This window comes from Enterococcus silesiacus (assembly GCF_001886225.1).
In the GTDB taxonomy this organism is placed as follows: domain Bacteria; phylum Bacillota; class Bacilli; order Lactobacillales; family Enterococcaceae; genus Enterococcus_L; species Enterococcus_L silesiacus.
Map to the genome: position 1 here is coordinate 57,672 of NZ_JXLC01000006.1, position 115,343 is coordinate 173,014.

Genomic DNA, 115,343 nt, shown 5'->3' on the forward strand with positions numbered 1-115,343 from the left:
GTTTCAGCGATTGGATCGGCAAACGTTACATCTTTTACATTGTTTGGGTGAGTTTTAGTTGCTGTTTCAGGTGTTGTTACGCCGATAATAGCGTATTTTTTTCCATTTTTATCAACGATTGTGTAAGGTTCAAAGACCAATTCCCCATTTTTAAATGTGTTGTTGGATAAGATTGGGAAATTCAGTCTGTTCTTGTATTCCATGGCTGTTTCAAAACCAAAGTCAAATTCATGGTTACCGACGGCTATAGCATCGTAGCCCACTTCATTCATTACGTCTGCCATATCCATTCCTTTAGAGAAATTAGAAATCGGCAGACCTTGGAAGACATCGCCTGCGTCAATCAAAAGATCTGGTTGAACCAATTCTTTATAGGTTTTCAAACGAGCCATTCCTAAAACATCTTTCCCATTGCCTTCTAAACGTCCATGCACATCATTAGTATGCATGATGGTGAATGATTCGGGCGAAAAACCTGCATTGATCACCTCTTGTTTGGTGATCGGTTTGACATTTGGTGTTCGGCCATCTGCAGCAGGCTCTGTCTGCAATGTTCCGTCATTGACTAATTTAACAGCCAAATCACGCCAGTTTTTATTAAAATGATAGCCAATTACTTCCCAGTTATTCTCAATTTCAACTGTGGGGTCAAGAGTTTGTTTTTCACGAATATAATCTGCGATCAATCCGCGCAGTGTTTCTGGATCAGTTGATTTGATTGGTTCCCCCGTAACGATTCCCTGTGTTAGTAAACCTTCATAACGGTAATTATTCATAGCAATGGTATAGTTTGCTGTAAGATCGACTGGTTTGCCGTCAATCGTTGGATTGATAATCCGCTCACCATGTGGTTTAGAAATATCGATCTTATAAGAAATTCCTGAAAAAATGTCATAGTTATACACACGAATTTTTTCATTAAAGCTGATTGTTAAATCATCTGGGCTAGGTGTATTGTAGTAATCCGCCTGATTTTCCATGTATTTCAGTAGGTTTTCCCCAGTTATATTGACACTGACTAGTGTGTTAGGGTATTTATAAATATCAAAGATGTTTGAGTATGAGATATCTCCTGCATTCAACTTACTGTCCGCTTTAAAGAGCGCAGAAGCGGCTAGTTGAGCGCCTGTTGCTTTTCGTTGGACATTGTTGATCAGAGAAATCATCGCAGTCGGACGAAGTTGAGCTTCTGGGATTCCTTTCACTTCTTCAGCGGGTAAAAAGTTTCCAGTTGCTGTTCCGATTTTTTCAGAGATAAATTCTCTTGTTTTGTCATGGTATTCTTTCGTTTCAGCTTTTAATGCCTCATCTGCTGGTACCGTTTTGGTGCTTACAATAGCAGCATCACTGTTTTTGACTTGCCATTTGTCTCCTGCTTTTTCAATATCAAGCTCGATTTTGACCATCTCTGTTCCAGTATCTTTAGGTCCTGCTACTGGAACAAGTCCGTTTGGCCCTTGGATTTGTTCTGCGAAAGACCGGTGATCATGCCCTAAAATGTAGGCGTCGATACCTGGGACATAATTGATGACTTGATCGGCACTTGCAGCAGGGTCAGAATTTTGACGACCAGCGTGGATCGACGCGACGATGATATCCGTATCGTCTTTTAGCTCAGCAACAGCTTTTTCTGCTTCTTCTTTCAAGGGATTGAAATATAAGCTGTCTACTTTAGCCCCATCCCATAAAGGAATTTGCGGTGTTGTCAGACCGATGATACCGACAGTTAAATCTTTGCTGCCATCGCCGTCTAAATCAATATCTTTTTTAGTCGTTCCGCCAACAAAGCGACTTTTGGACTCTTTGACATAAGTGTTGGCTGATAAGATCGGAAACGCAGCTTCATTATCCAGTTTTTTGATTAAATCTAAGCCAAAATTGAATTCATGGTTCCCCAACACCATTGCATCATATTTCATGTAATTCATAGCTTTGATCATAGGATTCGGTCGACCGATCAAAGGTGTTTTGTTATAAAGATCATCTGTCAAGATTGTTCCTTGGTTCATATCTCCATTATCGATCAGAATGGTTCCATTCGGATTTTCTGAACGGATGTTTTGTACAACAGTACTGACTTGAGAAAGCCCGACAGGTGTTTGTTTATCATCTTCATAAGACCAGTCCCATAGCTGGCCGTGGACGTCGGATGTCCCTAAAATCGTTAATTTCTGGGCCTTTTTTGTGATACTCTTTTGCGTAGTTTCAGGATTTGATTGATTCTCAATTGCTAGGGCAGTTGTCGTCCCACTAGCACAGAAAATAATAGCAACCAATAGTTGTAAACTAAACCACCTTTTGCGTAACAATGACTTCTTCACTTAAAAACCTCCTATTTTAATCCGCTTTCATTTTGGTGTATCACCTAAATGGTAATCTATATCATTTGTTTTGTCACCATGAAATGTAGGGATTTTATATTATAATGTTAAAAAAATCCATTTATTAATTTAAAACTATATTTTGTCATATAAAAAGACCTCCAAAAGTTAGATTTTGAGTCTAATTTTTGGAGGTAGGTTGATCAAGTTTTGAAGCTCCTGATTTTTTCTTGACTCTTTTTTTAAATTTATTCTCGTATTATATTGTCACCATCGATTAAGATTGCTTGTTTATTTGAGATTGGAATCAGCTTTAAATCAGTATCGTAGTTTGTAATGATGTTCTCCACTACTTCTTTGAAGGGAAAGCTGGCATAATGGGGTACTGGTGAAATATCAACTAAATTTAGCGATTGGAAAGACTCAAGTTCTGGTGCCTTTTTGACATCATCCATGGCTTTGATATATTCAATATTAGGTGAGGCAACTACGGCTCCAGCTGATTCGCCGATATAAATTTTCCCGTCGGCTACTTGTTGTTGGATCAATATATCAGCGCCAGATTTCTTTAATTCTTGTAATAGAAAAAAAGTATTTCCGCCTGTCACATAAATGACATCGTTGGATTCAAGTTTTTGTCTTATTTCGGTGGGTGTTGCTTGAGAGATCTCTAGTTCATCGATCACCATACCCAATGTTGCAAAGCTTTTTATCGCAGCTTCAACAAAGAAAGTTTGTTTTTCTGGTAGACTAGCTGTTGGAATAAATGTAACAGTTTTTCCTTTTAGGTCTTTTTTCATAAATGATTGAAATTGTTCTGAAACATCCTTAAAAGATGAAGCTAAAAATATTTTTTTCATTTGAACACTCCTTAATTTAAAACCTGAATGAGCTAGTTAGTTCTGGCAGATAATAAGGAAATTTGAATGTGACATTTATAGTTACACGCAGTGCTCTTTTTCCCAAGAAATTAGCTCAGCAGGTTAGATAGTTTAACTTTAACATTTCGGTGTGCCAACAGTATGTCAACAATTAAAAAGAAAAAATAGTTTATAAACTATTTTTTTCGATCGTTTCTGGTCTATTTTTATTAGAAAATCGTATTAATTTAGAGGAATGCCTCAAAATCACTTGATTTATTTTGAAAAAGTGACTACTATTTATAAGGAAACTATTGTTCAGTAAAAGAAAGTGGAGGTCCTCATGTCAAAACATTATTTTGATCCTAGATTGAAAATCTTTTCTCTTAACTCGAATCGTCCATTAGCGGAAAAAATCGCTGCAGCTGTCGGTGTCGAATTAGGAAAATCTTCTGTCACTCAATTCAGTGATGGTGAAATTCAAGTAAATATTGAAGAAAGTATTCGTGGCTCTCACGTTTATATCATCCAATCAACAAGTAGTCCAGTTAACGATAATTTAATGGAATTGTTGATCATGATCGATGCGTTAAAACGTGCTAGTGCAAAAACAATCAACGTTGTAATGCCTTATTATGGTTATGCACGTCAAGATCGTAAAGCACGTGCCCGTGAACCGATCACAGCGAAACTTGTAGCAAATATGCTTGAAAAAGCAGGAGCAACTAGAATGTTGACATTAGATTTACATGCCGTTCAAATTCAAGGATTCTTCGATATTCCAGTGGATCACTTGATGGGCGCTCCATTGATCGCAGATTACTTCATGGAACACGGCATTCAAGGCGATGATGTTGTGGTTGTATCTCCTGACCATGGTGGTGTGACACGTGCCCGTAAACTTGCGGAATACTTGAAATCACCGATCGCAATCATCGACAAACGCCGTCCAAAAGCGAATGTCGCTGAAGTAATGAACATTATTGGACATGTAGAAGGCAAAATTTGTGTCTTGATCGATGACATGATCGACACAGCTGGGACAATTTCACTCGCTGCCAATGCGTTACAAGAAGCTGGCGCAAAAGAAGTGTATGCTTCATGTACACACCCAGTTTTATCAGGACCTGCTTTACAACGTATTGAAGATTCTGCTATCAAACGTTTAGTTGTAACAGATTCTATCTATCTTTCTGATGATCGTAAAATCGACAAAATCGATGAAATCAGTGTTGGTGAATTAATTGGTGATGCCATTAAACGTATCCATGAAAACAAACCAGTTAGTCCGTTGTTTGAAACAAAACGCCGTTAACATTAATCAATAAAAGTCGACAGACATTATTTTTCTGTATGTAAAAATGCAGAAGAATGATGTTTGTCGGCTTTTATTGCGTAAAATATCAAATTCGTTTTATATCGCAATGTTGTTATACAGTGCGTTTGATTTTTCATTTACTAATGTACACTTGTTAAGCGATACGTTGATTTTTACGGCAGTTTTTATGGTTACAGATTATACAACTTTATCTACATTCAATTCCAATTAATCCTTCTCCAAAGCCGCCATCTGTTCCCCATACAATTTTCCATCATACATTTTGAAAAATGGATAATAACAAACAATCGAAACAGCTAAGTTAATAAAAGCAATCAGCACCGCTCTAAAATCACCGCCAGTTCCCAGAAACGCCCCGATTCCCACAGGCGAAATCCAAGGAATCCCAGTAATTACTTTATTCACCAATCCAAGAGAAGAAGCAAAATAAGCAATCGTGACATTGATCAAAGGCGTCACAATAAACGGGATGATCAAATAAGGATTATAAACGATCGGTGCCCCGAAAATCACCGGCTCATTGATATTAAACAAGCCTGGCAGCACTGCCGCTTTACCCAGTACTTTTAACTGATCGGATTTTGCTGCGAAAATCATCAACAAAACCAATCCAAGCGTACTACCAGCACCACCGATAAAGATATACATATTCACAAAATCTCCAGCGAAAATATTTGATCCGCCATCAATATTCTCTGTTAATGCCACCAATAAAATCGGGTTGATAAAACTATTCTTGATCACAGCCGTTCCATGAACTCCAACGGCCCAAAGTAGATGGATCAATAACATAATTACAATAATTCCCAACCAAGAACCGGTCAAATCTTTAACAAACTCAAATGGTTTTGATAACAATCCATGTAAATCAGTATGGAACACAGCTAAAATCGTATTGATAAATAACATCACAAACGCAATAAAAATAGCAGGAATCAATGAAGCAAAAGCTTTACTTACACCATCAGGAACGCCTTCTGGCATCCGAATCGTAATATTTTTTTTCACACACCAACGATAAATCTGAGTAGAAATAACGGCTGTGATGATCCCAATAAAAATCCCAACGCCACTAAAACGAGTGACCCAACCGCCAAGTGCGACCCCATTATAAACAATCGATGTTTCACTTTCCGATTGTATCAGCTGAGCACCGCCATTGACGATATCTGTTTGTACAATCGTCATTAAAAAGGCAAACAATCCTAAAATTGCTCCAACAAAACTACTCAGTCCGTCACTTTCTTCTTTCCGATAAATATCCGTCAAATAATAAGCAGTCGCCAAACAGTAAAAAATCGCAATCGAGCCGATCGACATGGTGGTAGCCACACTATAAATCGGTGCGAATTTCAAAATCGTATTCTCAAAAAACGGTGCTAGCGGCGGAATGATTTGCGGCAAATTATTGATGATCAGAAAAATCGATCCGACGATCGTAAACGGCACCGTAATGATCCCAGCTTGCATGATCGCTCGAATAAAGCGCAAGTTTGCAACTTTATTCAAAGGCGGCATTAGTTTCGTTTCCAAAAATGTAAATACTTTATTCATTTTTTTCTCCTTTCCTTATGAGGGCAGTTGATTTGTTTCGATCAATGTTTGATACCAGTAAAAACTGTCTTTTTTATAGCGAGTAAGTTCTTTTTTATCGTGTTCTGTGCGATCGACATAAATAAAACCATAGCGCTTGCTGATGCCTTCGTGAACACTGATTAGATCGATCGCTGACCATGGACTGTAACCAATCAAGTCAACGCCAGCTTCGATGGCCTGTAGACATTGCTCGATATGTTGTTCCAAGTAGCTGATTCGGTACGGATCGTGAATCTTGCCGTCAGCTGTTAGTTCATCTTTTGCCCCTAAACCATTCTCGGTAATAATGATCGGCAAGTGATAGCGATCATACAGTGTCTGCAACGTGGTTTTTAAGCCGTCTGGATCGATGGTCCAATTGAATTCATTTTTCTTCAAATAAGGATTGGTAAAGCCTTTATAAAAGCCCCATTCCATGATATCTTCACTTTGCTGATCGCTGATACCGTTTGCCATACCGTCTTTTTCAGTTGGTTTTTCTACAGTGACAGTGGTGTAAAAATTCATGGCAACAAAATCTGGGAAGTTATTTTCCATCAATTCTTGATCTTCAGCGGCATATTCAATCGTGATATTATTACGGTTTAAATAGTCTTTGAAGACCGCGTTATAACGACCGAAACAAGAAAAATCTAGATAAGCCCAGTTACGAACGCTGTTAAAATAAAGCGCGGCTTGATTGTCCATTGGTTTGCTAGTTGCTGGATAGACAAGAGAAATATTCGGTACAGGACCAATTTGTCCGCCTTCGATTAATTCATGGCACCGTTTGAAGGCATATTTTTCAGCGATCATTAGGTGATGGAATTGTTGGTATTTTTCTTGTAATGGGATCTCTTTACCTAGAATTTTTTTATCGACTAAAAGCATGATGTTTGGCTCATTGATCGTTAGCCAATGCTTTACGCGGTCACCGTATGCATCAAATAAGGTCTCAGCATAAATTTTGAAGGCATCTACGGTACTGCGAACGCTCCAACCGCCTTCATCTTCTAACGCTTGAGGTAAGTCAAAGTGATTTAATGTAATATACGGTTGAATATCGTATTTTAATAACTCGTCAATGACGTCGCTATAATGTTGCAATCCTTTTTGATTGATTTCACCACGTCCATTTGGAAAAATGCGTGTCCAAGCAATTGAGAAACGGAAAACCTTGATGCCCATCTCAGCTAACAAGCGAATATCCTCTTTATAGTGATGATAGTGATCCACAGCCACAGTAAAATCTGCGATGTCATGATTATCTCTTTGGCGTGTGTCTTGCACACTTAAGCCTTTACCGTCGCTTTGATAAGCGCCTTCTGTTTGATGGGCGGAAATGGACGCGCCCCATAGAAAATTTTCTGGAAATGTATGTGTCATAGTTTTCTCCAATCAATAGTTTTTTTGTGAAGCGTTTTCTTTGGCTTTAGAATAAGTGATTACTTGGGTAAATTCAATACAATCAAAAGAACTGTTCATGAAAGAATTTTTATGAACAGTTCAAAAGGTGTGGATACAAGAAAACGAACTCTTTCAGTATACCTTTTTTATTCAGTTAACACTTCAATGGAGATTCCTTGTGCTTGATAGCTGTTCAAAATAGTTGGTGTGATTAATGAGTCTGTATATAAAGTATCGAATAACGCTGTTTTATCGATCATAAATGAGCTGATCGACTCTAAATAAGCGGAAGGTGTATAGACAATTTTACGCCCATTGGTATGTTGAATCATGGTTCGATAAATGAACGATTCATTTAGTGTCTTGGTGGTTACTTCATGAGTATTAAAGCCAGCCGCTTCAATGATGCAAAGGTCAGCTTCCACTTTATTAAACGAATGAGTAGCAAAATCTCCAACCAGTGCGTTAGTATTTTTTTCTAATTCACCGCCGCTGATCGAAATCAATGCTTTTTTCTCAGTGTGATCGATAGAAATGGCAGAAACATCGTTAGTCAAAATAGTCAGGTCAAAAAAAGATAATGCATAAATCAATTCATTAGAAAAATGTCCGGAACCAATAAACAGCTGTGCTCCAGGCACTAAAAATGGTTTGATTTTCTCAATAAAGGCAGCTAGTGGAAAGACCGCTCCTTCTTGTTTGATGGAGTGGTTCAATTCATCATTAGGAAGCAGTCTGACCCCACCGTAAAACCGTTCGATCATCTTTTTCTTTTCTAAAAAGAGCAAGTCTCGTCTAATTGTTACAGCAGAAACGTTAAAAAATATTGCAAGCTCATTAACAGTTAAACGTTCGCTGTGTTTTAAATGCTCAATCAAATTTTCCCTACGTCTAAATACATCTCCTTGACTGGTTTTCATTTTTTCCTCCTAGTTGAACGTTCTCTTTTTTCGCAGAACTCGAATCTTTAGATTTTGGCAATTGATGAGATTGAAGTAGAGCGTAGCGATCGCCTGTATCGCTAGATAAAGTGCCATCATTTTTTAATTATTCATAGTATAGACAATTTTCTGTCAAAAAGACAGCTTGTTTCAATGGAGATTTGATGCTATATTTTGTTAAACAAAGCACAAGAGGTCAGGAGGGGACTGTTGATGGGAGAATCCAAGCAATTTCCATTTCATCTATCCTTGATGAAAGTTAGCTATGCACCACCGCAAATGAGTGATTATTTAACTCTTTTTCTAATGCTTAGCGGCAGCATGGTCGTTACGGTCGGGGAAAAAGAATATCAATTAAATTCAGATGATATCTTAGTTATTAATCCACGCCAGCAATATCAAGTAAAGAGTTCGGATAAAAACTTATTATTATCTTTGCGTATTTCAAGAACACCGCTCACTCCGCATTTTAAAGAGAACTGGTTGCCGTATATTGATTGTTCATCAACAGAAGCCGACATACCTGAGGGAGAAAAATTTCAACAACTACGAGAAGCCTTGGTTCATTTAATGGCTGCATACTTTAAGCAAAATGAAGAGACAGAATTGGCTATGTATCAGCATTTATTTACCGTGTTAAAACAATTAGTCAAGGAATTCAAAAAAGAAATGGTGCCTGCGCCGTGTGTTACGACAGAACTTGCAGATGATCGGATGAATCAGTTATTGGAAGAAATTCAAAAGAATTATGATCAGCCGATTTCATTAGAATCGTTGGCTGAAAAGAGTGGAATCTCCTATTATCATTTATCGCGTTCGTTTAAAAAACAAGTTGGGCTCAATTTTACGGAGTATCTAAATCAAATCCGCTTGATGCATGCAGCGGAAAGTTTGGTGCTAACCTCACAATCTGTGATCAAGGTCGCTTTGAATAATGGTTTTTCAAATGCAAAAAATTTTCATCAAGTCTTTAAAAAACAGTATGGGTTGACACCAGCAAGTTTTCGTAAAAAATATTCTGTGACGACAAATCAGTTGAAACAGACGACAGAAAATGCCGACTATCAGGAAATAACTGGAGCAGCAGCCTTACAAGAGCTGGCAAAATATTTAGTGGAAAAAGATATCGAAGATGAAAATGCTGCGCTTGAGCAGCGCTTAGAGTTAGTTTTACCTTCGGCGCCACAACCAAATTATCACAGCAGTAAAAAAATCATAAAAATCGGTCCTGCTGGAGAAGGTTTAGCGAATGGTGTACAGCGTGAATTGTGTATTTTACAAAAGGATTTGAGCTTTGATTTAGTTCAATTTGAAGGTTTTTGCGAAGAAACAAATTTTGAAAATGATATTTTGATGGTATCTGAGTATATTTTAAACAATCAATGGTTCGATTTTTTAGTGAAAATCCAGCTGAAGCCGATGATCCAGCTTTATTTACCTGAGGAGTATACTGAAAAGGAAGAAGTTCAGTTATGGTGTGATAAGCAATTGAAAATCATTCGTCATTTCGTGAATCGCTATGGCCGAGAGGAAGTAAATCAGTGGTACCTTCAATGGTCATTTCCTAAAGTAAGTGGGCTCTGGAATGATGGTAGTCGCTGGGGCTATCATTATTTTTATCGTAAGCTGAAACAGTTAGTTCCTGGCTGTAAAGTAGGCTTGATGTCATTGCGTTCGTTAGATGAAACAGAATACGAGCAATATCAGGCCTTTATTTATGAGCAGGGAACACAGCGCTGTCTCCCAGAATTTATTAGTTTCCATGCGGATCCGTATGCAACAGCAGTGATCAAAGAGGAACATGCGTTGCGTTTTAAAAAATACCAACAAGCTATTTTAAGTAGAGTAAAGTCGGTCATCACCGCGCATCAAATAGAAAAAAATGCCTTTTTTTCGGATTGGACACCAGAGTTATTTTTAACCGATTGGAATACATTAGTGGGGGAAGGAAATACTTTTTCTGGAACGTTTTTCCGTTCTGCACTGATTTTGGAATCGATTGTTGAATTGTCAAAAGAAGTGACGGGAATTGCCTTTTGGCTGAACATCAAGGTAAAGGAACGACAGACGCATACAAGAGAAGACAGTAGTTTATCTGTGTTTCTTTATGAGGAGCTGAGGCGACCGCTATTCTTTTCACTACGATTTTTAAACCATCTAAAAGGTGAGCTAGTTGCTAGTGGAGATGGCTATATTTTGACACGAAATCAAGGACAGTATCAGCTGTTACTTTATAATTCTAGCTATCTAGATCCATTGTATTCAGTTGATACATTTCAAGTTCAGTATCAGACAAAAAAAGTCAGGATTCATTTAAGCGGGCTCCCTGTGGGCCATTATTTGATTCGGGAATATGTCTTGGATAAAGATCATGGTGGGATTTATAATGATTGGATCAGAGTTGGGGGGCAAGCAGAGTTGGATCATGAGTTGCAGAAATATTTGGAGCAAAAGATCGTTCCTAAGTTTGAGCTGAAAAAAGAGCGAATCGATTCCTTTGGCTATGAATTGGAAGCGACCTTGACGTTAAATGCGTGTCAGTTGTATTTGTTTCAGCCTTTGTATTGAGGAAAAGAGGCATCTGAAAAATGAGTCTCAGCATTGATTTAATATTAGGATCTTAAAAATAATATGACTATTGAGGAGTGATAACTTTGAAAATATTTGATAAAATCTCAGATTTTTTTGATGATCGCAGACGAGTAAAGCATCAACGGATTAGAGAAAAAAACGATCAGCTACGGGCACAAGGGAAGACTCCACTTAAAAAAGGCTGGGGAACAATGGTAAATACTGGATCTGGTGGTATTAATCAAGACCCCACCACAAGAGTCTACGATGTTGCCCAACAACAAAAAAATATCTCTGAAGAACATGACATTAAAGAACGTCGCTCAGGTGAGGTCAAAAGGAAATAAACAAATTGAATTAGCATTCAGAAAAGCAAAAAAGACTACTACTTTTTTGCTTTTTTTATTTATTTTTCTCCATGATCAAAATATTAAGACTATATCAAGCAATTAAAGTGATTTGTATTTGTGAATTGTTTCGTATAATAAATGTACGGAAAACGTTTTCTTATATTTGAACTATGGAGGAAAAAAATGGAGACACAAGTTGAAAAAACAGTAGCAAACAAAAGTAGTGCTGGGTTGATTTTTGCCTTAATGGCTGGTTATTCGATGATTTATATGGATAAGAGTATGATCTCTACCGCAGTTTTACCAATGGCCAAAGAGTTTAATTTGGATGCTGGTCAAACAGGAATGATCATGTCATTCTTTTTCCTAGGTTATTCGTTGATGCAGATTCCCGGTGGTTGGTTAGCAGATAAAATCGGCGCAAAAAAGGTGTTAATGCTGTCACTAGCAATTATTTCAATTTTTTCATTCGCATTTGGTGCAGTGAGCAGCTTGATGTTATTTATAGCTATCCGCTTTTTTGCGGGTCTAGGTCATGGTGGTTATCCGCCCAGCTGTTCAAAATCAATTGCCGATAATTTCCCGCAAGAACGTAGAACCTTTATCCAATCATTGATTCTATCAACATCAGGTATCGGTGGTATTTTAGCATTCACCTTGGGGACTAATTTGATCAATGCAAATTGGCGTTATGGGTACTTAGCATTAGGAACATTATTTGCGGTTGCATTTGTACTGGTAGGTATTTTTGTTCCCAAACAAGCAACTAGCGCAAAAACAGGGACAAGCAATAAACCAGCAATTAAGTTTAGTCAGGTAATCACGAACCGTAATGTATTAGTATTATTCGTAGCAATGCTATTGTTAAATTTTCTGCTTTATGGAAATATGTCATGGTTGCCAAGCTTTTTAGCACAAAAATTTGCAATTGATATTAAAACAATTGGTTATCTATTAGCCGTTAACGCAGTCTTCCAAACCGCAGCGACGATGTTTGCAGGTGCGTTGTTGTCAAAACTATTTTTAGGTAAAGAACGCATGTTTATTCTTAGTACAACAGTTTTAGCTGCAATTTTAGTGGTTGCCTTTGTTGCATCAAATAATTTGGTATTATCAATGATTTGTTTGATCGCTGTAAGTATGGTTTCAGTAAGTGCCTTTACAGCAATCTTCACATGGCCGCATAAAATCATGGATCCATCGATCATTGGGTCTTCAATTGGCATCATTAATACAGGTGGAACCTTGGGCGGGTTTTTAGCACCAATGATTTTAGGACAATTGATTAAAGCCGCTGGAGGTTCATTTACATTAGCGTTTGGCTTTATGGCAGCAGCTAGTCTTCTTTGCGGCCTGTGTGCCTTAGGAGTGAAAAAAGAAGCGTAATGTCAGAGAAACAGTTTAAGTATAAAAGTGCTTTTGATATCATTGGTCCAATCATGGTCGGCCCGTCTAGCTCGCACACGGCTGGAGCGGTTAGAATTGGTAATCTGGCAAGAGCGCTTTATAAATATACACCTAAAAAGTTAGTCGTTACTTTCTACGGCTCATTTGCTGAAACGTACAAAGGTCATGGCACAGCAGTCGCAATTGTTGCAGGAGTTTTAGGGTTTGAAACACATGATGAACGGATTCCAGAAGCGATTGAGCTTGCTGAAAAGCAAGGGGTAATGATTGAATTTTTGGTTAGCGCTAAGGAAACAGAACATGCCAATACAGTTAATCTGGCATTGATTGATGACCAAGAAAAGCTGAATATAACAGCTATTTCGATTGGTGGCGGTAGTATTCAACTAACAGAGATCAATCATCATTCAACTCTTTTGGGTCAGAAAAAAGGAAATGGCTTAGTTTTTACCTCAGATCAGCCTAAATTGGCGGTTTCGGGTGTTGAAGATGCTTTAGAAAATCCGACTTTTGTACAGATTCAGCAATTGAACAAGGAGACGATCTTCTTTGTTGAAACGTTTAGTGATATTAGTCAGAAATTAGTAGCAAAAATTAAAGGGATACCGGGGGTAACAGCAGTTATACCGACGACCGGCTAAATTAGAGGACGTGAATAGTTTGTTTGAATCAATTGAAGAACTTGTACAACGAGCACAACTGAATCAGTGCACCATAGCAGAAATAATGATCAGACAGGAAATAGAAACGTCTGGGCGCAGTAGAGCTGAGATCATGAATCAAATGACACTGAACTTAGAAACAATGGAAGCGGCCGCTGCTAAAGGGATTCAAGGCGTTCGCTCACATTCTGGTTTAACTGGATATGATGCTAAAAAACTGCAGACCTATTTAGATCAAAAAACTGTTTTAACAGACAATACCTTTGTGAAAGCTTTATGCTATGCAGTGGCCACTAATGAGGTCAATGCGGCGATGGGTATGATTTGCGCTACACCAACAGCAGGTTCGGCCGGAGTTGTGCCAGGAGTATTATTGGCGTTTAGTGAAAAATTCAGATCAAGCCGTGAAGAGATGCTGCATTTTCTATTTACAGCGGCAGCTTTTGGCTTTGTCACAGCCAATAATGCCATGATTTCTGGTGCAGAAGGTGGCTGTCAGGCGGAAATCGGCTCGGCCTCTGGCATGGCGGCGGCCGCTTTAGTTGAAATGGCTGGTGGAACACCGGAACAAGCCAGTCACGCCTTTGCGATTGCTTTGAATAATTTGATCGGTTTGGCCTGTGATCCAGTTGCTGGACTGGTAGAAATCCCTTGCATCAAAAGAAATGCAGGCGGCACGTCGAATGCCATCAGTGCAGCAGAAATGGCGCTGGCCGGAATCGAAAGTGAGATTCCTGCAGATGAAGTGGTCGAAACAATGTACCGCGTGGGTCGGAGTATGCCAGCGGATATTCGTGAAACTGGGATCGGCGGATTAGCTGGAACAAAAACCGGAAAACGAATCGCAAAAGAGTTGTTTGGAATCGATCGTTAGGTTAAATAAAAAAGCAAAAATTGAATGTGACTAAGAAAGGAAGAACGAAGAATGAACGCAAAACAACAAATTTCAGCATTGATTGATACAAAAAAAGAGCAATTTATCGCAGCAGCTGATCAGATTTGGGGGACACCAGAAACGAGATTTGCAACAACTGAATCTGTAAAACCTTTTTTAGAAATTTTAGAAAAAGAAGGCTTCTCGATTGAAAAAGGCGTCGCAAATATGGAACATTCATTTGTTGCAACTTACGGCAGCGGCAATCCTGTCATTGGCGTTTTGGCTGAATACGATGCTTTAGGCAATCTAAGCCAAGTCGCTGATTTAGGCGAGCAAAAAGCAGAAATAGAAGGTGGAAATGGACATGGCTGCGGCCACAACTTACTAGGCACAGGTGCGTTAGCTGGTGCTATTGGCGTTAAGGATTTGATGAAACAAGAACAATTAACGGGTACGATCAAATTATTTGGTTGTCCGGCTGAAGAAAGTGGCTATGGTAAAGCCTTCATGGCTAGAGACGGCGTATTTGACTGCCTTGATGTTGCTCTTTCGTGGCATCCGATGGATACAAGTATGGCTTGGGGATTGAGCAGCTTAGCTGTTTATCAAATTTATTATAACTTCAAAGGGATATCAGCCCATGCAGCGGCAGCACCAGAACAAGGACGCAGTGCGCTTGATGCGGCAGAATTAATGAATATTGGGGTTCAATTTTTACGTGAACACATCATTGATGAAGGTCGTGTCCACTATGCCTTTATGGATGCTGGTGGAGAGTCTGCGAATGTAGTCCAACCGACATCGAGCTTATATTACTTTATCCGTGCACCAAAACTAGAACAAGCAGAAGAAATCTACAAGCGTGTCAACAAAATCGCAGAAGGTGCAGCGTTGATGACAGAAACAGAACTTGAAATCGTGTTTGACTCTGCCTGTGCTAACTATTTACCAAACCAAGCGGTTACCACAGCGATGTATGAAAATTTTAAAGAATTCGGCAACTTGAATTTAACAAAAGAGGACCAAGAATATAGCCAAAGATATTATGACAGCTTAAATGAAGCGACAAAAGCAAACTTAATAACTAGAGCAAGACAAAGCAATCCAACCGCTAGTGAAGAAGAAATAGAACGGCTTGGAACAATGCCAGTTCTAGATCAAATCAGCCCCTTAGTTTTCTCAGAAGCAACGTCTGGTTCAACGGATGTGGGAGATGTTAGCTGGGTGTGTCCAACCGCTCAAGTCTTGGTGGGCTGTGAACCACAAGGCACACCGCCGCATTCATGGCAATGGGTTGCTAATGGTAAATCATCTGTGGCACACAAAGGATTACTAGCAGCAGGTAAAACGATCGCAACAACGGCTTATGATTTATTAACTAATCCTGAATTAGTCGCACAAGCAAAAGCAGAACACCAAGCAACCGTTGGTGGGGAAAAATATCAATCTGCGATTCCGGCAGAGGTAATGCCTAAATAAGAATATAAGGCTGGTTTAAGTAAAATACTTAAACCAGTCTTTTTGTTCAAACAGTTGTTGCTCTGGTGATTAGGATTTGTTAAGATGAAAGTGTGAGAATTATAATGGAAATGGAGGAGTATCAATGAAAACAATAAAAAACTTGATGTTGGGAATCTTGTTTAGCTCAGTATGCTTATCATTTTCGACAACTTCATTTGCTATAGAGGAAAGCTCTAAAGAAGTAGAAGTGACCAAAACATCAGAAGTGAAAACAAAAATCACTGAAGCAAAAAAGGAAATCGACCTTACACCAAAATTTAAAATCAAAGAAATCAAAACAGAGATTGGCAGCAAAGGCACCGTGGAGGTTGAACAAGTCGAGGGAATGAAAGACCTTAAAGGGACGTTCAAGACCACTGTAGCTGACCAAAGTATCCTTTCGATCAATGATCGAGGTCAATGGCAAGGATTGAAATCGGGTATTACTAAAGCAACATTGGATTTTGAGTGGGATAAAGAGTCACTACAAAAAATCAAAGAAAAATATCCTGATCATCAACTGGTCAAAAAAGGGACTATTCAGGAAGTACCCGTCGAAGTGACAGCAGCAAAAGAAAAGAGTGTCGATATCACTCCCAGTTTCAATGTTGGAACAATCAGCGCAAAAATAGGTGAAACAGGGCAATTTAAAGTGGCTCCGATGGGGGGCCTCACAAATCTCACAGGAACCTATCTAGCCTATATTCCGTATAATGCCAAAGAAATAATCACAGTAGAGTCAGATGGAAAATGGACAGCTTTAAAAACGGGCACAGTGGAATTTGTATTAGATTTCCAATTATCAGATGAATCAAGTAAAGAGATTCAAGATAAAAATCCAGGCAGTACAATGGTAACAAGAGATATTGCCAGTCTAATTAAAGTAGAAGTGAAGCCAGCAGGAACATTAAATATCACGCCAAAAATCGAGCTTACTTCTATTGATGGAAGAGTTGGTGATACTGGACAAATCAAAGTAAAACCAATTGAAGGAATTAAAGAGTCTACAGGTTCGTTTGCTCCAACTATCAATGATTCATCAATCATTGAGGTTGATTCAGCAGGAAACTGGAAAGCGCTAAAAGCTGGGACTACATCATTTATGTATATGTACAATTGGTCAGATGAAACAATGAAAAAGCTGGCTGAAAAATATCCTGGGTACGAATTTTACGTAGAAGAAGGAGCGCAAGTGGTCGAAGTGAACATCACTGAAAATACTACCGCTTCAACAAAGCCTGTTGGAACAACAAAACCAACCGGAAAACAATTACCGGCAACCAATGATTCTAGTACGAATTTGACTTTAGTTACAGGCTTATTTTTAGTGTTTCTAACAGCAATTGGCTGGTGTAAAAAAGAATCTTTGTATAGATAATAAAAAAAAGCTGAACATCCTAAAATAACTGAATGTTCAGCTTTTTTATGTTGTTTTATGGAGTTGATTTATCCAAAATTTTAGTATAATGTGACTATAACAAAGCATGAACAGGAGCAATCATATGTCTATAATGGAACGTCCAGATGAACGGGAAGCATTAGAAATTCTACGAAAAGCAGAACCCGAAAAATACCAAGAAGCAATCCTTTTAGATAAACCAGATATTCAAAATCCAACACAGAATATTGGTGTAGAAGTGACCCAATCATTAAAAGAAAGTGTGCTAGAAGCGCTGAATATTGATGAAATAAATGTCCATAATGATAAGCAAATCCTTGAGATCATCAAGGAAAGATATGGAGATGATGTCCTTAGAATCAATTTACCATTGCCAGATAACACCAAGAAAAAGGTCGCGATTTCGATTACTAATTGGCATTCATTATTTAATTTAATAGAAGCTTATGATAATAAAGTTGAAAAACTCCAAAGCGGTAATTATAAGCTATACAAAGAAAATAATTTATTTATTTTTGTATTTGGTGAAGATGAAAAAAGCATTGAGCAACTAGCCAAACATATCTATAGGACAAAAAACGACAGACAATATGATGTTGTTTATGTCTACAGTCAACCTATGTTGTACACGATCGATCATCAAATGAATACCGTTGTAAAAAAGACTTTTAAATGAAGGTCTTTTTTTACTTACAAAAACTTAAAAAAACAATCGGAAAACTTAGTAATATGCAAACGGAAGATTTTTTGTTATACTCAAAATAAATCAGGAGGTAACGTATGAATCAAAAAGAACGAATCGCAAAAATTTTAGAGTTACTACAAGAGAAGGAAAAGCTGGATGCAGCCGAATTAGCCGATTATTTCCAAATATCTAAAGACAGTATTCGTCGAGATATCTTATTGATCGTTAATGACGGTTTGGCTGAAAGATATCGCGGAGGAATTGCACTGCCGATCATTAAGACAAAAATCGAAGATTACTCCAAACGATTAGTTGTAAACAGTCAAGAAAAAATTCGAATTGCGCGTAAAGCAGTCAAAGAAATAGCAGATAATCAAACCATTTGGCTAGATGTTTCTACTACTGTTCAATTTATCGCAAAAGAACTTACGCAAGAAGATGTCCTGATTGTCACCAACTCGATCGACAATGCGATATCAGCGACAGAAGTCAATAATAAACAGGAAGTCTATCTGTTAGGAGGATACTTCAATTCTAACTCGCACTTACTGATAGGGACATCAGTGATCGCTCAACTAGCTAGTTTTTATTTTGACCTCGCATTTATTGGTGCATCAGGCATCAGTGATGCTGGATTGTTTTACTCTGAATTAGAAGACATCGAATTAAAGCACACCATTATCAAAAATGCGAAAAGAACCTGCGTTGTACTTGACAGCTCTAAAGTGAGAAACACGACCAATTTTAAACTGGATTTTGTAAAAATCGATCTATTGATCACAGATAAGCCATTGCCAGATCCAATCACCAGACAATTGCAAAAAAATGAAGTCAACATTATTCTTGTAGAAGGTGGAAAAAAATGAAAACACTTATTCAAAACATAACGATAAGTAAAGAGGATGGCCTAGAATTAGTCGATATCTTGATAGAAAATGAAAGTATTTCAGAGATAGAACCAGCAGGGGCTAACACTATTTCTAACGAAGGCATAAATCATCGCATCGATGGTCAAAATCAATTACTGATCCCCGGAATGATCGATGTCCACATTCACGGAGCCAATAATTTTGATATGATGGATGGCACGACAAAAAGTATTCAAGAAGTGTCGAAAAAATGTTTGGAAACTGGTTGTACTGGTTTTTTGGTAACGTCAGTCACTTCTTCGTTAGAAGCATTATTGACGATGATCGACCGAACCAAAGAAGTTGTTGGGCGTGAAATAGGAGCAAAAATTTTAGGTATCCATTTAGAAGGACCTTATCTAAACGTTAAACGAAAAGGCATGCAGGACCCGAATTATCTAAGAAACCCAGACTTAAAAGAAATGGAACTGATTTTTGAACGAGCAGGTGATTTGATCAAAATGGTTACCATAGCACCAGAATTACCAGGCAGCTTGGAATTGATCACTTATTTAAAACAAAAAAACGTTGTCGTTGCCATTGCCCATTCTGATGCAACTTATGAAGAAGCGCAAGAAGCGTTTCAACAGGGTGCGACACACATTACGCACTGCTTTAACGCAATGCCACCGATCCATCACCGCGCACCAGGTTTGGTTACCGCAGCTCTTGAAAATGATAGCGTAAGTGTTCAAGCAATCGTTGATGGGATCCATTTACATCCGGGAATCGTCCGCCTGCTACACAAAATAAAAGGAGCAGATGGGATGGTGTTGATCACAGACGCTTTACAAGCTATGGGCGTGGGAGATGGTGCTTACGAATTTGGCGGACATCAGGTCACTGTAGAAAATGGTGTGGCGCGCTTAAAAGATGGCACCTTAGCATCTAGCACCGTGACGATGAATGAGGCGCTTAAACTAAGTGTGGAAATGGGCATTCCGTTAGACGATGCAATTAAAATGGGGGCAACTACGCCAGCCGATATACTAGGAGAAAAGAAAATTGGTAAGATTGCTGTGGGATATGACGCTGACTTGATTCTTTTGGATGAAGACTTTAAAGTAGTCAAAAAAGTCTTAAAAGGACTAGTCAAATAAAAGCCTGGTTTTTATAGCAAAAAAAGCGCATGAGGACTAAGTACCCATGCGCTTTAAGTTCGTCGTTATGAAACTGATTTAATTTATTTTTCTCTGTTAATCTGAAAGGTCACATCAAAAAGAATGGATATAAAATGGCTTGTAAACTATATAGTATCATTGGGAAATTAAAAAAATATTATTATTTCGGTCTTTTTATAGGGTAACAAACCTCTGTAATATAAAATTGCTCCTGTTCCTCAGTAGCTGGGCTAGAGTGATAAATGTTAAAGATATTGCCAGTATGTACGTAGCCATTCACTTTCAGCCAGTTCGCCATATCGGCATGAATAGTTGGCATGGTAGCGTAAGCACCATTTGTTACAACAGAAGCAATCAATCCTGGAGAGAAGGTTTTAATCTGCGGATATTTGTGTCCGAGTGTTTTTGGAGTACTGATCATGACTTCGATATCTATCATATCAGAAGTAGTGTCACGAAAGACTGCAATAGATTGGCCCAGTTTAGCTAAATCTTCAGTGCGGATAGTTGAAAAGAGTTGTTGCCAAAGTTGTTCTTCTTCATAGTAAGAGGCAACTTCTTGCCGATAAGCAAGCACAAACAGATCAGGTATCTTTTTTTCTTCGATTGGATAATTCATTGCGTCTTTTTCTGAAGGTGTCTTTTTTTCTTCCAATAAATCTAAATAAGCAAGTTGTAGTTTCTTTTCAGCAAGCTCAGTTTCCAGTAATGTTCGATGTTTTGTTAAATAATCAGCCAAATCAGCTTTACCATCTAAAAAGGGTTTGATTTCTTTTAGTGGAATGCCAATATTTTTGAGTGAAAGAAGTTGATTTGCTTGAGTAATTTGCTCAGGTGTATAGTAGCGGTAGCCGTTTTCTGCCTGAATAATCTCGGGTTTTAATAAATTTAGCTTGTCATAATGTCTAAGCATACGTGGGCTGATATTGGTTAATTTAGAAAATTCACTGATTTTAAACATAGTTACTCCTTAAACGAATCTAGAATTACAAACTAGATCTATTATACTTTAAAATAGTTGACTTTCACATTGTGTCAAGGTTTAAAATAAAACTAGGTTAATCAAAGGAGGTGGCAAGTAGCTGTTTCTAGTTTACTATACAGTTAACATAATGGACTATATTTCGGCAAAATCTATCTTATCAAAAAGTAGAACAAATGAGTGGTTTGGAACAGATTACACGATGAATCTTTACAAAGGGTGCCATCATGGTTGCGTCTATTGTGATTCAAGAAGTGAGTGTTATCAGATCGATCACTTTGAGAAGGTTCGCGGCAAAAAGCAAGCAATCGAGATTTTAAGTAAAGAGCTGTCTAGCAAAAAGAAAAAAGGGATTGTCGGCACAGGCTCGATGTCAGATCCATATAATTTTTTTGAACGTAGTCAAAAATTGACGTTACGGTCATTGGAATTATTTCATCATTTTGGTTATGGTGTTTCGATTGCAACTAAAAGTAGTTTAGTTACACGTGATCATCAGCTCTTAGAAAGAATTGCGCAACACTCGCCAGTCAATGTCAGCCTATCTGTCAGTACGATGGATGATGAATTAGCAAAAAAAATCGAGCGGGCGGTCAGTCTGCCATCCCAACGCTTAGAAGCTGTCCGGCAATTAGCAACTAGTGGAATTTATACGGGGGTGATCCTGATGCCGATGCTGCCGTTTCTCACCGATGATTGGTCAACAATTGAACTAGTTGTTTTAAAAGCAGCAGAAGCCGGCGCTAAATACGTTTATCCTTTTTTCGGAATGACCTTAAGAGATCGGCAAAAAGAACATTATTTTACATTTTTAGCGCACTATTTTCCAGAGATTTTAATGAAGTATAAAGAAAATTATGATCGTAATTATTTCTGCGGGATTCAGAATCAAGCCCAAATCACGAGTAAATTCTATACACTTTGTGATAAATTAGGAATGGACTATCAGATGGAAAAAATCATACACAATTATCAAGCACCGTATGTTTCAAACCAGGGAACCTTGTTTGACTAAGGTCAGTTTAGAAAGAGTTTTAAATAGCAAAGGAGTTTAAAGATGCGCACATATGAAAATTCAGAAGAGTTGATTGCAGAAATCAAAAAAAGATATGAGAAATACGATGAGGAATTTATCGATGTGCCTGAAGCACAAAAAGACAAGCGAATTGAAGAGGTAGATAAAACCCCTTCCGAAAATTTGTCTTATCAACTTGGCTGGGTAAATTTGATTCTTCAATGGGAGCAAGATGAACAGACAGGAAAAGTAGTCCAAACGCCTGCGCCAGGGTATAAATGGAATAATTTAGGTGGCTTATATCAGTCGTTTTATGAAAAATACGGTAAATACAGTATCGCAGAACAAAGAAAAATGTTGAGAGAGTCTGTCAATCAGGTATGCGCCTGGTTGGAAACATTGTCTGATGAGGAGTTGTTTGAAGCAGGGCAGAGAAATTATGCTACGACCAAAGCGATGTGGCCCTTATACAAATGGGTGCATATCAATACTGTGGCACCGTTTACCAATTTCCGAACTAAAATTCGTAAGTGGAAGAAACTTGTTTTGATGTCATGAAGAGAGAAAAAGAAGTAGCGTCTAAGTATATCGCTACTTCTTTTTTCGTTTTATTGATTGATTAGTTGCTCGATATCTAACTCAGTCATGGAAGTAACCTGAAAGTCTGCCCCTTTTAACGTTTCTGTAGCAGAAATCCCTACAGCATACATGCCAGCGGCTTTGATTCCTTCAATCCCTGCTTGAGCATCCTCAAAACCAATTGCATCTTTAGGGGCAACATTGATACTTTCCGCTGCTTTTACGAAAATTTCTGGATCAGGTTTGCCCTTTTTTAATGTTTCTGGATCAACGATATGTCCGAAGAAATCAAGAACACCTAATTTTTCTAAAATCATTGGCGCGTTTTTGGACGCTGAAGCAATTGAACAAGGGATGTTGCGTTCTTTTGCTTGGACTAAAAAGTCGTGAACCCCTGGTAATAAGTCCGTTTCTGAAAGATCTGCTAGAAGTTTAACGTATTCATCATTTTTCTTTTGAGCCAATGCTTCTTTTTCGGCTGTAGTAAACTCATTTTCCCGTTGTCCATAAGCTAAAATTTTATCCAAAGAATCCATACGGCTGATTCCTTTTAGGGTTTCATTAAAAGTTTCGTTGATTGTGATCCCTAATTTTTTTGCGAGATTTTTCCAAGCAATATAGTGAAACTTGGCGGTATCGGTGATAACGCCATCTAAGTCGAAGACAAAACCTTTTTTCATGTGTATTCTCCTATCTGATAATTAGTAGTTGATGGTTGTTTCTTCATGGGCAATCACTTGGTAAGGTTGATCTTTGACTAGTATCGTTGTGTCTTGTGAGGGACAAATACGAACAGACTGTTTTGAAACGGTCAAATGATAGTGAATTCCTTTGTGATCGATGTTAAAAGTCATATCAGCCCAATTTTTCGGTAAATTAGGTTTGATCGTAAGGTCGTTCTTTTTGATATCGATCCCAGCATAAGTGGTGAGAGTAACATAGATCGTTGCCGCCATAACCCCTGTATGGATACCTTCTGCGGTCGTTCCGCCCTGGATATCCTGATAATCTGAATGTAAAGCCTCTTGATACAGCTTCCAAGACAAGTCATGAAAAGCAACCTCTTCAGCTAGCTGAGCATGAACGATTCTTGAGAGTGTAGAGCCGTGAGAGGTTCTATCTAGATAGTACAAAAGATTTTTTTCAAGATAATCGGCAGGTAGATCGTAGCCAAGCTCTGCTAAAATTTCATCAATCTTTTCTTTGTTTAAATTATAAAACAACATTAAAGTATCTGCTTGTTTGGCCACTTTATAATCATCTGGCGACTGTCCTTCCGCTTTTAAAATCCGGTCCATGCGGTAAATATTGCCATATTTTTCTTTTGCTTGTTCCCAATCGACTTCTTTTAAGGCAAAATAGCCTTCATATTGGGCAATGATCCCGTCTTCATTGATTTCGAGAGCTAGACGCTTACGAATATCTTTCATTTTTGCCAGATTTTCTTGTGTAGTGTGCGTTTTATTAAATAATGCTGTCTGTTCTTGCGTATTTAATAGTGAAAGGATATTTTCTAACTCTTCAAATAACCAAACAACCATGATATTCGTATAAGCATTGTTTTTCAAACCACTTTCTGTGCTGTTAGGGTATGCTTCGTGAAATTCATCTGGTCCCATGACTTTGTCGATAAAGTAGCGGTCCGTTTTTTCATCGAAAGTTGCGGCACTGCGCCAGAAATTCGCGATTTCCAGCAACATTTCAGCACCATAAGCTTTGATGAATTGATCATCGCCAGAGTTGTTCCAATACATCCAGATATTGTACGCGATTGCGAGTGACACGTGACGCTGCAGAATACTGTGATCTTCGCCCCACTCGCCGTTCAGTGGATTCAAATGAAGTTTTTGGGTGTCCTCACTACCATCAAGGCCAGATTGCCACGGATACATAGCACCGTCATAGCCACTTTCCTGAGCATTCTCTTTTGCTTTACTTAGGCGATTATACCGATACATCAAAAGCTGTTTCGCTGTATCAGGGAAATGTAGAATATAAAAAGGTAAGATAAAAATCTCATCCCAGAAAATATGACCGCGATAGGCCTCACCATGCAAGCCACGAGCAGTGACAGAAACGTCCAACTGATCATTACTGAATGGAGACGCTGAAACAAGTAGATGATAGGTGTGGATCCGTAATAATTTTTGAGACATCAGGTCGCCTGTCACTTGAATATCTGCTTTTTCCCATAGTTCTTTCCAAGCATGCTTACTTTCAGCAAATTCTGAATCAAAAGAGGTAGCTTGAGCAGCGGGATTTTCCCAAGTTGCTTCAGCTATGGAAGCTTGGACTTGGACGTGCTTTTCAAGCGTATACGTCTTGTTTTGTTCGGCATAAAATAAAATCTCTTGTTCGATCTTTTTGTCGTTTATCGAATGTCTGATGGTATCGGCTTCAAAAAAATCACCAATGATTTTGGCTGACTGACGGATGCTAATGTTTGAATGATTGGTTTGCACTTCTAGTATTGTTTTATTTTTCTCTGCTTCTAAGTGTGTGATATGAAAGTGTTTAGCCGTTAGGTTGCGGTATCTTTCAACATTAAAGTTATAGACAGAGCCGTCAGTTTCAATCTTGAGTGTTATATCTTTAGAGAAGTTCAACGGGGTGACTGAATATTTGATACTATAGTTATTCATTTGTGCCATGTTTACGATTTTATGCGCGGTGATTTTCACTTGATGCTGGTGTGCATCTTCAATGATCATATGAGAAGTGAATAAGCCGCTTTTTAAATCTAGATTCCGGTGTAGGTGATGTAATACCGCATTTTCAAGCGACAACCATTCATCTGTTCCAGCAACTTTGATACTAATATATTGGTTGTTCGGCGTGTTGACAAAGTCTTCGTTTTCAACAATTTGACCTGCAATCTCTGATTGCTCTTCATTGTAAAGACCAGCAATATAAGTGGCAGGATAGTGCTCTTTTGTAAGAGTCATTTCGGGTATCGTACCACGCAATCCCATAAAGCCATTGCCTGTTGTCAGTAATGACTCAACGGAATATTCTTCTTTGCCAGGTGTGTATCCGAAATAATCTAAGTGCCAAGTAGAATACTCGGCTTTTTCCTTAAATGCTGTGGCTAAATCTACGGCAGCAAGCTGCTCAGAAATTGTAAGAATTGGGCAATTCAGTAATTCCGAAAAATGTTTGATAAGATTTTCGACACCTGCATTTAAAGGCGTTACATGTGGGTTTTCAATATAAAATTCGGGTGGGATTGTATCTAAAACGGCACCACTGATGGTTGGAAACTGCTCGTTGATCCGCACGGCTAAGTGTTCAATTGTGTTTGGAACATCAAAATCAGAGAATGAAAATTCCTGTTGGGACACATGTAGCTGCTGTTTTTTTTCTTGAACATATAAAGTATCTTGTGTAAGTGAGAGGAATAAATAGTGCATAGTGGTGACTCCTGACTAAGATTTATTTTTTAACTTGTATAGACATGTTGTTGTTTTCGTTTTCATTATAATATGAATTGTTTCTAAATACAAGCAAAGGTGCAAACAAAATGTTTTAGTTGAGGCGTTTAGTCATTGAGAATGCTATTTTTTTAGAGGAGAATGTGCTATCATTTTCTTTGAGTATCCTAGGGTGGAGGGGTGGACATGAATAAATTTCATGATATATTTTTAGAACTTGAGAAAGGCATTCTGGAAGGAGATTATCAACCAGGAACATTACTGCCAAGTGAAAATCAATTGGTTGAGCAATACTCTGTTTCAAGAGAAACGATCCGTAAAGCATTGAATTTACTAATCAACGCAGGGTATATCCAAAAAAAGCAAGGTAAAGGATCGATCGTTTTAAATGTCAGAAAATTTGATTTGCCGATTTCTGGAGTAATCAGTTATAAGGAATTACAGAATGCCCAGCAAATACATAGCATAACCAGAGTTGTAGAACTGGAAGAAGAGAAAACCAGTGAATCATTAGCACGTTTGACTGGTTGGCAGAAAGATGCTGCGGTTTGGCGTCTTGTGCGCCAAAGAGAGATCGATGGAGAAGTAGTGATCGTTGATATTGATTACTTACTAAAAGAAATTATTCAAGAGTTGCCTGAAGAGCGGGCAGCTGATTCTATTTATGACTATTTTGAGAACGATTTAGGTTTGGCCATTAGCTATGCACAAAAAGAGATCACCGTCGAAGCGGTAACAGAAGCTGATCAAAAGTTGATGAGCATTAATGAGGATACCCACGTTGTAGTTGTTCGCAGTGTTGTGAGTTTAGAAGATACGCGTTGTTTTGAGTACACGGAATCAAGGCATAGACTGGATAAATTCAAGTTTGTTGATTTTGCTAGAAGAAGAAAAGCATAAAGAAAGACTGGGACATACCTCTTCGAGTCACTTCCCAGTCTCAAGGAATTCTAATAAACGGTGGGAGCAGAAGCAACTACTACGTTACACTTCGATCACATCAAATTCTAAGTGTTAAAGCACTAAGAGTTGAAGGCTTCGCAAATAAGCTGAAATCGCTGTAAAATACAGCGAGGTACAGGCTGATGTAGAACAGTCTCTACTTGTTCTCGGAGTTAAACGCTTCTGTCCCAACCTCAGGAGATGAGCGCACTGTGTATATAGGTATAATCTATTTTATTGTCATTATTTTAGCGAATACGGTTGGTGCTATTTCGGGTATGGGTGGCGGAGTGATCATCAAGCCTGTACTAGATACGTTGCATTTTCACCCGTTGGCAGCTATTTCATTTTATTCTAGCGTAGCAGTTTTTACGATGTCGATTGTTTCTACACTGAGGCAGCTGAAAAATGGCTTAAAGCTGCAAATGCCAATTGCTGTATTAGTCTCTTTAGGTTCTGTAATAGGCGGGATTTCTGGGAATTCGGTCTTTGAATCCTTGCTGCGGTTATTTTCTGATGAAAAATATGTTCAATTGATCCAAATCATTTTGACGATTGTAACGCTGGTATTTGCTTATTTCTATACAAAGATTGGCAATGAGCGTTCCTTAAGGTTGTCTCGTCCCATCTGGTATGTGATTGTCGGGCTATTTTTAGGCTTTATTTCTACTTTATTGGGAATTGGCGGCGGACCGATCAATGTGGCATTATTGATGCTGTGTTTTGGGATTCCGATTAAAGAAGCAACTGTTTATTCGATCATTACGATTTTCTTTTCGCAGGCAGCAAAATTATTTACGATTGCTCAAACAACGGGCTTTGGGCGATTCGATCTAGCTATCTTATTGTATGTGATTCCAGCTGCTATTTTAGGTGGTTTTGTTGGGGCATTGATTAGTGGAAAAGTTTCTTCTGAAAGAGTGACGCAAGTGTTTCAGCTTGTCATTCTTTTGGTATTGCTGTTAAATCTGTGGAATGGCGTACAATTGTTCATTTGATAACTCAAACGATTATTTCTACACTAGTATGAAGTGCTAAGGAGGTCATGTAATGGAATATCATGTAAAAAAATTTACGCAGTTGACGACTAAAGAATTTTTAGAAATTGTCAAGCTTAGAATTGCTGAGTTTGTGGTTGAACAAAACTGTCCCTATCAAGAGGTAGATGACGCCGACGAATTTGCTTGGCATACTTGGCTGCAGGATGGGCCAGATATTGTCGGTTATACTCGAATCATCGATAAAGGAGAGACAGTGAGCTTTGGCAGAGTAATCGTAAATCCAGATTATCGTGGAAAAAAATTAGGAAATAAGCTTTTAGAAGAAACATTGAAAGTAATCGAGGAGCATTATCCAAACCGACCAATCATCATTGGTGCCCAAGCTCACCTGACAGAGTTTTACGGGGCTTTTGGGTTTGAAGCGATTTCTGATGTATATTTAGAAGACGATATTCCTCATATTGATATGAGAAGAGACGAAATAAAAAGTTGGCACGCATGAAAAAATGTGTGTCAACTTTTTTAACTATTTTGATTCAGCCTGCTTTATTGTAATCAAAAAAACTTTCCCAAAAAATGCAGAGTGCACTTGTTAGGAAAGTTTGCTATTGTACTAATTTGAGTTATTCTTCAATCTTCTTAGTAGTATCTTTTATAACACCACTTGTTTTCGCAGTATTTTGTGCTGCTAGTAAATCACGGATTTGTTCTAATAAATCATCCGTTGTCGGTCCAGTAACTTCTTCTTCCCCATCTTGTGGTTTTTTCTTCATCTTGTTAACAGCTTTTACAATCAGGAATAAAACAAAGGCGGTAATTAAAAATGTAATAAGAGCACTGATCACATCGCCAATATTGAATGCTACACCTTTAACATTGAAAACAAGTGCTCCTAATGCATCATCGGCACTTTTTTCTCCAGTAGTCAATACGAAAACTAAACTAACGAGCGGCGTAATCAATCCGTTAACGATTTGCGTAACAATGGCAGTAAAAGCAGACCCAATAACGACCCCAACAGCTAAATCTAGGACATTTCCACGCATAATAAATTCTTTAAATTCTTTAATCATAAGTTCATCCATCCTTTCTCAAGTTCAGTATACAAAAGAAATAAAAAAAATTGAAATGAAAGACTCTTACATCGATGAAAGACCATTGAGCTGTGCTATAATTAAATAGTTATAGAAAATCTTAAAAAAACATTTAAAAGCGGCCAGATGATTGTATTTCATGCTGGGCTTTATTATGATGAAAAGCAAAGAGGAGCTGACAAGATGCCGATTGCATTAGCACAAGGGGTCAACTTACATGTTGTTCCAACAGAAAAATACAAGACAGTGCGTATTTTAGTTCGTTTCAATACGCGTTTAGATAAAGAAACGATCACAAAACGGACACTTTTATCCAGTTTGATGGAAACCAATAGTTTGAATTATCCAGATCAGGTGAAGTTGAGCGGAAAATTAGCAGAGCTATACGGAGCTAGTTTTGGAATTAACGTGAATAAAAAAGGCAATTTACATTGGTTGAATCTTTCATTGAACTTAGTCAACGATAAATATTTGGAAAATAGTCATGTTTTGGTAGATGCAGTTGCATTTTTAAAGGAAATTTTATTTTACCCTAATATCATTGACGGGCAATTTGAAGCTGAAACATTCCAACGTGAAAAAGAAAATCTAAAGGCCTATTACGAAAGCATTTCAGAAGATAAACAAGTCTATTCTTCTTTAGCGTTGCAAAATTTGTATTTCAGCCAATCAGAAGATCAAAAAATTCCAAGTTTTGGTACCATTGAAGATTTGGAAAAGGAAACTGCAGCTAGTATTGCAGCGTATCATCAGCAAATGATCCAAGAAGACCAAGTGGATATTTTTGTCTTGGGAGACGTGGATGAGGCTGAGATGAAAGCCTTGTTTAGTAAGTTGCCATTTTACGATCGAGCAGCTGGAATTGCAGATATTTTTTATGCACAGCCGTCTAGAAACGTGATCGAAGAACGTTCAGAACAAGAACAACTGGCACAATCAAAATTAAATTTAGGGTACCATACTGATGTTTATTATGGTGATGAAAACTATTTTGCGTTGCAAATTTTTAATGGTGTATTCGGAGGTTACCCGCATTCTAAATTATTTATGAATGTTCGTGAAAAAGAAAATTTAGCGTACTATGCTTCAAGCAGTATCGATACCTTCCGTGGATTATTAAGTGTTCAGACGGGGATCGACGGCAAGAATCGGAATCAGGTACTTCATTTGATTGCGGCTGAGTTGGAGAATATCCGCCAAGGAAACGTAACGGATTTAGAAATTGAACAAACGAAAGCAATGTTGAAAAATCAATACCTACTTTCTTTAGATAATGCAGGGGCTGTATTGGAAAATGAATATTTAAATGATTTAATTCCTCACCTTCGTTTAAAAGATGACGAGTGGATTCGCCGGATGGAAGCAGTAACGTTAGCCGATGTTCAGCGAGTTGCCAAATTGGTGCAATTACAAGCCATTTTCTTTTTGGAAGGAGAAAAAGTTGATGAATAAAAAAGAATATTCCCAAATCAACGAAGTCCTTTATACAGAAGTGTTGGATAATGGATTGACCGTTTATTTGTTGCCTAAAAAAGAGTACAACAAGACCTATGGCTTGTTTACGACAAACTATGGTTCGATTGATAATGAATTTGTTCCGATCGGGGAAAAAGATTTTGTGAAAGTCCCAGATGGAATCGCGCATTTTCTGGAACATAAAATGTTTGAAAAAGAAGATGGCGATGTTTTTCAACAATTTGGTCGTCAAGGTGCGTCTGCTAATGCCTTTACAAGCTTTACCAAAACGAGCTACTTGTTTTCAACAACAGATCAGGTAGAGAAAAATTTAGAAACGTTATTAGATTTTGTTCAAGATCCTTACTTTACCAAAGAAACGGTAGAGAAAGAAAAAGGGATCATTGGACAAGAAATCCAAATGTATCTAGATGATTCTAACTGGCGCTTATTTTTCGGCACATTAGGTAATCTGTACCCAAAACATCCATTGCATATTGATATTGCTGGAACCGTGGAAAGTATTGATGAAATCACTGCAGAGGATCTATACACTTGTTACAATACATTTTATCATCCAAGTAACATGACATTATTTGTTGTTGGGAAAATGGATCCACAAGAGATGATGACGTTTATCCGCAACAATCAGTCTGCTAAAGAATTTACCAAAGCGGCACCGATCAAGCGGCATTTTCCTAAAGAAACAGCAGCAGATATCATTAAGGAAAGCTCGCTTGAGATGGCCATTAGCCGTTCAAAAGTTATTGTTGGGTTGAAAGGCTTAGATGAGGTTCCGGAAGACGGCAAAGAACTACTTAAATACAAAACCACAGCAAACTTATTATTCCAGTTGTTATTCGGTAATACATCTCAAAACTATTTGACTTTGTATAATGAAGGATTATTGGACGATAGTTTCGGGTATGAATTTAGTTTAGACCGCAGCTTCCATTTTGCTGATTTTGGCGGCGACAGTGATCAACCTGAGCAATTAGCAGAGCGAATTGAAGAAATCCTTTTAAACGTTTCTGAAAGTTCGGAATTAACGGATGAGAATCTGACCTTACTGAAGAAGAAAATGATCGGAAAATATTTCCAATCGTTAAATTCATTAGAATATATTGCCAATCAGTTTTCACAATCACTGTATGGTGAGACGACATTGTTTGACACGCCAGAAGTAATTGAAAGTATTCAATTGGCTGATGTGAAAGAACTGGCGCAGCGCTTTATCAACAAAGATGGTTTGAGCCGTTTTTATATGTACCCTAAAAAATAAAAAGAGTGCTATTAAAGATTAATCTTAATTTTTTAGTTCTGATGATTTTCCTGATTTGTGAGAAAATCATCAGAACTTACAATAAAGAAACAAGCTGTGAGGGGAATAATGAATAGCGCATCAACGAACATAGTAAAGACTTGTTAGAAATCATTTTATGTTAAATAAAAAAAGTCCGATATTTAGTGGAAAACTTTCAAAAATGTTATGCTCATCAGTATTTTTTTATGGTATCCTTAGAATACTAGGTGAATAGAATATTTGATTTTTTTGATCAGACGATTTTAGAAAATAACTTATTTTACCGTAATTGTAATACATAAAGCAGACACCAATTTTAATGCTTAATAAAGAGCAGTCAAAGAAGTGTCTATTCAGAGATATTTATGAGATAAGTAAACTACAAGATTGAAGATTTACCTAATAAATCAGGTAAGTAAAATTGAGAAATTAGAGAGACTGGAGAAGATGGACGAGTGGCCAGCGTAAATATAGGGAAAAAATTAAGAGATGCACGACTGCAGCAAAATATGTCTTTAGACGAGCTGCAGCAAATTACAAAAACACAAAAGCGCTATTTAATCGCTATTGAAGAAAACGATTTTGATTCTATGCCAGGCACTTTTTACGTGCGCGCATTTATTCGTCAGTATGCAAGTGCAGTAGGCTTAGATGGCAATGAATTAGTAGAAATTTATGATGGAATCGATGAGCCAGAAGACATAGAATCAGCTGTTCAGTATGAAACTTTAGATGAATCAAGAACTCAAATGTACGATGAAAACAGTCAAACAAAACGTTTTATGCGAAGTTTACCTGCAATCATTTTTTCTTTGATTGGTTTAGCAATTGCAATTGTTGTGTTTTATATTACTTGGCAAGATCAACAGGCGAGCCCTATGATCCAGCCGCCAGCTTCTGAAATAATCAGAGAATCTGATTCAGAACCAAGCTCTGAATCAAGTCAGGCACCTGTTTCAAGCAGTACAGAGGCGTCAACGTCAAGTTCATCATCTGAACCTAAAGCGCCAACTGAAGTGAATTTTATTAGTGAATCAGGAGTGACTGTAAATATGAGTGCGACAAATGTTGCCACTCCAGCCAAACTTGAATTTAATGCTGTTACTGCGCCTTGTTGGGTGGGCATCTATATTGCTACAGCAGCTAATAATGACAATGGTTACTTTTATCAAGAGACAATTCAACCGGGCCAGCCAAAATCTGTTGAAGTTCCAGCAGGTACAACTCAAATAGTTGTGAGCCTAGGAGCATCTGAGTACATGGAATTTAAATTAGATGGCCAAAAAGCGGAATTTAACCCTAATAATACTGGTATTGGACAAAGAAATATCAATATGACTCTTGCCTATGCGCAAACTGGGCAGTCAGAACAACCGGAACAATCTCAGCAACCACAATAAACAATAGACGACTTTACAAATCTGTAAAAAATAACTGAGTTTGGCACAAAAGCCTTTAACTCTTAGCATTCTAGCGGTTGAAGAAAGTGCATCAAACAAAGCGCAGTAGTTGTAACTGAACCGCTTGTGATTGGGATTGAGACATGACTCAAAGAGTTGCGTCTCAATCCCTTAAAATATGAATAAACACTTTTTTCTCAACCTAAGTTATCTGTTTTTTAAGCTATTTCAATTTGTTTAGCTTTTAGAAGTAGAAAAGTGTCGTTTTTAGTGACATGATCTCTAAGATAACGTAAAATAAGTAAAAGAAGAGAGGGGTAACAGGCATTGAACTTACCAAATAAATTAACAGTTATTAGAATATTTATGATTCCTATTTTTATTGCTGTCGTTAGTATACCGATGGATTGGGGTACTATTACAATAGCAGGAACATCTTTAGCAGTCACACAATTGGTTGGAGCAATCATTTTTGCAGTGGCAAGTATTACCGACTGGCTAGATGGAAAAATCGCCCGAGCACGAGGCTTAGTGACAAATTTTGGTAAATTTGCCGATCCATTAGCAGATAAAATGTTAGTCATGACAGCTTTTATCGTTTTAGTGGGACAACACAAAGCACCTACTTGGGTCGTTGCAATCATTGTATGTAGAGAACTAGCTGTGACAGGTTTGCGTTTGCTATTAGTTGAAGGCGGGGAAGTGATGGCAGCTGCTTGGCCGGGAAAAGTTAAAACGGCAACACAGATGGTTGCGATCATCCTATTGTTTATCAATAATATTCCGTTTGCGGCTATTGGTTTTCCAATAGATCAAATTATGTTATATATCTGCTTGATCTTTACAATTTATTCAGGAGTCGATTATTTTGTGAAAAATGCAGACGTATTTAAGGGCTCAATGTAACGACCATTTAATCGAATTAATAGCAAAAAACTAACTTTTCTACTGATTTTATAGTAAAAAAGTTAGTTTTTTTTCGTTTTTATAAATATTTTTTTGTAGAAAATCGGTATACAATCCCTTGTTAAATCAGCGTTTTTCAAAAATTTCGAGATTTTTGAAAATATTTGATGCTACTATTTATAAAATAATAGTTTACTTTTTAGAGAAGTGTGGTTATAATTTGTGTATCGGAACTATTATTATATGAACAGTAGTATTCGAACAAAAAATAATTGGAGGAATTTATAATGAACAAATTTGTAAAAGGTGCAGTAGTTGCTGGTTTAGCTTTATCAATCGGAGGAACAGGATTTTTAGCGACAGCTACTCAAGTACATGCTAATTCAGCACAACTTGTAGATAACACTGCAAAAATCAATGCGTTGATCCAAGAAAAACAAGAAGCAATCAACAAGAAAAAAGTTAGTCGCGATTGGCAAGAGCAAAAAGCGTTAGGTATCCGCATCGGCGAAATCGAACGTGAAATCCAAGCATTGAAAAAAGGCGGTTCAACAAGTGGTTCAACTGGAAACACTACAACACCAACAACGCCAGGTGAAGATACAGCATCAAAAATCCAAGCATTGATCCAAGAAAAACAAGAATTGATCAACAAGAAAAAAGTTAGCACTAACTGGCAAGAGCAACAAGCATTAGGCATCCGTATTGGTGAAATTGAACGCGAAATCCAAGCATTAAAAAACGGTAGCTCAACAGGTGGTTCAACTGGAAACACTACAACACCAACAACACCAGCAACGCCAGGTGAAGATACAGCATCAAAAATCCAAGCATTGATTCAAGAAAAACAAGAAGCAATCAACAAGAAAAAAGTATCACGTGATAAAAATGAACAAAAAGCATTAGGCATCCGTATTGGCGAAATCGAACGCGAAATCCAAGCGTTGAAAAACGGTAGTTCAACAGGTGGTTCAACTGGAAACACAACAGCACCATCTACACCAGTTGAAGATAATGCAGCTAAAATCCAAGCATTGATCCAAGAAAAACAAGAATTAATCAACAAGAAAAAAGTATCACGTGATAAAAACGAACAAAAAGCTTTAGGCAAACAAATCGATCAAATCGAAAAAGAAATCAAACAACTAAAGAAAAATAAATAATTCCCTAATAACTAACTAATTATTAATTCTCAACTTTCTTACCCAAATTTGTGTGAATCTTATAAAAAAAAATTTTTGCTAACCCATATTGGCAAGGATAGATAAAAGAGCCTGGGACATAACTTTTCAAGTTATGTCCCAGGCTCTTTTTATCCGAATAAACGGTGGAATCAGAAGCAATCCCTTCGGAAATAAGCTGAAATTCACAAAAATTTGAAGAGCAATTTCCGTGAATTCCTTCTTATTTCTCGGGATTAGACGCTTCTGTCCCAACCTCTTCTATATCATAATATGAATAAAGAGAAGACAGCCCTTTTTTGATAGCAGCTGTCTTCTTTATTTTATCCAATTAAATCCATGGTCCAACAAGCACTGTATAAACACTTAAACCAATTCCTACAAGGATCAAAAGGATCCCAATGATCAATAAAGTACTGAATCTCTTAGTGCTTCCAGTTACTGCAGGTTCTTTTTTTAACAACTTGGATAAAGCTGCAAATAGGAGACCTAAAATAATCAGTAAACCATTAACAAAAAAGGTTGATAAGCCATTCTTTTTAGAGCCGTTTTTTAAGAGTGTCGCATTTTGTAGTGCTTTTAATTTCTTCGCATATTTAAAGCTGACACTAGGTGCTTTGATCATAGGCGAGACTTGGGCAAGACCTGTATCCATCGTCACGTTGTCAGCAGCTAGCTTAAAGGCTGGCTCAGTATTTCGTTGGATTACGCCATAAAAGTCTTGATCTAAAATAATTTCTTCTTGATTGACAGTATTGTTTCCCTTAGATAGTAATTTTTTATATTCATAAGTAGCAAACGCTCGGTCAAAAATCGCATTACCAAAAGCGTGACGCTGTAATTCACCTTCTTGGTCTTCCCAATTTCCCACGCCCAGTACGATTTCAATCAAACGTGTATCTTCCCGCTTGGCAGTTGCTGCATAGTTAAAGCCGCCAGTTGGACTAGAACCAGTTTTTAAACCGTCAGCGCCTTCATAGCCATATGCTAGGCCAGGTAAAGAATAGTTGTGATTTTCTAAAACTTCTGCGTAAGGTGTATTTTCCATGATTGTGATTTGAGTTGGACTAGTATAGCTCACTGTATCTGGATAATTTTTAAGTAAATGATAAGATAAAATAGCTAAATCTCGAGCTGTAGTCACATTATCGGCATTTTGGTCGATCCCTTCAGGTTTATAATAGCCATTGAAAGAGCCTGTTTCAGCGCCGCTGCAGTTATAAAAAGTTGAGTTGGTCATACCAAGCTCTTTGGCTTTATCGTTCATCATATGGATGAATTTTGCCTCATCGTTAGCTGTTACAAGGTTTGCTAACATTACAGTCGCAACATTTGATGATTGAACCAGTGTGGCATAAAGCAGATCTTTGACTGGGTAGTCTACACCGGAAACAATTGAATTGTTACTTAATTCGTAAATCTGTGAAATCGCTTGATCACTATCTGTTGCTTTGATGGTTGTATCTAAAGTGAATTTTCCTTGATCGATCGCTTCGAAAACTAGATAAACAGACATTAATTTAGCAATACTGGCAGGGTTCCATTTTAAATCGGGATTGTCTTCCCAAAGGACCTGTCCGGTTTGCGCTTCGATGACAATCGAAGCTTTTGGTTTATAAACCTCATCCGTTTGATAGCCCGCGTTTTGGGTGATTGTCAGAATATCTTCTTGGGCATAGGCGCTAGTAGCCGTAAAAATGCCTGAAAAATAGCTGATAGTCAATATTAGCGAGCAGATTTTCAGTAATACGTTTCTTTTCTTCATATAAACATCCTTTGTAATTAATCGAGGTTAAGAATAGAAGCGCTTAGCTTTTTTTTAAAAAGTTGCGTCTAGTCTCATTGTTCAGGTTCTTCTAAGAAAGTAGGAATATTTTTGAATGCTTCTCGATTAGAATAATGAATCATTTCTTCATCGACTTCTTCCCAGTTTGGGCCAAAAACATGCTCTAATCTTCCGTAATCATCAAAGATAAGGATCAGTTTTTCTTCCTTTTCTTGATTTTGATCAGAGACAATAAATCTCAGTTCAGGCTGTTTTACTACGTAAGGAAATCCTCTTCTCAAATGATCAGAGATGGGTTCATCCAGTTTCTTCTCTATGACCATTTTCATGTTTCCTGAAAGGTAGTCAGTGTATTTTAACAGATTTTGCTGTTTTTTGTCAGGGAATAGAAATTTTTTAAAGAAAATAGTTGTACTACTCTCTGCATTGGTTTTGATTAAATTTTGCTGCTAATTCAGTAGTTGTAGCGGGTAGAGTGAAATCCTCATTGTCTATTAAACTATCGTTTTTTACTAAAGTCAATGCTGAATCGAGAGCGGTTTTTAACTGCCGGAATTCCTCTGGTTGTGCACCTGGAATGAGCAATTTTAACTTAGCAGCATAAGCCTGTTTAATCGCTTGTCGGAGCGATGCTTAAAATTTTCCAGGAGCTCATAACCAGAGTCCTTTTTCAAGTTCGTTGAGTTGCTGCGTTAATTCAGCAGCAGTTCGCTTCGTTAAAATTTCTTCTTGTTTTTCTAAGACATCTCTAAAATGAAATAATAATGCTTGAACTTGCTCCCGCTGCATACCAGTTGTTTCAGCATAGAGTCTTTCTAAACGGGCAAGTAATAAACGGTTTTCAGCACGATCTCGTGGATGAACTTTCAAGGAATTTAACTTCGCTAAACTTTCCTTCATCTGCTGTGAAGTCAATTTACCAGGAGCACTTTCAATGATCAACTGCTTAGACCGGCCGCTCAGGTCAGTGACAATTACTTCCAAGAGTCCATTAGAGTCATAGGTGAAGCGACAGTCAATAGGTGTGTTTTCAGGTCCTTTTGGAATTTTTATTTCTAATTCCCCAATTTTTAGATTATCTTTTGCCATTGGATTTTCTCCTTGGTAGATAGAAAAGGCAACATACTCTTGATTATCTCTTAGTGTATAAAATGTCTTCATTTTACTGACAGGAATCGTGGTATTGCGCTCAATGATCGGAGAAAAAACGCCGTCGATATACCCCGTACTTGTTTGACTTACTGAATCAACGCCCAATGTATGACCGCAAACGTCTGTTAAAATCATTTCACTGACCATCGAGCGATCCTGTTTTAGAGCGGCTTGAATGCCTGCACCGCGTCCAACAGCCTCATCTGGATTGATTTGTGTATACGGTATTGTTTTTAGTAAACGAGCAAAATAGTTTCGCACAATTGGATTTTTCGTTGCACCGCCAATCAAAATCACTTGATCTATTTCTTGAATGTTGATATGTCCATCGTTTAAAACGCGCCCGACAGGTTGCCGCATTTTGGCTAACAGTGGTTCACATAGCTCTTTGTAGCGTTCCTGTGTAAGCGTATAGGAGTACGTGTGGTCTTCCCAGTCAAAATCAAACGAACAAACATCCTGTGTAGTCAGTGTCAGTTTCAATAATTCAGCTTTTTGATATAGAACGGATTGTATTGTTGCAGCTAAAACGGTACCAGTCAATTTATGCTCACGCAGGCAGTCTTGAACGATCACATGCGTAAAATCTTCACCGCCTAAGTGATTATCTCCAGCAATAGCTTCTACCTGCATTACGCCGTCAAACATTTCTAATAAAGAGACATCAAAGGTGCCACCACCCAAGTCAACGACTAAGATGGATTGATCTGCTTCTTTATGAAAGCCATACGCCATCGCCGCAGCGGTAGGTTCACTAATCAAATTTTGCACCGTCAGTCCCGCTAGCTTCGCCGCTTCAATCGTAGCCTCTCGTTGAATATTGTTAAAGTAGGCCGGTACGCTGATCACAACTTCATTGCAGGTTTGCTTCAAAAATGCTTCAGCATCTTCTTTTAAACTACGCAGCACTAATGAAGACAATTCAACTGGTGTAAATGAGTGTCCGCCTAAATCATACTTTTTATCGGTTCCCATAAACCGTTTAAAAGTTGCTGCTGTTAATTGAGGGTGGCTGATCAGACGCTCCTTAGCGATTGCGCCGATTAAAATATCCCCATTATCATCGACACCTACAACAGACGGTGTTAAAGCTTGATCAAATTGATTATTGATCAATTGAACGTGCTCTCCGTCCCAAAATGATACCAAACTATTCGATGTTCCTAAATCAATCCCTATTATCCCCATATTATTCTCCTTTGTTTCCCAACCTCTATGTAATTCTATAAAAATTATACATATTCATTTTACGTGAAAAGCGAACAAAAATGTGTGTTTTTTATATATTTTTAATAAAAAGTAATTTTTGAAGAATTTTGGTATACTTTAACAGATGGAGGTGTTTGTAATGAGAAGTGAGCGAATGGTTGCTTCAGAATGGAAAATATTCTCTAAGTATTTTTCTGGAAGTATTCAGCTACTGCCTTTTTATGAGACGCATACCTTAGCAAGGCAGGTTTTTAGTAGTAAGGTTCGAGCAAATAGTGATACGTCTTACGTTATTTATAGAGGAAAAGTTCCTTGCCTGTTTATAACAATAACAGCAGGTCAAGTGACGAATATATTGGCTCAAGAAACAATCCAATTAAGTTGGGGAACTATTTTTTTAGTTGTGGATAAATTGTTTAAACAAAACTTTCAGCCGACGATTTCATTTACTTTTCCACAGGCGCTTACCATACATTTACAGGAAGTATTTTTAAAACACGGTTATAAAGTGATTGAAAATAAATCTGTTCGTAAAGACCTAGCGTATCATACTGGGTTGATTTTAGGCGGAGGAGGAGCTAGGGGCGCTTATCAGATCGGCGTTTGGCAAGCATTAAAAGAGTTGAATATTTCAATTGAAATCATTACTGGAACATCGGTCGGTGCGCTGAATGGAGCCTTGATTTTGCAGGGGGATTTTGAAGTGGCGAAGGATATGTGGGAAAAAATCGATACACAAAAAATCCTTTCATTTCCAACCATGGACGTCTCCAGCGAGACATTAGGCGGTCTGATGAGCCAAATCGGCTCTTTCACCCGCAGTGCGATCCAATCGAATGGTGTCTCCACACAACCGCTGAAAGATCTGATCCAAGAGACCTTTTCACAAGAAAAAATGCAGCAAGCGGCCACCGACTTTTATTTAGTTACAACTGAATTGCCGAGTATGCAGGAAAAAGAGATTCGTTTTAAAAGCTGTCACAGTGATCAATGGCAAAGTTGGCTGCTGGCTTCAGCCTCGTTCTTTCCAGCCATGGCAGCAACAAAAATTGCAGATAAGTATTACGTAGATGGTGGCTATCGGAACAATATTCCCGTTGATTTGGCACTATCTGCCGGTGCAACAGAATGTATCATCGTGGATGTAAAAGGGCCAGGAATCATGAAACCAGTAAAAATCCCGACAGTAGTCAATTGTTTGAACTTGCAAACGCCTTGGACAATGGGGGCCGTGCTATTATTTGATGGTATACGCTCAACTCGAAATATCCAATTAGGCTACTTAGAAACAATGAAGACCGTGGGTAAAAAATATACAGGCTATTGGTATACATTTGCTGAAACACTGAGTGACGTGACGGCATTTCAACAGACATTTTTTGCTTATATAAAAGAAACGTATCAAATAAAATTATGGAATTCTATGGAACAAAAAAATAAAATCTGTAAGAAATTGCGTAGAGTTTATAAAGACAGGGTGTATACAGAAAATATCGGATTAGTTTTAATCGAGCTGTTGGCAAAAAGCCAAGAGATATCTGCTTATAAGCTATATACAATTAAAGAGTTAGCGTCTATTATGCAGCAAAGCGAACATGGGAAAACGGATCTAGTGAAGAGTATTGGTATGATTTCTGTACAAGAATGGTTGAAAAAATACTATGAAGATTACTTTTTACTTTCTGATAAACAACAGGTATCATTGGTGAACGAACTGTTAGAGTCGAATGAACAAGAAAAGCCTCAGCGGATTGCTTTCTTATTAGAGAAAATACCTGTACAAGTATTACAAATTTTAATGAGAGAATTTATAAAACAAGGAGTGAAGGAAAAATGAAGCAAGAATTTTCATATGAAATCGTAGAAGAAATTGCCGTTTTATCAGAAAATACACAAGGTTGGCGGAAAGAATTTAATTTAGTTAGTTGGAACGGCCGCCCACCAAAATTTGATTTAAGAGACTGGTCGGCAGATCATGAAAAAATGGGTAAAGGAATCACACTGACCAATGAAGAGTTTGAAATTTTATCTAACGCAATAAAATCTATGTAGAGAGGACACCCTGTCAATGAAAAGTATGACTGGTTTTGGAAAAGAATCATTTTTAAACGATACCTATCAAATTGATGTAGAGATTAAAAGTGTGAATCAACGCTTCTTAGATATTCAGTTACGTATGCCTAAAGAGGTCAACCCATACGAAATGGCTATTCGTCAAATGATGAAAGAAACATTGCAACGTGGCCGGATCGAAGTTTATATTAATAGTAACAAAACTGGCAGCGGCAACAAAGAAGTGTTGATTCATTGGGAACTGATCCATCAATTGTTAGGGGAAATTCAACAAGAGTTAACAGCTAATTATCCACAAGCAGAATTTGATCCTGTAAAAAATATCAATCAACTGTTGAACAATTCAGATTATATCGAGGTCACAGAAAAACAAGAAGTAGATGAGGCGTTTGGTTTATTAGTTTTAGATGTGGCAAGAAAAGCAGTTGAACGAATCGATGCAAGTCGTCTACAAGAAGGTCAAAAGATCCAGCAAATTTTGACTACATATAGTCAAGATTTCATCGATTTAGTTCATACATTATCTGGATTTGTGGCGATTTATGAAAAAGATTACCGTGAAAAATTCGAAGCGCGGCTGAATGATTGGTTAGGCAGTCAAGTCGACGAAACGCGTTTGTTGACGGAACTGGCGATTTTACTTGAAAAAGGGGATATCCATGAAGAATTGGATCGTTTAACAATTCATGTGGATAAACTACAAGAACTATTGATCCAATCAGAACCAGTCGGGCGAGAATTAGATTTTCTGATTCAAGAGATGAATCGTGAAGTCAATACGATCGGTTCTAAATCAAGTCCAATCGAGATCAAAAACATCGTCGTTCAGATGAAAACGATCCTCGAAAAAATTCGCGAACAAATTCAAAATGTCGAATAATGGAAAATAGTTTGTGATTCTATTTTTTAAAGCTATAATTAAAAATAATACAATAAAGAGGTGAATAATTATGTCAAAATATTATGATGTAACATTCCATGAGCTGAGCGGAAAATCCGTGGTAAAAAGAGAAATCATTTCGGATAAAGAACCGTTTAATGTTTGGGAAGATGCGTGTGTGTCAATTACTGAGGATAGCTTAAATATTCGAGTGAATGAAGAGACATATGTGACGTTGAACCGTCGTTTCGTTGTCCGAGTGGATGTTGAAGAAGTGGATGGACCTGTGGATAAAAAAATCAAACGCCATGATGAGATCATGGGTGTTGTGAATACTTTATCGAATATGGGATTTTAAAATAAGTTAAAAAAAGGTGGGAAAAGCGTAGTATTGCTTTTCTCACCTTTTCTTATAAGAAAATCCAAACGCTGATCGCGGATAAAATCAAGAGAACACCTACCGTAAATAACAAACGAGTTGTTGTGGTGGATGTTTTGCGGCTACCTCGTCTGACTCCAGCCACTCGTTTTCTAAAGACTCTAGAAAAAACCAGGAGTAAGATGCCAAAGACCGCTAAAATACTACTAACCAAATAGTTATGGTCAGCATTTTTTGTGGTTGAAGGCTGACGCGTATTTTTTTTAACTGACTCGTTATCCACAGCTTTTGGTTCGGATTCCTGATAGCTGACAGTTTGAACAGGAATCTCTGGTGAAACTTGACCGTAATCGCTTTTTAAAGCTAATTGCCCATCTTTCAGCGTAAAACTAGGCTCAGTATTTTTTTTAATGAAACCATAAAAATCCTGTTCTAGGATGATTTCTTTTTGATCAATTGTGTTTGGTCCTTTGGAAAGTAATTTTTTGTATTCATACGTAGAAAATGCGTGATCCAAAATCGCATTACCTGCTAGATGCCGCTCGTATTCTCCAGCTTGATCTGACCAATCGCCGACCCCTAAAATAACTTCTATGAGTCGGACATCCCCTTTTTTCGCTGTGGCGATATAATTAAAGGCGCCAGTCGGACTTGAACCAGTCTTTAATCCATCTACGCCGTCATACCCATATTTCGCCCCAGGTAATGAGTAATTATACGTTTCGAAGGTTTCCTCGTAAGGTGTGTCTGGCATGGTCTTAACAACGGGTTTGCTGGTGAACTGCAAAATATCGGGATATTTTTTAATTAAATTATAGGTCAAAATGGCTAGGTCTCTGGCTGTGGATTTATTTTCTCCATTGGGATCGATTCCGGGTGCTTGGTACAAACCGTCAAAAGCGCTGATTTGTGCACCGCTACAGTTAAAGTAAGTGGTATTACTCATACCTAATTCTGCAGCCTTATCATTCATTTTACGAATGAAATCAGCTTCATCGTTGTCAGAAACTAAATTTGCCAGCATCAGTGTGGCAACGTTTGAAGAAGGAACAGCAACCATAGAGAATAGATCGCGAACAGGGTAGTCGACCCCTAAAGAAATTTTATTATTGCTTAATGCATAAATTTGAGAAATGGCAACATATTGTTCTGTTGCTGTGACCGTTGTATCTAGATTGAATTTTTCTTGTTCCATCGCCTCAAAAGCTAAGTACATGGTCATGACTTTAGCAATACTTGCAGGACTCCATGATAAATCAGGCTGATCTTCCCATAGAATTTGACCAGAATCAGCATCAATAACAATCGAAGCTTTTGGACGATAGGGTTCTTTGACTGGAAAACCCGATTTTTCTGCAAAATCCAGTAAATCTTCTTCAGCATGATTTATCTGGGGAAAACTCCCGAGTAAAATACAAGCAAGTAGTAAGAGGCAACTGGTCGTCTTCAAAAGTGTTTTTCTTGTGAACATAGAGTTAAATCCCTTCATTTTTTAATACGTTTACTTAATTAAACAGGTTAGTTATTTTATTGTGAAAATGAGTAATAACTTTATTCTACTTGAAAAGTAGGGGTGCTGTATACTTTTTTTGAGAATTTTATTATCAGACGGTTAAAAATTTGAGGTTCTGGTTATACTAGGATTAGCTAGCATAATGTTAGAATTAAAGCGAAATATGTTTTTTTGAAAATAATATAGAGTAAAACCTTGAAAATTGCTGGAAAAAAGTGCATTATAGAACTAATACTTTATTAACTTATAGTTGTGCAGACGAACAACTCTGTCCAGCTTTTAAATTATCTAGCTTCACAGGTTAGTCTCTCGAAAAAAAGACAAAATAGTCTCATGGCAAAACAATGCCATAAGCCGATTTTTCTATTTTTCATTCGAGACTAGGCGAACCTCTTTAGCTTTTAAACTATCTAGCTTCATGAGTTAGTCTCTCGGAAAAAAGATAAAACCTGAATGAGGCAGAAAGCGCCTCAGTCCTGTTTTCCTATTTTTCATTCGAGACTGAACGAACTCATTCAGCTTTTAATGAAAGGAAGTCATCATGTCAGAGCGTGGGTTATTAATTGTACTATCGGGTCCTTCTGGAGTTGGTAAGGGAACAGTGCGAAAAGCAATTTTTGATAGTGAAGAGAATGATTTTCAGTACTCGATTTCTATGACTACCCGTAAAATGCGGGAAGGAGAAGTAGAAGGAGTAGATTACTACTTCCGCACAAAAGAAGAATTTGAAGCAATGATCGAAGCAGGTGAGATGCTGGAATACGCACAGTATGTAGGAAATTACTACGGAACACCGCTAACTTACGTCAACCAAACGCTTGATAAAGGAAAAGATGTCTTTTTAGAAATTGAAGTCCAAGGTGCTGAACAAGTCAAAGAACAAGTGCCGGACGGCGTATTTATTTTTTTAACACCGCCAGACTTAGCTGAGTTGAAATCACGAATCGTTGGTCGGGGAACAGATGACCATGATGTGATTGAAGAACGAATGCGTGTGGCTCGGGAAGAAATCGAAATGATGGCATTATATGATTATGCCGTTGTGAACGATGAAGTACCGTTGGCTGTGAAACGAATCAAAGAAATTATCGCGAGTGAACATTTTCGCGTTGATCGAGTAATTGGTAAATATATTAAAATGTTGAAGGAGATGTAGCTTTATGATGCTAAAACCATCTATTGACTCATTATTAAAAGAAGTACCATCAAAATATTCACTTGTTATTCTAGCAAGTAAACGTGCCCATGAATTAGACGAAGGTGCACAACCAACGCTAGAAAGTTTTGAATCTGTAAAAAGCGTAGGCCAAGCCTTAGAAGAAATCGATGCCGCAACAGTGATCAACGATCCACGTCCAGAAGAAAAACGTGAAAGAATGCGTATGGCAAAAGAAGAGCAAAAAATGAGACACGAACAAGAACAAAAAGAACTTGAAAATCGCATCCGCGACGAAAAAAGTTTATAAAAGTATAAGCAACTGAGATGAGACTATATAGAGTTTTCATCTCAGTTTTTATATGTGTGAAAAGCAATAAGCAAACAAGTGCTTTAATTTTTGGTAACAGAAATCAGAGGCACAAGACAAATGTCGGATTCTTTAGTACAATAAGCAAAGAAAAGCAGAACGAATCGGTTACTCCACGAGAAAATTAGGAATCTGAATGTGGAATGCTTTTTATTCCATGTGAGGATTGTCTATTTTCCTAGTGGGGTGATTCGAGAAGCTAGATCAAAAGAAAAGCAGAACGAATCGGTTACTCTGCGAGAAATTTCGAAAGCCGATTATGGTGTTCGTTTAGCTCTAAAAAATCAGTACTATAATTATAGAATGGAGGAATGTTTATGAGAAAAGCGGCACAAGTAATCGTTGATGTACCAACGATGCAGACTGACCAACCGTTTACTTATTTGATTCCTTTTAACTTAGAACAACAATTAACGATTGGTATGCGGGTGGAAGTTCCATTCGGTAATGGTAATCGGCATCTGCAAGGGTTTGTTTTAGCAATAGATGAAGTCTCCGATGATGTGATTGCGGCACAAAAATTTGAATGGAAAGAGATTCTTTCTGTTTTAGACTTAAAACCAGTACTCAACACTGAACTGCTAGAGCTCGCTGATTATATGAAGGAAAAAACATTTGCCTTTAAAATTACTTGCCTGCAAACAATGCTGCCGAGTGTGATGCGTGCAGATTACAGTAAATACATATATTTAACAGATGAATTAGAAGAAAGCATGCACAATGAGCTATTCTATGGGTTAGATGAAATTGCTTGGGAAGATGCCTTAGCTCGAAACATTTTACCCCAATTGATGCAGCTTAGAAAACAGCAAAAAGTGGATATTCGCTATGAAGTGAATACGCGTAACAGAGTCAAAATAATTCGCTATATAAAAACATTGAAAGATTTTGAACAGTTAGAAGAAGCGCGAATGGAACTTAGAAAAGGTTCGCAGAAGAAAGAACAGCTGATCAATTACCTACAGCAACTAGGTTTGGAAAAAATGACCACAGTTAAAGAAATGAAAGAGCTTGGTTTTAGTACAGCTGTGTTGAATGATGCTGCAAATAGGCAGTGGCTGACTTTTATTGAAACTGAAGCTTATCGTGACCCGTTTGCCGATCACACATTTGAAAAAACGACAGCATTAGCTTTAAATGATGAGCAGCAAGTAGCAGTGGATAAAATTCTAGGATCTGTAAATCAAGGTACAAGCCAAACCTACTTATTGGAAGGCATCACCGGTAGTGGGAAAACTGAGGTTTATCTCCAAGTGATCGCAGAAGTATTGAACCAAGGGAAAACAGCTATGATGCTTGTTCCAGAAATCTCATTGACACCGCAAATGGTCCATCGTTTTAAAAGCCGTTTTGGGGAGCAGGTGGCAGTGATGCACAGCGCCTTGTCTCAAGGTGAGAAATACGATGAGTGGCGTAAAATCGAGCGTGGTGAGGCACAAGTCGTCGTTGGTGTGCGCTCTGCTATCTTTGCTCCTTTGGAAAATCTTGGTGTCGTGATTATTGACGAAGAACACGAAGCTAGCTATAAACAAGAAGAAACACCACGTTATCATGCACGAGATCTAGCCATTTGGCGAGGAGCTTATCATCATTGTCCAGTAGTGTTAGGGAGTGCGACTCCTTCACTAGAAACACGGGCGCGAGCACAGAAAAATGTCTACGAACGATTAGTATTATCGAAAAGAGCCAACCAGACTGCGACGTTACCAACAATCGATGTGGTAGACATGCGTGAAGAGATTCAAAATAAAAATACCTCCTCTTTTTCGCTAGCACTTCAAGAAAAAATCCAAGATCGTCTAGCTAAAAAGGAACAAAGTGTTCTTTTATTAAACCGTCGAGGCTATTCCTCTTTTGTGATGTGCCGAGATTGCGGGTATGTTTTACCTTGTCCAAACTGTGATATTTCCTTAACATTGCACATGGATACAAAAACAATGAAATGTCATTACTGCGGCCATGAAGAACGTATTCCTTACCATTGTCCACACTGTGGCGGCGATAAGATTCGGTATTATGGAACTGGAACCCAAAAGGTGGAAGAAGAACTAAAAGCTCTTTTCCCTGAAAGTCGTGTTTTGCGGATGGATGTAGATACAACACGGCGAAAAGGCGCACATGAGAAGATTCTGACGGCGTTTGGCAATCATGAAGCAGATATCCTGTTAGGTACACAAATGATCGCTAAGGGACTGGATTTTCCTAATGTGACATTGGTTGGCGTATTAAATGCTGACACAGCCTTGAATCTTCCAGATTTTCGTTCGAGTGAGCGGACCTTTCAGTTATTGACTCAAGTTAGCGGACGGGCAGGACGGGCAGAAAAGCCAGGAGAAGTGATCATTCAGTCCTTTAATCCAGAACATTATGCGATCCAATTAGCCAAAGCCCAAGATTATGAAGACTTTTATCAAAAAGAAATGTACGTACGCCACCGCGGGGATTATCCGCCATTTTTCTTTACAGTACAAATTACTGCAAGTCATCCTGAAGAAAATCAAGCGGCTAAGCAAATGTTTGAAATAGTGAAAGAATTAAAAGAAGGCTTGTCAGACCAAAGTATTTTGCTGGGGCCAACGCCTAACGCGATTATGCGAGTCAATAATCGTTACTTTTATCAAGTAATCATTAAATACAAAAGTGAACCAAATTTACAAAACATCTTAAAAAAAATACTGACTGACACTCAAAGAGCAACAGCGCACGGCTTGAAATTATCGATTGATGCTGAGCCGATGAATTTTATATGAGCTCTTAGTTATATCAAGCATCATAGTGTGACTATAATGATACTTGATCCAAAGAAAGGAAAACCTTATGCGCTATCCAATAGTGATACACCCTAATGAACGTTTAAAACAAAAGGCAAAACCAGTGACGATGATCACTGATGAAACAATTACTCTGTTAGAGGACATGTATGAAACGATGATTGCCCACGACGGAATCGGCCTGGCCGCTCCTCAAATCGGTAAAAATTTTCAACTTGCTGTGATCGAAGTGGATGAAGAAACAGGCTTGTTTGAATTGATCAATCCTGAAATTATCGAGCGTAAAGGCACAGATATCGATGTGGAAGGCTGCTTAAGCATTCCAGAAACATACGGAACAGTTGAGCGGGCAGATGAAGTAACCGTACGTTATTTTGATCGTGAAGGAGATGAGGTCGAAGTAACTGCTTATGGTTATCTTGCCCGAGCTTTTCAACATGAGATCGATCATTTGAATGGTGAATTATTTATCGATAAAATCATTGACCCAATTAAACCAGAAGATTTAGATGCATATATGGAGGAACATTTAGATGACTAAACTAATTTTTATGGGGACACCAGCATTTTCTGTGCCCGTTTTAGAAGGATTGATCGAAAATGGTTATGAAATTCAAGCGGTAGTTACTCAACCGGACCGACCTGTCGGACGAAAAAAAGTAATCACGCCAACTCCTGTAAAAGAAGCCGCAGTTAAGCATGGCTTACTTGTTTTACAGCCAGAAAAAATCTCAGGATCACCTGAAATGGAAACGATTATCGAACTTGCGCCTGATTTGATTGTGACAGCTGCTTTTGGTCAATTTTTACCAGAGAGGATTTTAAATGTTCCTAAATTTGGTGCAGTCAATGTCCATGCGTCTTTATTGCCAAAATACCGCGGTGGTGCGCCTGTTCATTATTCGATCATTGAAGGAGAAAAAGAAACAGGTGTCACAATCATGGAAATGGTGAAGAAAATGGATGCTGGGGATATTCTTTCTCAAAAGGCGATTCCAATCACTAAAACTGATGATGTGGGGACGATGTTTGATAAATTAAGTCTTGTAGGGAAAGAATTGTTGTTAGAGACCTTGCCTAAAATTTTAGCCAATGAAATCACGCCGATTCCTCAAGATGAAACAAAAGTGACGTTCTCACCGAATATTACAAGAGAGCAAGAACGCATCGATTGGCAGAAAACAGCTGAACAAGTCGATAATCAAGTGCGTGGAATGCGTCCATGGCCGACAGCATTTACGACTTACAAAGAAACAAACTGGAAATTATGGGCAGTCACACCGCTAGCTGAAACGACTGAGGCTACACCTGGGACGATCATAAAACGCAGTAAAAAAGAACTATGGATCTCTTGTGGAGAAGGAACGGTTCTTTCAATAAATGTGATTCAACCATCTGGTAAAGGAAAATTATTCATCCAAGATTTCTTAAACGGAGTCGGTAAAACAGTCGCAGAATCAGATAAGGTGGGCTAGTCAAATATGGGGAAAAAAATACCAACAAGAGTAAAAAGCTCAGTTCGTTACGTAGCGTTAAGAACGATCGAACGTGTAGATAACGGCGGAGCGTATTCGAATTTATTACTAAATGAAATGATCAATAAGTCAGCTTTAGGAGAAAAGGACAGCCGTTTATTTACGGAGCTTGTCTATGGAACGATCAGCCGTAAGTTGTTATTAGAATATTATTTAACACCATTCATTACAAAGCCTAAAAAAGTAGATAGTTGGGTGAAAAACTTACTTAGTCTGTCGATCTACCAATTAGTCTTTTTAGATAAAATACCGGATCATGCGATCATTAATGAAGCAGTGGAAATCGGTAAGCACAGAGGAAATGTCGGAATCGGTAAGTTTGTTAACGGTGTACTTCGGGCATTTCAACGTGAAGGTGCACCAAGTTTAGAGAAAATCAACGATCCTGTCGAACGTTTGTCAATAGAGATCAGTATGCCTAAGTGGTTAACGGAAAAGCTAATCAAACAAATGGGGATAGAAGAAACAAGAAAATTAGGCTTATCACTTTTTGAAAAAAGTCATGTCAGCGGACGTGTGGATACACGCGAAATCAGTATTTCAGATGCATTAGAAGAATTGCAAAAAGATCATATTGAAGCATCAGCCAGCCAAGTGTCGCCTTATGGTGTAGTGGCTGAAAAAGGCTTTTTAGCAGGCAGTTATTTATTTACAGCAGGGAAACTAACGATACAAGATGAAAGTTCGATGTTGGTGGCACCAGCGATGCAGATTGAAAAAAATCACGTAGTTTTAGATGCCTGTGCAGCTCCGGGTGGTAAAACGACTCATATCGCAACATTTCTTGATTCAGCTCAAGGCGGACGTGTGAAGTCTTTAGATATCCATGATCACAAAATCAAGCTGATTAAACAAAATGCAGAGCGTCTGCATGTAAAAGACGTTGTTGATACTGAAAAATTAGATGCACGCAAAGTAGGAGAAGAGTTTCCAACCGATTACTTTGATCGAATCTTAGTTGATGCGCCTTGTTCTGGATTAGGTTTAATGCGCCGTAAACCAGATGTTAAATACAATAAATCGGCTCAGGATTTTGAGCAATTACCTAAAATTCAACTAGAAATTCTAGAAAGTGTCGCCCCAACATTGAAAGAATGCGGTATAATGGTCTATAGTACATGTACAATTGCTGAAGAAGAAAATCAGGAAGTTGTTGCAGCATTTTTACAAAAACATCCAGAATTCAAAAAAATCGATGTGAGTGTTAGTGAAGCGGTTCAGCCTTCTATACATGATCAAATGCTTACGTTATACCCACATCAATTAGGGACAGATGGATTTTTTATTTGCTGTATGCAGAAAGTTTGTTAAACGAGGTGGAGCATAGTGGAAATCAATTTTCAAACAGATGTCGGACGAAAACGCAATACGAATCAAGATTATGCTGGTCTATTTGAAAATCAGGCAGGCGTTTCTTTAGCTATTTTAGCGGATGGGATGGGCGGTCATCAGGCAGGTGATGTTGCTAGCCAGATGGCGGTCAATAACCTTGGTGAGCGCTGGCAGGAGAGTCTGATCGACACATCTGAAAAAGCCGCGCAATGGCTGATCAAAGAAATCCAAGATGAAAATGAAATGATTTATCAAAAGGGGCAATCTCAACCAGAATATTTAGGAATGGGAACGACGATTGTCAGTGCAGTACTGCTAAATCAATCCTTCATATTGGCCAATATTGGCGATAGCCGAGCTTATTTGGTACGTAATAATCAATTACGTCAGCTAACAGAAGATCACTCTCTAGTTAATGAGCTGGTAAAATCTGGTGAGATCACTCGTGAAATGGCAGCCAATCACCCGCGCAAAAATGTCTTGACTCGCTCGTTAGGTATGCCGAGAATGGTAGAAGTTGATGTAGCTAATCATCTTTGGGTTCCAGATGATTATATTTTACTATGTTCAGATGGGCTGACAAACATGGTTTCAGAAGAAGATATTTTGGCCATATTACTTTCAGAAAAACCATTAAATGAAAAAGTTGAAACATTGATCACGACAGCAAATGAAGCGGGTGGCGCGGATAACATTACTGTTTTAGTGATTCATTTTGACGAACATGACGCATCTAAGGAGGAAAACCAATGATCGAAATCGGCAGAAAATTGAATGGTCGATATCATATTATTGGCAATATCGGTAGTGGCGGTATGGCGAATGTCTTTTTAGCGCATGACTTGATTTTGGATCGTGACGTAGCTGTTAAAGTGCTGCGTTTTGACTTTCAAAATGATCAAGCAGCCATTCGCCGCTTTCAAAGGGAAGCTTTAGCTGCTACTGAGTTGGTTCATCCAAATATCGTCAGTGTCTATGATGTAGGCGAAGAAGACGGCATGCAATACTTAGTCATGGAATATGTGAAAGGGATGGATCTGAAACGATTTATCCAAACCCAATACCCAATTCCATATGCAAAAATTGTTGATATCATGGAACAAATTTTATCAGCTGTTTCACTAGCTCATGAACATAGAATCATTCATAGAGATTTAAAGCCGCAAAACATTTTGATGGATGAAAGCGGCGTTGTGAAGATCACCGATTTCGGAATCGCAATTGCGTTAACGGAAACATCGATCACACAAACCAATACGATGTTAGGTTCTGTTCACTATCTATCTCCTGAACAAGCAAGAGGTAGTATGGCGACCAATCAATCAGATGTTTATGCAGTGGGCATCATTTTATATGAGATGCTGACAGGGAATGTACCGTTTGATGGAGAGTCTGCTGTAACGATTGCTTTGAAGCATTTCCAAGAAGAGATGCCTTCAGTTAAAACGTTTGATCCTAATATTCCTCAATCGTTGGAAAATGTGGTCTTACATGCAACAGCCAAAGACCCAGCTGACCGCTATAAAACAGCCGAAGAGATGTCACGTGATCTATATACTGTATTGGCTGCGAACCGATTAAATGAACCCAAATGGCAACCGACAGGCTTAATGGGCGAAACGAAAATTTTAACGCCGATCACAGATGAAATGGCGATGCCGTCTTCTTTTAATTCGATGGAAACCCCACCTGAAGACCGAAATGAGCATGAAGAAATTGAGCAGCAAGAAGCGGCAGCAAAGAAGAAAAAGAAGCCATTGATCATTTTTATCATCTTGTTAGTATTGGCTTTGCTCATCGCTGGCGGGCTCTATTTTGCAGGGCGAGGCAGCAGTGAAGTTAAGATCCCTAATGTAGAAGACAAAACGGAAGCTGAAGCACGAAAAATACTAGAAGATGCTGGATTGAAAGTCAAAGATGAGACGAAAGAAATTCCGGACGAGTCGATTGAGGAAGGAAAAGTAGTTAAAACAGATCCAGCCATAGAGTCTACCGTGAAAAAAAATCGGGAAATCGAACTTTATATAAGCTCTGGGAACAAGAAAATCAAGCTTGATGATTATACTGGAGAAGACTATAAAGATGCCATCGAAGCATTGGGCAAATTAGGTTTCAAAGAGAGTCAAATCAAAATCACGAAAGAAACAGATTCGAAAGTAGACGAAGACAAAGTCATTAGTCAAACACCTGAAAAAGGTGAAGAAGTCGATCCTAAAACGGACGAGATCACGCTGGTTGTTAGTGAAGGGCCGGATGATATCTATTTAGCTGATTACGCAAGTTTAGGCTACAGTTATAATAATGCGGTGACTGAGTTATTGAGCTATGGTATAAAAGAAAGTCAGATCACTCGCGTGGATAAACCAAGTGATACAATAGCCAAGGATTTAGTGATAGCCCAAAATCCAGCTGCAGGTAATCCGTTTAATCCTAAAAAAGGGAAGATTACATTAACCGTAAGCTCTGGACCGGATAAAACGACGACGACTAGTTCTGAATCAAGTAAAATTTCTTTAAGTAATTATGTCGGACGTTCATACGAAAATGTAGTTACTGATTTAGTGGCTCTTGGTATTAAGTACGAGCAAGTCGATGAAGCGAGTGATACAGTGGCTAAAGGCTTAGTTATTTCTCAGGATCCAAAAGAGGGCGCTTCTTTTGATATTAAAACGGGCAAAGTTATATTACGTGTCAGCTCAGGCCCAGGAGAGGTTACAGTTCCGGACGTTACAGGACTATCTCAAGCTGAGGCAAAATCAAAGCTAGAAGGTAGCGGATTTACGTATGCTACAGGCTCTGGTGATGCATCAAAAGGAAAAGCAGAGAGTACTTCACCAAGTGCAGGAGGAACTCTTGCTAAAGGAGCAACTGTTACTGTCAATTTCTCAAATGCAACAGACCCGACAAGCGATGGAAATAATTAAATAAGTAACGTAAAGTGATTAAGATGAACGTTGTCTTGATCACTTTTTTTATGGGAAAAGGGGATTTCTTCAGCCCTGCGTTTAGCTTTTCTCAAACCTATGGTAAAATGAAAGCAATAGAAACGAGGAGGTGGCATTTCTGAAAGGTCAAATTAGAAAAGCGTTAAGCGGTTTTTACTACATTTATGCAGAGGGTGCAACCTTTCAAACGAGAGCCCGCGGTAATTTTCGCAATCGAAAAATCACGCCATTAGTTGGTGATGAAGTGATGTTTGAAAGTGATAATCCAACGGATGGCTACTTGCTTGAAGTTTTTCCTAGGCATAATGAGCTGGTGCGTCCACCAGTGGCGAATGTGGATCAAGGTGTGATTGTCATGAGTATGGTCGAACCTAATTTTTCATACAATTTACTGGATCGCTTTTTAGTCACGCTGGAAGATAAAGGAATCGCTCCAATCATTTATTTAACAAAAGTCGATTTACTGAATGGAACGGAATCAGTTAGTGTGGCAGATGCTCAAAAAGTCTATGGTGCAATTGGTTATCCAGTAATCGCCGCAACTCAAGTTGATGACGCAGCAGCGCTTCAAGCGTTAGAGCAATATTTTCCAGAGCGCTTGACCGTTTTTATGGGGCAATCTGGTGCTGGTAAATCAACCTTATTAAACAGAATTTCACCTGACTTACAATTAGCGACAGATGAGATTTCTGAATCACTAGGCCGGGGCAAACATACGACGCGCCATGTAGAACTGTTGCCTTTATATGATGGTCTAGTTGCTGATACGCCAGGCTTTAGTTCAATCGACTTTTTAGAAATGGAAACAACCGAGCTGCCGAAACAATTTCCCGAATTTGTAGACGCATCATCGTTATGCAAATTTCGCGAATGTATGCATCGGAAAGAACCTGGCTGTGAAGTGAAAAAACGTGTAGAATCAGGAATGATTGCTCAAACAAGATACGATAATTATTTACAATTTTTATTAGAAATAGAAAATCGCAGACCTATTTATAAGAAAAAATAAAAAAGTAGTCCCTCGGTTTTAGTAAATACGAGCTGATATAAGGAAGTACATTTTAAGTGTTGAAGGATTGACCAAAAAAGAACAAGGAGTGGTTTTAATGAAACTAGCACCATCGATTTTAAGTGCCGACTTTGCCAATTTAGAAAGAGATATTCAATTAGTTGAAAAATTAGGAGCGGATTACATTCATGTAGATGTGATGGATGGCCAATTTGTCCCAAATATTACCTTAGGACCAAACGTAGTTTCAGCGATTCGACCAGTGACTAAGCTACCTTTAGACGTTCATTTGATGATCGTTCAGCCGGAAAACTATATTGAGGATTTTGCTAAAGCTGGGGCGGATATTATCACTGTTCATGTTGAATCAACGCCGCATATCCATCGTGCAGTTCAAATGATCAACGCTTCTGGTGTGAAATCGGGAGTTGTGATCAATCCAGGAACTCCTCTATCAGCGATTGAGTATGTATTGGACTCAGTTGATCAGGTCTTGATTATGACCGTTAACCCTGGATTTGGCGGGCAATCGTTTATTGAAAGCTCACTGGAGAAGATCGCTCAATTAAAAGAATGGAAAGAAACAAAAGGCTATACGTATGATATCGAAGTCGATGGTGGAATTGTTCCTGAGACAGCTAAACGCTGTAAAGATGCAGGTGCCAATGTTTTTGTAGCAGGTTCTTATATTTATAATTCGGAAAGTCCGAAAGACCGGATTGATGCATTGAGAGCTGTGTTAGATTAATGAATATTCTTCTTGTGGCTGGCGGTTCGCCTGATGAGTGGCCGCAGTTTGATGCTGAAACCTTCGATTACTTGGTAGGCATTGATCGAGGAAGTTTGTATATCGTAAAACGTGGTTGGGTCTTGGATTTAGCAGTGGGGGATTTTGACTCTTTAACCTGTGAAGAACAACAGCTGATCCAAAAAGAAGCAAAAGAGCTGGTACAGGCAAAAGCAGAAAAAGATGATACAGATACTCAATTAGCATTGGCGCTCACTGTTGAAAAATTTCCTAAAGCCTGTATTACAATTATAGGAGCAACAGGAGGTCGTTTGGATCACTTCTTAGCAAATCTGTGGTTGCCGTTTGAACCACGTTTTCAGAAGTTTATTCGTCAAATAAACATAAAAGATTATCAAAATAGTATTGTCTATTATCTTCCAGGAGAGTATGTGGTCAAAAAAGAAGCAAGGATGGATTATCTAGCCTATTGCTGCTTAACACCAGTTAAAAACCTGACTTTAACGGAAAGTAAATATACGTTGGACCATGTAGATGTAGCGATTCCTACTTCTTATGCAAGTAATGAATTTGTTGGAGACACTGCTGGATTTTCATTTGACACAGGGATGATTGCTGTGATCCAAAGTCGAGATAATAAATAAAAAAAGCTGAACGGCATGCCGTTCAGCTTTTTGATTATGTTCGGTTAAGATTAAGCACGCTCGATTTTACCAGATTTCAAAGCACGAGTTGACACCCAAACTTTTTTAGGTTTACCGTCTATTAATACACGAACTTTTTGCAAGTTAGGTTTAACAGTACGTTTAGTAGCGTTCATTGCATGTGAGCGGTTATTGCCGCTGCTTGTCTTACGACCAGTAAAGTAACATACTTTTGCCATTTTTAGTTTCCTCCTTTGCTTTGATCTCGGAGCGATATTTTTCAGCTCATACTAACTTAATTTATCACATTAATAGTGATTTGGCAAGCTCATTTCAATTTTTATATGGAATATCTTGTTGAATTTCTATAAATGTTACGTTCAGGCATACTTGAACGTAATAATTTTAAAAAAAGCTGACAAATGAAGACTTTAAGAAAAAAAGTCTAAACACTAAAATATTAGATAAAATAGTAAGTAACTACCAATTATAGTCCAGTTGGTAAAAAGTTCTAATAGAAAAAGGGTGATAGTAATGTCAAAGCTAAGCTAGATAATAGAGGTCAGCAGGGAAAATATGATGAAGCAATATTCTTAGATTTTTTGAAAGGACCGTACGATCAATTACCTACAGTTCCATTTAAAACGCTTGATATGATTCAAAAAGCAAACAAAGAAAAACTTGTTTTTTTAGAGTTATTCAATTTTCTCGAGGAAGCGAAGATGCCTAGCGATTATATGGAGGAAATGGATCTGAGACTTATAGTAGTTATTGAAGGGATGGCCTATATCAAAAAAAAAACTGAAGATAGTCTTCATATAATAAAAGTAAGAAGTAACGAGCAATTGAAGGAGAACGCTCACTACATTATTTTATTGAGAAATGTTGAAGAAGAACAAGAAGATAACTTAGTTGGGAAAATTTTATTACTATTAAATCGAAAAGTTATCAACTATGAATTACAAGATAGCAAAAACTCATTATATCTATTAAATAGGACTTGGAAGTTAGAACACATTCTGAAAACGGATTTGAATGTTTCGAAATAAAGGTTCTAGGCATAGATGCAAATATGAGTACATCGTAAACGGTAGGCATGCTTATAGAAGAAAGGGCAAAATTACTTGACCTTGCCTCAAACTAAAAGAGCCAGAGGGCTAGCTCACAGAGTTAGCCCTCTGGCTCTTTCGATTATTAGAAATAAACTGAAGGAGAACCTAAACACATTTTGATTGAAGCAAAAATGGTTTGTCCAAAAGTAAATGCTTTGTCTTTGGTAATAACGCTTAAGAATGCATAAGCGATCAACAATCAAGCTAAAGCCAGTCAGGTTGGCTTTATCGTTGGAGAATAACTGAAAAACAACGATAATGTGCTGTTTTATTCGTTTTAAGTCAAAAAACGTTCTGGCATTTTATTCTGTCTATAATAAGTAGTGTAAGGCAGACGAAACAACGAACTGCAAGAAAAAATTAGCTCTTAAATGAGGAGGAAAAATAATGAAAGTAGCAAGCAGAAGCAATTATTTAGTTAAAACAGACGATTTATTCAAAACCTACAAAGAATATCATGCGGTCAATGAAGTTTCCATGACAATCAATAAAGGAGATATTTATGGCTTTATAGGAAAAAATGGTGCGGGGAAAACAACCTTTATTCGTCTTCTCACACAATTGATTGAAAAAAGTTCAGGAAACTTGAAATTTAATGCAGTAAACAAAATGAAAATGGGAGCAGTTATTGAAGGGCCCGTTTGTTATCCGTATCTATCAGCAAGAGATAATTTAAAATATTACGCCATTCAACGAAACATAAAAAATAAAAAGCGGATCGATGAAGTGCTCGAATTTGTAGGTTTGGCAAATGTAGATAAAAAGAAAGTCTTTAAAGACTATTCTTTAGGAATGAAGCAACGCTTAGGAATCGGCTTGGCTATTCTAGATAACCCAGAATTTTTGATTCTAGATGAACCTGTAAATGGTTTAGATCCCCAAGGAATCGTAGAAATAAGAGAAATCATTCATCGTTTGAATAAAGAATTTGGAACAACGATCCTAATTTCCAGCCATATTCTTACAGAACTATCATTAGTTGCCAGCAGATATGGCATTATCAACGAAGGAAGTTTAATTAAAGAGTTGACGAGTGAGGAACTAGCAGAAGAATGTGGCAGAAGTATTTCTCTAAAGAGTTCAGTGGCTTCACTAACGATTCAGTTGTTAAATAAGAACAACTATCAAGTAGAACAAAAAGACGATTTAATAGTGATCAAGGCAGAGAAAGAAACGATGCCGGCAATTGCCAAGCTATTGTTTGAACATAATATTTATCTCACGCATTTTGAATATAGAGAAGAAAATTTAGAAGAATATTACTTAAACTTAATTGATGGGAGAGCTAAACATGATTAGTACATTAAAAGCAGATTTTTATAGAATTATTAAAAGTTCACTAGGGTTTTATTCAGTAGCGGGACTGGTTGTTGTGGGGATAGCATTTGGGTTTTTAGCTTCCTCAGACAATACGCCTCAATTGATCATCCAATCAGGCTTATCCAACGGAGCATTACTGTTACCAGTATTTTTAACAAATATCTTTATGATTTCCTGGGGACATGAGTTCAGTTATCGTGTAGTTAATAATTCGCTGATTTCAGGCATGAAACGCAGTACTTTCTTTGCCAGTAAAACAATTTTGACCTTTTTGTTAACAATTTTATTTATTGGAGTATATGCAACCAGTTTGATGATTACAACATGGGCTTTAAAAGGAGGCTTTTCATTAAGCGCAGCGATGAAACCATTGTTAGCACAACTTCCGTTATATCTAGCGGCCAGCAGTCTTGGTATTTTATTATTCAATGGGCTTAAAGCTTCCTATATCTCAGTAGCAGCGTTTATTTCATTGGCATTTGTCGGAGATACTATTTTTTCAAACATTATTTCCACATACTTTGCTAAATTTGATTTTATTTTAGATACCTTATTCTTTTCGAATTTACGCATGGTCACAGATCTATCGGCACTTTCAAGTAGTCAATTCCAAACCATTTTTATCAGCAGTGCCATTTATAGCGCACTCGCGTTATTGGTCAGCTTTAGATTATTCAAAAATAGAGAATTTAAATAAGAGGAGAGATTTATTATGAAGAAAAAAATTATGATTTTAGTAGCGGTATTAGTAACAATTGGGTTCTTTGGTTATACAAGTTTTGCTGCAGGAAAACCAGCAAGTCAAGTTGATCTATCATGGGAATTAGCAGATTCTCAAATCGAAAAAATCGCGTTGCAAGGAGCTGAACAAGAGGTCAAAGTAGTTGTTAATGAAACAAGCAATGAGAAGACGAAGATTTCTTTATCAGGCAAAATCTCTGAAGAAAACGAAGAATTTTTAAAAGGAACGGTGAAAAAAGAGAATTCGTTAGAAATTCCTTTGGCTAAACTCAATCAATTCAGATTGATGACCACGGCTAATGGCAAAGAACCATTACTTTTTACAATTGACTTAGGGAAAGATGCGACCTATAAATCTTTAGAAATCGACAGTGTAGTTGGTAGTGTTGAAGCGAAAATCCAAGCAGCTTTTGAAGGTGTTTATCAATTAGAAACAAATGATCAAGGCGAGGTCAAAGTTGTACCTGAAACAAAGGAATCAAGTAAAGATCAAATAAAAATCGATACAATGGGGGATATCACTGTTGAAAAATAGGAAGGGGCAAAGACTATGTATGCGCACTACATGCAAAAATCAAGTACGGATTGCGGCATTGCCTCACTGAGAGTAATTTTAGATCAACTTGAAATCAAAATTAAAAATGTTAGTGAGCTGTATCAGCATTATAATCTAAAAAAAGACCAGGGATTGTCTCTGGGAGAGTTAAATGAAATATTGCTGCATTATGGCGTAGTATCCAGTTCTTACGAAGTAAGGGAATTTGAAGAGTTAGAAAGTGTGGAACAGTTGCCAATGGTGTTAGTGGTTGAAAACGAGGGATATGCACACTACGTTGTTGTCCACGAAATCAAAGACAATCGCTATACAATTTCTAATCCCGCTGAACCTAAACTTAGAGTTTACGAAAAAGAAGATTTAAGAGCTATCTTTCTTGGATATGCATTATGTATTGAAGACATTCAAGATGTGACACAAGTTACTAAGAAAAAGAAAAAAATCAGTTTTAATTTCAGAACAAAGGAGAAAGAAACAGGTGTAGCGCAGATTCTCTATAAAGAAGTAATGACTAGCTTACCAATTAAAACAAAAGCTAACATGATCCTATTACTCTTTCTGAAATACATTCTGCCATTTGCAACAACGATGTTTATTCAATCGTTGATGCAAAGCATTACACCAAAGTCGCCGATTATCGATATCTTAAAACCAATTTTTATAGTAGGTTGGCTGATCTATCTATTCTTTTTAGTGAATATTAGAGAAGGCAGGCAGAAAGTAAAACTCGAAAATGACATTCAAGAAAAAATTCTGATGAATTATTACAATCAGAAGATTAGCGATCTTGATTCTGGAAAGAATTTGGAGAATGTTACAGGCTATTTCTGGAATTTGGTCAATTCAGTATCCGGCCTATTTCAAAAATTTTATTTTAAAATCAATATTAGTTATGTCATTGTATTGACTGCTGTCTTAGCGAGTATTTCAAGTTGGCTGGCATTAGCCCTATTATTTTGGAGCACAGTTTATATCATTTATTTGAAACATAAGATTCAGGCAATCAAAAGCAATGAGATGGATATTATAGGCAAATCTTCCGTATTTTCTTCATCGATAGAAAATAATATTAAATCATCTCTAGATATTAATGTATTTTCTAAAACAAAACAATCAGGAAACTTTGTTAAGGACAAGATGAAAAGTTTCTTAAGTGCTCGATTAAGCAATAGTACTACGGAATTGAACGTAGTTTCTGTTTATCAATCGATGGTTACACTGATGAGTTTAAGTGCCTTTCTGATTTTAAGTACAATGACCTTATATGGAGAACAAGCAAGTATGATCAATACCACAACAGGTATTTTCATCATCTCAATCATTTTAAATAGTCTATCTCCTGTTGTTCAAAGTTGGCTGATGTATCAGAAAAGTACTGTAGCAATCGATTTTATCCAAAGCTCAAATGATTACCAAAGTAATATAGAAATCAAAAATAAAGAGCCATTAGATGTGGAAAGGATCGAAAAAATTGCAGTTGATCATCTCGATTTTAGTTATGACAAGAGCAAGCAAATTTTTAAGGACTTCAGCTTCGAAATGCAAGCAGGAAAAATTTATGGAATCAAAGGAGAAAATGGTTCTGGCAAATCTACTTTGATCAAATTACTTTCAGGAGTTTTACAACCAGATGAAGGAGAATTTGTGATTAATGAGAGTACGAAAAGACACTCACTAAAAGAAACAGACATTAATGAGTATATAGGAATGTATTCTCCAGAGTTCAATCTATACAGTAATACAGTTGGCCGTAACATTCGGTATAAAGTTTTTAATGAGCAATTACAGGAAAAAGAAAAAAATCAATATGAAGATATTTTTAACTTAAAACTGTCTAATAATCACCTTGTTCAAATGGATGCAGCAAATCTTTCCCAAGGGCAAAAACAAAAAATCCTTTTAATGAGGGCTTTGTATCAAGAAAAAAGTATTTACATTTTTGATGAACCAACAGGAAATCTGGATAGTGATTCAAAATCGGCACTAATGAACAAAATTAGGGCGTTAGCAAAGGACAAAAACAAAATTGTTCTTCTAGTTAGCCATGAGCCAGATGTTTTGGCCTGTTCGGATGAGATCCTTGAGATACAGAAAAAAGGAGGAGAAAACAATCAAGAATCTAATTAAAATCGGTTTAGGGATAATCATTATAGCAGCGGGTGTCTTATTCATGGTGAATAATCAGACGAAAGATTACACGAAAAATAAGATAGAGATGGAAGAATTAGAGCAATTTAAAAACGATAAAAAAGATGTTTTCGTTGTGGTAGGAAATAGAGGCTGTTCATCGTGTCAAGAATACAAACCAGTGATGGAAGAAGCCATTGAGAATACCAACAAAACGGTCTATTACATGGATACAGATAACGCAAAAAACAGCGGTTTTCTTAAAGAGCATAATATTACTGTAACACCAACAATTCTGATTGTTGAAAATGGTGATATGAAACGCTTGGAAGGCAGTCGAGAACTAAAAGAAACAGAAGATATCTTATTAGGAAAAGTAAAATTCTAGAAAGGAAATAAAAAATGAAGAAAAAAGTAATCTATGCCGCAATCTTAACAGCGATTTTTGGATCAAATCTATTCACTGCCAACCATGCTTATTCATTAAGTGCGCAGGTCGAAGAAAAAGAAACAGAATTGGTAGAATCTAACCGCTCATATCCGCAAATTTACAATCACCTTGATGCGATTACATTAAATACATTTGAAAATAAAGTGGCAAACCAGGAATCATTCTATGTTTACGTTGGGCGTCCAACATGTGGGGATTGTAATGAGTTTGAACCTGATTTGATCAAATTGGTTAAAAATCACAAATTAGAGGACCAATTGTTGTATCTCAATGTCGCAGAACTTAGAACCGCCGAGACTAAATGGGAAAGCTTTAAAAAGACGTATGATTTGGCTTATACACCTACAATTGCCAAGTTTGTCAATGGAAAGCTAGACAGTAAAGTGGAGTGGACACCAGAAAAAGGCATATCAGTTGAACAAGTAAATAAATGGATTACAGATAATGTAGAAAAATCAAAATGACGCATATAAAAGAACAATAAGCTAGAACTTGAAAATGACAGGTAGAAGGGAAGAAAAATAAGATGAAGAAATTAGACGTGAGACAAAGTAAAGAAATTCAGGCTGGGAAAATTCTTGCTCCAGCGAGTTCTTGGTGGTTATATCAAGTTCTTTGCGGCTCTTGGAAATAATATAGATCAAGTAAGAAGCAACTATAAAAAATAAAGGAGAACAACGAATGTTTAAATTAAGTATGAAAAAAGGCAGCGAGATTAAAGCGGGAAAAACATTTTGTGTAGTAGATGCTTTTGGCTATAAAGTATTATGCTTTACTTTTAAATAAACCAGTAAGTCGAAAAAATAAATGGAGAAAATAGTACTTTCAATAAATACGAATGAAAGGAGCGATAAAATGTTTAAATTAAGTATGAAAAAGGGCGAAGAGATCACAGCAGGAAAAATGTTTTGTGTATTGGATGCTTTTGGTTATAAAGTATTGTGTTTCAACATTTAATTAAATAGCTGAACAAATAAATAGACGATCAAAGAAAAGGAGAATGATCATGAATAAATTAGAACAAAAGGAAACCAATGAAATCCAAGCTGGCTTAAGAGTGTGTGCTTTCAATATTTGGGGAGTCAAACTATTCTGCTGGTACGCTTAGGCCAAGCTGACGAAGAAAATATAAAAATAATAGAAAATCAATATATGGAGGGTAACACATGAAAAAACTAACAACAAGACAAGAAGAAACAGTAAAAGGCGGCAAATGGTGTTTCGTCAACAGTATATTAGGAATCAAAATCTGCTTCTAATCAAAGAGATGAATAATAAAGTAATGTAGAATCAAAAAACGATCAATCTAAAAAATAGAAAAGAGGAAAAATAGATGAAAAAACTAACTACGAGACAAGAAAAAGCAGTAAAAGGCGGCAAATGGTGTTTCGTCAACAGTATATTAGGAATCAAAATCTGCTTCTAATCAAAGAGATGAATAATAAAGTAATGTAGAATCAAAAAACGATCAATCTAAAAAATAGAAAAGAGGAAAAATAGATGAAAAAACTAACTACGAGACAAGAAAAAGCAGTAAAAGGCGGCAAATGGTGTTTCGTCAACAGTATATTAGGAATCAAAATCTGCTTCTAATCAAAGAGATGAATAATAAAGTAATGTAGAATCAAAAAACGATCAATCTAAAAAAATAGAAAAGAGGAAAACCATGAAAAAATTAACAGCGAAACAAGAAGAAATGGTAAAAGGCGGCAGAATTTGTATATGGGATATATGGATTTTTAAAGTATTCTGCTGGTCTTAAGCAGCAGAATTGGCAGTAACTAAAATCAAATCGGAAACCAAGCACAACTTAAAACTAAAAGAAAAGGAAGAGATATAGATGAAAAAACTAACAGCGAAACAAGAAGGCAAAGTAAAAGGCGGTAAATTTTGTGTAGTGGATGCATGGGGCTTTAAATTATTCTGCTGGTACTAAGCAGCAGGATAAGTAGTAACTAAAATCAAACCGGAAACCAAGCACAACTTAAAACTAAAAGAAAAGGGAGAGATATAGATGAAAAAACTAACAGCGAAACAAGAAGGCAAAGTAAAAGGCGGTAAATTTTGTGTAGTGGATGCATGGGGCTTTAAATTATTCTGCTGGTACTAAGCAGCAGGATAAGTAGTAACTAAAATCAAACCGGAAACCAAGCACAACTTAAAACTAAAAGAAAAGGGAGAGATATAGATGAAAAAACTAACAGCGAAACAAGAAGGCAAAGTAAAAGGCGGTAAATTTTGTGTAGTGGATGCATGGGGCTTTAAATTATTCTGCTGGTACTAAGCAGAATAATAAGTAGTAACTAAAATCAAATCGGAAACCAAGCGCAACTTAAAACTAAAAGAAGAGGGAGAGATATAGATGAAAAAACTAACAGCGAAACAAGAAGGCGAAGTAAAAGGCGGTAAATTTTGTGTAGTGGATGCATGGGGCTTTAAATTATTCTGCTGGTACTAAGCAGCAAGTAGAGAAATTAATCACCTAAGGACAAAAAAGCGGAGAGTAGTAATACAACTCTCTTCGCTTTTTTGTGTTTTTTACACTTAGGAATAGAAAATGAACGTTTATGCAATAAAAAATCCTCTGTTTTTCAGTTAAAGCAACAAAAATGTCGATTCACGCAATGAATATTCAGCTTATACGCTTCTTTGGTAAAGTTAATTCAAGGAAGCGGAGGGAATAAATGTGGAAAAAAGCCTTTGGAATTTGTGGAACGTAGAAAGTTATATTAGCAATAGAATTTTAAACTATATTTTAGAAGGTCAGGAAGAATTGGATCGAATTGATTATTTTAAATGTAAACTAGGGATCGAGTCAATCGTAATCAATCTATCTAAATTATTGTTTATCTATGGTACTGCATGTATTCTGAATATTGGCATTGAAACACTGATTCTTCATCTAAGCTTTTTGAGCATTAGGGTGTTTGCATATGGAGATCATGCAGGTAGCAGCTTTGGCTGCATCATTACAAGCATTTTATTATTTGTCGGATCTGCTGGGGTACTTACTGGAGGATTGTTGATTCCGGTAGAAGGATTGATCTTTTTGCAAGTGATCAATGGATTGGTACTAAGTAAATATGCGCCAAAAGCAACAAGTAAAAATCCGATTGGTAGTGATGAAAAGAAGCAACGAAGACGAATTCAGGCGCTAGGTTCGTGTCTGATTATGACGATTATTATGATATGTGTTCCAGTGTTGTTGATACAAAATCTTATGATTATTGGAAATATTTTGTCAGGTATAAGCGTTTTGCCATTAAAAATAAAAAGAGTATAGAGGAGAATGAAAAATGAAAAAATTATTAGTTAGATTGTTTACAGGTTGGGGAAGTCAGAATTTGGTGATGTGTTGTGGTGGATTTATGGATGAGCCAGAAATGCCAAAAGAATTACTGGAAGAACTAAAATAGAAATTAAATAAATGAATCATTTAGACTCTAATTTATAATCAATTACTAAAAATAATTTGCTTTGAATTAGCCTAACATGTATAATTTACTTATATTTATGAGGGAGTTAATTATTGATGAATATGGCTAACTTAGTTCCTATAGCATTAGTATTTTTTCAAATGATTTTTAGCTATTTAAATACAAAAGTATTGATGGGTGAGAAGAAATTTGTAGCGAAAGAAATTCTACTATTGGTAGTTCTTGCACTAGCTGCTGGGAATATCTTTCTATTTATTGGTGGTTATGTAGCGATTTTAATTATAATTTCGATGCTGATTCTTGGACGATATTTTATTGATTCCAGAATGATATATATTGCGGGTACATTATCATATGTCATGATACTTATGATCATTTGTGATCATATTGCTGGAGTGATGGATGCGTATTTATGGAAGAACCAAGGTGTAATGATAGATGGTTTGGATACGTTTATACATACAATCGTAAGCTTTGGATTACCTTTTATCATGGTTTTTCTAATTATAAAACTTAGACCTAGTATTGAGAGACAGATACCATTTCTAAATGACTTTGTTCCAATTATTAGTATTATCGGCATGTATATGCTGATCATTTACTACATCAGTATTTTTTTAGGTCAATACCTAGGGAATAACTCGGAAATCATCACGTTAAATCTAGTCTTTTTCATCATCTACTTCTTCATTTCGCTTCTAACATTTTTCATGTATGCTAGTTCTACAAGAAATAAATACGAAGCACAACAAAAAGAACTAGAATATTTAGCGAATCAACGCTATATGGAAAGCATGGAAAATCAATTCAAAGAAATCAGTAAGTTTCGCCACGATTACAAGAACATTTTAATGTCGATGGAGAATTTTATTGAGGAAAAAGATCTTGATGGGTTGAATGACTACTATCATTCGGTCGTTAAAACGTCATCTCAAGTGATTGAACAAAATAATTATAAGCTAGAAAAATTGGGGAACGTTCAAGTAAGAGAACTGAAAAGTATCCTTGCGTCAAAATTAATTACCGCTCAAGAAAAGGGAATTGATACAAAGGTAGAAGTGACAGAAGGTATTGATCAAGTCAGTATGGATTCAGTGGCGTTAGTGAGAGTCTTAGGGATTTTTCTAGATAACGCAATTGAAGAACTAGAATATTTAGGTAATGGCGTTTTGTCCGTAGCCTTGTATCAAGATGAAAAAGCAGTTCATGTTATTCTGCAAAATAGCTGTCGAGAAGACATCCCTAAACTTCATAAGTTAAAGACAAGAGGATTTTCTACTAAAGGAGAAAATCGTGGGAATGGACTAAGTAATGTTCAAGAAATTGTTACGGAAGCGGATAATCTTTATTTATCGACATCGATTGTGGATGATTTATTCACGCAAAAATTAGTGATAGAATTTTAGAGGAGTGGAAACATGTTATCTGTTATTATATGTGAAGATGATTGGAAACAACGCCAAAAGTTGGAACAATACGTGAAAAACTATATTATGATGGAAAATTTAGATATGGAATTAGCATTTTCTACAGGAAATCCTACAGAAGTACTGGAATATGTTAAGAGTAACCCCAAATTTGTAGGCCTTTATTTTTTTGATGTAGATTTACAGCATGAAATGTCAGGGCTGACTTTGGCTGCTGAAATACGTAAATACGATGACTTAGGAAAAATTGTATTTGTAACGACGCACGGAGAACTCTCATATCTAACTTTTACGTATAAAGTGGAAGCGATGGATTATATCATTAAAGATACACAAGAAACAATTCAAGAGCGAGTCTGTGAGTGTATTCGAATTGCTCATGAGCGAAGTTTAAATGATCGTAGTGGTAAGAAAAGCTTCTTCAAATTTAAAACAGGGGATACAGTACGTTCGATTGATGTAAACGATGTTCTCTTTTTTGAATCTTCCATTTCTTCACACAAAGTGATTATGCATTTAGAGAATGGCGAAGAAGAGTTTTATGGGGCATTAAAAGATATCGAAGATCAGTACGAAGAGTTTTATCGGTGTCATAAGTCTTATCTAATCAACAAGAATCATATTGCAGAGGTACAAAAAAAAGAACGCATAGTCGAAATGAGCAACGGAGAAACGTGCCTTGTTTCTGTAAGAGCAATGAAAAATTTATGATTATTCAAAAGCAAGGCAGACCATCAAGGTTTTGCAGTGCTTTTTTCTTTCATTTCAATTTGACTTTTTCTTTCAAACGATGTAAATTATACAATTATTGGTAAATTCGATGAGACTCTCTATAATTATCTGGATAAGTTCCTTTTCATTGAGGTACGGCTATGTTAAAATATTATAGAAGAAAATAGGGCAATTGTGCTCTTTAAGGAGGCTTTCATCAATGGCTGTAAAAATCAAAACACCAGCAGGCACCATTGAGATTACCAATGAGGTTATCGCCACTGTAGTTGGCGGAGCTGCGACAGATATTTATGGTATCGTCGGAATGGCTAGTAAAAACCAAATCAAAGATAATTTAAATGGCATTTTGCGTAAAGAAAATTATTCTAAAGGCGTGGTCGTACGACAAGAAGAAAATGGCGTTGCGGTCGACGTATATACAATTGTAAGTTATGGCACAAAAATTTCAGAAGTTTCTCGTAATGTACAAGAAAAAGTAAAATATAACCTTGAAACACTACTAGGTGTGACGGCTAATTCTGTCAACGTATTTGTGCAAGGTGTTCGTGTGTTGCCTGACTAGGTAGCCAGCTGTTAGCAATGATTTAGCGATTTGCTTTTTTGAAGTTTGGCTGGACTGGATCGTTCCACTTTTTATTGATCTAGCTCCACGAACCAGACCTCTCAACAAATAGATAAAATGCCTTGATACACAACGAATAAAAATAAGTTGATGTAGAAAGGTACCTACTCGGTTGTTCGAGGTCTAAGCGGTTCGTTTCGCTTTTCTATGCAACAGGAATCTCAAAGGAGGATTTTTTAGGTGAATGTAACAGAAATCAGTGCAAGTCAGTTCCAAGAGATGGTTCAGGCTGGTGCGAGTCGTCTGCATGTGAATGCAGAGTATGTCAACTCATTGAACGTTTTCCCTGTACCCGATGGTGATACAGGAACAAATATGAATTTATCTATGACCAGTGGAGCAAAAGCAGTGGCGGATTCTCGTTCTGAAAAAGTTGGAGAACTCACAACCATTCTTTCCAAAGGTTTATTGATGGGTGCCAGAGGAAACTCAGGTGTTATCTTATCACAGTTATTCCGTGGTTTTTCTAAGCAAGTCCCAGATGTAGTGACGTTGAATGCAAAGGATTTAGCAGCAGCATTTACTCACGGCGTAGAAACTGCCTACAAAGCAGTGATGAAACCCGTAGAAGGAACAATTCTGACTGTTTCCCGTGAAGCCGCTCGTTCTGGCGAGCGTAAAGCTAAAGAAACTGATGACTGTATCGAAGTAATGGAAGCGGTCGTTAAAGGAGCAAAACGCGCGTTAGCTAAAACGCCTGATCTTTTACCTGTGTTAAAAGAAGTTGGGGTAGTTGATAGTGGCGGTCAAGGTTTGTTATTTATCTATGAAGGTTTCTTAGAAGCTTTATCAGGTGAATTTTTAGCGACAGAAGTTTATGAACCAAGTCCAGGTGAGATGGATGAGATGGTGAATGCAGAACATCACCGCGGTGTCAGTGGACATGTAGCAACTGAAGATATTAAATTTGGTTATTGTACAGAAATCATGGTTCAAATCGGTGAAGGTCCAACTGTTGACAGCGACTTCGATTATGAAACATTTAGAAATTACTTAAATGAATTAGGAGATTCTCTACTTGTTGTAAATGACGATGAAATCATCAAAGTTCATGTGCATACAGAACATCCTGGTGAAGTAATGAACTATGGTCAAAAGTTCGGTTCATTAGTAAAAATCAAAGTAGATAATATGCGCTTACAGCATGAAACGTTGGTTGAACATGATGCCAAGGCGGCTATTGCTCCAAAAGCTCGTGTACCGTATGCGGTCATTGCAATTGCTGCTGGATCAGGTGTTCAAGTATTATTCCGTAGCCTTGGTGCTAGCTACATTATCAGTGGCGGTCAAACGATGAATCCTAGTACAGAAGATATCTTGAAGGCTGTCAAAGAAGTCAATGCTGATCAAGTAATTATTTTACCTAACAATAAAAATATCTTCATGGCAGCAGATCAAGCAGCAGAAGTAGCAGATATTCCAGTAGCGGTTGTTCCAACGAAAACAATCTCACAAGGGATGACAGCTATGCTTGCATTTAATGATCAACAAACACTTGAAGAAAATAAAACAACAATGACAGAAATGATCGAAAGTGTCGTCAGTGGACAGGTAACAACCGCTGTGCGTGATACAACGATCGATAATGTTGAAATCAAAAAAGATGACTATCTAGGAATGATCGACGGCAAAATCGTAGTTTCTGAACCAGATATGTTTAAAGCGTCGTTGGATACACTAAAACGCATGATCGATGAAGATACAGAGATTGTAACGATCATTGTCGGTGAAGACGGAACGATGGAAGAAGCTGAAAAGTTTGTTGAAGCACTGGCTGCTGAATATGAAGATATCGAAACTGAACTTCATGAAGGCGGGCAACCTGTTTATCCATATCTATTTTCAGCAGAATAATAAATGATTTATTGAGCAGGTTGGGACAGAAGTGCTTAACTCTGAGAAATAAGAAGGAATTCACGGAAATTGCTCTTCAAATTTTTGTGACCAAAAGTAGGTACTGTTCTACATCAGCTCGTACCTCGCTGTGTTTTACAGCAACTTCAGCTTATTTCCGAAACCTTCAACTCTTAGTGCTTTAGTACTTAGAATTTGATGTGATCGAAGCATAGCGCAGTAGTTGCTTCTGCTCCCACTGTTTATGCGGATTCAATGTGGCTAGGATGTGACTCGCAGAGTTATGTCCCGGCCTCTTTTTCTATAGAAATTCACAAAAAGAGCTGCATTTTTCGTATTTAATGATATGATCGGCAGTTCGCTTCAAGGGCTAACTTTTCGGAAAAAAGATAAATAGTTGAAAATGACAAAAAGCGTCACAGTCAACTATTTCCTATTTTTCATTCAAGGCTGAACGAGCCCTTTACGCTTTTATTATCTAGCTTCAAGGGCTAGCAATTCGGAAAAAAGAAAAAATTTGAATGAGGCAAAAAGCACCTCAGTCAAATTCTCCTATTTTTCACTCATTGCTGAACGAGCCCTTTACGCTTTTAAAGTCAGGAGGGAATTTGATGGACTTGTTAGATGACATCGGTGTGTTACCAGGCGTTGGGCCGAAACGGGCGGAGAATTTAAAAGAATTAGGGATTCGTACGGTTGAAGATTTGTTGTCGTATTACCCTTTTCGTTATGATGATATTCAAGAAAAAGAATTGAACGAAATTCAGGATCAAGAAAAAGTTACTTTAAAAGGACTCGTCGTATCAGAGCCTGTTGTCAGCCGATATGGGTACAAAAAGAGCCGAATGATGTTTCGAATGATGCAAGACCATGCTGTGATCAACGTTTCCTTCTTTAACCAGCCGTATTTAAAAGACAAAATTGTTATGTCCGAAGAAATAGCAGTCTATGGAAAATGGGACGCGAAACGAAAAGCACTGAATGGTATGAAAATATTAGCAGCGAAAAATGATGGAGAGGATTTTGCTCCAATTTATCATGTTAATAAAAAGGTTCGCCAAAGTAGTTTGGTTCAACTTATCCGCACAGGCTTTGAAAAATATGGTGAGCTGATTCCTGAAATTCTGCCAGAAGAGCTATTAGAAAAGTATCGTTTAATGCCAAGAAAAGCAGCGATGTTTGCTATGCATTTTCCAAGTGATCCAAACGAAAGTCATCAAGCAAAACGTCGTGTAGTTTTTGAAGAATTTTTCTTATTTCAATTGAAAATGCAAGGACTAAAGAGACAAGAAAAAGCGGAGAAAAATGGCTTGAGTATCCAATATGATGTGGAGCGTTTAAAATCGTTCACGCAAAAGCTTCCTTTTGAGCTGACCGCTGCACAAAAAAAAGTGACAAATGAAATTTGCCGAGACTTAATGAGTCCTAATCATATGCAGCGTTTGTTACAAGGCGATGTAGGTAGTGGAAAAACGGTGGTAGCAGCAATTGTTCTTTATGCAACGATGACAGCTGGCTTTCAAGGTGCTTTAATGGTGCCTACAGAGATTTTGGCACAACAGCATATGGAAAGCTTGCAGCAATTATATGATCCCTTAGAAGTGAAAACAGCGCTATTAACAGGATCGACTAAAACTAAAGAACGCCGAGAGTTGCTTGAACAGCTTGCCACAGGCGAAATCGATATTATTATCGGGACACATGCATTGATTCAAGAAGATGTGATTTTTCATAAGCTAGGGCTAGTCATCACCGATGAACAGCATCGTTTTGGGGTGAATCAACGGCGGATTTTAAGAGAAAAAGGGTTGCGGCCGGACGTGTTATTTATGACGGCTACCCCGATTCCAAGGACCTTGGCTATTACGGCTTTTGGTGAGATGGATGTCTCGATTATTGATGAAATGCCAGCTGGGCGAATACCGATCGAGACACGTTGGATTCGACCACCACAATTAGATACAGTTCTAGAATGGATGACTAAAGAGCTAGCTCGTGGTCACCAGGTGTATGTGATTTGTCCGCTGATTGAAGAATCTGAAGCCTTGGATGTTAAGAATGCAACGGAAATTTTTGAACACATGTCCGCTTTTTTTAATCCTACGTATCAGGTTGGGTTGCTTCACGGAAAAATGAAAAATCAGGAAAAAGAAGCGATCATGCAGGAGTTTAAAGAAAATAACTTACAACTGTTAGTTTCTACTACTGTAATCGAAGTGGGTGTCAATGTTCCAAATGCCACTGTTATGCTGATTATGGATGCGGATCGCTTTGGATTGGCGCAGCTACATCAATTGCGCGGCCGGGTCGGTCGAGGCTCAGAGGCGTCTTATTGTATCTTAGTTGCCAATCCGAAAAATGAGATGGGCGTGGAGCGGATGAAAATCATGACAGAGACGAATAATGGCTTTGTCCTGAGTGAAAAAGATCTGGAGCTCCGCGGACCAGGTGAAGTATTTGGCGCCAGGCAATCAGGTGTACCGCAATTTGCAGTGGGTGATATTGTGACAGATTTCAATATACTGGAAGTTGCGCGACAAGAAGCTAATGCGATTTGGAAAAAAGAACAGTGGTGGATGTTACCAGAATATCGCGGGGTTGCAGAGAAGATCAAACCAAATGATGATGAGCAACAGTTTTTTGATTAGAATTAATTGGTACTACTTCAAATCTGGATAAAGTGCTTATGTATGGCTACTATACTTCGCCTCATGAAAGTTGCTTTGCTCCGCTTTTCGTGATCCAGCTGCACAAAGCAACTCTCAAGGAAAATAGATAATCTGTCTATGAAACAAAAAGCGTTTCTTAGTCAGATTCCTAATTTTCATGAGAGTTAAACGCTTTGCTCCGCTTTTCGATGATCTAGCTGCACAAAGCAACTCTCAAGGAAAATAGATAATCTGTCTATGAAACAAAAAGCGTTTCTCAGTCAGATTCCTAATTTTCATGAGAGTTAAACGCTTCGTTCCGCTTTTCGTGATCTAGCTGCATGAGTCAGCTCTTCGGAAAAAAGATGAATTCTATTAGTGACAAAAAGCGTCACGAATAGAATTCCCTATTTTTCTGCCAGAGCTAAACGACTCATTCCGCTTTTCAATATGTTATACTACTTATTGTAATTTACCTAGGAGGGACTATGTTATGAAGATTGCAGTTGATGCAATGGGTGGCGATCATGCACCGCAGGCCATTGTTGAAGGTGTTATGCTAGCCAAACAAGATTTTCCGGAGATCGAGTTTTTACTTTATGGAAAAGAAGATGAAATTAAAAAATATGTCACAGATGAAACAAATATTACTATTATCCATACTGATGAAAAAATTAATAGCGATGATGAACCAGTCAAAGCAATTCGCCGTAAAAAAACGGCATCGATGGTGTTAGCAGCTCAAGCGGTAAAAAATGGCGAAGCGGATGCGATTTTTTCTGCTGGTAATACAGGAGCGTTACTATCAGCTGGATTATTTATCGTTGGGCGGATCAAAAATGTAGAACGTCCAGGTTTGATGTCGACGTTGCCGGTTATTGGTCAGCCAGATGGCGGTTTTGATATGCTGGATTTAGGTGCAAATGCTGACAATAAACCTGAACACCTTGTTCAATACGCAGTGTTAGGTTCTTTTTACGCTGAAAAAGTAAGGAATATCGCTAAACCTCGCGTTGGTCTTTTGAACAATGGTTCTGAAGCGACAAAAGGTAGTGAGCTAACAAAAAAAGCGTTTGAATTATTATCAGAAGAAGCCGAAATCAATTTCATTGGAAATGTAGAGGCTCGTGACTTATTAAACGGGGCCGCAGACGTTGTTGTGACGGATGGTTTTACAGGAAATGCTGTATTAAAGTCAATTGAAGGAACTGCATTAAACATGATGGGACTTTTAAAATCATCGATTCTGGCGGAAGGCTTTAAAGGCAAAATGGGTGCATTACTTTTAAAAAATGCGTTACGTGGTATGAAAGACGAAATGGATTACTCTAAACATGGTGGAGCTGTTCTATTTGGCTTGAAAGCACCTGTGATCAAAACACATGGATCAACAGGGCCAGAGGCTGTTCGTTATACAATTCGTCAAATCCATACCATGCTTGAGACCCAAGTTGTGCCTCAACTTGTTAGCTATTATGAAACAAAAGAATAAGGATTCCTGCAACCTATTTGCAACCGTTTTGTAATAGGTCTGCAAAAAAAGATGGACAAATGGATCATTTGTGAGTACAATGTATCATAGCGTTTAACTCAATCGTGAGGAACGCTTTTCAAAAGCAGTGGAGGTGAATACAGTTGACTCGTGAAGAAGTAGTTGAAAAAGTAGCGAAGATTATCTCAAACCACTTTGATATTGAAGCTGAGAAAGTGACAGATCAATTAAACATTAAAGATGACTTGAATGCAGATTCAATTAGTGTAATGGAATTTGTTTTAGAGCTGGAAGATGAGTTTGGTACAGAAATTTCTGATGAAGACGCAGAGCAAATTGAAACAGTTGGTGCCGCTGTAGATTATATTATGAACAACTTATAAGTTGAAATGAAAAAGTGGAGCAAAACAAATCCTGTTTTGCGCCACTTTTTGTTTATTTGGGCAAATTTACATTACCCAAATGTTGCAATTTTTACAAATATTATATACAATTGCTTAAATATGATTACAATGAGAATATGAATTGTTTGAGACCGATTACAATGAGTGGATAAATAGTAATTATTAAAAAAAGAGGTTTTTTTAATAAATTTTTCTGTTGTAACAAATTATTTAACTGAGCATAGAGGAGTGTATTAAAGTGAGTGATGGTAATCAATTATTAGACGTTCAGCATCTGCATACAGGGTTTCGTATTAAAGACGAATACTATGATGCTGTTGATGATGTGTCGTTTGAATTAGGAAGAAATGAAATTTTAGCGATTGTTGGTGAATCGGGTTGTGGTAAAAGTACGTTAGCTACAACGATTATTGGTCTGCACGATGCAAATAATACTCGTGTCACTGGAGAAATTCTTTACAAGGATTTAAATTTAACTACATTTAACGAACAATTATATAATAAAATCCGCGGCAATGATATTGGGATGATCTTCCAAGATCCTTTATCAGCGTTGAATCCTTTGATGCGGATCGAAGATCAGATCAAGGAAAGTTTAACATATCATACGGATATGAATGCTGAACAAAAACAAGCGCGAGTGATCGAATTATTGACACAAGTGGGCATTCCAAATCCTGAACGTGTTGGAAAGCAGTATCCACATGAATTATCTGGTGGTATGCGCCAACGTGTGATCATAGCAATTGCTATTGCATGTAAACCCGCAATTATTATTGCAGATGAACCAACGACGGCATTGGATGTAACGATCCAAGCGCAAATTTTAGATTTACTCAAGGATTTACAGGAAGAAACTGGCTCGGGGATCATTTTGATCACACATGATTTAGGTGTGGTAGCTGAAATGGCAGATAAGGTGGCTGTGATGTACGCAGGGCAATTCGTTGAAGTGGCAACTGCTGAAGAGTTGTTCAGCAATCCAAAACATCCATACACACGTTCTTTACTGCAATCAATTCCGCAAGAAAATTCAGATGATAGTCAATTACATGTGATCGAAGGTGTGGTTCCTTCGTTGAGCAAATTACCAAGAGAAGGCTGTCGTTTTGCGCCAAGAATTCCTTGGATTCCAGAGGATGCTCATGAAGCAGAACCAACGTTACATGAAGTGTCAGAGGGCCATTTTGTCCGCTGTACCTGTTATCAGCATTTCCATTTTAGAGACGATCAGGAGGAAGTATAATGGCAGAAATTATTCAAATCAAAGACTTGAAAGTTCATTATCCGATCCGTAGTGGTTTCTTTAACAGAGTGACTGATCATGTATTGGCAGTTGATGGTGTTGATTTTATTATCGAAAAAGGGAAAACATACGGTTTAGTTGGCGAATCAGGTTCTGGAAAATCGACTACAGGAAAAGCAATCATTGGCTTAGAGAAAGTAACGAGCGGCAGTATTTTATACCAAGATCAAGATGTGACAAAAGCGCATAATCGCAAAGCCATGAAATACAATAAAGACGTTCAAATGATTTTCCAAGATTCAATGTCTAGCTTAAATCCAAAGAAACGAGTATTAGATATCATTGCTGAACCAATTCGTAATTTTGAGCGATTAAGTGATCAAGAAGAAAAGAAAAAAGTCAAAGGGCTTTTAGATATCGTTGGAATGCCGGAAGATGCGTTGTATAAATACCCTCACGAATTCTCAGGTGGACAACGTCAACGTTTAGGCGTGGCTAGAGCTGTTGCAACCAATCCAAAGCTGATTATTGCCGATGAGCCAGTTTCTGCCTTGGATTTATCCGTTCAAGCACAAGTATTAAATTTTATGAAAAATATCCAAGAAGAATATGGCTTGAGTTATTTATTCATTTCACATGATTTAGGTGTTGTTAAACATATGTGTGACAATATTGCAATCATGTACAAAGGACGATTTGTAGAAATCGGTACGCGTCAAGATATCTATACGAATCCCAAGCATATTTATACGAAACGTTTATTATCAGCAATTCCTAAAATTGATGTTGCACATCGTGAAGAGCACAAAGCGCAACGTCGACAAGTAGAAAAAGAATATATTGAGAATCAAAAAAATTATTACGATCAAAATGGTCGTGTGTATGACTTACGTACGATTAGTGAAACACATCAAGTAGCGTTAAAAGATGGAGGTGCAATCTAATGTGGAAGACGATTTTACGACGTGTACTCTTTATGATTCCTCAAATCTTGATTTTAAGCGTCTTGATTTTCATGTTAGCTAAAATGATGCCGGGTGATCCTTTTACAGGACTGATCAATCCAAATACTGATCCGGCTGTTATTGAAAAAATGCGTGAGTCAGCTGGGTTGAATGATCCGTGGACAACACAATATGTACGTTGGATCGCTAATGTTTTTCATGGTGATTTTGGTGAGAGTTTTATTTTTAAATTACCAGTTTCAACGTTGATCGGCAGCCGTGCAGTAAATACGATTCTTTTATCACTAGTAACCGTTGTGATCATGTACGCCATTGCCTTACCGTTAGGTGTTTTATCAGGTCGCTATCAAAACTCTATTCTAGATAAATTCGTGGTCATCTATAACTTTTTCAGTTTTGCGGTACCGCCATTTATTTTTGCATTAGTGATGCTATTTATTTTTGGTTTCCGTTTAGATTGGTTCCCAACAACAGGGTCGATTTCCAGTGGCGTTGAGCCGGGAACGGGTGCTTATATTTGGGATCGGTTCTATCATTTGATTTTACCGGCGCTTTCTCAAGCCTTGCTTGGAACAGCGATCACGATCCAGTATTTACGTAATGAGGTCATTGATTCTCAGTCGCTAGATTATGTTCGGACGGCTCGTTCAAAAGGGGTACCGACAAATAAAGTCTATACAAGACATATTTTCAGAAATGCTTCTTTACCAATCGTTTCTCAACTTAGCTACGAAATCACAGCTTTAATCAGTGGTTCAGTAGTTATTGAAAAAATCTTTGGCTATCCAGGAATTGGGAAATTATTTATCGACTCGATCGGACAACGTGATTATGCAGTAATTACGGCCTTAGTATTGATTTTAGGAGTTGCAACGCTCGTCGGAAATCTGATTTCAGATATCGTCATGAGTCTTGTAGATCCACGGATTCGGGTTCAATAAAAAATCAATTTTAAGGAGAGGAAGAGACGAGATGGATAAAAATAAAGAAAATACAGTAGTTGCTGTACCAGAAACGATCCCACCGATGGGATTTCGAATGATCGCAAGAGAATTCAAAAAAGATAAATTAGCGATTTTCTCGCTTGCACTGTTAGTAGCCATTTTATTGGTTGTTTTTATTGGCGCTTTATTAGCCGATCAAGACAAAGTAATGACAGTCAGTATTTTAGATAAATATGCCGAGCCTGGTGGAAACTTTATACTAGGAGCAGACGAAGGCGGACGTGATGTGCTAGGCCAATTGATTATTGGTGCTCGTAATTCCGTTGTGATCGGTTTTGCAATTACGATTATCACATCGATCATCGGTGTGGGTATCGGGATTATTTCAGGTTATTATGGCGGAATGTTTGATAATGCAGTGATGCGTGTGGTTGATTTTATTATGATCTTACCGATTATGATGATCATCATCGTGTTTGTGACAATCATTCCTAATTATAATGTTTGGTCTTTTGTAGGAATCATGAGTGCCTTTTACTGGGTCGCCAAAGCGCGGCTATTTAGAAGTAAAACGTTATCTGAGGTTCGAAGAGATTATGTGAGTGCTTCAAAAACCTTAGGAACAAGTGATGTTAAAATCATGTTTCGAGAAATTATGCCCAATCTAAGTTCATTGATCATCACGAACTTAACCATCAACTTTGCGGCAAATATCGGGATCGAAACAACGCTGACGTTCTTAGGATTTGGTTTGCCGACAAATGTACCGAGTCTGGGAACATTGATCGGATATGCCAGCAATGGCGATGTTTTAGCGAATAAAACATGGATCTGGGTACCTGCATCAGTACTAATTTTAGTAATGATGTTATGTATAAATTATATTGGCCAAGCGTTTAAGCGTTCAGCAGATGCTAGACAGCGTTTAGGTTAAGAAGAGGAGGAAGTAGTGTGAAAAGCAAGAAACTTTTGGGTTTAATTACATTAACAGCAGTGGTAGCTGTAACATTAGCTGCATGCGGTGGAGGCAAGAAGTCAGGTTCCGATAATAAGAGTGTGGAAACTGAGGATATCAGTAAATTTACAATGACGGTCAAAAATGATAAAGAAGCAATCAAAGGCGGGACTTTGGATGTTGCAGTTGCGTCAGATACTCAGTTTAAAGGATTGTTTTCAGAAGTCTATTACCAAGATGCTTTTGATAATTATTACATGAGACCAACTCATGAAGGGCTATTTTCATATGATGATGATTTTGTCATTACAGATGATGGTGCTGCTAAATTAGATTTAGATGTTGACAATAAAAAAGCAACGATCACATTGAAAAAAGATGTTAAGTGGTCAGATGGTGAACCTGTAACAGCAGATGATCTGATTTATCCTTATGAAGTCATTGGGAATAAAGACTATACTGGAATTCGTTATGATGATGACTTTATGAACGTTGTGGGTATGGATGAATACCATGATGGAAAAGCCGATGCTATTTCTGGTATCAAAAAAGTAGATGATCAAACGATCGAAGTGACATATAAAGAAATGAATCCAGGCATGTTACAACTAAGTGGCGGTGTTTATACAAGCGCGATACCAAAACATGTGTTTAAAGATATTCCAATTAAAGATCAAGAAAAAAGTGATGCAGTTCGCAAGAATCCTGTAACATTTGGACCTTACTACATGAGTAAGATCGTAACAGGAGAGTCAGTGGAATACTTGCCAAATGAGCACTACTATCAAGGAAAACCTAAACTAGATAAAATCGTATTTACAAACGTACCAACAGCATCTATCGTTGAAGCTGTAAAAGCGAAAAAATATGATTTAGTTTACTCAATGCCAACAGATAATTATCCAACGTATAAAGATTCAGAGGGCTATCAAATGTTAGGTCGTGAAGAATTAGCATACACATATGTTGGGTTTAAATTAGGAACGTATGACAAAGAAAAAGGCGAAGTTATCATGAATCCAGATGCTAAAATGGCTGATGTGAAATTACGTCAAGCAATGGGCTATGCGATGGATAATGATGCAATCGGTCAAAAATTCTACAATGGCTTACGTACTGGGGCAACAACATTGATTCCGCCAATTTTTAAAACATTACACAATACGGATGTAAAAGGCTATCAATATGACCTTGATAAAGCGAAGAAGATTTTAGATGACGCTGGTTATAAAGACACAGATGGCGATGGACTTAGAGAAAATCCTAAAGGTGAAAAATTACAAATCAATTTTGCTTCAATGGCAGGTGGCGAAACGGCTCAACCTTTAGCTGATTACTACCTACAACAATGGAAAGAAATTGGTTTAGATGTGAAACTGGCAACTGGTCGTTTAATTGATTTCCAAGCATTCTACGACAAAGTGAAAAATGATGATCCAGAAATCGATGTTTTCCAAGCGGCATGGAGTGTCAACAGTGCGCCATCTCCAGCAGGATTATATGGACGTAATGCAGCATTCAACTACTCTCGTTTTGCTTCAGAAGAGAACGACAAACTGTTGAAAGCAATCGATTCTAAAGCTTCATTTGATGATAAAAAACGTAAAGAAGCATATGATGCATGGCAAAAATACATGTTCGAAGAAGCACCAGTTATTCCAACATTGTATCGTAATGAAATCATGCCAGTGAATGACCGAGTGAAATCATTTACTTGGAACTATGAAGATACTAGAGATTATTATGGTATTGAATTAACAGCTGAAAAACGTTAGTCGGATGACTTTGAGAGCAAGTAGTTATGAAGTATTCATAGCTGCTTGTTTTTGTTTACGCTTAGCTGCCTAGTCTGTTTATTACATAAGAACAACGAATGAGTTAATAATAGCTTCTTCTTCGCAATACTATCTAACAAGGACAAAGAACAAACATTTTTTGTCACTTGTACACTAGACAGAGATTTTGAAGCATGATAACCTTCTTGTTAAGCGCTTCCGAATTTTGTGTAATAAGAAACCTAAATAAGGAGAGAGATAATATGGACCAAACACTCGTTATCATAAAGCCGGATGGTGTCTCACGTAAATTAGTCGGAGAAATCCTTCAACGATTTGAGCAAAAACAATTAACGTTAAAACAATTAAAAGTAGCCAAAATGTCACGAGAACTAGCGGAAGAACATTATGCACATGTGAAGAAATTTGATTTCTTTGAAGATATGATGACTTATATGACCTCATCGGAAGTCGTTTATCTGGTTTTAGAAGGAAACAGCGTCATTAAAACTGTTCGGAAAATGATCGGCGCAACGAATTGTTTAGAGGCTGAACCTGGAACAATTCGAGGAGATTATGGCGCTAATAGCTATGAAAATATTATCCATGCGTCGGATTCACTAGAAGCGGCCGCAGTTGAGATCAAACGATTTTTTAATGAAACAAATTAAAGCAAAAGCGTATCAGGATGGTGTGACGATCTTGAACGCTTTTTGTCTTTTAAATCGGAATAAAGGCTAGTCTTTGCATGATTTATTATAAAAAGTCTCATACTATACCCAAAAATCATTAGGAAATCCTGCAAATACGATGAATTCAGCAGTGATTTTAGGGCAATTCCCCCCTAACCATTTAAAAATCCCGCAAAAAAAAGTATAATAGAGAAGGTTGTAAATAAACTTAAAGGAATGTAGCAAATGGACAATCAGTTAACTACAGAATTAAAAGAACGTTACGGCATTGTTTTCCATGATGTCAACCTATTAGAACAAGCTTTTACCCATTCATCCTATGTGAATGAGCATCGATACTTAAAACTATCTGACAATGAACGATTAGAATTTTTAGGAGACGCCGTTTTAGAATTATTGGTTTCTCAATATTTGTATAAACAATTCCCAGAGCTGCCAGAAGGCAAGCTGACAAAAATGCGGGCGGCAATCGTTCGTGAAGATAGTTTATCTAAATTTGCGAAAGAATGTCATTTCGACCAATATATTCTTTTAGGCAAAGGGGAAGAAAATTCTGGTGGACGAACACGTCCAGCGTTACTTTGTGATTTATTCGAAGCCTTTTTAGGTGCTTTGTTCCTAGATCAAAAAGTCGATGCCGTCAAGAAATTTATCGCAGAAGTAATATTTCCAAAAATCGATGTCGGTGCTTTTTCACATGAGATGGATCACAAAACACATTTACAAGAAGTCTTACAACGACAAGGGGACGTCAACATTGAATATCGTTTGGTCAATGAAGAAGGTCCTGCCCATGATCGAATCTTTTTCGTTGAAGTTTATGTCAATGAAAAAATGATTGGAACGGGTCAAGGCAAATCGAAGAAATTAGCAGAACAGGACGCCGCTGAACGAGCGCTAAAACAAAATCCTGAATAAGCTTGGAAGGAGCCGTTTTATTCGTGTATTTAAAACGAATTGAGATCGCAGGATTTAAATCCTTTGCGGATCGAACCGTTATAGAGTTTGAAAATGGTGTGACGGCTGTCGTTGGACCAAATGGCAGCGGAAAAAGTAATATCACCGAAGCGATTCGCTGGGTCTTAGGCGAGCAATCGGCAAAAAGCCTTCGCGGAGGCAAAATGCCGGATATTATTTTCGCTGGTTCTGAAGGTCGTAAAGCGTTGAATATTGCCGAAGTAACGGTTGTCTTAGATAATAGTGATCATTTTTTACCGCTAGATTTTACTGAAATTAGTGTAACACGTCGCTATCGTCGAACAGGAGAAAGTGACTTTTATATCAATAAACAAGCCTGTCGATTGAAAGATATCCATGATTTATTTATGGATTCTGGTTTAGGAAAAGAATCATTTTCGATCATTTCCCAAGGGAAAGTCGAAGCAATTTTTAATAGCAAGCCTGAAGACCGTCGCGGTATTTTTGAAGAAGCTGCTGGCGTGTTAAAGTACAAACAGCGTAAGAAAAAAGCCGAACAAAAACTATTTGAAACAGAAGATAACTTAAGTCGTGTGCAAGATATCATCTATGAATTAGAAGATCAATTGACTCCTCTAGCTGCACAAAGCGAAGCGGCCAAGGAGTTTTTGAAGCTTAAAGAGAACTTGACCGAAATCGACGTTAGTTTAACTGTAACTGAAATCGAAACAGCCAAAGAAGTTTGGGAAATCAAAGCAGCCGAACATACAGCAATCGAAGAAAAATTGCAGCTAGCAAGTAAAAAAATCCGTGATTCAGAAGATGAGCTATTCCAGCTACGGGGGAAACGCAATAAATTGGATGAACAAATCGAAACGGAACAACAACAGCTACTGCAAATCACAGAAGCATTGAAACAAACAGAGGGACAAAAAAATGTCTTAGTCGAACGCTCAAAACATACGATGCAAACAACCAGTGAATATCAACAATCTCTGGAAGAAAATGCTGAAAAAATCACACGCTATCGTGAAGAAGTTCAAGACTTACAAGCAAAAGTAGCTGAAAAAAAAGCCCAACGCGAATCATTAGTTGAAGCAATCAAGGCTTCAGAGCTAGAAGTTGAAAAATATAGTAAATCTTCAAAAGAATTACTAGAAGAATTGCGCAGTCAATACGTCGAAGTAATGCAAGAACAGGCAAATACGACGAATGAGCTGAAATATTTAGAACGTCAGTATCAGCAAGAAACTGCTAAAAATCAGCAATCTATCCAAAAGCATGAAGCCTTAGAGAAACAAATGGCGGATGCTTTAGCGGAGAAAGAGCAAGTAGAGACTAACTTAACTTCCTCAGCTCAATCGCTCACAGATCAAAGAGAGCAGTACACTCAATTGAAACATCAGCTGGATCAAAAACAAGGGCAATTAGCTGTGAAACAAAAGCAAATGTATCAAGCGATGAATCAAGTCCAACAAGCGAAAGCACGTCAAAAAAGCTTGCAAGAAATCCAAGAAAATTATTCAGGATTTTACCAAGGGGTTCGAGCTGTGTTGAAACATAAAGACCAGTTAACTGGAATCGTTGGAGCAGTTGCAGAGTTGATCGAGGTGCCAAAAGACTATACTTTGGCAATTGAAACGGCTTTAGGCGGTGCTGCTCAACATGTGGTGGTAGAATCAGAGAAAGACGGTCGTGCCGGAATTACTTTCCTAAAACAACAACATAGTGGTCGGGCAACTTTCCTACCGCTGACAACAATCAAACCGAGAACGATTTCTAGTGCTGTTCGGGATCGTGTCAGCACTATTCCAGGATTTTTAGGTGTTGCTAGTGAACTAGTTCATTTTTCAGATGACGTCAGCAATGTCATTCAAAATCTCTTAGGGGTGACCTTGTTAGCGGAAACGTTAGAAAGTGCCAATCAATTAGCCAAAACAGTGAATTATCAATATCGCGTTGTTTCCCTAGATGGTGATGTCATGAATTCAGGCGGTTCAATGACTGGTGGTGCCAATAAGCGCGGCAATCAAGGCAACCTATTTTCTCAAACGCAAGAACTTCAAACGTTGACTGAGCAAATGGAGCGAGTTGAAAAACAATTAACAGCCACTGAAAAAGAAGTGCAACAGCTGACTGACGAAGCCAAAGAACTAAACGAAAAACTGGAACAACTTCGCTCAACTGGCGAAACAAGTCGTTTGAAACAGCAAGAATTACAAAATAAGTTAGTGAATCAAGAAGAAACGATTACTCGTTTAACCAAAGAACAACGCCTTTTCGAATTTGAAGCTCGTGAACTACATCAGTTTTTAACGGAGTATCAAGCTAGAAAAGCTGAGCTGACTGAACAACAACAAGAACTGAATCAAACGAAAGATCGTTTAGATCAGGAAATGAAACAAGTTGATCAAGAAGCTAGCCAAATGGAAACCTTACGGGCAGAAGCGTTTGAACGGTTCAATCAAGTACAAGCTGATCAAGCTGTTACAGTAGAACAATTAGCACATCTAACGGAGCAAGTAACAGAAAAACAAACCCAGCTAGATGAATTCTTAGCAAGAGAAACAGCGTTGCGCCAGCAATTACAGCAATTGAATAACAACTCAAGTGATCATCAGGTGACAGAAGAAAGCTTAGCTATTCAATTAGAACAATTGGCAGAGAAAAAAGAGCAGTTGCAAACAAGCATTCAAGAAGCAAAAACAGCTCGCCAGCAATTACAAGAACAAGTGGATCAAATCGATATTGGTTTAGCCGAAGAAAATAAACAACAACAACATTTATTAACGGAGCAAACTAAAATCGAAGTTGAGAAAAACCGTGCCGAAATCAAACTGGATAATTCTTTACAATACTTGCAAGAAGAATACAGTTTGACCTTTGAGCGTGCGAATGAAGATTATGAATTGACGATCGACAAAGAGCAGGCACAAATCGAAGTAAAACGTTTGAAGCGTGATATCGAACGTTTAGGTCCAGTCAACCTAAACGCTATTGAACAATATGAACAAGTCAATGAACGCCATGAGTTTTTAGTCTCTCAGCGTGATGACCTGTTAGATGCTAAAGAGCAGTTGTTTGAAACGATGGGTGAAATGGATGAAGAAGTCAAAGCTCGCTTTAGTGAAGTCTTTGAAGCGATTCGTGCCCAATTTAAAGTTGTGTTTCCAAATATGTTTGGAGGCGGTCGAGCAGAGTTGATTTTAACCAATCCAGAAGATCTACTGAATACTGGAGTAGAAATCGAAGCGCAGCCTCCAGGCAAAAAACTACAAAATTTAAGCTTACTCTCCGGTGGCGAACGAGCTTTAACGGCGATTGCGTTATTGTTCTCCATTATTCGTGTCAGACCAGTTCCTTTCTGTGTCTTGGATGAAGTTGAGGCGGCCCTAGATGATGCGAACGTTTCTCGTTTTGGTCATTATTTGAGTGAGTTTGAAGATGATACACAATTTATTGTGGTCACGCACCGTAAAGGAACGATGGAAGCCGCTGACGTGTTGTATGGTGTTACGATGCAAGAATCAGGTGTTTCAAAAATCGTTTCGGTTCGTTTGGAAGAAGTCAAAGAAGGCGGCGCAATTGTCGCTGAGACTTAGTTGTATATGATTGGAGGAAAAAACGGGTTGATTAAATTAGTTGCTATTGATTTAGATGGTACGCTTTTAAATAGTAAAAAGGAAATCTCTGAAAGAAACAAAGCAACGTTAGCACAAGCTAAAGCAGCAGGTGTTAAAATTGTTCTGTGTACAGGCCGACCGTTGGCGGCAATTGAGATTTATCTAGAAGCATTGAATTTACGTGATAATGGTGATTATAGTATTACCTTTAACGGTGGCTTAGTTCAAAAAAACGATACAGGTGAGATCATTGAAAAAGCATTAATGCCATTAGAAGCTGTACATGAGTTATATGAATTAGCTACATCGTTGAATGTACCGTTGGATATTTTATCTGATGGCCTTGTCATGCAGCTGCCTGCTTCACAAGAGCACATTTCTATATACAGCCAATTAAATAATCTGTTGACGTTTGAAACTTATGAGTTAGCACAACTTACAACAGATCAAATTTATAACAAAGCAGTTGTTGCAATTGATGAAACGTATTTAGATGAGCAAATTCAAAAAATACCTAGTTCATTTTTCGAACGCTATGAAATCATCAAAACGAGAAGCAATTTACTAGAGTTTATGCCTAAAGGAATTACCAAAGCCTATGGGATTTCTCTATTAGCTAGGGATTTAGGCATCAAACAAGAAGAGATCATGACGATCGGTGATGAAGAAAATGATTTACCAATGATCGAATATGCAGGACTTGGCGTAGCAATGGAAAATGCTGTCGCTAAAGTCAAAGATATGGCCGATGTCATCACAGATACAAACGACAATGATGGTGTCGCACAAGCGGTTGAGAAATTTGTATTAGAACCATTGAGAGGAGGGAATTAAATGGGATTTTTCGATAAAATAAAAAAAGCCTTTATGAATGAAAAAGAAACGCCACCTGCTGAAATCAAGACAGATGAAGAGGTCATAGAGTCCGTTCAAGAAGAAGTGATGCCAGAAGAAAAACAAGAAGAGACAGAATCACTGGAGCAATTACAACCAGATTCTCTTGAAACAACTGAAGAGCCTGAAAAAGCGGCAGAACCTGAAATCGACCCTCTGATTGGAGTGAATCAAGTTACCCAAGCTGAAGAACTGGTCGAGCCTGAAATTATCGAGGAACAAGAAGAAGAAATCATCGTTCAAGAAAAGTATGAAAAAGGGCTAGAAAAAACCCGTAAAACATTCGGCGAGCGTTTGAATGAATTATTCGCGAATTTCCGATCGGTTGATGAAGATTTCTTCGAAGAACTAGAAGAAACATTGATTGGCGCAGACGTTGGTTTTGATACAGCGATAAAAATCACTGAATCACTACGTCAAGAAGTCAAACTACGTAATGTGAAGAAACCGGCAGCAGTTCAAAATACGATCATTGAAAAAATGGTTGATTTATACGAAGCAGAAGGTATTGAAGAAAATAATGCACTGAATATTCAAGCAAATGGATTAACTGTTATGTTATTTGTTGGGGTAAATGGTGTGGGTAAAACAACCAGTATCGGAAAACTAGCGCACGAATTCAAACAAGATGGTAAGAAAGTGTTGTTGGCTGCAGCTGATACTTTTAGAGCAGGCGCCATTGATCAATTAGTGGTCTGGGGCGAACGTGCGGGTGTTGAAGTCGTCCGAGGGAATGCTGGCGGCGATCCAGCTGCGGTGGTTTTTGATGCGGTGGATCGTGCTAAAGCTGAGAATGCTGATATCTTACTCGTAGATACAGCAGGACGATTACAAAATAAAGTTAATTTGATGAACGAATTAGAAAAAATCAAGCGCGTGATCCAACGTGAATTGCCAGATGCACCGCATGAAGTGTTACTGGTAGTAGATGCAACGACGGGCCAAAATGCCATGTCACAGGCGAAACAGTTTAAAGAAACGACTGATGTGACAGGCTTGGTCTTAACGAAATTAGACGGGACAGCCAAAGGTGGGATTGTCTTAGCCATTCGTAATGAGCTGCATTTACCAGTGAAACTAGTGGGACTTGGTGAAGGTATTGATGATTTAGAACCATTTGATGCAAATGACTTTGCGATTGGCTTGTTTAAAGGCTTATTGAAGGTTGAAGATTAGGAACGGCTGTGTATTTTTAGTTTAAATTAAAAGTCAGCTTTTGAATACGTCAAATAGGCGAGTATTCAAAAGCTGACTTTTTTTGTTCAATTTTTATTTTTAATCAGCTAGATCCAAGGATCCATCAGAAGAATTATGTAATCGGAGCAAATTAGTGTATTTTAATAGGAACTCCTATTAGTGCCAAAAAGCGCCACGAATAGGAGTTCCTATTTTTCAGTCAGAGCTAAACGGTTTGTTCCGCTTTTCTAGATCCAGCTGCACAAACCAGCTCTTCGGAAAAAAGATAACTCCTATTAGTGCCAAAAAGTGCCACGAATAGGAGTTCCTGTTTTTCAGTCAGAGCTAAACGGGTTTGTTCCGCTTTTCTAGATCCAGCTGCACACGTTAGCTTTTTCGGCAATAACGAATAAACATTCGCAGAGAAAAGCACTCTGCTAAAATTTTTCTTCTTATATTGCTCAAAGACTGAGCAAACGTGCTCCGCTTTTCTTATGATCTAGCTACACGAGACAGCTCTTTCGGCAAATAGACAAATCTATGTAAAGATAAAAAACATCTTTACATAGATTTCCTAATTTGTTCAAGAGCTAAACGTCTCGTTCCGCTTTTCTATTATAAATTATTCGATTCAATTCCATAATCTTCAGCGATTTTTTTCAAACTAAAGCCGCGGCCAAATACTTCACTGGCATTCATTGAAACAATAAAGGCTTCTTCATCGATGGCTAAGACACTTTCTTTTACTCTTGAAAAATCTTTCTCACTGATGACAGTCATCATCAACATACTTTGATTTTTTTGATAACCGCCTTCGATTGGCATCATCGTTAAGCCCTTATCCATATCAACTAATATTTTTTCTTTGATTTCTGCATATTTTGGTGAAATGATCATGACATTTTTAGAACGAACAAAGCCGACTTGGACCATATCTACTACACGTCCGATAATGTATAAACAAATCAACGAGAATAATACGGTATTCGTATCAAACACGTACAACGCAGATAAAATCACTAATCCGTCTACAAATAAAATCGATACACCAAGTGAAATTTTGAAATACTTATTGACGATTTGCGAAATGATCGCTGTCCCGCCTGTGGAGGCATTTCCTCTAAATTCTAAGCCCAAACCAATCCCTGTTAAGAGACCACCGAAGATCGTAGCTAGAAAAATATTATGAGTCAACACAGGTAGATGGGTTGTGATCCCAACAAAGAAAGGATAAATTAAACTCCCGTAAATTGTTTTGATCCCAACTTCTTTTCCCAACAATAAAAAACAAAGAACTAACAATGGCAGATTGATTGCATATAAAACCAAAGCAGGATTAAGGCCGAATAGGTAATTAATGACCACACTGATCCCATTGGCGCCTCCAGCGACAATTTTATTTGGTAATAAAATTGAGTTGATCGAGATTGCTAAGATAAGTGAACCAATCGTCACGTATAGAGTGTCTTGAATTTGTTGCTTTGTAAATTTCATTTTATCTATTTCCTCCATTTCTAAAAACGCTGAGATGTCATTGATGAACGATAAATAAGTGCACAAAATAATATCCCCTAGTTATACTATCATGAATGACTAGAAGATATCATGAGATAATTTTAATTTTTTCTGTGATGAGTGTGGTAAAATTAGATAGAAGAGAACAAAGTATCTATTTCATCAAATAAATGTTAAAAAACGTTGATTCCATAAATTTTCATGGTGCTGGATAATCGTTTGTGCACCTAATAATTCATTGTTCAAGGTCGTACTTAATCCTCGTTTCATAAAACAAGTATAGCCTAATCCGTGAGCCATGCGAATTGTGGTATCCACGCAATATTCTGTTTGAGCGCCACAAAATTCAAGTTCGGTTGCGGATAGTTCATCTAGGAGTTCTTTTAACTTAGTTTGGAAAAAAGCGTTGGCATGAGTTTTTCCAATGTAGAAATCTTCAGCTCTGGCATCAAGTTGCTCAAATAATTGCCAATCTGGAGTGTCAGCAACAAGATCGTCATCTTCATGTTGGATAAAAATGATCGGTAAGTGATTATTTCGATAATCTGCAATGCGTTCGTTTGTACCAGCCAATACCTCGTTGAGATGAAATAAACCAGTCCCAAAATGATTCAGACCTTTTTGGAGATCGATGATGATCAAAGCTTTATTCTTCATGTTATTCTCCTTTGCTTCAAATTATTTTTCTTTCTAGTATACTATATAATAAGGTTAGATGACCTCAAAGACGATAGTTATATTGGAATAGCTAAAAATGTAATAAGGTCTATTTTTTGACTAATTGGGGAAGTTTCGTTTCTTTTTGACAAAATTTAAGCTAAAATATTCTTTTTGCTGCTCTTTTTCTATATAATGATGAGTAATAGTAATGGAATAATAACGGGCAAGAAAGGCGACAGTATGAAATTTAAAGAGTTGTTACAGGAAAAAATCGTGCGTCCATATGTTATGGCGGCACGATTTGGATTAGAAAAAGAAAGTCAACGGACTACATTCGATGGTCAACTAGCAATGACTGATCATCCAGAGGTTTTGGGGAATCGTTCGTATCATCCATATATTCAAACTGATTTTAGCGAAACTCAAATGGAATTGATCACACCAGTAGCTAGCTCCATCAATGAAATGCTACGTTATCTTGCAGCCATCCACGATGTGGCGCTGCGTTCAATGAATAAACATGAGATGCTTTGGCCGCTTAGTATGCCGCCGAAATTACCACTAAAAGATGAAGATATCAAAATTGCCAAGCTCGACCAGTTTGAAGGAATTTTGTATCGTCGCTATTTAGCACGAGAATATGGGAAACGCAAGCAAATGGTTAGCGGTATTCACTTCAATTTTGAATATGCGATCGAGTTAGTTGAGCAACTTTTCTCAGAACAAACAGAATATGAAACAATCGAAGAGTTTAAAAACATTTTATATATGAAGGTTTCCCGCAATTACTTACGTTACCGCTGGCTGATTACCTATCTGTTTGGAGCGTCTCCTGTCAGCGAATCAGGTTATTTTACTGCACAAGAAGAGCACCCAAAAGAACCAGTCAGAAGTATTCGTAATAGTTCATTTGGCTATAAAAATAATGAAAATGTCAAAGTATCATATGAATCGTTACAACACTATATTAATGATATTCATCGAATGGTTGAGAACGGTATATTATCAGAAGAAAAAGAATTTTATTCAGCGGTTCGATTACGCGGTGGTAAACAAATGGCTGATTTGCCTAAAACCGGTGTTCGTTACATCGAACTTAGAAATCTAGATCTAAACCCATTTGCGCCATTAGGTGTGGATGAAGAGTCACTTGAATTTATCCATTTATTTATGTTGTATTTACTGTGGACGGATGAAAAAGAAGCGCCAAATGATTGGGTTGCAACTGGGGATTTCTTAAATGAGCAAGTTGCTTTAGGGCATCCTTTTGCTCAAGTGAAGCTTTTAGCGGAAGGTGACCGTATTTTTGCTGAAATGGATGAAATGATTGAAGCGTTAGGTCTATTTAGAGCAAAAAAATCATTGGAAGTTCACCGAGCACAGTTAAGAACTCCAGATTTAACGATCGCCGGAAAAATGTGGACGATTATTGAAAATAATTCTAATCAGGAATTGGGGATTATTTTTGGAAAAGAATATCAAGGAATGGCTTTTGAAAAACCTTATCAATTAGCTGGATTTAGAAATATGGAGTTATCCACGCAATTATTTTTATTTGATATTATCCAAAAAGGTGTAGAAGTCGAAATATTGGATGAACAAGAACAATTTTTAAAACTTAAACATCATGAGCATATTGAGTATGTTAAAAATGCGAATATGACCAGTAAAGATAGCTACATTGTTCCACTGATCATGGAAAATAAAACGGTCACTAAAAAAGTCTTGGCCCAAGCAGGCTTTTGTGTGCCGGCAGGCGACGAGTTTGACACATTGGAGAATGCCGAACAAGCATATGTAAAATATTCAGAAAAAGCTTTTGTAATCAAACCCAAAACGACGAACTATGGTTTGGGAATCACGATCTTTAAAGAAGGAGCTTCATTAGCTGATTATACAGAAGCACTGCAATTAGCGTTTAAAGAAGATTCAGCGGTGTTGATCGAAGAATTCTTGCCAGGCACAGAATACCGCTTCTTTGTCCTAGACGATCAAGTGCGTGCAATCATGCTGCGTGTGCCTGCTAATGTTGTAGGGGATGGTGTGCGCTCTGTGGAGGCGTTGGTAGCAGAAAAAAATCTTGATCCATTAAGGGGAACGCATCATCGCTCGCCATTGGAACTGATTCAGCTAGGTGATGTGGAGCGTTTGATGTTAAAAGAGCAAAATCTATTGACGACTTCTGTTCCGGAAAAAGATCAAATCGTTTATCTGCGTGAAAATTCAAATGTCAGCACGGGTGGTGATTCCATCGATGTGACGGATAATTTTGATGAAAGCTATAAGCAAATCGCTGTTGAAGCTGTTCAGGCATTAGGAGCGAAGATTTGTGGGATCGACTTGATTGTACCTGACAAATCAGTCAAAGGAACCAAAAACAGCCGAACATACGGTATTATAGAAGCAAACTTTAATCCAGCAATGCATATGCACGCGTATCCACATTCAGGTAAAGGGCGTCATTTGACAATGGATGTATTGAAAATGTTATACCCAGAAGTATTTGAATAAATATTGTTGTAAGGAAGTTAAGACGTAACGATTTGAGTTATGTCCTAACTTCCTTATTTTTATTAAAAAAATAAATTGACAAACCCTTGATTAATTCCCACAATGAAAGAAAGAACGATAAAATAATCGAGCGTAACATAGCTCAAGGGAATGTTGGGGGATTACATGAAGAAAATTTACGTAGTAGAAGACGATCTGCAAATTGCAGAAACGCTGGCATCTTTCTTAAGAAAGTGGGCTTTTGAAGTGCAGCTAGCAATTGATTTTCAAAATGTGGCAGAAGCTGTATTACGTTATCAGCCAGATCTAGTTTTAATGGATATCTCATTACCTTTGTATAATGGCTTCCATTGGTGTAGTGAATTGCGTAAACAAACAGATGTGCCAATTGTTTTTTTATCATCGGCTAACGATAATATGAATATTTTAATGGCAATGAATATGGGAGCAGATGATTTTATAGCGAAACCCTTTGACTTACAAATACTCGTTGCCAAAATCCAAGCGATTTTACGCCGAAGTGAAATGTTGCCGACAACACATTGCCTAAATTACCAAGGATTTGACTTAGATTTAGAGGCTTTTGAAGTTAGCTTGGAAGAACAAATAATCTCTTTAACAAAAAATGAAGCGAAAATTTTGGGAATGCTTTTTCAGCAACCAGAAAAATTGGTTCCTAAGGAAAAAATCATGGAAAAATTGTGGGAAAGTGAAGAATTTATCGATGCAAATACATTGTCCGTGAATATGACACGATTGAGGAAAAAAGTAGCTGCTATTGGTTTAGATAAACAAATCCATACAGAAAAAGGCAAAGGGTATCGTTTGGGAAAAGGAGAGTAGGTGGCATGAAATTATTTTTTCAGTACATACTCGATAAACGTTTAGCTATTTTTACTTATATAGGAATCATTGGGTTATTTGCTTCGACTTTTTTCCTCTATGAGATTCCATTGTTTGTTTACAGTGATGCGCTACTTTTTTCTGCGTTATTGATCGTAACGGTAATGACCATTCAATTTAGCTTTTATGCCAGAAAACACCGGCAGCTCCGAGAAGGGATTCAAGCACCTAAGTTGCAAAAATTTCAAAGAAACACAAGCTATTCTTTGTTAGAAAAAGATTATGAGCAGTTGCTTGTAGCACTTGAAAAAGAATATCGGGCGGATGTTGACGTACTTGAAGCCGCTAATCAGCAGTTAATGGATTATTATAGTATGTGGAGTCATCAGATCAAAACGCCAATTGCTGTGTTGAATTTGAAAATGCAGGAAAATGAGTTAGATCAGACGGTTTTAAGACAGGAACTGTTTAAAGTCGATCAGTATTTAGATATGATGCTGCAGTATTTGCGAATGAATCATACCGAAACCGATTTTGTCTTTGAAGAAATCAAGTTAGATCAATTAGTGAAAGATACCGTGAAGAAGTATGCTGTCTTTTTTATTCATAAGAACCTGTCATTTTCATTGGAACCGACAAATCAAATCATTATCAGTGATAAAAAATGGCTACAGTTTGTATTGGAGCAAGTGTTGTTTAATGCAATCAAGTATACAAATCAAGGTGGGATCAAGGTTTATATGAATAATGACACGCCGTTTGAGCTGATCATTGAAGATACAGGTATCGGTATTTTAGCTGAGGATGCTATTCGGGTCTTTGAGCGTGGCTACACAGGTTTTAACGGTAGAACGTATCAAAAAGCATCTGGTCTGGGCTTGTTTATGAGCAAAGAGATTTTGACTAAATTAGGGCATCAAATCTGTCTCACATCAGAGGTAGGAATTGGGACGAAGGTCAGGCTAGAACTTACCCAGAAAGTATTTGAAATGGAATGAGTAATTCCGTTATAGTTGAACCTTACCTCAATGTAAGGTTGGCAGTCGAAGTGTAAGTGTTCTTTGACTGCTTTTTTGTTTATAGTGAATCTATAGACAAATTATAGGCAGGAGCGATTGTAATGGCAATGTTAGAAGTGAACCATATCCAAAAGATTTATCAAACACGATTTAGCGGCAATCAAGTGACGGCATTAAAGGACGTTTCTTTTCAGGTAGAAGAAGGGGAATATATTGCAATTATGGGCGAATCAGGTTCGGGGAAAAGTACCTTACTGAATATTTTAGCCACCTTGGATATGCCGACAAATGGGACAGTTTTATTAAATGGAGAAAACATTACGGAGATACCTGAAGGAAAATTAGCTTCATTTCGCCGTAAAAACTTAGGCTTTGTATTTCAGGATTTTAATTTACTAGATAATTTTTCTGTCAAAGACAATATCTTTTTACCCCTAGTCTTATCTAAAGTTCCGGTGACTGAAATGAATCAACGGATCGAGCCTTTAGCTAAAATTTTGGGAATCGATCAGTTGCTAGAAAAATACCCTTATGAAATTTCTGGTGGTCAAAAGCAAAGAGTAGCTGCAGCGCGGGCATTGATCACAAGACCACAGCTAGTTTTAGCCGATGAGCCGACGGGCGCTTTGGATTCGAAAAGTTCTGAGAATTTGTTGCAATTATTTCAAGAAGTCAATCAACAAAATCAAACGATTGTAATGGTTACCCATAGTGCGATCGCAGCTAGTCATGCTAATCGGATTTTATTTATCAAAGATGGGCAAGTCTTTCACCAACTGTATCGAGGTCAAAAGACCCATGATGAGCTGTTGAGTGCTATTTCAAAAACAATGACGTCCTTGTTAGCGAAAGGAGTCTAAATCATGTTATATCTACGTTTAGCTTACAGTAATATCAAGAAAAATCGGACGGTGTATTTCCCTTTTTGTTTGGCAGCGATTTTTACGGTCGTTTTAAATATGATCATGCAGGTGATGGGGAATAATCAGGGGCTGGAGCATTTGCGAGGAGCTGAATCGCTTAAAGTGATGTTTAACTTAGGCGGTAAGATCATTATGATTTTTACAGTTGTTTTTACGTTTTACACGCATAGTTTTCTGATGAAGCGCCGTAAAAAGGAACTGGGCGTATACAATATTTTAGGTATGGATAAGAAAAATCTGACTGTGATGATGCTGTTTGAAAATCTGATTACTCTGTTTGTTACGCTGATCATCGGCCTCGTGACAGGTGCTATTTTCTCTAAATTGATGTTCTTGATTTTAAAACGTTTGACAGGTTTTGGTGCTGATTTTGTTTATGAGTTTTCTTTGGCATCTTTAGGTCAGGTGACGCTATTATTTTTAGGTATCTTTATGCTGACGTTTGTATACGATGCTTGGGAGGTTAGAAAAACCAAGCCGATTGAATTACTTGGACAAGCGAGTTCAGGAGAAAAAGAACCTAAGTCCAAATGGCTGTTTAGTCTAGTGGGTATTGCTTGTTTGGCTGTCGGCTATGGGATTTCGCTAACGATCAGTTCGCCAGTGGAAGCCTTAACACAGTTTTTTATCGCGGTAATTTTAGTCATCATCGGCACATATAGTATTTTTATTGCAGGTAGTATTACGCTATTAAAATTATTGAAAAAAAATAAAACATTTTATTATCGACCAAATAATTTTATCTCAATTTCTAGTATGATATTTCGGATGAAACAAAACGGAGCAGGTCTAGCAACGATTTCCATTTTATGTACAATGGCATTAGTAACGATTTCTTCTACTGTTTGCTTATATATTGGTCAGGAAAAAATCATTCAAAGTAGGAACCCATTTGAAAATTCTGTTGAAGTCGCTTTGCCTGTGGCGCAAACGAAGCAAGTTATCAATGAAGTGGTGAAGGGGCAAAATTCAGCAGTCAAAGGAACTAAATACGTCACACTTTCAGGTAATCTAGTAACAATGAAACAAGAGACAGATGTTTTTGTTCCTGTGAAAGAAGCTTTTTCAAATTATAGTAAAATTGTTGGTATTCGTTTTCTGGCGTTAAGTGAATACAATCGTTTGGAAGATACAACATTGACTTTAACCGAAAATGAAGTGTACGTGTATCCAGTTACGGGAAATTATGAAGAAAAAAGGATCAAGATCGGCAGTGAGGAGTTTGCAGTAAAAGGCACACTTGAACAGTTTGTGTTTGCGCCTAAAGAAGAGGATGCAGTGTTAGGTTCATTGATTCTTGTGGTACCAGATGAACGTGCAGATCCAACTTTTTATGGTGAGCTGGCAGAAGACTTTAACGAAGCGGTCTTTAAATTTGTTCCAGCTCCACTTCCCATAGTTAGTTTTGAATTAGCTGGGTCATTAGATCAGCGAATGAATATTACAAAGGCCTTGCAAGCAAGATTTCAGCAGCTGACATCAGGCGATGAAGAGTTACAACGCTCATTATCAGTTACTTCGATTGATCAAGATCGGGAAGAGATGCGTTCATTGTACGGCGGCTTTTTCTTCTTAGGGATCGTTTTTGGGGTGAGTTTCTTAGTAGCAACAACGTTGATCATCTATTATAAACAGGTCTCAGAAGGCAGTGATGATCGCGACCGTTTCATGATTATGCAAAAAGTAGGTCTAAGTCATAAGGAAGTCAAAAAAGCGATTCAACAGCAAATCATATTGGTTTTCTTTTTACCAATCATTGTCGCAGTGATTCATTTAAGCTTTGCCTTTCCGATCATTAAGAAATTACTGGTGATGTTTGGGCTGATGAATGCGAATCTTTTGACCATCATAACGATTATATGTGTATTGATTTTCTCATTAGGGTACTTTGTGATCTATTGGCGTACGTCAAAAGTGTATTATCAGCTAGTTGAGCGATAAAACTGGAAGCGTAGTGTAAAATAAAATTGGGTTCACTTTAATAGCTGTTAGTTCAATAAGCTAGTGAACAAGGAAAATTCTCTTCATTATCTAAAAATAGCAGACTGAAAATCGTAAAAAGGATTTTCAGTCTGCTATTTTATTTGTCGTAGTACTCAATAAGTTTCAGGCATTAATACTCTAATTCCTTAATGGCAATCGTCTGCTTTGTCTCTTCAATCTCAAGTCCGGTCTTATCTTCCCACCATTGCTTCATTTCACGCTCATAGGTTGTTGGAAAGACATTAACGACCTCGAGCATTGTTTTATGTTGCAAACGAGCATAGGGATAATTCAAAATCAGATTATACTTTAATTCTGTTAGTAAACTATAATATTGAAACAGCATATAGTGCAATTCTTCATCATTATTTCCCAACAACACGTTTGGCGATCGGTCCAACATAAAACCGAAACTACGCATCATAAATGTAAAAGCATCCATATGATCCGCTTCAATTTGTTCCACTTCACGTAATAATTTGATATGAGCATTCAATGCATCTGCTAAATCTTGTTTCAATAAATTTGGGTTTACCATAATAGTTCCTCCTGTTTAATGAAATAATTTATGCCAGAAACTCTGTTTGGGTTGTTCTGTTTGATTCGTTGAAGCTTGTTTCGGATATTTTTGTTCTATATCAATCGTTGGCTCATTGACCGCTTCTTTTGCAGTTAAAATCAATCCTAGAGCATCAGGTGTATTCTCAACAAAATCATTAACTACGGTAAATCTTATTTTTCGTTCGTTGATCAATTTAATATAAGCAGACTGTAGATCAATTGCCATTGCGCCGTTTAAAAGAACAGTTGCATCAGGATGTTGTTCAAGTTCTTTTAAAAAATTCGTTTTATTTTCTGCATTTTTCATTTGCGCAATCGTCATTGTTAGGTAACATCTTTCACGAAAGGTGCCCATATACTTGCGTTGTTCCTCTGGTTTTAGTAGCGGGGTGCCATACATTGCATTATCTAAATGTTTCTGTAAGTCATCTTGTGCCATTAATTATCTAACCTGCTTCCATATATTCTTATTTCAAATTATAGCACAGAACAAATAGAAAACGTTTGGTAAACCTGTATTTTCTTGCTAATTGAGAATGAACAAAAGCTAAAAAGGTATTGCTTTTCCTAAGATTTTCGCATAGACTAATAGGTAAGAATGAAAATCATTCTCAATTAGAAAAGCTGAACAAGCTCGCTCAGTTCTGACAGAAAAATAGGAAAACATGAGTGTGCCGCTTTTAGGCGCAAGCAGGTTTTATCTTTTTTCCGAAGAAGTAGCTTGTAAAGCTAGACAAAGAGAAAAGCTGAACAAGCTCGTTCAGTTCTGACAGAAAAATAGGAAAACATGAGTGTGCCGCATTTAGGCGCAAGCAGGTTTTATCTTTTTTCCGAAGAAGTAGCTTGTAAAGCTAGACAAAGAGAAAAGCTGAACAAGCTCGTTCAGTTCTGACAGAAAAATAGGAAAACATGAGTGTGCCGCATTTAGGCGCAAGCAGGTTTTATCTTTTTTCCGAAGAAGTAGCTTGTAAAGCTAGACAAAGAGAAAAGCTGAACAAGCTCGTTCAGTTCTGACAGAAAAATAGGAAAACATGAGTGTGCCGCATTTGGGCGCAAGCAGGTTTTATCTTTTTTCCGAAGATTTCATTCTAGCAAGTAGAAAAACGGAGCAAGTATATGAAAAAAATAGGCCTATTTGTTCTCTTACTCCTTTTGATTGTATCATCGATTTTTGTCGGAGTGAAAGATATTTCTCTGACACAATTATTTCAATGGGATTCACAGCAACAATTAGTATTGTTAACAACACGATTGCCACGAACAATTAGTTTGGTGATTGCTGGAAGTACGATCAGTATTTCCGGATTGATCATGCAACATTTAACACAGAATAAATTTGTTTCGCCAAGTACGGCAGGGACGATGGATAGTGCAAGGCTAGGGATTTTGGTTGTGATGATTTTCTTCCCCACAGCACCATTACTGTTTCGCTCCTTTATTGCTTTTTTGTTTGCCTTTGGCGGAACGTTAGCTTTTATTTATTTAACACGGTTTTTACCTGCAAAAAATCAAGTCATGATTCCACTGATCGGCGTGATGTTTGGGAATATCATAGGTTCAGTGGCGACATTTTTTGCGTATCAATTTCAACTTGTTCAAAATATGTCTTCCTGGCTACAGGGAAATTTTTCCACAGTAATGAAAGGCAATTATGAACTGCTTTATCTGACGATTCCGTTATTGATCGTGACGTATCTTTTTGCTTATCGCTTTACAGTAGTCGGAATGGGCGAAGATATGGCAACGAATCTGGGCTTGAATTATCAGCGTATTCAGTTGTTTGGTTTAGGGATCGTGGCATTATCCAGTGCCGTTGTCTTGATCATGGTGGGAAATATTCCGTTTTTAGGCGTGATCGTTCCTAATCTGGTGTCGATGCGCTATGGGGATCATATGAAAAATACACTGGCAATCACAGCCGTTGGTGGAAGTATCTTTTTACTAGCGTGTGATGTGTTAGCCCGTGTGGTGATTGCGCCATACGAAGTACCAGTAAGCGTGGTAGTAGGCGTGTTAGGCAGCTTTATCTTTATCGCATTATTGATGAGGAGGAAAACAGCATGAAAAAATTCTTCCAGTCATCAGCGGTGAAAATCATCTTGTTATTGATCGCCGTGATTGCGGTTTGTGCCTTGTACCTGTCATATAAAACATATGGAAATTGGGCCTTTGCTTTAGAGCTTAGAGGGAAAAAATTACTGGCTTTTGTTTTTGTGGGAATTGCTGCAACATTTTCAACGATCAGTTTTCAAACGATGACACAGAATCACTTTTTGACGCCGAATATTTTAGGTTTAGATTCGTTGTATGTATTTATTCAAACCTTGTTGTTCTTCTTTTTAGGTGGGCAACAGCTTTTAGGCAATGAAACGATTGCTACGTTTATTTTGAATGTTTTGCTAATGGTAAGTGCAAGCATTCTGTTGTCTCGTTTTTTATTGAAAAAAGGCGGGAACGATCTGTTTTTATTATTGATGATCGGGATTATCTTAGGGACATTTTTCAATAGTATCAGTACGTTTCTACAAGTTGTGATGGACCCAAATGAATATGATTTACTGCAAGGGAAATTATTTGCCAGTTTTGGTAATGTGAATAGTCAGCATCTGCTGATTGCAGGGATTTTGATCACGTTTTTGGTGGGCTTCTTATGGATAAAAAGTCATGCGTTAGATGTTTTGCATTTAGGCAATGAGCAAGCAACTAGCTTAGGAATCAATGTTCCGAGATTTCAGTTTGTATTACTGACCGTCATTAGTGGATTGATTGGATTGTCCACTGCTTTGGTAGGCCCAGTGACGTTTCTAGGGTTTATTGTAGCAAATATGAGCTATCAGCTGATGGGTACCTATCGGCATCGTGAGTTATTTTTAGGCGGTAGTTTATTGTCGATCTTATTATTAGTATTTGGGCAGTTTCTTGTAGAACAAGTGTTTCAGTTGAATACGACGTTAAGTATTGTGATCGAATTTGGCGGCGGTGTTTATTTTGTCGGAAAGATTATTAGTGAAAGGAAGCAGCGCAGATGATCGAAATCAAAAATGTTTCAAAAAGATATGGTGAAAAGATTGTTGTTTCAGAGGTCCAATTGCCGATTACAGAGCAAAAATTAACAGCTTTTATCGGACCAAATGGAGCAGGGAAAAGTACGCTGCTTTCAATGATGAGCCGCTTGATTCCTAAAGACACAGGGGAGATTTATTTAGATCACAATGAAGTAAAAACGTGGAAACAAAGTGAACTGTCTAAAAAGCTATCGATTTTAAAACAAACGAATGGCATTAATCTAAAAATCACTGTTAGAGAGTTAGTTAATTTTGGGCGTTTTCCTTATAGTAAAGGACGTTTGAAAAAAGAAGATCATGAAAAAGTCGAAGAAGCGATGGAAAATCTTGGGTTGCTGGATTTGGCAGATGAATTGATCGATACATTGTCAGGTGGACAACTACAGCGAGTGTATATTGCAATGGTTTTAGCGCAGGATACGGATTATATTTTGCTAGATGAGCCATTGAACAATCTAGATATGAATTTTGCCGTTCAAATGATGCAGACCTTACGACGTTTGGTGGATGAATTTGGTAAAACCGTCATCATCGTGTTACATGACATCAATTTTGCAGCGAGCTACGCAGATGAGATCGTCGCAATGAAAGATGGTCGACTATTTACCCATGGTAGTACCGATGATATTATCCAATCCGAAGTTTTGAATAAACTTTACGATATGAATATCCGAATTTGTGAGATCGAAGGAAAAAGATTTTGTATGTATTTTAACTAGAAAAGCGGAGAGCGTTGCTCAGCTCTTGAGCAAATTAGGAAAATCATTCAAAGGTGTTTTTTACCTTTGAAATGATTTTGTCTATTTGCCGAAAGAGCTAGCGCTCGAAGCTAGATCATAAGAAAAGCGGAACACGTTTGCTCAGGCTTTGAGCAATATAAGAATAAAAATTTTAGCAGAGTTTTTTTCTCTGCGAATTTTTATTCGTTATTGCCGAAAAGGCTAACGTGTGCAGCTGGATCAAGAAAAGCGGAACAAACTTTTTAATCTATGGTAGAAAAATTTAAAAACATTAATTAAACTGGGGGAAATAAAATGAAAAAGAAATTTTTAGCATTAGCAACTGTATCAATGATCGCACTCCTTACTTTAGGTGCATGTGGCAACAACGGCAACAAAGCAACAGGCGGTTCAGCTTCGAAAGAATCAAGTTCAGATGCAGCAACAACGATCACAGTAAACGATTCAAATGGTTCAGTAGAAGTACCTAAAAACCCTAAAAAAGTCGTTGTTTTTGATAATGGCTCATTGGATACGATGGACGTATTAGGTGTTGGTGATACAGTTGTTGGTGCGCCAACAAAAAACTTGCCTAAATATTTAGATAGCTACAAAAAAGTAGAATCAGCTGGCGGCATCAAAGAACCAGATTTAGAAAAAATCAATCAACTAAAACCAGACATGATCATTATTTCTGGTCGCCAACAAGATTTCCAAGATAAATTAAGCAAAATCGCTCCAACTATTTATCTCTCTGTAGATGCTAAAGACACATGGAATTCTACAAAGAAAAATATTGAAACATTAGCTGAAATTTTCGATAAAAAAGATGAAGCAAAGACAAAAATTGCTGATTTAGAAAAAGAAATTGCCGATGTTAAAGAAAAAGCACAAGCAAGTGATGACAAAGCGTTAGTTGTTTTAGTAAATGAAGGACAGCTTTCAGCGTATGGCACAGGTTCTCGTTTCGGTATCGTGCATGATACATTCGGCTTCAAGCAAGCAGATGATGCCATTGAAGCCTCAACTCATGGGCAAAGTGTTTCTTATGAATATGTTTTAGAAAAAAATCCAGATATCTTATTTGTTGTTGACCGTACAAAAGCAATCGGTGGCGATGATACCAACGATAATGTAGAAAGCAATGAATTAGTAAAACAAACCAATGCTGGGAAAAATGGCAAAGTAATTTCTTTACAACCTGACGTTTGGTACTTAAGTGGTGGTGGTTTAGAGTCTACACACTTGATGATTGAAGATGTACAAAAAGCATTGAAATAAAGAAAAACGTTGTAATAATAAAGAAAAACATCAACCTAAATTCAATTCTATAACGTATAGAAATACGTGAAGAGAATCGGTTGATGTTTTTTTGTTTGCTAAAAATAAGGATATCATTGATTTGAATCTATCTTCAATGATTTTTTAGAAGAGAATAGTTGCTCGCGTAGTAAGAGTCTACCTAGTTTTCAGTTGATTCAGAGTATTACAACTTTTTTTAATTAATTCGAACAACGCTATCTAAATCGAGGGATGTGGAAAGATAAATAAAGTGACTAGGATGTGACTCGCAGCGTTATATCCCAGCCACGCATGTAAAGCGATTCTTTTTTACGTATAAGAGTTTTTTACTAGCTAGAATAGGCTAGAGGTATTTGAATAATATCCTCCTGATTGATGTAAAGATTGTCTCCCGATAGCTGGAGATATTCATTGTTTAATCGATCAACAATGATTTTTTTTCCCGTATCGCTATGAAAAACATACCGCTGGATATTTCCTAAATTAATGGTTTCTTCTAACGTAACGGGTATTTTGATCGCTTTTTCAATGGTTTCCAATTGAATCAATTCAGGTCTCAGGTAGTAAACAAAGCGATTTCCATTGCCTGAAAAATGATCTGTGTAGGCAGCTAACTCCAACCAGTCAAACTTATTGTAATTTCCTATAAATTCAGCAACAAAGGCATTATCTGGTTTTTGGTAAAGGACTTCAGGTGTTGAAACTTGTGAAACACGTCCAGCTTCCAGTACAAAAATTCGATCGCTGATCCTCATCGCTTCTTCTTGATCGTGGGTTACAAAAATCATTGTCATCTTTAATTCCTGCTGAATCTTTCGGATATCTTGCTGTAGTTGTTTTCTGATCCGAGCATCAAGAGCACTTAATGGTTCATCTAACAATAATACTTTCGGTTCGGTCACAAGTGAACGGGCTAAAGCAACCCGTTGTTTTTGTCCGCCTGATAGTAACTGTACATTTTTGTCTGCATGCTCGGTCATGTTCACTAAGTTTAGAATTTTAAATACTTTTTCATTAATCTCTTCAGACTTCATTTTTTTGATCTTTAAGCCAAATGCTACATTATCGAACACGGACATTGTAGGAAATAGTGCGTAGTTTTGAAATACAAAACCAATATTTCGATCTTTGGTAGGTATTGCTTGGATTTCTTGACCATCTAATAGTATGCTTCCTGTTTTTGGCTGTTCTAACCCTGTAATGCAGCGAAGCAAGGTTGATTTACCACAGCCGCTAGGACCCAACAATGTTACTAATTCACCTTCATTTATAGAGATGTCATCAATAGCTAATACTTGATTTTCACCAAAGAAAAGTGTGACATCACGAATGTTCAAGAACATTATCTACAACAACTCCTTTTTCTAAAGTTCTACTTTGCCTGTTATAGCGTTGCTTGATTGGCACGACTTGTTTTTTTTGTCGATTGGTCATAACAAAAGTCAGTAATGCAATGATTAGTATAAACAGAAAATAAAGAACGATGACAGCGCTGGATAAATGTCCATTTTCATTCATTCTCCGTAGCATATAGATCCGAACGGTTTCAAATCTACCTCCGATCAAAAGATTCGTTAACAGATACTCACCAAATACCGAGGAGAAGATCATTAAGGAGACTAAGATGGTTCCCGTTCGGATTGTTGGGAAAAGCACACGAAGTATGATCATAGGTGTAGGTGCTCCTAAAGTCGAAGCGGCTTCAAGCAACTCTTTCATATTAATCAAACGCATCTGGTTTGTAATACCAAGAAAAACTATCGGCAGTGCGGAAATAAATAAAGCGCCAATCAATACAAAAAACATTGGAATGGATGTTTTTGAATAGGTGCGCAATAGGGCTGTGACTAGAATCACTCCTGGAATTGCGTAAGGTAGTAAAACCAATTTTTCCATTATCTGACTAACACGAGGGAGAAAAAGATTGATCCAAATAATACTAGGTACCATAATGCCTAAAATAGTTAATAAGACAAGTACTGATAGTAAAAAAGAACGCCCAACGGCTGCTAAAAAAGTAGGATCATTAAATAATTGTTGAAACCATTTAAACGTGAAGTCATCAGGCAGTAGTGATTTTGACCATTTCGTTGAGCTTGCGTACAGAACCGTGCCTATTAGCGGTAGTAAGTAATAAAGAGAAAAACAGGCTAAAATAATTGCTATAGCGGCTTTTTTCACTTGTTTTTTACCATTCCTTTCCATTGGACACTAATCATCGTTAAAATAAGAATTAAACCAAACAGTACAGCTAAGGCACTTCCAAGATTTGGCTTGGCAAAAACATCTCCAGAAACCAGAGCCGCAATCCGAACGGTTAGAAGATTAATATTATTGCCAGTTAAAGCATAAGCTGTTTCATAAGTGCCCATGCCATTAGCGAACAAAATGACAAAGGTGCTGGCAATAGAAGGTTTTAAAAACGGAAAGGCAACTTTACGCCATGCATACCAGCTCGATCCGCCTAACAAGGAGACCGATTCAAGCCATTCCTTTTTTACTTCTTTGATACTGGGATATAAAAAGAGAATACCTAAAGGAATCTGAAAGTAAACGTACACAATGGTCAAGCCTACCCATGAATATAGATTAAAGCTAGCTAAAATTGGAATCATTAGTTTAAGAACGCCTACGTTTCCTAGTAAAATAATAAAAGAAAAAGCTAAAGGAATACCAGCAAAATTAGCTGCCAAGTTTGAGATAGAGGCCACCTTTTCTTGTATATGTGTAGATAAACTCAAAAGGCAAAGACATAATAAAAATGTTCCGATTAAGCCTAAAATACTGGAAGCTAATGCAATTAACAAGCTGTTAACAAAAGCCTGATTATAATATGCATTCTTGAAAATTTCTGTGTAATTTGTAAAAGTCCATTGATTCGTTAAATCAGATCGAAAACTGCCTATTAACATCAAAGATAATGGAATAAATAGGAAAGAAACAAACAAAACACCTAGAGGCAATACGGGTAAATGTTTTTTCATATACGCTATTCCTCCCATAGATGCTGAATATCTTTCATTGTTTCAGCAGGAGCAATACCTAATAAGAAACTGCATAAAGGTGCGATTTCTAATTGACTGAGTTCTTCTGAAGAGATCAATTGACTTTTTTTAGAAAAAAGATAAAATGGGACTTTTCGATGACCTTCAAGACTTCCGCCATGTAGACCAAACCCATCCATACCATGATCAGCTGTGACAATCACTTGATACCCTTTTGCGATCCAGTCGGGTAAAGACTCAGCTAATAAAAGATCCGCTCGATTCACTGCTCCTTGATACTCTTTAGATGTTGCTGTGTACTTATGACCAGTGTCATCAATATTCATTGAATGAACCACCATAAAATCAGGTTGATACGAGTTCAGTAAATAATGAGCATCTGCAAATAAATGTGAATCTGGATACGTATCATCGCTATAGAAAATCCCTTGTTGGATGAGGCGGGAGGGATCATTTTGCATGCGGTCTGTTTTTATATTGTAAGGAGCTTGATTGTATAACTCGCTGAACCAAAAGTAAGCAGCTGCACTAGTTTTTCCGCCAGCCTGAGTGACTAGATCAAATAATGATACGTGCTCTGAACGTTGACAGCTAAGGTTGCTATAAATTTTGTTTTGATAGGTTGGTACACCGGTCATTAGTACTTCATAAAGAGGACGAGAATTACTGGGCATTTCTGCACGAACCTGAAATAAGCGACCTTGCTTGTGTTCAATTAAATGATTCAAGAAGCCGAGTTGCTCAAGCGCGGTATCATAGCGACAGCCATCTAAAATAACCAAGATCAGCTTATCTAATGATTCATTTTGCATAAGTTAGCACCTCTGATTGCCATAATTCTGGAAGCGCGGCTGAAGTGTTATCCCAAACCTTATTATCTTTTACAGGAACAGCTGCTTGATACGCTGAATCAGGTAATAGTTTTTCTTCCACTTCTTTTGGCAGTTTCACTGAACGAATTGGTCGTGCATATCCGCGAGCCAGATTAATTTGCCCTTCATCAGATAAAATATATTCTCGAGCAAGTTTCGCGGCATTCGGATGAGGAGCATTTTTGTTAATAATTGTTGTGTAGCCACTGATAACTGAACCATCTGTTGGAACGGCTATATCAAAACGGGAAGGCTCAATTTGGTCGCGATAATTCAGTCCATTGAAATCCCACATTACAGCAACGTCAATTTCGCCTTTTTCAAGATTTGCAACACTTGCATCAACGGTAGATAATCGTCCATTTTCAGCAATCTTTTTAAAATAATCCAACCCCGGCTGAATATCTTTTTCACTGCCACCATTTGCGATTGCAGCTGCTAATACTGAAAATTGGGCTTGGTTTGCCGTTGCAACATCGCCGATACTCACTTTGTACTTTCCACTTAACAATTCTTTCCAACTCTTAGGGGCCTCTTTAACATTATTTTTATCCGTCATAAAAGAAATGGTTCCTGTATAACTTAATAACCAGTCACCATCTTTATCTTTTGCCCAATCTGGGATGTCCTTCCAGTAGCTTGTTTTATATGGTAGAGTCAGTCCCTTACTCTTAGCAAGTGGCCCAAAACTAATCCCAACATCACCGATATCGGCTGTCCCACTTTTTCCTTCCGAATCAAATTTTGCTAATTCCTCTGCGCTGGACATGTCTGTATCAACATGGCTGATCCCATATTTTTTTTCAAGATCTTGCCAAGTACCCACCCAGTTTGCCCAGGTATTAGGCATTCCAACACTTGCAATAGAGCCCTCTTTTTTTGCTTTTTCAGTAATCACTTCTAATGTATCATCAGAAACAGCTTGTGACGTTTCTGTTTTGCTTGAACCACATCCTACAGCTAATAAACTAAAACACAGTAACCCAGTTGAACCTAAAATAAACTTTTTCAATTTTTTCTGACACCTCTTTCATTTGATTACTTGGATCATAACAAACGCTTGTTAATCACATGTAAATTTATCGTAAAGAGCAAGTAAATAACGTAAAAATTTTGTTTTTAATAAAAAAAATGAAACAGAACAGTTACAATATATTGATTTTCCTGTATGCTAAAGATAATGAGAAGGAGGCTATAATGATGAATTATTATGATCAGCATGTGCATACTTATTTTTCTTTTGATTCAGAAGAAGTATTTGAAAACTATTTGAAAAATGAACCCGATTTTTTTGTTTCAACGGATCATTTTGATTTGAAAAATCCTTATTCCAATTTCAGAGATGATATTCCAGATTACCAAGCCTATCTAAAAAAATTAAAGGAATTAACTCAGGTAGTCCCAAAGACTGAATTTTTAAAAGGAATTGAAATTGGGGTTGTTCCAGGTCAAGAAGCGATGATCAAAGAATACCTTAGTCAGCGCCCATATGATGTGAAAATCATGAGTATTCATCAAAATGGTCGATTTGATTACATGGACGATGCTGTTTTAGCGAAAGGAAAATATATTGTAGCCAAGGAATACTTTCAACAGATGTCAACTGTCTTAGATTCTTTTTTTGAAGGAGATATTTTGGCTCATTTTGATTATGGATTAAGGCGATTTGATTTTACTGTTAAAGAGTTACAAGAAAACTATGAAGACCTTTTGATAGAAATTTTCAAAAAGGTCATTGACTTAGAGATGGCAGTTGAGTTAAATGCTAAAAGTTTTCTTAAATACAATAATGCAGAGCTTTATGCTTACGCGATGCCGCTATATGTAAGCTTAGGGGGAAAAGAATTTACCTTAGGGTCGGATGCTCACGTGGCTGCAGATTATCAAAACGGTTTTCATGAAATGTCTTTGCTGCTAAAAAATATAGGTATAGATAAATTGACCGTTTTTCAAGGGAAAGAACGTTTTGTAACAGAGCTTCCGACAATAACGATGAGCTAGTACTGGGTACAAGCAAAAAATGTTGCTTCATTTTTATAAACCCATATTGACGCTGATTCTGCTTTTATGCTACAATCCATATAATACATTATCTATTAAAATTAAATGTGAAGATAAGGAAAGTATTTTTCAGATAACTCAAAGAGAGTCTCGACTGGTGGAAAGAGACAGTGAATATGGAAAAGAAAATGGCCTTTGAACAAATTGATCGAACACGCTGAGATCAATTCAGGTGCGCCTGTTATAGCGCCTCAGTATGTTTGTACTGAAAGAGTGGACTTTTTATAAAGTCAATTGAAGGTGGTACCGCGAAAGTTTAAAACTCTCGTCCTTTTATGAGGATGAGAGTTTTTTTGCTGTTCATCACTACACTTCGTTTCGATCTCATTGTTGTAAATCACGAAGAACAAAGTGATTCAATGATGAACAGCACAAGGCGTGCAAAGGGAGAGAAGTTACATCTATCTTCATCGATACTCAGCTTTTCTGACATCTACACAAACATGGTAGGAGTAGTTAATGTATACAGATACTGAAGGGGGAAACAAAATGAAGAAAAAATTATTAGTCGCAAGTGTAGTATTAACGGGATTATTACTAGCAGCATGTGGCGGTAGCAACGACAAAAAAGAGACAACCAAAAGCGAAGACGGGACGATCGCAGCGAGTCAGAAAATTGAAATCAGCTCACCGGCACCACTTTCAACATTAGATACGACACAAACAATGGACAAAAACACCTTTACGATCGTTCAGCATCTTTTTGAAGGGCTATATCGGTTTGATGATGATAGTACACCGATTCCGGGATTAGCAGAAAAAGTCGATATTAGTGAAGACGGCTTAACATATAAATTTACACTAAAAGATGATATAAAATGGAGCAATGGTGAGCCAATCACCGCACAAGATTTTCTTTATTCATGGGAAAAACTAGTAACACCAGCAACAATCGGCCCAAATGCTTATTTGTTAGATAATGTGAAAAACAGTAAAGCAATCCGTAATGGTGAAAAATCTATTGACGAAATTGGTCTTTCAGCCCCAAGTGAGAAAGAATTTGAAGTCCAATTAGAACAAGCGCAACCATCATTTTTAGCAGTTGTTTCAATAGGTTGGTTAGCACCGCAAAATCAGGCTTATGTTGAAAAACAAGGAAAAGAGTATGCGGCAGATAGCGACCATTTGATTTACAGCGGACCATTCATCTTAACCGATTGGGATGCTTCATCCGATACATGGACATTAAAGCAAAATCCTGACTACTATGATGCTGATAAAGTGAAACTAGAAGAAGTCAAAGTGAATACAATCAAAGAAGAAAATACAGGAATCAATTTATATCAATCAAATGAATTAGATTTGACTCGAATCAGTGGTCAGTATGTTCAACAATATAGCGACGATGCGGGTTATGTAACGCATTCAGATGTAGCAAACAATTATTTGGACTTCAATAAAAAAGAAGGAACGGCCCTTGCGAATATTCATTTACGAAAAGCAATCGCTCAATCAATCGACAAAGACGCCTTAACAAAGAGTGTACTAAACGATGGCTCAAAACCATTGAACGGTTTGATTCCAAGTGATTTATACAAAAATCCTGAAACCTCTGAAGACTTTAGAAAATTTAGCGGTGACCATTTAGTTCATGATGTGAAAAAGGCGCAAGTTGAGTGGGAAAAAGCCAAAGCTGATTTAGGGGACAAAATTAAACTATCACTATTGGTTTCAGATGATGATAACGGAAAAAAAATCTCTGAATACGTTCAAAGCCAGTTACAAGAAAATTTAAAAGGCTTAGAAATCACGATCAATGCACAACCAAAAAATAATCTATTGCAAACACGTAAAGATAAAGACTATGAACTTTCATTGTCGGGGTGGATCGCTGGTAGTAGTGATTTAGATTCATATTTTAACTTATATGCTGGAGAATCTGCCTATAATTATGGTTCATACAGAAATGCTAACTATGATAAGTTGATTACAGATGCACGTACGGTCAATGCAAATACGCCGAATAAACAATTTGATGACTATAAAAAAGCTGAAGATATTTTATTGGATCAAGATGCTGCTCAAGTACCGCTTTACCAAAGTGCGTCTAACTACTTGATCAATCCAAAAATCAAAGGAATCAGCTATCATTTGTATGGGGATTATTTCAATCTGAGAACGGCTTATTTAGAAAATTAACCAGTTTTGCGAATTTGTTGAAATGAGGAGTAAAATAATGAGTCAACTATTAGAACGATTTATCCGATATGTCAAAGTCAACACGCGCTCTGATGCTGCCAGTCAGGCAGTTCCCACAACACCTGGACAAGTGGATTTTGCAAGAATCATTGAAAAAGAATTAGCAGAAATTGGACTTTCTGATATTCATTATAATGAGGGCAACGGCTTTTTAACAGCTGTTTTACCAGCAACAACAAATGAAGAAGTACCAACAATCGGGTTTATTGCTCATTTGGATACAGCAGATTATAATGCTAATAACATTCAGCCAAACATTTTTCCAAATTATAATGGTCAGGATGTTGTACTGAATGAAGCACTAGGAATCATCATGGCAACTGAAGAGTTTCCCAATCTGCAAGATTATGTCGGTCAAACCTTGATCACAACAGATGGAACGACCTTGTTAGGAGCGGATGATAAAGCGGGAATCGTAGAAATTCTAGCTGCAGTCGAGTATTTACTAGCGCACCCTGAAATTCCTCATGGAAAAGTATTGCTAGCTTTTGGCCCAGATGAAGAAATTGGACGTGGCGCAGATCGTTTTGATGCGGCGAATTTTCCTGCAGCATTTGCTTATACAATAGATAGCGGCAGAGTCGGTTGCTTTGAATATGAAACATTCAATGCGGCGCAAGCGGTGATCACGATCGAAGGAACCAGTGTTCATCCAGGAACAGCATATGGCACGATGGTCAATGCCATCAAATTGGGTGAGAGAATAGATGCTCAATTGCCAAAAGATGAAGTGCCAGAAAAAACACAAGGTCATGAAGGGTTTTATTTACTGACAAAATTTGTTGGAAGTTTGGATCATGCTGAGTTGACATATATCATTCGAGACCATGATAAGGAATTGTTCCAACAAAGAAAACAAGCACTTGCTCAAATTGTCAGCGAATTAAATAAATCATTCGACAAAGAACGGATCACGATAGAATTTCTAGACCAGTATTACAACATGAAAGAGATTATCGAAAAAGATCTGACACCTGTAGAGCTTGCTGTTAAAGCGATGGAAAATCTAGGAATCAAACCGGATATTCAACCTTTCCGTGGTGGAACAGATGGTTCTAAAATTTCATTTATGGGTATTCCAACCCCCAACTTGTTTACAGGCGGGGAGAATTTCCATGGACAATACGAGTTTATTACGCTTGAAGCAATGGAACTAGCAGCGAAAACAATTGTCGAAATCATCAAGGAAAACGTTGGTAAATCAAAGATTTAAGAGAAAAAGTCAATTTTTATATAAAAAATAGTTGACAACATTAGGGTTTTCCAATATGATTGTCCTCAATAGCAAAGCTTTGAGAAAGAGGAGTAACAACACTGGAACTTTTCAGAGAGCTGATGGGACTGCGAATCAGTAAGGGATGGGTTGTGAATGGACTTTCGAGCGAAATGTTGAATCTCAGTAGGCATTTTCGGGAACTCCCGTTATAGAGTAAGGTCGTTGATAGACGACTGATAAGAGGAAAGAATTTCTTTCAACCTTGAGGTGGCACCGTGAATTTTTCGCCCTCAAACCACAGATTTTGTGTGGTTTGGGGGCTTATTTTATTGTAAAGCGTGAAAAAAAAGTGGTTTACAGTAAAAGGTGTGCTAAGAGGGAGAAGTAACTTTACCAGGGATCACTACACGCTCTGAACCAAATCGGTTAATAGTGGACAGAAGTCCTAAGGTTACTTAAAAAGAAATACACTTTTCATTGAGGTGGTACCGTGGATACTATTATTCGCCCTCACAAAACAGATAAAATTCTGTTTTGTGAGGGCTTTTTGCTGTGAATCACCACGACTGGCTTCGCCAGAGTGGATGATGAATAGTACTTGGCGAGCAGAGCGAGAGAAGTCACCTTACTAGTGAATCACGATACTGCGTTTCAATCTCCACACTATCTAAGAGCTAAAGCACTAAGAATTAAAGGCCTACGATTGTTTTTTCCAGAGTAGATGATGCACAAAGGCATGCAAAGAGAGAGAAGTCACCATACTAGTGAGAATCACTACACAGCAATACGATCTCATCAAACTCCAAAACAAACAAAAACTAGAAAAGAGGAAATCATATGCAATTGATCAAAGAAATCCAAGCCGACTATCTAACAGCGGTATCCGCATTCTTAAGAATCCATGGGACAAACAAATGCCTTTTAGAAAGTATTCCTAGAGATAAAAGCAAAGGGCGTTATTCGATCATTGCTTGGGATGCCGTTTCTGAAATCACTTGTTTTGGTCACCAACTAACGATTGATGGACAAACCAATACGGTAAAAGATCCATTAAAAGAAATCGAAAAATATGTATTGAAGAAAGAAGAACTCGTAAAAGAACTGCCTTTCCAAGGTGGTGCGATCGGTTATGTCGGCTATGATGTGCTTGCCTGCTATGAAGATTTAGGCAAGCTGCCATTTGATGAATTGAATGTTCCTGATATCCACTTTTATCTATTCGATTCCTATTTGATTTTTGATCATGTCGGTGAAAAAATCTTTTTAGTCGAAGCTGACACTTACTCAAATCGAAGCGAAGAAGCATTAAACGAAGCCATCAAGCAAAAAATAAACGAATTGCAAACGCCTAACGTAGAAGAACAAAAAGTAATCCATTTAAAAAAGCTGAACTACCAAAGCAACTTTACCAAAGAAAGCTTTGAACAAGTAGTTACCAAAGTAAAAGACTATATCAAGCAAGGTGATCTATTCCAAATGGTCCCTTCACAACGTTTAACAGCTGATTTTGAAGAAGAGCCGTTTGATTATTACCGCAGATTACGAGTCACTAATCCATCAACCTATCTGTATTTTTTAGATTTTGGTGAAACGTATGTGATCGGCTCTTCACCAGAAAGTCTAGTCAGTGTCAAAAATCAAATCGTAACAACAAATCCAATTGCCGGAACACGTAAACGAGGGCAAACAGTGGAACAAGATTTGACATTAGAACAAGAGCTACTCACCGATGAAAAAGAACGCGCAGAGCATTTAATGTTGATTGATTTAGGACGAAACGATGTAGGGAGAATTAGTGAAATTGGATCTGTCGAAGTTCCCGTTTATATGATTGTTGAAAAGTATCGCTTTGTAATGCATCTAGTTTCAGTCGTAACTGGCAAACTAAAACCAGAATTGACCGCAATGGATGCCCTAAAAGCAACGTTACCCGCTGGAACAGTCAGTGGCGCGCCAAAAATTAGAGCAATGCAACGGATTTACGAAATCGAGCCAGTTAAACGAAATATCTACGCAGGGGCCGTTGGTTACTTATCTAAAAATGACCAAGCCGATTTTGCCATT

The 115,343-nt window shown here is 37.5% G+C and carries 99 protein-coding genes and 2 other annotated features (2 of these 101 cut by a window edge); of the genes, 76 read left to right on the forward strand and 23 right to left on the reverse strand.

Annotated features, from left to right (window positions below; translation table 11 throughout):
- A protein-coding gene (locus RV15_RS05755; RefSeq protein ID WP_071877103.1) for a 5'-nucleotidase C-terminal domain-containing protein crosses the window boundary here: on the reverse strand, window positions 1-2,321 show its 5' portion. It extends 1,378 nt beyond the left edge of the window; only the first 2,321 of its 3,699 coding nucleotides appear in the window; the start codon lies at window positions 2,319-2,321; its stop codon lies beyond the left edge, outside the window.
- Between the two features lie 248 nt (window positions 2,322-2,569).
- On the reverse strand, window positions 2,570-3,181 hold the full coding sequence (locus RV15_RS05760) for a peptidase E (RefSeq protein ID WP_071877104.1): 612 nt from the start codon (window positions 3,179-3,181) through the stop codon (window positions 2,570-2,572).
- A 343-nt stretch (window positions 3,182-3,524) separates the two neighbouring features.
- On the opposite strand from RV15_RS05760, the gene RV15_RS05765 reads away from it, so the two are divergent.
- Window positions 3,525-4,496, forward strand: coding sequence for a ribose-phosphate diphosphokinase (locus RV15_RS05765; protein ID WP_025870362.1), 972 nt, complete (start codon window positions 3,525-3,527; stop codon window positions 4,494-4,496).
- Between the two features lie 46 nt (window positions 4,497-4,542).
- Window positions 4,543-4,731: an RnfABCDGE type electron transport complex subunit D gene (locus RV15_RS18855; protein ID WP_217265802.1), complete on the forward strand. Its 189-nt coding sequence runs from the start codon at window positions 4,543-4,545 to the stop codon at window positions 4,729-4,731.
- Here the strand turns inward: RV15_RS18855 and celB are convergent.
- The 3 genes from celB to RV15_RS05780 all read right to left on the reverse strand — a co-directional run bounded on the left by celB (window position 4,728) and on the right by RV15_RS05780 (window position 8,422).
- Window positions 4,728-6,074 carry a PTS cellobiose transporter subunit IIC gene (gene celB / locus RV15_RS05770; RefSeq protein ID WP_071877105.1) on the reverse strand — a complete coding sequence of 449 codons (1,347 nt, stop codon included), beginning with the start codon at window positions 6,072-6,074 and terminating at the stop codon, window positions 4,728-4,730. The two genes, RV15_RS18855 and celB, sit on opposite strands and share 4 nt — an antisense overlap.
- Window positions 6,075-6,089: 15 nt before the next feature.
- Window positions 6,090-7,481 carry a glycoside hydrolase family 1 protein gene (locus RV15_RS05775; RefSeq protein ID WP_071877106.1) on the reverse strand — a complete coding sequence of 464 codons (1,392 nt, stop codon included), beginning with the start codon at window positions 7,479-7,481 and terminating at the stop codon, window positions 6,090-6,092.
- Between the two features lie 167 nt (window positions 7,482-7,648).
- Complete coding sequence (locus RV15_RS05780; protein WP_071877107.1) at window positions 7,649-8,422, reverse strand: DeoR/GlpR family DNA-binding transcription regulator; 774 nt, start codon at window positions 8,420-8,422, stop codon at window positions 7,649-7,651.
- 234 nt (window positions 8,423-8,656) lie between these two features.
- Between RV15_RS05780 and RV15_RS05785 the strand changes: the two genes are divergently transcribed.
- The 10 genes from RV15_RS05785 (at window position 8,657) to nagA (ending at window position 19,902) form a co-directional block, all read left to right on the forward strand.
- Window positions 8,657-11,011 (forward strand): helix-turn-helix domain-containing protein, encoded by a 2,355-nt coding sequence (locus RV15_RS05785; protein WP_071877108.1) that lies wholly within the window; start codon window positions 8,657-8,659, stop codon window positions 11,009-11,011.
- 86 nt (window positions 11,012-11,097) lie between these two features.
- Window positions 11,098-11,361 (forward strand): hypothetical protein, encoded by a 264-nt coding sequence (locus RV15_RS05790; protein ID WP_071877109.1) that lies wholly within the window; start codon window positions 11,098-11,100, stop codon window positions 11,359-11,361.
- Between the two features lie 186 nt (window positions 11,362-11,547).
- Entirely contained in the window at window positions 11,548-12,750 is a 1,203-nt protein-coding gene (locus RV15_RS05795; RefSeq protein WP_071877110.1) for an MFS transporter, read from the forward strand.
- Window positions 12,750-13,412: an L-serine ammonia-lyase, iron-sulfur-dependent subunit beta gene (gene sdaAB, locus RV15_RS05800; RefSeq protein ID WP_071877111.1), complete on the forward strand. Its 663-nt coding sequence runs from the start codon at window positions 12,750-12,752 to the stop codon at window positions 13,410-13,412. The genes RV15_RS05795 and sdaAB overlap by 1 nt, the downstream gene beginning before the upstream one ends.
- Window positions 13,413-13,431: 19 nt before the next feature.
- A complete protein-coding gene (gene sdaAA / locus RV15_RS05805) occupies window positions 13,432-14,307 on the forward strand; it encodes an L-serine ammonia-lyase, iron-sulfur-dependent, subunit alpha (RefSeq protein WP_071877112.1) in 876 nt (291 codons plus the stop codon).
- Between the two features lie 51 nt (window positions 14,308-14,358).
- A complete protein-coding gene (locus RV15_RS05810; RefSeq protein WP_071877113.1) occupies window positions 14,359-15,789 on the forward strand; it encodes an amidohydrolase in 1,431 nt (476 codons plus the stop codon).
- A 124-nt stretch (window positions 15,790-15,913) separates the two neighbouring features.
- Window positions 15,914-17,188: a cell wall protein gene (locus tag RV15_RS05815; protein ID WP_071877114.1), complete on the forward strand. Its 1,275-nt coding sequence runs from the start codon at window positions 15,914-15,916 to the stop codon at window positions 17,186-17,188.
- 124 nt (window positions 17,189-17,312) lie between these two features.
- Window positions 17,313-17,885, forward strand: a complete 573-nt coding sequence (locus RV15_RS05820; RefSeq protein ID WP_071877115.1) for a hypothetical protein — start codon at window positions 17,313-17,315, stop codon at window positions 17,883-17,885.
- Window positions 17,886-17,989: 104 nt separating this feature from the next.
- Window positions 17,990-18,760: a DeoR/GlpR family DNA-binding transcription regulator gene (locus RV15_RS05825; protein WP_071877116.1), complete on the forward strand. Its 771-nt coding sequence runs from the start codon at window positions 17,990-17,992 to the stop codon at window positions 18,758-18,760.
- The gene (gene nagA / locus RV15_RS05830; RefSeq protein WP_071877117.1) at window positions 18,757-19,902 is read left to right on the forward strand and encodes an N-acetylglucosamine-6-phosphate deacetylase; all 1,146 of its coding nucleotides are present in this window, start codon (window positions 18,757-18,759) and stop codon (window positions 19,900-19,902) included. Before RV15_RS05825 ends, nagA begins: the two co-directional genes overlap by 4 nt.
- 181 nt (window positions 19,903-20,083) lie before the next feature.
- On the opposite strand, the gene RV15_RS05835 is transcribed toward nagA, so the two are convergent.
- Window positions 20,084-20,884, reverse strand: a complete 801-nt coding sequence (locus RV15_RS05835) for a MerR family transcriptional regulator (RefSeq protein ID WP_071877118.1) — start codon at window positions 20,882-20,884, stop codon at window positions 20,084-20,086.
- Window positions 20,885-21,035: 151 nt separating this feature from the next.
- Here RV15_RS05835 and RV15_RS05840 point away from each other — a divergent pair, with 151 nt between their 5' ends.
- Together RV15_RS05840 and RV15_RS05845 are read left to right on the forward strand one after the other, a co-directional pair.
- Complete coding sequence (locus tag RV15_RS05840; protein WP_071877119.1) at window positions 21,036-21,920, forward strand: SPL family radical SAM protein; 885 nt, start codon at window positions 21,036-21,038, stop codon at window positions 21,918-21,920.
- A gap of 42 nt (window positions 21,921-21,962) precedes the next feature.
- Window positions 21,963-22,478, forward strand: coding sequence for a ClbS/DfsB family four-helix bundle protein (locus RV15_RS05845; RefSeq protein ID WP_071877120.1), 516 nt, complete (start codon window positions 21,963-21,965; stop codon window positions 22,476-22,478).
- 50 nt (window positions 22,479-22,528) lie between these two features.
- Here the strand turns inward: RV15_RS05845 and pgmB are convergent, their stop codons facing one another.
- Window positions 22,529-23,179, reverse strand: coding sequence for a beta-phosphoglucomutase (pgmB, locus tag RV15_RS05850; protein WP_071877121.1), 651 nt, complete (start codon window positions 23,177-23,179; stop codon window positions 22,529-22,531).
- Between the two features lie 21 nt (window positions 23,180-23,200).
- On the reverse strand, window positions 23,201-25,909 hold the full coding sequence (locus RV15_RS05855) for a glycoside hydrolase family 65 protein (RefSeq protein WP_071877122.1): 2,709 nt from the start codon (window positions 25,907-25,909) through the stop codon (window positions 23,201-23,203).
- A 207-nt stretch (window positions 25,910-26,116) separates the two neighbouring features.
- Here RV15_RS05855 and treR point away from each other — a divergent pair, with 207 nt between their 5' ends.
- The 3 genes from treR to RV15_RS05870 all read left to right on the forward strand — a co-directional run bounded on the left by treR (window position 26,117) and on the right by RV15_RS05870 (window position 28,375).
- Window positions 26,117-26,830, forward strand: coding sequence for a trehalose operon repressor (gene treR / locus RV15_RS05860; RefSeq protein ID WP_071877123.1), 714 nt, complete (start codon window positions 26,117-26,119; stop codon window positions 26,828-26,830).
- 254 nt (window positions 26,831-27,084) lie between these two features.
- Window positions 27,085-27,870, forward strand: a complete 786-nt coding sequence (locus tag RV15_RS05865; protein ID WP_071877124.1) for a sulfite exporter TauE/SafE family protein — start codon at window positions 27,085-27,087, stop codon at window positions 27,868-27,870.
- A 52-nt stretch (window positions 27,871-27,922) separates the two neighbouring features.
- Window positions 27,923-28,375 carry a GNAT family N-acetyltransferase gene (locus RV15_RS05870; protein WP_071877125.1) on the forward strand — a complete coding sequence of 151 codons (453 nt, stop codon included), beginning with the start codon at window positions 27,923-27,925 and terminating at the stop codon, window positions 28,373-28,375.
- Between the two features lie 121 nt (window positions 28,376-28,496).
- Here RV15_RS05870 and mscL read toward each other — a convergent pair whose 3' ends face one another.
- A complete protein-coding gene (gene mscL, locus RV15_RS05875; protein WP_071877126.1) occupies window positions 28,497-28,946 on the reverse strand; it encodes a large conductance mechanosensitive channel protein MscL in 450 nt (149 codons plus the stop codon).
- Between the two features lie 204 nt (window positions 28,947-29,150).
- Between mscL and yfmF the strand changes: the two genes are divergently transcribed.
- From yfmF to RV15_RS05900, 5 genes are all read left to right on the forward strand, one after another.
- Entirely contained in the window at window positions 29,151-30,419 is a 1,269-nt protein-coding gene (yfmF, locus tag RV15_RS05880) for an EF-P 5-aminopentanol modification-associated protein YfmF (protein ID WP_071877127.1), read from the forward strand.
- Window positions 30,412-31,704, forward strand: coding sequence for an EF-P 5-aminopentanol modification-associated protein YfmH (gene yfmH, locus RV15_RS05885; protein ID WP_071877128.1), 1,293 nt, complete (start codon window positions 30,412-30,414; stop codon window positions 31,702-31,704). The genes yfmF and yfmH overlap by 8 nt, the downstream gene beginning before the upstream one ends.
- Before the next feature lie 476 nt (window positions 31,705-32,180).
- A complete protein-coding gene (locus tag RV15_RS05890; protein WP_071877129.1) occupies window positions 32,181-33,125 on the forward strand; it encodes a helix-turn-helix domain-containing protein in 945 nt (314 codons plus the stop codon).
- A gap of 327 nt (window positions 33,126-33,452) precedes the next feature.
- Entirely contained in the window at window positions 33,453-34,031 is a 579-nt protein-coding gene (gene pgsA, locus RV15_RS05895) for a CDP-diacylglycerol--glycerol-3-phosphate 3-phosphatidyltransferase (RefSeq protein WP_071877130.1), read from the forward strand.
- A gap of 287 nt (window positions 34,032-34,318) precedes the next feature.
- On the forward strand, window positions 34,319-35,194 hold the full coding sequence (locus tag RV15_RS05900) for a hypothetical protein (protein ID WP_245791256.1): 876 nt from the start codon (window positions 34,319-34,321) through the stop codon (window positions 35,192-35,194).
- Window positions 35,195-35,543: 349 nt separating this feature from the next.
- Here RV15_RS05900 and RV15_RS05905 read toward each other — a convergent pair whose 3' ends face one another.
- The 3 genes from RV15_RS05905 to RV15_RS05915 all read right to left on the reverse strand — a co-directional run bounded on the left by RV15_RS05905 (window position 35,544) and on the right by RV15_RS05915 (window position 39,338).
- On the reverse strand, window positions 35,544-36,935 hold the full coding sequence (locus tag RV15_RS05905) for a DUF1958 domain-containing protein (protein WP_245791258.1): 1,392 nt from the start codon (window positions 36,933-36,935) through the stop codon (window positions 35,544-35,546).
- 116 nt (window positions 36,936-37,051) lie between these two features.
- Window positions 37,052-37,321 carry a hypothetical protein gene (locus RV15_RS05910; protein WP_071877132.1) on the reverse strand — a complete coding sequence of 90 codons (270 nt, stop codon included), beginning with the start codon at window positions 37,319-37,321 and terminating at the stop codon, window positions 37,052-37,054.
- A 328-nt stretch (window positions 37,322-37,649) separates the two neighbouring features.
- Window positions 37,650-39,338, reverse strand: coding sequence for a molecular chaperone HscC (locus RV15_RS05915; RefSeq protein ID WP_071877133.1), 1,689 nt, complete (start codon window positions 39,336-39,338; stop codon window positions 37,650-37,652).
- Between the two features lie 160 nt (window positions 39,339-39,498).
- On the opposite strand from RV15_RS05915, the gene RV15_RS05920 reads away from it, so the two are divergent.
- From RV15_RS05920 to RV15_RS05935, 4 genes are all read left to right on the forward strand, one after another.
- On the forward strand, window positions 39,499-41,196 hold the full coding sequence (locus RV15_RS05920) for a patatin-like phospholipase family protein (RefSeq protein WP_071877134.1): 1,698 nt from the start codon (window positions 39,499-39,501) through the stop codon (window positions 41,194-41,196).
- Entirely contained in the window at window positions 41,193-41,411 is a 219-nt protein-coding gene (locus RV15_RS05925; protein ID WP_071877135.1) for a YdbC family protein, read from the forward strand. Before RV15_RS05920 ends, RV15_RS05925 begins: the two co-directional genes overlap by 4 nt.
- A gap of 16 nt (window positions 41,412-41,427) precedes the next feature.
- Entirely contained in the window at window positions 41,428-42,312 is an 885-nt protein-coding gene (locus RV15_RS05930) for a YicC/YloC family endoribonuclease (protein WP_071877136.1), read from the forward strand.
- A 70-nt stretch (window positions 42,313-42,382) separates the two neighbouring features.
- Window positions 42,383-42,670 carry a hypothetical protein gene (locus RV15_RS05935; protein ID WP_071877137.1) on the forward strand — a complete coding sequence of 96 codons (288 nt, stop codon included), beginning with the start codon at window positions 42,383-42,385 and terminating at the stop codon, window positions 42,668-42,670.
- A gap of 52 nt (window positions 42,671-42,722) precedes the next feature.
- On the opposite strand, the gene RV15_RS05940 is transcribed toward RV15_RS05935, so the two are convergent.
- Window positions 42,723-44,162, reverse strand: coding sequence for a DUF1958 domain-containing protein (locus RV15_RS05940; RefSeq protein WP_071877138.1), 1,440 nt, complete (start codon window positions 44,160-44,162; stop codon window positions 42,723-42,725).
- Window positions 44,163-44,745: 583 nt separating this feature from the next.
- On the opposite strand from RV15_RS05940, the gene gmk reads away from it, so the two are divergent.
- The 11 genes from gmk (at window position 44,746) to RV15_RS06000 (ending at window position 56,714) form a co-directional block, all read left to right on the forward strand.
- Window positions 44,746-45,360, forward strand: a complete 615-nt coding sequence (gene gmk, locus RV15_RS05945) for a guanylate kinase (protein WP_025870287.1) — start codon at window positions 44,746-44,748, stop codon at window positions 45,358-45,360.
- A gap of 4 nt (window positions 45,361-45,364) precedes the next feature.
- Window positions 45,365-45,670 carry a DNA-directed RNA polymerase subunit omega gene (rpoZ, locus tag RV15_RS05950; protein WP_025870285.1) on the forward strand — a complete coding sequence of 102 codons (306 nt, stop codon included), beginning with the start codon at window positions 45,365-45,367 and terminating at the stop codon, window positions 45,668-45,670.
- 377 nt (window positions 45,671-46,047) lie between these two features.
- Window positions 46,048-48,480 carry a primosomal protein N' gene (priA, locus tag RV15_RS05960; protein WP_071877140.1) on the forward strand — a complete coding sequence of 811 codons (2,433 nt, stop codon included), beginning with the start codon at window positions 46,048-46,050 and terminating at the stop codon, window positions 48,478-48,480.
- A 67-nt stretch (window positions 48,481-48,547) separates the two neighbouring features.
- Entirely contained in the window at window positions 48,548-49,042 is a 495-nt protein-coding gene (gene def / locus RV15_RS05965) for a peptide deformylase (RefSeq protein WP_071877141.1), read from the forward strand.
- Complete coding sequence (gene fmt, locus RV15_RS05970; RefSeq protein WP_071877142.1) at window positions 49,035-49,976, forward strand: methionyl-tRNA formyltransferase; 942 nt, start codon at window positions 49,035-49,037, stop codon at window positions 49,974-49,976. Before def ends, fmt begins: the two co-directional genes overlap by 8 nt.
- Window positions 49,977-49,982: 6 nt before the next feature.
- Entirely contained in the window at window positions 49,983-51,347 is a 1,365-nt protein-coding gene (gene rsmB / locus RV15_RS05975) for a 16S rRNA (cytosine(967)-C(5))-methyltransferase RsmB (protein WP_071877143.1), read from the forward strand.
- Window positions 51,348-51,362: 15 nt separating this feature from the next.
- Window positions 51,363-52,121: a Stp1/IreP family PP2C-type Ser/Thr phosphatase gene (locus tag RV15_RS05980; RefSeq protein ID WP_071877144.1), complete on the forward strand. Its 759-nt coding sequence runs from the start codon at window positions 51,363-51,365 to the stop codon at window positions 52,119-52,121.
- Window positions 52,118-54,292 carry a Stk1 family PASTA domain-containing Ser/Thr kinase gene (pknB, locus tag RV15_RS05985; protein WP_071877145.1) on the forward strand — a complete coding sequence of 725 codons (2,175 nt, stop codon included), beginning with the start codon at window positions 52,118-52,120 and terminating at the stop codon, window positions 54,290-54,292. Before RV15_RS05980 ends, pknB begins: the two co-directional genes overlap by 4 nt.
- A gap of 130 nt (window positions 54,293-54,422) precedes the next feature.
- Complete coding sequence (gene rsgA / locus RV15_RS05990; protein ID WP_071877146.1) at window positions 54,423-55,322, forward strand: ribosome small subunit-dependent GTPase A; 900 nt, start codon at window positions 54,423-54,425, stop codon at window positions 55,320-55,322.
- A gap of 97 nt (window positions 55,323-55,419) precedes the next feature.
- Complete coding sequence (rpe, locus tag RV15_RS05995; protein WP_071877147.1) at window positions 55,420-56,070, forward strand: ribulose-phosphate 3-epimerase; 651 nt, start codon at window positions 55,420-55,422, stop codon at window positions 56,068-56,070.
- On the forward strand, window positions 56,070-56,714 hold the full coding sequence (locus tag RV15_RS06000) for a thiamine diphosphokinase (RefSeq protein ID WP_071877148.1): 645 nt from the start codon (window positions 56,070-56,072) through the stop codon (window positions 56,712-56,714). Before rpe ends, RV15_RS06000 begins: the two co-directional genes overlap by 1 nt.
- A gap of 50 nt (window positions 56,715-56,764) precedes the next feature.
- Here the strand turns inward: RV15_RS06000 and rpmB are convergent, their stop codons facing one another.
- On the reverse strand, window positions 56,765-56,953 hold the full coding sequence (rpmB, locus tag RV15_RS06005; protein WP_025870268.1) for a 50S ribosomal protein L28: 189 nt from the start codon (window positions 56,951-56,953) through the stop codon (window positions 56,765-56,767).
- A 363-nt stretch (window positions 56,954-57,316) separates the two neighbouring features.
- On the opposite strand from rpmB, the gene RV15_RS06010 reads away from it, so the two are divergent.
- The 26 genes from RV15_RS06010 to ftsY all read left to right on the forward strand — a co-directional run bounded on the left by RV15_RS06010 (window position 57,317) and on the right by ftsY (window position 88,825).
- A complete protein-coding gene (locus RV15_RS06010) occupies window positions 57,317-57,763 on the forward strand; it encodes a hypothetical protein (protein WP_071877149.1) in 447 nt (148 codons plus the stop codon).
- Between the two features lie 450 nt (window positions 57,764-58,213).
- Window positions 58,214-59,125, forward strand: coding sequence for an ATP-binding cassette domain-containing protein (locus RV15_RS06015; RefSeq protein ID WP_071877150.1), 912 nt, complete (start codon window positions 58,214-58,216; stop codon window positions 59,123-59,125).
- Entirely contained in the window at window positions 59,118-59,843 is a 726-nt protein-coding gene (locus tag RV15_RS06020; RefSeq protein ID WP_071877151.1) for a hypothetical protein, read from the forward strand. The genes RV15_RS06015 and RV15_RS06020 overlap by 8 nt, the downstream gene beginning before the upstream one ends.
- A gap of 15 nt (window positions 59,844-59,858) precedes the next feature.
- A complete protein-coding gene (locus RV15_RS06025; RefSeq protein WP_071877152.1) occupies window positions 59,859-60,422 on the forward strand; it encodes a hypothetical protein in 564 nt (187 codons plus the stop codon).
- 30 nt (window positions 60,423-60,452) lie between these two features.
- The gene (locus RV15_RS06030) at window positions 60,453-62,570 is read left to right on the forward strand and encodes an ATP-binding cassette domain-containing protein (RefSeq protein WP_217265803.1); all 2,118 of its coding nucleotides are present in this window, start codon (window positions 60,453-60,455) and stop codon (window positions 62,568-62,570) included.
- Complete coding sequence (locus RV15_RS06035; protein WP_167364081.1) at window positions 62,524-62,958, forward strand: thioredoxin family protein; 435 nt, start codon at window positions 62,524-62,526, stop codon at window positions 62,956-62,958. The genes RV15_RS06030 and RV15_RS06035 overlap by 47 nt, the downstream gene beginning before the upstream one ends.
- A 14-nt stretch (window positions 62,959-62,972) precedes the next feature.
- Window positions 62,973-63,485, forward strand: coding sequence for a thioredoxin family protein (locus tag RV15_RS06040; protein ID WP_071877155.1), 513 nt, complete (start codon window positions 62,973-62,975; stop codon window positions 63,483-63,485).
- Between the two features lie 2,222 nt (window positions 63,486-65,707).
- Window positions 65,708-66,304 carry an accessory gene regulator AgrB gene (locus RV15_RS06045; protein ID WP_071877156.1) on the forward strand — a complete coding sequence of 199 codons (597 nt, stop codon included), beginning with the start codon at window positions 65,708-65,710 and terminating at the stop codon, window positions 66,302-66,304.
- Window positions 66,305-66,317: 13 nt separating this feature from the next.
- A complete protein-coding gene (locus tag RV15_RS06050; protein WP_083429119.1) occupies window positions 66,318-66,437 on the forward strand; it encodes an AgrD family cyclic lactone autoinducer peptide in 120 nt (39 codons plus the stop codon).
- A gap of 116 nt (window positions 66,438-66,553) precedes the next feature.
- The gene (locus RV15_RS18590; RefSeq protein ID WP_139242983.1) at window positions 66,554-67,864 is read left to right on the forward strand and encodes a sensor histidine kinase; all 1,311 of its coding nucleotides are present in this window, start codon (window positions 66,554-66,556) and stop codon (window positions 67,862-67,864) included.
- 12 nt (window positions 67,865-67,876) lie between these two features.
- Complete coding sequence (locus RV15_RS06060; protein ID WP_071877157.1) at window positions 67,877-68,596, forward strand: LytR/AlgR family response regulator transcription factor; 720 nt, start codon at window positions 67,877-67,879, stop codon at window positions 68,594-68,596.
- Between the two features lie 220 nt (window positions 68,597-68,816).
- Window positions 68,817-69,179, forward strand: a complete 363-nt coding sequence (locus RV15_RS06065; protein ID WP_010761897.1) for an Asp23/Gls24 family envelope stress response protein — start codon at window positions 68,817-68,819, stop codon at window positions 69,177-69,179.
- A gap of 240 nt (window positions 69,180-69,419) precedes the next feature.
- Complete coding sequence (locus tag RV15_RS06070) at window positions 69,420-71,093, forward strand: DAK2 domain-containing protein (protein ID WP_071877158.1); 1,674 nt, start codon at window positions 69,420-69,422, stop codon at window positions 71,091-71,093.
- Between the two features lie 611 nt (window positions 71,094-71,704).
- Window positions 71,705-73,741 carry an ATP-dependent DNA helicase RecG gene (recG, locus tag RV15_RS06075; RefSeq protein ID WP_071877159.1) on the forward strand — a complete coding sequence of 679 codons (2,037 nt, stop codon included), beginning with the start codon at window positions 71,705-71,707 and terminating at the stop codon, window positions 73,739-73,741.
- Window positions 73,742-74,234: 493 nt separating this feature from the next.
- The gene (plsX, locus tag RV15_RS06080) at window positions 74,235-75,233 is read left to right on the forward strand and encodes a phosphate acyltransferase PlsX (RefSeq protein ID WP_071877160.1); all 999 of its coding nucleotides are present in this window, start codon (window positions 74,235-74,237) and stop codon (window positions 75,231-75,233) included.
- Between the two features lie 143 nt (window positions 75,234-75,376).
- Window positions 75,377-75,616, forward strand: a complete 240-nt coding sequence (gene acpP, locus RV15_RS06085) for an acyl carrier protein (RefSeq protein ID WP_071877161.1) — start codon at window positions 75,377-75,379, stop codon at window positions 75,614-75,616.
- Window positions 75,617-75,875: 259 nt separating this feature from the next.
- On the forward strand, window positions 75,876-76,883 hold the full coding sequence (locus RV15_RS06090) for an ABC transporter ATP-binding protein (RefSeq protein WP_071877162.1): 1,008 nt from the start codon (window positions 75,876-75,878) through the stop codon (window positions 76,881-76,883).
- Window positions 76,883-77,827, forward strand: a complete 945-nt coding sequence (locus RV15_RS06095) for an ABC transporter ATP-binding protein (RefSeq protein WP_071877163.1) — start codon at window positions 76,883-76,885, stop codon at window positions 77,825-77,827. The genes RV15_RS06090 and RV15_RS06095 overlap by 1 nt, the downstream gene beginning before the upstream one ends.
- Window positions 77,827-78,789 carry an oligopeptide ABC transporter permease gene (opp4B, locus tag RV15_RS06100; RefSeq protein ID WP_071877164.1) on the forward strand — a complete coding sequence of 321 codons (963 nt, stop codon included), beginning with the start codon at window positions 77,827-77,829 and terminating at the stop codon, window positions 78,787-78,789. The genes RV15_RS06095 and opp4B overlap by 1 nt, the downstream gene beginning before the upstream one ends.
- Window positions 78,790-78,820: 31 nt before the next feature.
- Window positions 78,821-79,726, forward strand: coding sequence for an ABC transporter permease (locus RV15_RS06105; protein ID WP_071877165.1), 906 nt, complete (start codon window positions 78,821-78,823; stop codon window positions 79,724-79,726).
- A 17-nt stretch (window positions 79,727-79,743) separates the two neighbouring features.
- Window positions 79,744-81,522, forward strand: a complete 1,779-nt coding sequence (locus RV15_RS06110; RefSeq protein WP_071877166.1) for an oligopeptide ABC transporter substrate-binding protein — start codon at window positions 79,744-79,746, stop codon at window positions 81,520-81,522.
- A 263-nt stretch (window positions 81,523-81,785) separates the two neighbouring features.
- Window positions 81,786-82,193: a nucleoside-diphosphate kinase gene (gene ndk / locus RV15_RS06115; protein WP_071877167.1), complete on the forward strand. Its 408-nt coding sequence runs from the start codon at window positions 81,786-81,788 to the stop codon at window positions 82,191-82,193.
- Between the two features lie 246 nt (window positions 82,194-82,439).
- Window positions 82,440-83,132 carry a ribonuclease III gene (rnc, locus tag RV15_RS06120; protein WP_071877168.1) on the forward strand — a complete coding sequence of 231 codons (693 nt, stop codon included), beginning with the start codon at window positions 82,440-82,442 and terminating at the stop codon, window positions 83,130-83,132.
- Between the two features lie 23 nt (window positions 83,133-83,155).
- Complete coding sequence (gene smc, locus RV15_RS06125) at window positions 83,156-86,734, forward strand: chromosome segregation protein SMC (protein WP_071877169.1); 3,579 nt, start codon at window positions 83,156-83,158, stop codon at window positions 86,732-86,734.
- Between the two features lie 27 nt (window positions 86,735-86,761).
- Window positions 86,762-87,589 (forward strand): Cof-type HAD-IIB family hydrolase, encoded by an 828-nt coding sequence (locus RV15_RS06130; protein ID WP_071877201.1) that lies wholly within the window; start codon window positions 86,762-86,764, stop codon window positions 87,587-87,589.
- Complete coding sequence (gene ftsY / locus RV15_RS06135) at window positions 87,590-88,825, forward strand: signal recognition particle-docking protein FtsY (protein WP_071877170.1); 1,236 nt, start codon at window positions 87,590-87,592, stop codon at window positions 88,823-88,825. It begins immediately after the preceding gene.
- 615 nt (window positions 88,826-89,440) lie between these two features.
- Here ftsY and RV15_RS06145 read toward each other — a convergent pair.
- Both RV15_RS06145 and RV15_RS06150 read right to left on the reverse strand, forming a co-directional pair.
- Window positions 89,441-90,319, reverse strand: a complete 879-nt coding sequence (locus RV15_RS06145; RefSeq protein WP_071877172.1) for a YitT family protein — start codon at window positions 90,317-90,319, stop codon at window positions 89,441-89,443.
- A gap of 183 nt (window positions 90,320-90,502) precedes the next feature.
- Window positions 90,503-90,997: a cysteine hydrolase family protein gene (locus RV15_RS06150; protein ID WP_071877173.1), complete on the reverse strand. Its 495-nt coding sequence runs from the start codon at window positions 90,995-90,997 to the stop codon at window positions 90,503-90,505.
- Window positions 90,998-91,240: 243 nt separating this feature from the next.
- Here RV15_RS06150 and gshAB point away from each other — a divergent pair, with 243 nt between their 5' ends.
- The 5 genes from gshAB to RV15_RS06175 all read left to right on the forward strand — a co-directional run bounded on the left by gshAB (window position 91,241) and on the right by RV15_RS06175 (window position 98,237).
- Window positions 91,241-93,511, forward strand: coding sequence for a bifunctional glutamate--cysteine ligase/glutathione synthetase (gene gshAB, locus RV15_RS06155; protein WP_071877174.1), 2,271 nt, complete (start codon window positions 91,241-91,243; stop codon window positions 93,509-93,511).
- A gap of 165 nt (window positions 93,512-93,676) precedes the next feature.
- The gene (locus RV15_RS06160) at window positions 93,677-94,354 is read left to right on the forward strand and encodes a response regulator transcription factor (protein ID WP_071877175.1); all 678 of its coding nucleotides are present in this window, start codon (window positions 93,677-93,679) and stop codon (window positions 94,352-94,354) included.
- A 5-nt stretch (window positions 94,355-94,359) separates the two neighbouring features.
- Window positions 94,360-95,352, forward strand: coding sequence for a sensor histidine kinase (locus RV15_RS06165; RefSeq protein ID WP_071877176.1), 993 nt, complete (start codon window positions 94,360-94,362; stop codon window positions 95,350-95,352).
- Between the two features lie 122 nt (window positions 95,353-95,474).
- Window positions 95,475-96,233: an ABC transporter ATP-binding protein gene (locus RV15_RS06170; protein ID WP_071877177.1), complete on the forward strand. Its 759-nt coding sequence runs from the start codon at window positions 95,475-95,477 to the stop codon at window positions 96,231-96,233.
- Window positions 96,234-96,236: 3 nt separating this feature from the next.
- A complete protein-coding gene (locus RV15_RS06175) occupies window positions 96,237-98,237 on the forward strand; it encodes an ABC transporter permease (RefSeq protein WP_071877178.1) in 2,001 nt (666 codons plus the stop codon).
- Between the two features lie 172 nt (window positions 98,238-98,409).
- Here RV15_RS06175 and RV15_RS06180 read toward each other — a convergent pair whose 3' ends face one another.
- Together RV15_RS06180 and RV15_RS06185 are read right to left on the reverse strand one after the other, a co-directional pair.
- Entirely contained in the window at window positions 98,410-98,817 is a 408-nt protein-coding gene (locus RV15_RS06180; RefSeq protein ID WP_071877179.1) for a hypothetical protein, read from the reverse strand.
- Between the two features lie 15 nt (window positions 98,818-98,832).
- Window positions 98,833-99,279 carry a YueI family protein gene (locus RV15_RS06185; protein ID WP_071877180.1) on the reverse strand — a complete coding sequence of 149 codons (447 nt, stop codon included), beginning with the start codon at window positions 99,277-99,279 and terminating at the stop codon, window positions 98,833-98,835.
- Between the two features lie 677 nt (window positions 99,280-99,956).
- Between RV15_RS06185 and fitA the strand changes: the two genes are divergently transcribed.
- The 4 genes from fitA to fitD all read left to right on the forward strand — a co-directional run bounded on the left by fitA (window position 99,957) and on the right by fitD (window position 103,905).
- Window positions 99,957-100,904 carry an iron chelate ABC transporter permease FitA gene (fitA, locus tag RV15_RS06190; RefSeq protein ID WP_071877181.1) on the forward strand — a complete coding sequence of 316 codons (948 nt, stop codon included), beginning with the start codon at window positions 99,957-99,959 and terminating at the stop codon, window positions 100,902-100,904.
- Complete coding sequence (gene fitB / locus RV15_RS06195) at window positions 100,901-101,869, forward strand: iron chelate uptake ABC transporter family permease subunit FitB (protein WP_071877182.1); 969 nt, start codon at window positions 100,901-100,903, stop codon at window positions 101,867-101,869. Before fitA ends, fitB begins: the two co-directional genes overlap by 4 nt.
- The gene (gene fitC, locus RV15_RS06200) at window positions 101,866-102,624 is read left to right on the forward strand and encodes an iron chelate ABC transporter ATP-binding protein FitD (RefSeq protein ID WP_069639184.1); all 759 of its coding nucleotides are present in this window, start codon (window positions 101,866-101,868) and stop codon (window positions 102,622-102,624) included. Before fitB ends, fitC begins: the two co-directional genes overlap by 4 nt.
- 315 nt (window positions 102,625-102,939) lie before the next feature.
- On the forward strand, window positions 102,940-103,905 hold the full coding sequence (fitD, locus tag RV15_RS06205; RefSeq protein ID WP_071877183.1) for an iron chelate ABC transporter substrate-binding protein FitD: 966 nt from the start codon (window positions 102,940-102,942) through the stop codon (window positions 103,903-103,905).
- 350 nt (window positions 103,906-104,255) lie between these two features.
- On the opposite strand, the gene RV15_RS06210 is transcribed toward fitD, so the two are convergent.
- From RV15_RS06210 to RV15_RS06230, 5 genes are read right to left on the reverse strand one after another with little or no spacing between them, the layout of a single operon-like run.
- Entirely contained in the window at window positions 104,256-105,269 is a 1,014-nt protein-coding gene (locus RV15_RS06210; RefSeq protein WP_071877184.1) for an ABC transporter ATP-binding protein, read from the reverse strand.
- The gene (locus RV15_RS06215) at window positions 105,250-106,107 is read right to left on the reverse strand and encodes an ABC transporter permease (protein ID WP_245791260.1); all 858 of its coding nucleotides are present in this window, start codon (window positions 106,105-106,107) and stop codon (window positions 105,250-105,252) included. The genes RV15_RS06210 and RV15_RS06215 overlap by 20 nt, the downstream gene beginning before the upstream one ends.
- Window positions 106,104-106,910, reverse strand: a complete 807-nt coding sequence (locus RV15_RS06220) for an ABC transporter permease (protein WP_071877186.1) — start codon at window positions 106,908-106,910, stop codon at window positions 106,104-106,106. The genes RV15_RS06215 and RV15_RS06220 overlap by 4 nt, the downstream gene beginning before the upstream one ends.
- A gap of 5 nt (window positions 106,911-106,915) precedes the next feature.
- Window positions 106,916-107,743 carry an alkaline phosphatase family protein gene (locus RV15_RS06225; protein WP_071877187.1) on the reverse strand — a complete coding sequence of 276 codons (828 nt, stop codon included), beginning with the start codon at window positions 107,741-107,743 and terminating at the stop codon, window positions 106,916-106,918.
- Window positions 107,733-108,815 (reverse strand): ABC transporter substrate-binding protein, encoded by a 1,083-nt coding sequence (locus tag RV15_RS06230; protein WP_071877188.1) that lies wholly within the window; start codon window positions 108,813-108,815, stop codon window positions 107,733-107,735. The genes RV15_RS06225 and RV15_RS06230 overlap by 11 nt, the downstream gene beginning before the upstream one ends.
- Before the next feature lie 188 nt (window positions 108,816-109,003).
- On the opposite strand from RV15_RS06230, the gene RV15_RS06235 reads away from it, so the two are divergent.
- The 4 genes from RV15_RS06235 to trpE all read left to right on the forward strand — a co-directional run.
- Window positions 109,004-109,804: a PHP domain-containing protein gene (locus RV15_RS06235; RefSeq protein ID WP_071877189.1), complete on the forward strand. Its 801-nt coding sequence runs from the start codon at window positions 109,004-109,006 to the stop codon at window positions 109,802-109,804.
- 101 nt (window positions 109,805-109,905) lie between these two features.
- Window positions 109,906-110,140: a binding site (T-box leader), on the forward strand.
- A gap of 213 nt (window positions 110,141-110,353) precedes the next feature.
- Window positions 110,354-112,003: a peptide ABC transporter substrate-binding protein gene (locus RV15_RS06240; protein ID WP_071877202.1), complete on the forward strand. Its 1,650-nt coding sequence runs from the start codon at window positions 110,354-110,356 to the stop codon at window positions 112,001-112,003.
- 22 nt (window positions 112,004-112,025) lie between these two features.
- Window positions 112,026-113,276 carry a peptidase T gene (gene pepT, locus RV15_RS06245; RefSeq protein ID WP_281246825.1) on the forward strand — a complete coding sequence of 417 codons (1,251 nt, stop codon included), beginning with the start codon at window positions 112,026-112,028 and terminating at the stop codon, window positions 113,274-113,276.
- A gap of 70 nt (window positions 113,277-113,346) precedes the next feature.
- Window positions 113,347-113,574: a binding site (T-box leader), on the forward strand.
- Window positions 113,575-114,116: 542 nt separating this feature from the next.
- Window positions 114,117-115,343 carry the 5' portion of an anthranilate synthase component I gene (gene trpE, locus RV15_RS06250; protein ID WP_071877191.1) on the forward strand. Its footprint extends 138 nt past the window's final position, so only the first 1,227 of its 1,365 coding nucleotides appear in the window; its start codon is at window positions 114,117-114,119; its stop codon lies off the right edge, out of view.

Coding starts and splice junctions, on each gene's coding strand:
- RV15_RS05760 (WP_071877104.1), bottom strand. CDS start 3,181: ATGAAAAAAATATTTTTAGCTTCATCTTTTAAGGATGTTTCAGAACAA.
- RV15_RS05765 (WP_025870362.1), top strand. CDS start 3,525: ATGTCAAAACATTATTTTGATCCTAGATTGAAAATCTTTTCTCTTAAC.
- RV15_RS18855 (WP_217265802.1), top strand. CDS start 4,543: ATGCAGAAGAATGATGTTTGTCGGCTTTTATTGCGTAAAATATCAAAT.
- celB (WP_071877105.1), bottom strand. CDS start 6,074: ATGAATAAAGTATTTACATTTTTGGAAACGAAACTAATGCCGCCTTTG.
- RV15_RS05775 (WP_071877106.1), bottom strand. CDS start 7,481: ATGACACATACATTTCCAGAAAATTTTCTATGGGGCGCGTCCATTTCC.
- RV15_RS05780 (WP_071877107.1), bottom strand. CDS start 8,422: ATGAAAACCAGTCAAGGAGATGTATTTAGACGTAGGGAAAATTTGATT.
- RV15_RS05785 (WP_071877108.1), top strand. CDS start 8,657: ATGGGAGAATCCAAGCAATTTCCATTTCATCTATCCTTGATGAAAGTT.
- RV15_RS05795 (WP_071877110.1), top strand. CDS start 11,548: ATGGAGACACAAGTTGAAAAAACAGTAGCAAACAAAAGTAGTGCTGGG.
- sdaAB (WP_071877111.1), top strand. CDS start 12,750: ATGTCAGAGAAACAGTTTAAGTATAAAAGTGCTTTTGATATCATTGGT.
- RV15_RS05810 (WP_071877113.1), top strand. CDS start 14,359: ATGAACGCAAAACAACAAATTTCAGCATTGATTGATACAAAAAAAGAG.
- RV15_RS05815 (WP_071877114.1), top strand. CDS start 15,914: ATGAAAACAATAAAAAACTTGATGTTGGGAATCTTGTTTAGCTCAGTA.
- RV15_RS05820 (WP_071877115.1), top strand. CDS start 17,313: ATGTCTATAATGGAACGTCCAGATGAACGGGAAGCATTAGAAATTCTA.
- RV15_RS05825 (WP_071877116.1), top strand. CDS start 17,990: ATGAATCAAAAAGAACGAATCGCAAAAATTTTAGAGTTACTACAAGAG.
- nagA (WP_071877117.1), top strand. CDS start 18,757: ATGAAAACACTTATTCAAAACATAACGATAAGTAAAGAGGATGGCCTA.
- RV15_RS05835 (WP_071877118.1), bottom strand. CDS start 20,884: ATGTTTAAAATCAGTGAATTTTCTAAATTAACCAATATCAGCCCACGT.
- RV15_RS05840 (WP_071877119.1), top strand. CDS start 21,036: ATGGACTATATTTCGGCAAAATCTATCTTATCAAAAAGTAGAACAAAT.
- RV15_RS05845 (WP_071877120.1), top strand. CDS start 21,963: ATGCGCACATATGAAAATTCAGAAGAGTTGATTGCAGAAATCAAAAAA.
- pgmB (WP_071877121.1), bottom strand. CDS start 23,179: ATGAAAAAAGGTTTTGTCTTCGACTTAGATGGCGTTATCACCGATACC.
- RV15_RS05855 (WP_071877122.1), bottom strand. CDS start 25,909: ATGCACTATTTATTCCTCTCACTTACACAAGATACTTTATATGTTCAA.
- treR (WP_071877123.1), top strand. CDS start 26,117: ATGAATAAATTTCATGATATATTTTTAGAACTTGAGAAAGGCATTCTG.
- RV15_RS05870 (WP_071877125.1), top strand. CDS start 27,923: ATGGAATATCATGTAAAAAAATTTACGCAGTTGACGACTAAAGAATTT.
- mscL (WP_071877126.1), bottom strand. CDS start 28,946: ATGATTAAAGAATTTAAAGAATTTATTATGCGTGGAAATGTCCTAGAT.
- yfmF (WP_071877127.1), top strand. CDS start 29,151: ATGCCGATTGCATTAGCACAAGGGGTCAACTTACATGTTGTTCCAACA.
- yfmH (WP_071877128.1), top strand. CDS start 30,412: ATGAATAAAAAAGAATATTCCCAAATCAACGAAGTCCTTTATACAGAA.
- RV15_RS05900 (WP_245791256.1), top strand. CDS start 34,319: ATGAACAAATTTGTAAAAGGTGCAGTAGTTGCTGGTTTAGCTTTATCA.
- RV15_RS05910 (WP_071877132.1), bottom strand. CDS start 37,321: ATGGTCATAGAGAAGAAACTGGATGAACCCATCTCTGATCATTTGAGA.
- RV15_RS05915 (WP_071877133.1), bottom strand. CDS start 39,338: ATGGGGATAATAGGGATTGATTTAGGAACATCGAATAGTTTGGTATCA.
- RV15_RS05920 (WP_071877134.1), top strand. CDS start 39,499: ATGAGAAGTGAGCGAATGGTTGCTTCAGAATGGAAAATATTCTCTAAG.
- RV15_RS05925 (WP_071877135.1), top strand. CDS start 41,193: ATGAAGCAAGAATTTTCATATGAAATCGTAGAAGAAATTGCCGTTTTA.
- RV15_RS05930 (WP_071877136.1), top strand. CDS start 41,428: ATGAAAAGTATGACTGGTTTTGGAAAAGAATCATTTTTAAACGATACC.
- RV15_RS05935 (WP_071877137.1), top strand. CDS start 42,383: ATGTCAAAATATTATGATGTAACATTCCATGAGCTGAGCGGAAAATCC.
- RV15_RS05940 (WP_071877138.1), bottom strand. CDS start 44,162: ATGTTCACAAGAAAAACACTTTTGAAGACGACCAGTTGCCTCTTACTA.
- gmk (WP_025870287.1), top strand. CDS start 44,746: ATGTCAGAGCGTGGGTTATTAATTGTACTATCGGGTCCTTCTGGAGTT.
- rpoZ (WP_025870285.1), top strand. CDS start 45,365: ATGATGCTAAAACCATCTATTGACTCATTATTAAAAGAAGTACCATCA.
- priA (WP_071877140.1), top strand. CDS start 46,048: ATGAGAAAAGCGGCACAAGTAATCGTTGATGTACCAACGATGCAGACT.
- def (WP_071877141.1), top strand. CDS start 48,548: ATGCGCTATCCAATAGTGATACACCCTAATGAACGTTTAAAACAAAAG.
- fmt (WP_071877142.1), top strand. CDS start 49,035: ATGACTAAACTAATTTTTATGGGGACACCAGCATTTTCTGTGCCCGTT.
- rsmB (WP_071877143.1), top strand. CDS start 49,983: ATGGGGAAAAAAATACCAACAAGAGTAAAAAGCTCAGTTCGTTACGTA.
- pknB (WP_071877145.1), top strand. CDS start 52,118: ATGATCGAAATCGGCAGAAAATTGAATGGTCGATATCATATTATTGGC.
- rpe (WP_071877147.1), top strand. CDS start 55,420: ATGAAACTAGCACCATCGATTTTAAGTGCCGACTTTGCCAATTTAGAA.
- RV15_RS06000 (WP_071877148.1), top strand. CDS start 56,070: ATGAATATTCTTCTTGTGGCTGGCGGTTCGCCTGATGAGTGGCCGCAG.
- rpmB (WP_025870268.1), bottom strand. CDS start 56,953: ATGGCAAAAGTATGTTACTTTACTGGTCGTAAGACAAGCAGCGGCAAT.
- RV15_RS06015 (WP_071877150.1), top strand. CDS start 58,214: ATGAAAGTAGCAAGCAGAAGCAATTATTTAGTTAAAACAGACGATTTA.
- RV15_RS06020 (WP_071877151.1), top strand. CDS start 59,118: ATGATTAGTACATTAAAAGCAGATTTTTATAGAATTATTAAAAGTTCA.
- RV15_RS06025 (WP_071877152.1), top strand. CDS start 59,859: ATGAAGAAAAAAATTATGATTTTAGTAGCGGTATTAGTAACAATTGGG.
- RV15_RS06030 (WP_217265803.1), top strand. CDS start 60,453: ATGCAAAAATCAAGTACGGATTGCGGCATTGCCTCACTGAGAGTAATT.
- RV15_RS06040 (WP_071877155.1), top strand. CDS start 62,973: ATGAAGAAAAAAGTAATCTATGCCGCAATCTTAACAGCGATTTTTGGA.
- RV15_RS06050 (WP_083429119.1), top strand. CDS start 66,318: ATGAAAAAATTATTAGTTAGATTGTTTACAGGTTGGGGAAGTCAGAAT.
- RV15_RS18590 (WP_139242983.1), top strand. CDS start 66,554: ATGAATATGGCTAACTTAGTTCCTATAGCATTAGTATTTTTTCAAATG.
- RV15_RS06060 (WP_071877157.1), top strand. CDS start 67,877: ATGTTATCTGTTATTATATGTGAAGATGATTGGAAACAACGCCAAAAG.
- RV15_RS06065 (WP_010761897.1), top strand. CDS start 68,817: ATGGCTGTAAAAATCAAAACACCAGCAGGCACCATTGAGATTACCAAT.
- recG (WP_071877159.1), top strand. CDS start 71,705: ATGGACTTGTTAGATGACATCGGTGTGTTACCAGGCGTTGGGCCGAAA.
- plsX (WP_071877160.1), top strand. CDS start 74,235: ATGAAGATTGCAGTTGATGCAATGGGTGGCGATCATGCACCGCAGGCC.
- RV15_RS06095 (WP_071877163.1), top strand. CDS start 76,883: ATGGCAGAAATTATTCAAATCAAAGACTTGAAAGTTCATTATCCGATC.
- opp4B (WP_071877164.1), top strand. CDS start 77,827: ATGTGGAAGACGATTTTACGACGTGTACTCTTTATGATTCCTCAAATC.
- RV15_RS06105 (WP_071877165.1), top strand. CDS start 78,821: ATGGATAAAAATAAAGAAAATACAGTAGTTGCTGTACCAGAAACGATC.
- ndk (WP_071877167.1), top strand. CDS start 81,786: ATGGACCAAACACTCGTTATCATAAAGCCGGATGGTGTCTCACGTAAA.
- rnc (WP_071877168.1), top strand. CDS start 82,440: ATGGACAATCAGTTAACTACAGAATTAAAAGAACGTTACGGCATTGTT.
- ftsY (WP_071877170.1), top strand. CDS start 87,590: ATGGGATTTTTCGATAAAATAAAAAAAGCCTTTATGAATGAAAAAGAA.
- RV15_RS06145 (WP_071877172.1), bottom strand. CDS start 90,319: ATGAAATTTACAAAGCAACAAATTCAAGACACTCTATACGTGACGATT.
- RV15_RS06150 (WP_071877173.1), bottom strand. CDS start 90,997: ATGAAGAATAAAGCTTTGATCATCATCGATCTCCAAAAAGGTCTGAAT.
- gshAB (WP_071877174.1), top strand. CDS start 91,241: ATGAAATTTAAAGAGTTGTTACAGGAAAAAATCGTGCGTCCATATGTT.
- RV15_RS06160 (WP_071877175.1), top strand. CDS start 93,677: ATGAAGAAAATTTACGTAGTAGAAGACGATCTGCAAATTGCAGAAACG.
- RV15_RS06165 (WP_071877176.1), top strand. CDS start 94,360: ATGAAATTATTTTTTCAGTACATACTCGATAAACGTTTAGCTATTTTT.
- RV15_RS06170 (WP_071877177.1), top strand. CDS start 95,475: ATGGCAATGTTAGAAGTGAACCATATCCAAAAGATTTATCAAACACGA.
- RV15_RS06175 (WP_071877178.1), top strand. CDS start 96,237: ATGTTATATCTACGTTTAGCTTACAGTAATATCAAGAAAAATCGGACG.
- RV15_RS06180 (WP_071877179.1), bottom strand. CDS start 98,817: ATGGTAAACCCAAATTTATTGAAACAAGATTTAGCAGATGCATTGAAT.
- RV15_RS06185 (WP_071877180.1), bottom strand. CDS start 99,279: ATGGCACAAGATGACTTACAGAAACATTTAGATAATGCAATGTATGGC.
- fitA (WP_071877181.1), top strand. CDS start 99,957: ATGAAAAAAATAGGCCTATTTGTTCTCTTACTCCTTTTGATTGTATCA.
- fitB (WP_071877182.1), top strand. CDS start 100,901: ATGAAAAAATTCTTCCAGTCATCAGCGGTGAAAATCATCTTGTTATTG.
- fitC (WP_069639184.1), top strand. CDS start 101,866: ATGATCGAAATCAAAAATGTTTCAAAAAGATATGGTGAAAAGATTGTT.
- fitD (WP_071877183.1), top strand. CDS start 102,940: ATGAAAAAGAAATTTTTAGCATTAGCAACTGTATCAATGATCGCACTC.
- RV15_RS06210 (WP_071877184.1), bottom strand. CDS start 105,269: ATGTTCTTGAACATTCGTGATGTCACACTTTTCTTTGGTGAAAATCAA.
- RV15_RS06220 (WP_071877186.1), bottom strand. CDS start 106,910: ATGAAAAAACATTTACCCGTATTGCCTCTAGGTGTTTTGTTTGTTTCT.
- RV15_RS06225 (WP_071877187.1), bottom strand. CDS start 107,743: ATGCAAAATGAATCATTAGATAAGCTGATCTTGGTTATTTTAGATGGC.
- RV15_RS06235 (WP_071877189.1), top strand. CDS start 109,004: ATGAATTATTATGATCAGCATGTGCATACTTATTTTTCTTTTGATTCA.
- RV15_RS06240 (WP_071877202.1), top strand. CDS start 110,354: ATGAAGAAAAAATTATTAGTCGCAAGTGTAGTATTAACGGGATTATTA.
- pepT (WP_281246825.1), top strand. CDS start 112,026: ATGAGGAGTAAAATAATGAGTCAACTATTAGAACGATTTATCCGATAT.